This is a genomic window from Exiguobacterium sp. s191 (genome assembly GCF_018618955.1).
Classification (GTDB): Bacteria; Bacillota; Bacilli; order Exiguobacteriales; family Exiguobacteriaceae; genus Exiguobacterium_A; species Exiguobacterium_A abrahamii.
The window spans coordinates 1,595,901-1,711,243 of the sequence record NZ_JACSNC010000001.1; the positions used below are offsets into that span (position 1 = coordinate 1,595,901).

Genomic DNA, 115,343 nt, shown 5'->3' on the forward strand with positions numbered 1-115,343 from the left:
AGAAATATCGACCCGACCCGTTCTTCCCCTTGAACAGCGAAATGAACGATATTGGCGAGTCCGATGATTTTTCCACCTGTTGCTAACGCAACGGCGATGTTGCCACTCTTGATATGTTCCCAGTTTTTATACCGGGTTGTCAACTCAAAAAGTGCAAGTCCTAAAATGATCAGTAATCCCGCGACCGAATAGAGCGCTGTCGTGTAGACATAGACGTTCTCAAAAATGTTCATCCTGCTTTCCTCATTTCAGTTCGATGATCGTCACACCGTGTCCGCCTTCACCTTGACCGCCTAAGCGGTGACCTTTGACGTGACGATGACCTTTCAAGAATTCTTGGACACCTTGACGCATCGCTCCCGTACCCAGACCATGGATGACACGAATGTGGTCGTAGTTCGATAACAAAGCTTGGTCCATGAAGCGTTCGAGCTTCGATAATCCTTCTTCAACACGGACGCCACGTAAATCCAGTTCAGCTGAAGGCGCCGATTGTTTCGTCACACTCGTACCACCAGAACGCCCTTTTGTTTGAGGACGTTTTGGAGTACTGCCGATCTTCGCGAGATCTTCCGGTTTGACGTTCACCTTCATGATGCCGACTTGAACGGTATACTCGCCGTTCGCCTGTTGGTTGATGATATAGCCTTTTTGATTAAAGGTCGTGACTTTGACTTCTTCCCCTTTATCAAAACGTGGCGTTTGATCGTATTTCGCTTTTACTTTAGCGATCCGTTTCTCTTGCAGACTCGGCTTCGCATCTTCAAGTTTTTTACGTGCCTCGATCAGTTCATGCTCTTTGACGGCACCAGCATCACGCAATTCTTTCAAACGTTTAATGACGCCTTCAGCCTCTTTTTGGGCACGTTCGACTGCACGTGCTGCTTTTTCTTCCGCTTTTGCCAGAATCTCATTTTTCTCTTCCTGAATCTCTGCTTGTTCTTGCTCGAATTGCTCACGCTCTGCAACGAGTCGTTTCTTCTCTTCTAGCAACTGAGCCTCTAACGTTTCAGCACGCTGTTTCGCTTCTTCCAGTCGTTCGATCATCGTTTCGACGGATTGGGCGTCGCTACCGATTTGACCACGTGCCGCGTCGATGATCCGGTCTTCAAGTCCGAGACGTTTTGAAATCTCGAACGCGTTCGAGCGTCCCGGTACACCGATGAGTAAGCGATACGTCGGACTGAGTGATTCGACATCGAATTCCATCGACGCGTTGACGACTCCTTCTCGGTTATAGCCGTACGCTTTTAATTCCGAATAGTGCGTCGTCGCTGCAACGCGTGCTCCGCGGCGTTTCACTTCATCAAGAATTGCAATCGCCAGGGCAGCCCCTTCTGTCGGGTCCGTTCCCGCACCCAATTCATCAAACAGCACCAAACTCATGAAATCGATTTTCTCCATCATCGAGACGATGTTCGTCATGTGCGAGCTGAACGTCGACAAGTTTTGTTCAATCGACTGTTCATCCCCGATATCGGCATAAATCGCATCGAAAACACTGAGCTCCGTCTCATCTGCTGCCGGCACGTATAGTCCTGATTGCACCATCAATTGCAAAAGACCGATCGTCTTTAAGGTAACCGTCTTACCACCGGTGTTCGGACCTGTGATGACGAGAGATGTAAAATCGCCACCTAGCGAGACAGTGATCGGTACGACCTCTTCTTTTGGAATGAAGGGATGTCGTGCTTCCTTCAGAATGATATGGCGATTTTCATTCAAGCGTGGTTCGACCGCTCCAATCTGATGACCGTACAATGCTTTCGCCATGATGAAATCAAGTTCTGCTAGTACATCGAGATTGATGCGCAGCGAGTCGCCGACACTCCCGACAAGTGCTGATAATTGTGCGAGGATTCGTTCGATTTCAGCTCGTTCTTTCAAACGCGCTTCTTGGATCTCGTTGTTCGCAGAAACGACGGCTTGTGGTTCGATGAACAACGTTGCACCGGACGCCGACTGATCATGAACGATCCCACCGAACGCTTGACGATATTCTTGTTTGACCGGGACACAGTAGCGATCATTTCGCATCGTCACGATGGCGTCAGATAGCATCTTTGCTTTACTACGTAAGACACTATCGATTTTCGAACGAACTTGTCCTTCAAGCGAACGCAACTGACTCCGTAACGCTCGTAATTTATCACTTGCCGAATCTTGAACAGTTCCCTGATCGTCAATGGCATGACGAATTCCCTGTTCGATCTCAACGAGCTTCGTGATCTGTTCGATTCGACTGTCGAGTCGTGGTAATCGTAGATCCGGATGATCCTCATGCAATCGTTCCTGGAACGCCTTCACTTGACGTCCTGAATAGACGACGTCTGCGACGGATAGAAGTTCACTCGTCGAGAGGACCGAACCAATTTCTGCTCGTTTCACTTCACTGCGGACATCTGTCAGTCCACCGAACGGATAACGGTCACGTAACCGATAAACCGTCGTTGCTTCCGTCGTGACAGCCAATAATTCCTTAACCTGCTCGAACTCTTCCGCTGGACGCATCGCTCGAACGAACTGTGCTCCAAGTGAGCTTGCTGTGAACGATAACATGTTTTCTTTTAACTTCTCATATTCTAAGACGCGTAATGCGTTGGCATTCATTTAATCCACTCCTAAACGTTTTCGACCGAAGAAGGCAAGTGCTGCTTCAGCGCTCCACGTATTGATGACATCAGACGCCTCCAAATAGGCTTTACGTGCATGGAGGACTCCAAGTTTCATATCTTCTAACATTTCTGGTCGGTGTGTATCCGTATTGATTAAAATTTTCACACCAGCAGCCTTCGCTTTTGCTAGGGAACTTGCCGTCAAATCGAATCGTGCCGGGTTTGCATTCATCTCAAGCGCTGTTCCTGTCTCGGCTGCTAGTTCGATCAAGCGATCGACGTTAACCGCATACCCTTCACGTCTACCGATGATTCGTCCTGTCGGATGGGCAATCAGAGAAACGTAAGGATTACGACACGCATTCTCAAGCCGTTGCATGATCTCTTCTTCCGTCTGATCGAATTTCGAGTGAATCGAGGCAATGACGTAATCCATCTCTTTTAAGAAATCATCTTCATAATCGAGCGACCCATCAGGTAAGATATCCATCTCGACGCCACATAAAATCGTCATCTCGGGATGTTTCTTGCGTGCCGCTTCGATTTCGACACGTTGCGCACGTAGACGTTCTTCCGTCAATCCATTGACGAACTTCATATACTTACTATGGTCGGTGATCGCCATCCATGTATACCCTCGTGCAGCACACGCATCGACCAGTTCTTCAACAGATAATGTGCCATCTGACCATGTCGTATGCATGTGCACATCTGCTTGAATATCCTGTTCCGTCAAAAGGCGTGACAAATCCTGTTCGAACTCTTGACGCCCTGCTCGTAATTCAGGTGCGATGAACGGTAAGTCGTACCGCGCAAACAATTCTTCTTCCGTCTTCGGCTGCACTAACCCGTTCTCCGTCTCGACACCATATTCAGAAATGCTCTCTCCCTGTTCTTTGGCAAGTTGACGCATCCGGACATTGTGATCCTTCGAACCCGTGAAGTGATGTAACGTTGACGCGTACGCCGCGTCATCGACGATTCGGAAATCAACCGTGATATAATGGACGTCTCGTTTTAAGACGAGTGATACTTTCGTGCTGCCGGCAGCAATGACTTCATCGATGAGCGACAGTTCCAATAGTTGCTCCTTGATCCGTTCCGGTTCGTTCGTCGAGAGGATGAAATCAAGGTCCTTGCACGTCTCTTCTGCTCGGCGGAAGCTTCCACCAACTTCGAAGCGAATGATTTCATCGAACGACGCAAGGGTCTGATTTAATTCCGTAACGACCTTCCGCATGACACCATACGGTAATCGTTCCGGTCGTGTTTCAAACGTTTCGAGCGCTTTGACGTACTTTTCGACCGTCTTCTTACCGAATCCAGGCATCGTTTCGACTGTACCATCCGCTAATTTCTCTGCAAAGGAATCCGCATCAATGACGCCGACTTCATGCAATTTAGCAAGTTTCTTCCCACCAAGACCTGGGATCTTTAGTAAAGCGATCAGTCCTTCCGGTACTTCTTGTTCGAGTTCCGTCAGTGCCGTACTCGTTCCCGTTTCCCGGTACTCCTCAAGAACAGCAGCCGTTCCTTTACCAATCCCCTTCATCGCCGTGAAATCGTCGATTGCCATGAAGTCAGCATCCGATGCCTCGAGGATACTTGCTGCTTTTCGGAAAGCATTGATCTTAAACGGATTTTCCCCTTTAACCTCTAGATAGACTGAGATTCGTTCTAAGTGACGCATTGCATCTTGAATCGTACGCATGTGCAATTCTCCCCTCAAAAAAAGCTCCCATTTAACGGGAGCATGTTTATTTTATCAATCCAACTTTGTCCATCAGCCAATTCGCAAGGAGCGGTGTATGTTGGATGATGAAACTTGCCAAACTCGAGTCTGCAATGGCATCCTGTATCGACTGAATCGGAACGAATGCTGCGAGGAACAAGAGTAAGAAAATGAAGATGTACATCTCGATGAAGCCAAAGACGCCACCTAATAATCCTTTGACTTGTTTTAAAATCGGAATGTTCGTCAACGAATCAAACATCGATAACAAAATCGCTAAGATGATTTTTGTACCGAAGAACAGGACGACGAACCAAAAGGCTTTGTAGAACACCTCATCGAGTCGTGCTGAACTTGGAATTGCGAACATCGTCAAGTCGATTCCCGCATCATCCAGTGTCGACGGATATGGAACCCACAAACGGAATTTCGTCGCCAGTTCCTCATAGAACGACAAGGCAACGATGAAGGAAATGATCAGGCTGAGCAAATGCCCGGCCTGCAATACGACTCCCCGTCGGACACCCGTCATGACGCCTAAGGCGAGAAGTAATAAGATAACGAAAGAAATCATAGTTTATAGTTCACCCAAATTCTTTTTTATTTTTACGTAATCACTACCAATATTAAGCGCCGCTAGGACGGCGATTTGACGAACGTCGAGTTGTGGTGCTTGTTCTCGGATTTCTCGAATTTTCGTATCGACGAGGAGACCCACTTCGCGTACGTGTTCTGGCGACTCCGTTCCGACAATCGTATAATCATTGCCTGCGATATGAATCGTCGTCCGGTTCAACCCTTCTGAATCAGCCATTTTTCTGTCCTCCTCATACTTTGCTTCTTTCATATAGTACCATCATTTTCGTTTTAGGAAAAGAAGTCCCCCATCGGTCTTAAGGATGGTATGCTTAATCCCGGAAAGGGAGGTTATCTCGTGGGAACTACCGTTTTACGCTTATCTAAAGAAAAGCAAGACCTCGTCATACAAGAGTTTAAACAAGGACAGACGAAGAGTCCACCGTATGCCCGCTTCGCCGCTAAAGTACCCGGATGTGTCATCACGATTTACAATTCTGGAAAAGTGATGTTTCAAGGAACCGAAGCCGAAACCATCGCTTCACGCTTCGGTACGGCTACACCGACTAAATCGAAGGAACCACTTGTTTCAACGTTACCGAATGGTTTTGCAGAATGGTCCGTCGCTGGCAGTGACGAAGTTGGAAAAGGCGATTTCTTCGGTCCACTCGTCGTCGTCGCTTCCTTCGTTGATCGAAAGCAGATTGCACTTCTTCAGGAACTCGGTGTTCGGGACTCCAAGCACTTGAATGACACGGAGATTCGAAAGATCGCCCGTGATCTCCATGCTGTCATTCCGTACACATATCGTATCCTACACAATCCAGAATACAATCAGATGCAACGAACGATGACACAAGGAAAGATGACTGCCCTGATGCATAATGATGTACTCGAGCGACTTCTTGACCAACTGGAGACGAAACCAGAAGCGATCTTGATTGATCAGTTCGCTGAAAAGACCGTTTACTACAAACACTTGTCTGGTGTCGTCAATCCCGTTCGAGAAAATGTCTACTTCTCGACCAAGGCGGAGCAACTTCATGTCGCCGTCGCTGCCTCCTCGATCATTGCTCGCGCCATCTTTTTGAAGGAGATGGACAAGTTGAGTGAAACAACAGGTGTCGTCATTCCGAAAGGTGCTGGTGCCAAGGTCGATCAAGTCGCTGCCTCACTGATTTTACGTTATGGAGCTGACAAACTTCGTGACTGGACGAAAGCCCATTTTGCGAATACGAAAAAGGCACAACAACTAGCTGCGAAACGAAACCGACCATGACCTTAACGGAATGGTCGGTTTTTTTAAATGACGGACTCCCCTTCAGACAGTCGTTCTAATTCCGCAAGAAGTATGTGTTTTTCATTAAAAGGAATCGTTTTTGTACCGATTCGTTCTACCTCATCATGACCTTTCCCGACGATGACGATGCGTTTTCCTTCGTGCGCCAGATGCGCTGCTTGTACGAGCGCTTCGTGACGGGATGTATGGCACCCTACTAAGTGTTCACGTGGAATATCGATGATTAGTTCTTCGATGATTCGATCCGGATTCTCTGTCCTCGCATCATGGACCGTTGCGATGATGTGTTCACAATATTTGCTTGCGATTCGCCCCATCTCCGCTCGTTTCGTTCGATCACGCTCTCCAGCTGCGCTTAAAACGACCGATAGCGACTCTCCGGAAGAAGTGAGTGCCTGTAAACATTTTTCTAGACCATCCGGTGTATGGGCATAATCGATATAAACCTCACAAGGTGCCCAGTCCAGTCGTTCGAGTCGCCCTTTCGGCAATTCCAGTTCTGGAATGTGACGAATCAACGTATAGAGATTAGCATCGCCTGCCCGCAACAATCCCATCGCTGCCGCTAAATTCGCTGCATTGAATTCACCTAGTAAAGCTGTCGGCACACGCGTCGTCGTCTCGTCGATCCGCACATTGACGGTGTCTGTCAACCATTCGACCGCGATTTGCGACGTCCGGTGTGGTTGCGTCGTATACCAGATGACGGGTTGTAGAGGCGCAGCTTCTCGCATGACGCGACTCCAACTATCTTCTCGATTCAAGACAATGGTCCGACCATTTGACGCGGCGACTTGTTGAAACAACAACGCTTTCGTCTTGGCGTAATCCTCCATTGAATGATGGTAATCCATATGATCATGCGTCAGGTTTGTAAATGCTGCCGAGTGGAAAGACACTCCCTCGACTCGACCTTCGGCTAATGCGTGAGAAGACACTTCAATGATGCAATCCGTCACGCCTTTTTCAACCATTTCATACAACAGTCGATGTAAGATGATGGCTTCAGGTGTCGTATTCGGCGTCTCAATGAGTTCCTCATCAATTCGTGCACCGACCGTGCTGATCATGCCGGCTTTTATACCTGTTGCTCGAAAGAGATCATACGCCAATTTCGTCGTCGTCGTTTTTCCATTCGTTCCGGTTACACCGTATACACGCATCTTTTGACTAGGTTGATCGTAAAAGCGATTCGCGACTTGACCTGCAAGTCGTTTCGTATCCGGCACAGTAATGACGGGAACCGGGCAATCCGGAAACGATTGTTCAGCTAAAATCGCCACAGCCCCGTTTTGGATTGCCTGATTGATATAATCGTGACCATCAACCGTGTAACCGTTGATACAGATGAATAATCCGCCAGGTCTGATTTGTCGCGAATCGGTTGCGATATTCGTGATGAGTGGATTGATTGCTTCCTTTATAGTGAATGGTAATAGTTCAGTCAGGAGCTTCGCTAGTCGATTCATGATGTACTCTTCCCTTCTTTGTCTCTTCTCTATGTCAAGATGAATTAGTCAACCGATCACATAAGCAGTCGTATCCATTGTTTCAAGTAAATCAAATACTCTTTTACGGAACATACCCGCTTTAAGACCTGCTTAATCTTTTATCATGCTAGAAAATTATTCTCTTCAATGCATGAAATGAGCGTTTCTTCCCTTGCGCCTCTTAATCAGCTTTGATACACTCTTAAAGTTAACTAGTTAACTAAAAGGAGAAATAGGATGCTCTATACACAAGAAGATGTACTCGGACAACTATCAAAAGTCTCACGTCTCGTAAAACGAGAGATTGATGCTACCTTGCTTCCCTACTCGTTACATACGGGTCAATGGGCACTAATAAAAGCAGTTGCATTACTACAACCTGTTTCACAAGTCCAACTGGCCGATTATCTAATCATTGAAAAACCAGCTGTGACGAAAACCGTCTCACGTCTTGAGACGCTTGGTTTCATCACTCGGATAAAAGAAGGACGAACACATTTTGTCTCATTGACACCTTTAGCCATCGAACGGTTCGACCAAATCGATGCTGCGGTCCAAGAGACCCACCAACGCTTACTCGCCTCCTTCTCCCTTACCGATCAGCAACAGCTCGGTGAGTGGATGACGCACCTACTTACTCTACATCGACAGGAGGAATCTTCATGACCGCTCGGTTATTCTCGCGTCATTACATCATGACGTTGATCATCAATCTGTTGCTCTTCATCACGTTTTATCTACTCAATGCCTCACTTCCTTTACTCGCTGCTAAGCAGTTTCCGGTCTCCGCTTCAGCACTCGGGTGGATCGTGACGAGTTTCATCCTGGCAACCGTCTGTTCTCGTCCATTGATTGGTCACTGTTTAGATCGATACGATTTAAAGCGCGTCTTGATGATCTCTGCAAGTCTTTTTACAGTCATGAGTATCTGCTACATGCTCGTCCTACCTTTGGAATCATTTTTCTATCTAATCATCATCCGTATCATCCACGGATTTAGTTTCGGGATGTTATCTTCTTCGATCAGCCTCGCCGTCACGACATTGATTCCAAAAACACGTCAAGGCGAAGGGATGGGATATTTCGTCCTGTCGATGAACTTGGCATCCGTCCTTGGTCCTGTCATTGGTCTTGCCTTTATTCAAGAAAAAGCATTCGTCCTGTACTTCGTGACAGTTGCTGCCCTAGCAGTCATCGCCTTGTTGTTAATGATGCGTCTGCCACTGACGAGTCAACATATCCCAAGCACGTCCGCGTTTCGTTTAAGTCAGTCTCTCTTCTTATCGCGTCCGCTTTTGTTGGTGGCGACTCTGTTGGCAGGCGTTGCGATCTCTAGTACATCTGCGTTCATTTCACTGTACACGGACTCGATCGGTCATATCGCATATGCTTCTTATTTTTATGCGTTAGTCGCTCTCGGAATGGTCGGGATTCGACCAATTGCCGGAAAATTGTTTGATCAGCGAGGTGCTGCATTCGTGCTGTTGCCCTCGTATGCCCTTTATATGATTGGCTTTGTCATTCTCGGCATGTATCCTTCATTGGCTGGTTTATTGACTGCTGCCATCATCATTGGTATCGGTTCTGCTTCCATCTTCCCGGGACTTCAAACTGTCCTTTTGAACTTCGCACCTCCCGCACAGAAAGGGAAAGCCATCTCGACCTTTTTCCTTGCTTACGACACAGGTTTTGGAATCGGTGCCTTGATTCTTGCTACGGTCGCAAGCGGTATCGGCTATTCCAATATGTTCTTGTCCTGTAGTCTGATCGTTCTCGTAAGTGGTCTACTGTATTTCACCTTTACGAAACGACAAGCTGCGTCATCTGAAACAGAAGAACTTGCTTCTTGAATCTGTCGTCAAACGAAAACAGCCGCCTTCCTCTGAAAGGAAAGCGGCTGTTTGTTTATCCTGATTATGCGCGAAGTTCCGCATTGAACGTTTCTTTCACTGCATCTACGACTCGCTGTTGCGCTGTCGTGATTTCTTCATCGACTAACGTCCGTTCTTTGTTTTGATAACGGAGGGAGAAAGCGAATGATTTTTCATTCTCTCCGACGTTCTCACCCGTGTAGACATCGAACAATTCGATCGTCTGAAGAAGTGGACCGGCTGCTTCCGTCATGACATCGACGATGGATTGCGCCGTCACTGATCGCTCGACGACGATTGCTAAGTCGCGTGTCATTGATGGGAAACGTGAGATTTCCGAGTAGACCTGCTCTTCTTTCGAACGTAGTGCCATCGCCTCTAATTCAAAGACGTACACTTCTTTTAGACCATACTGTTCTTTTGACAGACCAGGATGCACTTGACCGACGAATCCGATCGCTTCTCCGTCAAGCAAAATGCGCGACGTCCGTCCTGGGTGCATCGATGGAATGCTCGCTGCCTCGAACGTCAACGTGATACCGACTGCAGAAGCGAGTGTCTCGACGATTCCTTTCATGACGAAGAAATCTGTTTTGACGAGCGTTCCGTGCGCACGGTGTTGTTCTGACACACCGACTGCGACGCCACCGATCATTTCTTGTTCAATCGGGAGTGTCTCAAGTGACGCATCCCGTTGCAGATAAACACTGCCGAGTTCATAAAACGCGACATCGGCATGCTGTCGTGCGACGTTATGCTGCGCGACTTCAAGGAGTCCCGGAATGAGTGACGTCCGCAGTGTCGAACGTGCTTCACTGATTGGCATCGCCAGTTTGACCGGATGCAAATCTTCTCGTTCATTGAATTGCATCGCGCGTTGTTCGCTCGTCAATGAATACGTGATGGCTTGCGAAAGACCTGCTCCCTGCAATGTCCGGCGTAAATGACGACGGTGAATGTTCCGTTTTGGTAAGAAGCCACGGCTCGCTTCAGACGGTAAGCTTGAAGTCAGTGCATCATATCCGTAGAGACGAGCGACTTCTTCCGCTAAATCAGCTGGAATTTTCAAGTCTTGGCGGCGAGTCGGTACGCTGACTGTCAAGGCATCACCCGATAATTCAACACCGAGACCAAGACGTTCGAGTAACGTTTGCATGACCGTTCCTTCGATCTCCATACCAAGACGGTGATTGATGTACGAGACACTCGCTTCAATCAAGTGATCGTCAAGCTCGAGCGTTCCAGCTTGAGCGACACCAGCCTGAACCGTTCCACCCGAGAGTTCAGCAATCAAAGTTGCAGCCCGATCGAGTGCTAACAAGACACGACGTGGATCAACGCCCTTTTCGAAACGAGCACTCGAGTCCGAGCGAAGTCCAAGAACACGGCTCGTCTTCCGGACGGAAATCGGTGCGAAGTAAGCTGATTCTAAAATGATCGATGTCGTGTTTTCATCGACTTCGGTATTCGCTCCACCCATGACACCAGCAAGCGCGACCGGGTGTTCACCGTTAGTGATGACCAGCATCGAAGAATCGAGCGTCCGCTCTACTTCGTCGAGCGTCGTGAACGACTCTCCTGCGTGCGCTTGACGCACGACGATCCGTTTTCCGAGTTTTTCAGCATCAAATGAATGAAGCGGTTGACCTGTCTCAAGTAAGACGAAGTTCGTAACGTCGACGACGTTGTTGATCGGACGAATGCCGTTCGCAATCAAGCGGTTTTTTAACCAAGTCGGTGACTCTTGAATCGTCACGCCTTGAATTTCTCGTGCCGCGTAGAACGGGCAGTCCTCTGAATCAAGCGTCACGTCGACTGCCGTCGCAGTTTCTGCTTCGTTGACTTCAACGACCGGGAAAGTCGGTGTCGTATCGTAAAGCGCCGCCACTTCGTATGCGACACCATACATGCTGAGGCAGTCCGAACGGTTCGGCGTTAATCCAAGCTCGAGGATTTCATCACGTAGACCGAGTAACTCCAAAACGTCTTGTCCTGGTGTGACTGGTTCACGGAACGTATGGATCCCGTCCTGCTCATCTTCTCGGATATACTTCTTTTCGAATCCGAGTTCTTCGAGTGAACAGATCATCCCTTCTGAAACGACACCGCGCAATTTGGCACGTTTGATTTTAATACCCGGTAAGCGAGCTCCGACGCGCGCAACGATGACATCTTGTCCGGCTTCGACGTTCGGTGCACCACATACGATTTGCACCGGTTCGTCTTGTCCGATGTCGACTGTCGTGACGTTCAATTTATCTGCTTCTGGATGTTTTTCTTTCGTTAACACACGTCCGACGACGATGTTGTTCAACGCTTCATCCCGGACATCTACGCCTTCGACTTCGATTCCGCTCTTTGTAATCAAATCAGCCAAATCTTGTCCTGATGTGTGACTGACATCCACATATTCGTTCAACCATTGTTTTGAGACTAACATCTGCGTTCCCCCTTAAAACTGTTCGCTGAAGCGAACGTCATTCGTATAGAAGTGGCGAATATCATCGACACCGTATTTCAACATGGCAATCCGTTCGATACCCATTCCGAATGCGAAACCTGACATTTTCGTGCTATCATATTCGGCCATTTCGAGAACGTGAGGGTGAACCATTCCAGCGCCCAGAATTTCAATCCATCCCGTCTGTTTACAGATGTTACATCCTTTACCGCCACATTTGAAGCACGAGACGTCGACTTCGACGGACGGCTCCGTGAACGGGAAGAAACTTGGGCGTAAGCGGACTTCACGTGCTTCACCGAACATCTGCTTCGCGAAGGCTTCAAGCGTTCCTTTTAAGTCTGCCATCGAAATCGATTCTCCGACGACGAGTCCTTCGACTTGCATGAATTGGTGCGAATGTGTCGCATCATCTTCGTCTCGACGATAGACTTTACCTGGGCAGAGAATGCGGATCGGTTCACCTTTAGAAGCGAGCATCGTCCGTGCTTGGACCGGTGACGTATGCGTTCGCATCAAAATTTCTTCCGTGATATAGAACGAGTCTTGCATATCACGCGCCGGGTGATCCTTCGGTAAATTTAACATCTCGAAGTTGAAAAGATCTTGCTCGACTTCTGGACCTTCGGCAATCGTATAACCGAGTCCGACGAAGATGTCTTCGATCTCATCCGTCACCTGTTGCAAGAGGTGCGCATGACCGACCTTTTTCGGACGTCCTGGTAACGTGACATCAATTGCTTCCGCTGCCAGTTTCGCATCCATTTCTTGTTGTTTGACAGCTGTCAGACGTTGTTCCAATTGCTCCTGGATCGCTTGACGGACTGTATTTGCGATCTCACCGACGACTGGTCGTTCTTCCGCTGATAACTTTCCCATTCCTCGTAATACTTCTGTGATTGGTCCCTTTTTCCCGAGATACTTGACTCGGACGTCATTGAGATCTTTTTGTGTTGTTGCCTGATCGACTAATGTCAACGCTTCATCGCGTAATGCTTCTAATTGCTCGCGCATCTTTCCCACTCCTTTAGTTGAAGATATAAAAAAACGTCCCTCCGGCAAATGCCGAAGGGACGATGTAAACACCGTGGTACCACCCTTGTTTGACTTTTCAATCGAAAAGTCCTCCAATTGCGCGATAACGGGCGCATCCCGTCACGATCTCTCGTGCGACTCCGGAGTGAATTCGGTTAGCAGATTCACGAAGCAGTTTTCAGTCTACGACCGCTTCTCCCTGATTGAATCGTTCCCTAACGTACTCTGTTCCATCAACGTCCATGATGTATTCCTGATGTTCACTTTAGCATGAACGCTTGCCGGTTTCAATCCACGCTTGCAAAATGATAAAGCAAAATGCCAGCCGCTACTGCCGCATTCAATGACTCCGCTTTACCACGAATCGGGATGTAGGCACGCTCATCACAATAAGAGAGCAATTCTGGCGCAACGCCTTGTGCTTCGTTTCCGATGATTAAACCGAGTGCATCCATCGGTGCGATCGTTTGATAAGACGTCGCTCCTTCTAACGCCGTGCCGATTACCGCAATTCCTTGTTCGTGCAGGGCATTGACTGCCTCTTCTAGTGGCATGGAGATGACCGGTAGGTGGAACAGCGATCCTTGCGTCGCACGGATGACTTTTCCGTTATAGACGTCAACTGTTCCCGGTCCGACGACGACCCCATCGAATCCAGCTGCGTCAGCTGTCCGAATCATCGTCCCAACGTTCCCTGGATCTTGCAGACGATCGAGCAACAAATAGCGTCCTCGCTCTAATTGTGCCGAAGCTTGTTTCATCTCACAGACAGCGAAGATGCCTTGCGACGTTTCCGTCTCAGCCAGTACTTTGATGACGGCATCATCAATCGTAAAGACATCGGCATTTCGTTTCCAAGAACCGGGTACTTGATACGATTCACGCACGATCAATTCCTTGACGATTCCAGCGCGAACAGCTTCTTCAATCAAGTGTTCTCCTTCAATTAAGAAACGGTTCGTCTGCAGACGTCCTTTTTTCGTTAAGAGTTTTTTCCATTGTTTAACGATTTCGTTCTTTGCTGATGCGATGTGCTTCATTGTTTTATTACCCCTCGTAGATCGCTTGGACGGTCTCCGCATCCAGACGTTTTGTCACAGCAACGACTAAATCGACGGCTGCTTCGAAATCGGCTTTATGCATGATTGAGACGTTCGTGTGTAGGTAACGGATCGGTACAGTCAAGGCAAGTGATGGAACACCTGTATTCGATAAGTGGAACTTCGCTGCATCCGTTCCGCCACCTGGTGTTAAGTCCAGTTGATACTTGATATTTTCTTCTGTTGCGACTTTCGTCACGAAATCGATCAATCCACGATGTGCGATCATCGACGCATCGAACATGATGACTTGAACGCCTTCACCTAATTTCGACAATGCTTCACGATCGGTCATTCCTGGCGTATCACCCGGGATACCTGTATCGACAGCAAAGGCGATCGATGGTTTGAGTAGGTGTGCGACAGTTTGAGCCCCACGTAACCCGACTTCTTCCTGAACAGTCGCTCCCGCGAAAATCGTGTTCGGATGACCGTCTGCTTTTAAGCGCTTGATTGCTTCGATTGCGATGGCACAACCAATGCGGTTGTCCCACGCTTTTGCCATCAAGAAGTTCTCATTTTTCATCACAGTAAATTCGCAATGTGGAACGACCGTATCACCCGGACGAATTCCCCAACCGTCGACTTCTTCTTTTGATGAAGCACCGATATCGATGAACATGTCTTTAATGTCGACCGGCTTATTGCGCGCTTCCGGTGGTAAAACATGAGGTGGTTTTGCACCAATTACACCTGGAATGACTTCACCAGATGACGTCACAATATTCATACGCTGTGCCAAGAGGACCTGACCCCACCAACCGCCGAGTGGTTGGAAACGAAGGAATCCTTTTTCATCAATCTTCGTGACCATGAATCCGACTTCATCCATGTGACCCGCAATCAATACACGTGGTGCATCTTCGCCTGCGCCTTTATGTTCAGCAAAGAGACTACCGAGACCATCTTGGTGGAATGCTTCTGCATGAGGTTCTAGATATTCACGCATGAGGCTCCGGACTTCTTTTTCGTTTCCCGGTACACCTGTTGCGTCCGTGAGACGTTTTAGCATATGTAATTGTTCGTTCATCTGATTTCCTCCTTAGTAACCGTTGTCTTGTCGCACATGGTTTGCTTCATTTTTAGAAATGTAAGCCTTGAAAATCATATCCTGTGTAAAGCCTAGTGTAGCACCTAATGCAAGGTATGCACCAATCAGAACATCATAACTTTGTTCCGTCCGCGAAATCGCAAAGACGTTCGTTTTGTTATAGACGTCTAAAAAAGCATCTGTTGCTGTCAAATAGAAGTCACCTTCAGTAAAATGACTTTTCTTGTAATCAAGTGCTAGACCTAGTGAGAGTAGAAAATGGACGCCATCGACATATTCCTCAAGAATTGTGACTTGAGCGGATGGTCCCTTCTTCGACCAGAACTTAAAGCAACGTGTCTCGTTCGCAAGTTCACCGAGTTCGACCAGTAAGGCGAGCAGACGCTCGTCGAATTGATTGCCTGTCAATTGATGTTCTGACTGAATCCGTTTATCCAACTGTTCTTGCATCTCAAAAAGTGTCAACCAATCCATCTTTAATTCTCCTTCTATCTAAAAAAATCATATGACCGTCTCATCGACGTGCCTTCTTATTTTATCATTAAATCGAAAAAAACGTCGGAGAATTAAATTCCCCGACGAATTGTAGAACTTAAGCGTTCAATTTTGCTTTTGCTGTGTCAGCAAGTGAAGCAAATGCAGTTGCATCTGTAACTGCGAGGTCAGCGAGCATCTTACGGTTAACGTCGATACCTGCTAATTTAAGACCATGCATCATGCGGCTGTAAGAAAGACCGTTGATACGTGCTGCCGCATTGATCCGAGTGATCCAGAGGCGACGGAAGTCACGTTTCTTTTGACGACGGTCACGGTAAGCGTACATGAGAGATTTCATGACTTGCTGTTTCGCAACCTTGAAGAGTGTATGTTTCGAGCCGTAGTAGCCCTTAGCTAATTTGAGTTGTTTTTTACGACGTTGACGAGTCGTATATCCGCCTTTTACGCGTGGCATATAAATTCCCTCCTAAATCTGTATACGATTGGATAAATTACTTCGCGATCATGTGACGGATGCGTTTGAAGTCACCCGTAGATACCATGCTAGCTTTACGTAATTTACGTTTCGCTTTTGTTGATTTGTTACCGAACAAGTGGCTTGTGTAAGCACGACCACGTTTCAATTTGCCAGAAGCAGTACGTTTGAAACGTTTAGAAGCACCGCGGTGCGATTTCATTTTAGGCATGAGAGATTCCCTCCTACTTCGATTCGATTAGTCTTCTTTCTTAGGAGCAAGCACGAGGAACATGCTGCGTCCTTCCATCTTCGGTCTCTGTTCCACAACACCGAACTCACTTAAATCCGTTGCGAGGCGTTCGAGAACGCGTTTACCGATTTCCGAGTGAGTGATGGCACGACCGCGGAAACGAATGCTCGCTTTCACTTTGTTACCATTCTCCAAGAATTTCTTCGCATTACGGAATTTCGTTTGGAAGTCGTTCTCCTCGATCGTCGGGCTAAGACGAACTTCTTTCATCTGAATCACTTTCTGATTCTTCCGAGTTTCTTTGTCCTTCTTTTGCATCTCGAAACGGTATTTACCGTAGTCCATGATCTTACAAACTGGCGGCGTCGCTTGTGGAGCGACCATGACGAGGTCAAGTTCCGCTTCCTCTGCGAGACGTAGCGCTTCGTTGCGTGATTGGACACCTAGTTGAGCACCATCCGCTCCGATAAGACGAACTTCCCGGGCACGGATGCTTTCATTGATTAACAGATCTTTGCTAATGGTTAGCACCTCCATCGTGCATTGCACGAAAAATGAATGATAGAAAACGCTATAAAAAAAGCGTCGGCAGTTCTTCCCGCCCACACTCATAAGGAACGTCAAAGCATAGCAGTCGCTACACATTGCGTATCTTCATGATGAACCAGTACGAGTCGTCATACATGGTGAGAAGCGGGATGCTTCTGCTTTGTTGTCATTTCACTTTGCTATCATAGCACTTGTTTTCCCGTGATGTCAAGCCGCTTTCTATGTTCTTACAGAACGTTGCTCACATACTTGATTATAATAGCAATCCTTTGACGGATAAGCAAGAAGTTTCTAACCTGTTTTTCATGGGTACATTCTTAACATATCAAAAAGATTCAGAACATTCGCAAGCAAAATTGTTTATTTAGAATGATTATTGTTTTATAATCAATGTAATCTTACATAAGGGGGAGAATAACAGATGACTGAAAAACGATTAACGACCAATCAAGGTGTACCAATTGGAGACAACCAGAATTCACGCACGGCTGGACGTCGTGGACCTACATTATTAGAAGACTATCAATTGATTGAAAAAATGGCCCATTTCGACCGGGAACGTGTACCTGAGCGCGTTGTACACGCTCGTGGATTCGGTGCTCACGGTGTCTTCACTGTCAAAAATTCGATGAAAAAGTACACGAAAGCTGCGTTTTTACAAGAAGAAGGGACAGAAGTTCCTGTCTTCGCCCGTTTCTCGACTGTTATTCACGGCACGCATTCTCCAGAGACGCTCCGCGATCCACGTGGATTCTCTGTCAAGTTCTATACAGAGGAAGGAAACTGGGATTTCGTCGGGAACAACCTTCCTGTCTTCTTCATTCGTGACGCTATGAAGTTCCCGGATATGGTTCATTCACTTAAACCAGATCCACGCACGAATATTCAAGATCCTGACCGTTACTGGGACTTCATGACACTTCGTCCGGAATCGACGAACATGCTCATGCATCTCTTTACGGATGAAGGCATTCCTGCAAGCTACCGTAAAATGCGTGGTTCTTCCGTCCATTCATTCAAATGGGTGAACGCTCATGGCAATACGGTTTATGTCAAACTACGCTGGGTACCGAAAGCTGGCATTCACAATCTCTCAGCAGAAGAAGCAACAGAGATTCAAGGAAAAGACTTTAACCACGCTTCAAACGATACGTTCCAAGCGATTGAAGATGGAGATTATCCGGAATGGGATCTGTTCGTACAGGTGCTCGATCCGGCTGACGTCGATCAGTTCGATTTCGATCCGCTCGATGCAACAAAAGATTGGTTTGAAGATGTCATCCCGTTCCAACACGTCGGTACGATGACTTTGAATAAGAACGTCGATAACTACTTCGCTGAAACGGAATCTGTCGGATTCAACCCAGGTGTCTTGATTCCAGGAATGTTGCCATCTGAAGATAAGTTATTACAAGGTCGCTTGTTCTCCTATTCCGATACGCAACGTTACCGTATCGGAACGAACTACCAACAACTTCCGATCAACTGTCCGTTCGCACAAGTGAACAACTATCAACGTGATGGTGCAATGCCAGTCGGTCAACAAACGAGTCCGGTAAACTACGAACCGAACCGCTATCAAGAAGAACCAAAAGAAACACCAGAGTATACGGAAGAAAACCAGCCGTTACTTGATGATAAACACGGTCGTCTCGAAATCGAGAAGACGAATAACTTCGGTCAAGCCGGTGAAGTATACCGTCGTCTGACAGAAGACGAGCAAGCAGCTCTTCTGAAGAACCTCGTCAATGATCTCGAGCAGGTTCGTCATGAGAACACGGTCTTGCTCGCAATCTGCAACTTCTACCGTGCTGATGCTTCACTCGGTCAGAAACTATCAGAAGCGCTTCAAGTCGATATCGAACCGTTCTTGCAACAAATGCGTTCATAATATGGCACAAGCACCCTCGACGCTCGTCTTGGGTGCTTTCTTGTGTCTTAGTATGGAATGAAATCATATCGTTCTGCTGTTTTATATGTGAACTCATTGAGTTTTTTAAATAAGACGATTTGATCGAGTCCAACCTGCTTGACTGTATTTTGTTGCATATAACGTTTTTGCTCTGCCGTAAACGTATTATAGATTGGAGCATAGCCATTGCTTTGGAACGGTTGCATTTGAATCGCCCGATCTGCGTCTTCAAATCGATTGTAGCGAATCGTTCCTCCGACAACTCCTCTACCGAGAATCGTCATCGCTTTTCCATCCGCCCGGTGCACGTTTCGAATCGTATTATAACGGACCGTTGGATTCTTCCAGTTCATCATCGAAATCGCATAATCTTTTGTTCCATCAATCGTATTTTTTTCGATCCGCACATTCGTGTGTAATCGATTTTCTGTATATTGATGTGTGCCGATTGCCACGTTGATGTTACGAAACAGGTTATTGCGAATCGTGATATCTGCATTCGGAGTTCCATCTTGTTTCGACCACTTCCAATTGAACCCCTTTGTGATTGGGTCTGGTGTATCGAGATTAATCGATTCATTCGGACCTGTATTCGGTATCATGACGGCGTCGACGAATTTCATGTTTTCGATGACTGCCTTTTTCGTCGCATCAAGTTCCATTGCATGTGAACCCTTTTGATTCCGTACTGTGATGCCACCAATATACAAGTTTTGATTATGAGCAATAGCGAACGCTGAACCACGCGTATATCGATTCAAGTCGATTTGTGCATTCCCTTTTCCGATGATTTTAACGTTTTGTGAGCCATCATACTTTCCGACCTTTTTGTTCAAACGCAATACGGATGGAGCAACAAGATCAAATACACTGGTTGTTGAACTAATCTTTGTCGTTCCTGTCTCCGTCGTCTTCTTGATGATGACGCCATCTTCCAAGATCACCGTCGTATTGGACGGAATACCGACACGTAGTGGAGACAGATATGTTCCTTTCGTCAAGACGAGTGTCCCGCCTCCCTCTTTTTCAAGACGTTCCAAATAAGAGCGCATCGTATAGTGATTGCGCGTCTTTGCGTTATAGGTCGTATATTTACGAATCGTCGGGTCAATCGCTTCTGTTTTTGGTGTGATCCGGTATGTCTTTTTAGTCGTCGCCGCATCCGCTTTTCCCGGATGAATACCGATTAAAAGTGAAGAGGCGATGAGAACAGCAAGAGTCGTCTGTTTCATTTTTTGTAACTTCCTTCCCATCCTTCAAAACATTCCATCCAATGAAGGTTTATTATAGCATTTATCCAATTAAAGGAAAAATGATTTTCGGTTATGTTGGATAGATTTAGCTGGATGATCTATCTTTTTCATCGGCTTGTTGCTTCCTTCTTTTAAGTATCACATCACAAAAAAAGTCCGCCCTACAATAGCAGGACGAACTCTTTCATGCGACTATAATTATTTTGAACGGTTCGCGATTTCTTGCTCTAAGTCGGCAACGAATTGTTCAAGTGATGCGTTGCTTGAGTCTTTTGAACCGTAGCGACGAATGTTGACTTCGCGCGATTCGACTTCTTTGTCACCTAGAACGAGCATGACTGGTACTTTATTGACTTGTGCTTCACGAATCCGATATCCGAGTTTCTCGTCACGGAAATCTGTTTCGACGCGAATTCCTTTTTTCAGCAAGATCGCTTTGATTTCACGGGCATAGTCTTCATGCACTTTAGAAACCGGAATCAATTTCACCTGGACCGGTGCGAGCCATGTTGGGAACGCGCCTTTGTATTCTTCGATCAAGTATGCGACGAATCGTTCCATCGTCGAAACGACACCACGGTGTAAGACGACCGGACGGTGATCTTGTCCGTCATTTCCTTTGTACGTCAATTCGAATCGCTCTGGTAAGAGGAAGTCGAGTTGGACTGTCGAAAGCGTCTCATCTTTACCAAGTGCTGTCCGAACTTGCACGTCAAGCTTTGGTCCGTAGAAGGCAGCTTCGCCTTCTGCTTCGAAGTATTCGAGTTCGAGCTCATCCATTGTTTCTTTCAACTCACGTTGCGCCATTTCCCAAATCGCATCGTTATCGAAGTACTTCTCTTTATCCGCTGGGTCACGGTACGAAAGACGGAATTTGTAATCCGTGATTCCGAAGTCAGCATAGACTTCTTGAATGAGGTGAACGATGGCTTTGAACTCATCTTTCATTTGGTCAGGACGGACGAACGTATGTCCATCGTTAAGGACCATATAACGAACGCGCTGAAGACCAGTCAAGGCACCAGACATCTCATAACGGTGCATACCACCAAGCTCCGCGACACGAAGCGGTAAATCACGGTACGAACGCGGTTCGTTCTTGTAGACCATCATGTGGTGTGGACAGTTCATCGGACGAAGAACGAGTTCTTCATTGTCCATCTCCATTTTCGGGAACATGTCATCTTGATAGTGATCCCAGTGACCCGATGTCTTGTATAGATCGACTGAACCGAGAACCGGTGTATAGACGTGCTCATATCCAAGTTCGAGTTCTTTATCGACGATATAACGTTCGACCGTCCGACGGATCGCTGCTCCTTTTGGTAACCACATCGGGAGTCCTTGACCGACTTCTTGAGAAGTGAAGAACAAGCCAAGTTCCTTCCCGAGTTTACGGTGATCCCGCTCTTTCGCTTCAGCAAGGAAGTGGAGATGTTGTTTCAACTGATCTTTTGTCGCCCATGCTGTACCGTAAATCCGTTGTAACATCTTGTTTTTTGAATCGCCACGCCAGTAAGCACCAGCAATGCTCATCAATTTGAAGACTTGTAGCTTCGCTGTCGCTGGAACGTGTGGTCCACGGCAGAGATCGAAGAATTCGCCTTGACGGTAAATCGTCAAATCCTGATCAGCAGGAATCGATTCGATCAATTCGACTTTCAACGGATCATTGAGTTCTTTATAAATCGCGAGTGCTTCGTCACGCGAGACGACTTCCCGTTCGATTGGCAAATTCTCACCGGCGATTTTATTCATCATTTTCTCGATTTCTGGTAAGTCTTCTTCTGTCAGACGACGTTCCATATCGATGTCATAGTAGAAACCATTCTCGATTGTCGGTCCGATCCCAAGATGAATCGTTTCATCTGGATACAGACGTTTGATGGCTTGTGCCATCAAGTGAGCTGAAGAGTGACGAATCAAGTCGAGCCCTTCTTCTGAATCCGGCATGATCAATTCGATTGTGCCGTCCTCTTCGATTGGACGACGGTAATCGATTGCGTGCCCGTTTAGTTTGGCAGCAAATGCTTTTTTACGAAGTCCTGGGCTGATTGAAGCAGCAACTTCTTCTGCTGTCGTACCGACTGCGAATTCCTTTACGGCGCCATCTGGAAATGTAAGTGCGATGTTTGACATGACTGTTTCCCCCTTTAACAAAATAAAAAAGACTCATCCCTAAAAAGGGACGAGTCTTAATCTCGTGGTACCACCCTCGTTCCCGGACCAATGCAGGTTCGGCTCGAACACGCGTTAACGGGCGTGAGGCGCAAACGGATTAGCCCCGTTCGTGCTATGAGGGAGTAAAGACATGAATGATGCCATGAGAAGCTTCCACCATTCTTCTCTCGCTAGTTTGGTTCATTTCATACTTCATATCCTCAATCGTTGCATCGTCTATTGACGTGTCATTAGTATAACGAATCGATCGCTTCCTTGACAAGGAAAATTAGTAGCGACGTCGATTTTCACCAAGGAACTCAATCGGTTGCGTCGTCGTCCGGATCCGCTCCATCAGTCGTGCGGCCTTTAACTTATCGCCTTGGTCGTTCGTGATCCCGAAATGGAGCTCGAGTTCATCATAAGATAAGTTCGAGCTGAACAATGTCGGCAGACGATGCATCATGCGATATTGCAAAATGATCCCAAACAACTCATCCCGTACCCACGGACTGATCGATTCTGCACCGATATCATCAATTAATAAGACTGGAATCGTTTGGAATCCTTCGAGGAACGTATCGAACGAGTCCGACCGAATCCGCCGTTTTGCTTCAGCGACGAACCCCGGGGCATGGACGAGAATCGTTGCAATCCGTTCTTTCTTTAGTGCATTCCCGATCGCAGCCAAGAGATACGTTTTCCCGACACCAAAGCTACCGTGCAGGTACAGTCCCTTTACATGCTCTTTTGAGCGCAAATGATTGAGGAACTGCGACGCCGCACGTAAAGCGAGCTTCCGGTCCGTCGTCGACAAGTCGAAATCGCTGAAGTTCGCATCGCGCACTTCGTCCGGCAGGAACAGACTCTTGAACTTTTTCTCAAGTGCACGTTCATCTTCTCGGTCTTTGAGCGCTTGTGACTTCTCATACGAGACGACGATTTGTCCTTTTTCGACGTGCAGGATCGGCTGATAGCCTTCGATGACGGCTTTACTTTCGATCAGTCGATTCCCATCCATCTGTTCCGCGTATTCGTTCAGTTTGAGCATTCCCCGCTCGATCATCCGTTGATCGATCTCTGGATGGGTCCGTAAGAACATGACGACCCCCGGATGAGACAACACCCTTTGTTGAATCGCTCGAACCGATTCTGCAACGTCCGGTCGACTTAATATTTTTTCGATAGATGATTGGATATGTTCCATGTCTCGACTCCTTTAGTTCCCCTTCAGTTCTCGTAAGATTCGTTCCATCTCTTCATCGTCTGGAACATCCGCTTCGAAACTCGCTTTTTTAGAGGCTTCATACTGTTGCTGTTTCGCCTTCTCTTCTTGCAACCACTTCGGATTCGGACCGCCGTTCGTATTGCTTGTCCGTCCCCGACGTCCACCAACGGTCTGACGCGCGCGTTCTTGTTTTTGCTCCTGCTTTTTCGCAATCAAATCATCCTGCTCCTGCGTCTTCGCCAGCGCCTCGGATGCTGTCACGTACCCCTTCTGTTTCCAATCATCGACGATTGATAAGAGAAAGTTCTTACTGAAGCGATTGTCTTTTTTGACGACGAGCGCATAGTAGTAGGCGGCATTGACGATCCCGGACGACATTTCATAATCGATGATCAATTGCTGGATCAACTCTTCATCTCGTTCAGACAACGCTTTGACTTTTCGTAACTTCGCGACATAATGCTTCGGATGGGTACTTTCCATCGTCTCCGTTGCTTCGACGTCTCCGACCTCGATCGTATCGAGTGAGGCGACCTTCGCTTTTTTCTCGCGGCTGAGTTTTTGTTTCGCTGACAACATCATCTGTTTGCAACGTTCTTGTTTCTCAGCATCGGTCATCGGCAAGTACGCTTCGTGGCGAAAACGGGCATTCAATAGTTCCGCCATCAGCGCTTCATTCGACTGCGTGACGTACGCAAGCTTCACGAGCAGATGATCGATTGCCTTTGAATAAAACGAGCGTGGCAAAAAGCGATCGGTTTGACGTTTCATCTCTTCTAAATCAAACGAATAATCGAATTCATATACTGCTCGTTCCTGTTTCGCATAGGCCTTCGGTTGATGCGCAGAAGCAAGACCAGCTTTCACATCGAACACTTGATCAAATCGGACCGTCCGATCAACGATATTCTTCGGAAGCGGCTCCGTCCGGAAACGATGCTGTAACGACCGGAAACGAATTTCACCGACGCGGTAGAATAGCAGACTCGATAACACCCCGTCATTCAAGAAAGTGTTTGGCGCAAGCGGCACTCGGATTTGATAGATGTAGCGATACGCGGCTTGGCGCGCTTCGAACGTCCGGATCAAACCGATCCCTTCTAGCTTGAATAACTCTTCCTTGAACTCATCGACGGAAAAACCGAGTAGCGTTCCGAGTTCTGCATGGGAGATGTATTGGGATTTTGTCTTTCCCGGAATCATCTCGCTCCAAAACGTTTGATAGAGTCCAAGTGCTTTGACACCAATGATCGGCTGGTACAAATAATATAAAGATTGATAGGCTTCACGGTCGACGACACCATTGCTCATCACTAAGCAAAGATCGGTACCGGAAAGTTCACGTTCTACCATCTGACTCGTCCTTTCCTTAGGGAGAAAAAGAGAGGTGCGCTGACCGGACAGACGACCTCTCTTATATCACGTTCAATTTTCACGGTCATTCTCTTGATGTCGCTCCATCAGCTCAGAGAGCTCTTGGAAGAAGACATTGATGTCCTTGAATTGTTTATAGACACTCGCAAAGCGGACGTATGCTACTTCATCGACGGAAGCTAATTCATTTAACACGAGACGTCCGACCTGCTCACTTGGAATCTCATGCTGAGCCGTCGCCCGCAATGCCTTTTCGACCCGACTGACGACTGTTTCTAGCTGTTCAATCGAAATCGGTCGTTTTTCACAGGCACGCACTAGTCCCCGCAAAATTTTATCACGATTGAACTCGTCGCGCGTTCCGTCTTTCTTTACGATGATTAAAGGGGTCTGTTCGACCATTTCGAAAGTCGTAAAGCGATAGCCGCAAGACTCACATTCACGTCTCCTCCGAATCGAACCGAAATCCTGGACCGGTCTTGAGTCCAGTACTTTTGTTCCGTTAAAATTACAGGCTGGACAGCGCATGCCGTACCTCCGTTCACGTGATTTCTTTTGTTCCAATCATTTTTAATCGGTATCCCGCATCAAGTGATGCATAGATGCGCTCGATGTGTTTTTCGAGATCAGGTCCGAGAAGACTTTCACGATGTAAAAATAGATCGACGGCTGTACGTCCGCCCGCCACCATGATGACGGTCGCGAGTCCGTCGACTTCTTTTAATGTAAAAGCGAGTTCTCCACGTTCCGCGTCAACACGACGCACCGTTCCGCCCTCTTGCTTTAAGATATTTTCTAAACCAGCAAACAACATCTCGACTGTTGCCGCATAGTAGTGTGTGCGTAAATTTTCGTTTTTATGTGTATCGGATGTCTCTAGCTGTTTTTGCAAGCGTTCCTTCAGTCCCATGGTCATCCTCTTTTCTTTGTTTCTTCTACTATTAAGAATAACAGACGTCAGACATATTAAAAAGCCCTCGTCTGAACGACGAGGGCTTGACGAATTCGTGTGTGTTGTCAGTTGACGTGCTGGACAGTAGCCGCTGGAACTTGAACAGGTCCCATACCACGTGGAATTTCGACATTTTCACGGATTTTCGCATCGAGCTTTTCAGCAATGTAGTTCGCTGCGATGGCTGGATCGATCCGATCCCCACAAGTAAAGACATCAACCGATGCATACCCGTGCTCTGGGAAACTGTGAATCGTCAAGTGCGATTCAGAGATAATGACGACGCCACTGACGCCGTGTGGTGCAAACTTGTGGAATGCTACTTCTCGTACTTCTGCACCTGCTTGAAGTGCTGCGTCAACGAAAAGTCGTTCAACGAATTCCATGTCGTTCAATTTTTCAGGATTACAATCCCAAAGTTCTGCAATAATGTGTCTTCCCATAGTATCCATTTGTGGATCCCCCCTACATTCAATGGTCTTCAAAGTAGTTGATCACTTACTTTGCGCCTGAGTCGTTCGCACCCACGGGGGAAAGTTAGTCCAGAGAGGTCCTAACCCTTTAAGCTGCGATTGCCAGACCGATTGAAGTTCACGATTTGAATTATAGCGAGTATCAAAAAGATACACAAGGATAAATTTCAAAAATTAATACATTTCTAGAAAAAAAACGGGACAGGTCCCGTCGTTACTGGGATCTGCCCGTTGTCATTAATTCAATTCAAGTTCTTTTTCAACCGTTCCCATCGCCTCTAAGTGCGCCGAAACAAGATGTACGAGGTCGACGACGCGGCAGGAGTAACCCCACTCATTATCGTACCAAGCGAGGACCTTCACCTGACGACCACCCATGACCATCGTCGAGAGTCCATCGACGACCGTCGAACGCTCTTCTCCGTTGAAGTCGATCGAAACGAGCGGTTCCATCGTCATTCCGAGAATGCCTTCAAGCGCACCGTCCGCTGCTTTCGTGAACGCTTCGTTCACTTCAGCAACTGTCGTATCGCGACTGACTTCGACGACGAGATCGACGAGTGAGACGTTTGGTGTCGGAACACGAAGCGCGAGTCCATTCAATTTTCCTTCCAAGTGTGGCAAGACGAGAGAAATCGCCTTTGCCGCACCTGTCGATGTTGGAATGATGGATGAGCCACATGCACGGGCGCGTCGTAAATCCTTATGTGGATTATCAATATTATTTTGATCGTTCGTAAACGCGTGAACCGTCGTCACGAGACCCGATTCGATTCCGAATGCCCGGTCGATGACTTGCACGACAGGTGCGAGACAGTTCGTCGTACACGATGCGTTCGAGACGATAGCATCTGTTTCATGATCATACATGTCGTCATTGACACCCATGACGATCGTCCGGACATCCCCTTTAGCAGGTGCCGTGATGACGACCTTTTTTGCGCCTGCCACTAAATGCTTCGCAGCACCCGTATCTGAGTTGAACTTTCCTGTCGCTTCGACGACGATATCGATGCCGAGTTCCCCCCACGGCAATAGTTCAGGATTACGTTCACTGACGATTTGAATTTGTCTTCCGTCAACCATCAACGCCCCATCGATGATGTCGACCGGATAATTGAATTTCCCATGTACCGTGTCGTACTTGATTAAATGTGCGAGTGTTTCGACTGGATAACTTGCATTGATTGCTACGACTTCGCTTTTCCCCTCAGCGATCAGACGTCGAAAGACCATTCGACCAATTCGACCAAAACCATTGACTGCCACCTTGACTCCCATGTGCGGATCCCCCTTCAATGTGACGGATGTAGCTCCGTTTACAGATAGAACTATATCATGAAATGTAAGCGATTTCATTATGTTCTCTAAAAAAAGTGAGAGAAGATGGAAACTTCTCTCACTTCACACTTTTCATGTGTCACTCTCATGCTTATCGGTGTCATATAATACTAACCATTTATCGATTTGTTGATATAACGAATCAAGACTCCCATCATTGAAGAACACATCATCCGCAAGCTCTTTTTTCTGTTCAATGCTAAGTTGCGAATGAATACGTGCATATGCTTCTTCTTCCGATAGGTCATTACGTTGCATCAATCGTCTTAACTGCATGTTTTCCGGACAATACACGACTACGACACGATCGAACAGCGTCCGCCAATCGCCTTCAAGTAACAACGGAATATCAAATACGACGAGCGAATGTCCTGAACGTTCATAGGCATCTGCTTCATCAAGCATCTGTCGTCGAATACTTGGGTGCATCAACTGATTCAGCTGTTGTCGTTTTTCGCTATCCTGAAAAATGATTTGTCCAAGTTTTGGACGAACGAGACGTCCTTCCTCGAATGCTTCCGGGAAAGCCATCTTGACCGTTTCATAGGCTCGTCCTCCTGGCTCAACGACTTCTCGCGCAACGAGATCCGCATCGATGACCGCTATTCCTTTTTGCTTCAGATAGCTAGAAACCGTACTTTTACCGGTGGCGATACTGCCCGTCAGACCAACCCTCATAAGGCGACCTGTTGGCACGTCGGACAGAAGTGTGTTCCCCGTCCGCCGACTTTGATTTTTTCAATGGCAGTGCCACAACGGGGACACGGTTCACCCTTTTGACCGTATACCGCGAGTTGAAGCTGGAACTCACCTTTTCCAGAAGGTGAGACATAACTTCGGATCGTACTTCCTCCCGCTTCCACTGCTTGTCGTAAGACGTCGACACCGGCTTGATGGATGCGTGAGATATCATCAAGCGTCAAGGCACCAGCCTTCGTCAACGGATGGACGCGTGCCGCATGCAGGGTCTCATCGACATAGATGTTACCGAGACCAAGGAAGATCGATTGGTCAAGTAATGCCGTTTTGATTGGACTTCTTTTTTTACGAATTAAATTCTCCGCTAACACTTCTGCTGTGAATTCTGGATCGAACGGTTCACGCTCCAGCTGTGCCAGTGGAGCAGTCTGCATCGCTGTTTCCTTATCACGCAATTCCATCGTTCCGAACTTCCGGACGTCATTGTAATGCAGCTCCGAACCATCCGTGAATCGGAAGACGACATGAGTATGTTTATCCCGCTCGACCGGTTGCGGATACGGGAAGTACTTCCCTTCCATCCGCAAATGGCTGACGAGATAAAAACGATCGAAATCAAAGAGTAGGAACTTACCGCGACGTTCGACGCGTTCGATCCGTTCTTGATGTAAGGCATCTGCAAATGGTGCCACTTCCATCCCCCGAATCATTTTCGGGTGGTAGACTTTGACGGAAGAGACTGTTTTTCCAGAGACCGAACGTTCTAAACTGCGGCGAACGGTCTCGACTTCAGGTAATTCAGGCACGTCTATTCCTCCTTGCTTACTTCGTTTCGTACCACGTATGTCCTGCGCCCCCATCGACGCGTAGCGGTACGGATAGTTCGACGGTCTGCTCCATCGCTTGTTTGACCAGCGCTTGTAGCGCATCGAGTTCTTCGTCTGGTGCTTCAAAAATCAATTCATCGTGTACTTGTAGTAACAAACGTGCTTTCAGATCAGATGCCTGTAAGGCAGCATGCACATCAAGCATCGCTTTTTTAATGATATCCGCAGCCGAACCTTGAATCGGCGTATTGATTGCCGTACGTTCCGCAAAACCACGTAAGTTGAAGTTTTTCGAATTGATATCCGGGATGTTACGGCGCCGGTTCATCAACGTTTCGACGAACCCATTCGCTCGTGCCGTCTCAATCGCCGTATCCATGAACTGTTTGATTTGCGGGAACAGCTCGAAATAACGATCGATGAACGATTGTGCTTCCTTCCGCGTGATGTTCAAGTTTTGTGACAGTCCATAATCGCTGATTCCATAAATAATGCCGAAGTTGACGGCTTTCGCCTGACGACGCATGTTTCCTGTGACATCCTCCGGTTCGACACCAAAGACACTACTTGCCGTTTGGGTATGGATGTCCTCATCATGTAAGAACGCATCGACAAGCGTCTGATCCTGCGACATATCAGCCATGACACGTAATTCGATTTGTGAATAGTCGGCAGCGTACAGTGACCAGCCTGTCTCACTTGGAACGAAGGCTTTTCGAATCTTCCGTCCTTCTTCAATCCGAATCGGGATATTCTGAAGGTTCGGATTGACCGAACTTAAACGGCCGGTCTGGGCAATCGTCTGAGCAAAACGGGTATGAATCTTTCCGTCTTCCTTGATGACTTTTTGTAAGCCTTCGACATACGTCGACTGTAATTTTTGGAGCTCCCGGTATAACATGATGTGATCGATGACCGGATGCAGCGGACGCAGTTTTTCAAGGACGTCTGCGGCAGTCGAGTAGCCGGTCTTTGTTTTCTTGAAGGCGGGCAGTTCGAGTTTTTCAAACAGAATCACACCAAGTTGTTTCGGTGAATTGATATTGAACGACTCACCTGCCGCTTCAAAGACCAACGTCTCAAGTTCCGTTAAACGTCCGGCAAAATCTGCTTGCATCGATTGGAGCGTCGCGACGTCGACACGAATCCCGGTCCACTCCATCTCAGCGAGGACACCTGACAATGGACGCTCTAGTGTTTCATACAGCTCATATTGCTGATTCGCCTTCAACTCTTCCCGGACTTTCGGGAACAATAACTCGATCATCCGTGCCTTTTCTGCAAGATAAGGATGTAATACGTCATCCGCTGGGGCTAGACGTTTGGCTCCCTTACCGAGGACTGCTTCTTCGTTCGGTGCCATCAATGCATAATGACCAGCAATTGAAGCGAGCGTCGTGCCGCCACTTAAGTTCAATAAGTAACCCGCTAATAACAGATCCTCATAACCGTTTAAGGTTAAGCCGTGCTTACGCAACGCGAATGCGACTTGTTTGGCATCAAGACAAATCTTCCGATGTTCCGACTCGATCCATTGGCGGAATGCGGGATCCTCGACGAGCGTCGGGGCAGCAACATAGATCGTGTCAGGCGTTGCGATCGCAAACCCGATGATGTCCTCTTCCATGTAATCCTCTCGCAACTGTTCAGCAAGCAACACCGCATCGGTAACGTCTTCAGGAAGTGAAGTGATCGTCACGACGTTCAACTGCTCTTTATCCTCTTCTTTGACGACAGGGGCGAATCGATTCGTCAACGACTTGAAGCCGAGCGACTGGAACAACGAATACGGCACTTGGGTATCAACGTCGCGAATTTGCAAATCATCTAGCGTCGTCTCGAGCGGGACATCGACTTTAATCGTCGCAAGTTCTTTCGATAGTCGTGCTAAATCTTCGTTCGCGATGACTTTTTCCTTCTGCTTCCCTTTTAAGTCTTCAACATGTTCATACAGTCCTTCGACAGAACCATATGCCGAAATCAATTTAACTGCCGTCTTTTCACCAATCCCAGGAATCCCTGGAATATTATCCGACTTATCCCCCATTAACCCTTTCAGGTCAATCATTTGAATCGGTTTGAGACCACCATATGTCTCAGCGAACAGTTCCTCCGTCATGCACTGGACGTCCGTGATCCCCCGCTTCGTGATCAAGACTTCGACCTTATCCGTGACAAGTTGAAGTAAATCTTTATCACCTGTGACGATCCGCGTCCGATCCGTCGGCATCGTTCGTGCGAGCGTACCAATCAAATCATCTGCCTCATAGCGATGGAGTTCCATCATTTGAATACCGAGCGCTTCACAGATATCCCGGACGATCGGGAATTGCTCACGTAGTTCGGACGGTGTCTTTTCCCGACTCCCTTTATACTCCTGATAGACATCATGACGGAACGTTTCACTCGAAGCATCGAAGGCAACGAGCATATGTGTCGGTTGTTCTTCCTCGAGCAACTTCAATAACATCATCGTAAAGCCATAAGCTGCGTTCGTATTTCGTCCTTGCGCATCCGTCATTGGTGGTAAGGCGAAAAACGCCCGATAGGTCAACGAGTTCCCATCAATCAATAGCAATTTATTTTCCATCATCTACGCCCCTTTAATCGATTTTCTGTTCCTATTGTATCACTCTACACACATTTGTTCGCTAAAAATGACCAAAAAAAGACGATTGACTCACGGGGAGTCAATCGCCAAGGGCATGACGACATGGGAGCTGATCCAGTCGTCATACAGATGATGAAGAAGGTACTTTCATCATAAGATATGTCTATTAAGGAAATGTGAATCCACTGTGAAATTCAGCCGTGTTTTGGTAAACGAATCGTAAATGTCGTTCCTTTCTGCTCTTCTGAAGCGACTTCGATTTCACCATGATGAAGGTCGACGATGTGTTTGACGATAGCTAGTCCGAGACCCGTCCCCCCGGAATTACGGCTTCTTGCCTTATCGACACGATAGAAACGTTCGAAAATCCGTTGGGTTTCTTTCGGATGGATACCAATTCCGTCATCTTTGATGATGAGCTGGACAGACTCTTCTCCATCCTCGAGCTGAATCCAGACGTTGCCACCATTTGGCGTATAATTCAACGCATTCGCTACCAAGTTGACGACGACCTGTTTTAATCGATTCAAATCTGCCCGAATGAAGACTTCTTCTTCCGTTTCGATATGAATCGTCATCTCTTTTTCTGTTGCTCGTCGGTCTAGGAGTGCTGCCGTTTCCCGAACAAGACTTGTCACATCAACGATTGCGGTCTCGAGCTGATAATTATCCTGTTCCAGACGAGAGAGTTCAAGCAAGTCTTCCACTAATGTCTGCATCCGTTCCGACTCGTCATGAATGATTTGTAAAAATTGTTCACGGATTTCCGGAACCTCTTGCGCGCCATCAAGTAACGTTTCCGCAAACCCTTTGATGGACGTCAGTGGTGTTTTTAATTCATGGCTGACATTCGCGACGAAGTCTTTACGCATCTGTTCCAGCTTTTTGATTTCCGTGATGTCGTTAAAGACGACGGTCGTTCCCTGCACGCGACCGTTCTTATCGAAAATCGGAGCGGCACTGACCATGAACGTCCGACTATTGATACCGAATCGAACACTCGACTGCTTTCGATTCGGTTTTTCCGTCAGATAGACATCTTCAATCACCTGGCTCATCTTTTCGTTTGGCAATACACGATAGTACAGCTTCCCGCTAGACGGTTCATGAATATTGAACATTTCCCGATACGTCCGGTTGACGAGCAGGACGTATCCTTTTTCATCAATCAACATGAGACCGGCTCCCATGTATTCGATCAAGGATTCGAGACGTGCCCGTTGCATCGCTTCACCAGACGATGCGTTCTCGAGATTTCGCGCTAGTAGATTGATGGAGCGCCCTAAATCGCGTGATTCGTCGGGTGCCGACAACTCATAGACGCGTGACTTGTAATTTCCATGCGACAGTTCGTGCAGGACATCGGTTGCCTCCGCGATCGGTCGAAGGAATCGTTTCGTCGACCGATAAATCGTCAAGAATATAACCAATAACGACGCAACGAGAGAAAGGATGATGACCGTCCAAATCCGTGAATAAATGACGTTTAAGTCTTTTGCGTAACGAATGAAACTGACGTACACCTCGCCACCGTCCGCTGTCGGAACAGGCTTCGTGAATTGGACGACACTGTCATCTGTTTTCGATTCAAACGTCCCCTCATCAGGAATCGCTGAAAAATTAAGAGTCGCGACTTTTAGTTTCGTCACATCAACCGGTGTACCAGCAATGATCTCACCCCGACCATTGAATAAAATCATGTCGAAGTTCGATTCAGCGTACAATTGATTTACGTACTGGGCCATCTCCGAAACATCGCGTCCTTGTAAGATTGTCTCGACAAGAGAAGTCTCATCCATCAATTTTTCTTTTTCATTTTGGACATAGAACTCTTTGAAGGATTGTCCAAGTAAGAAACCGAGTGCAATCAGCACGAGACTGATGAACGAAAACATTTTAAAGATGAACCTTTTGCGATACTTACTCATTCCGGTTTCGGCTCCTCCATCTTATACCCGAGACCACGAATCGTTTTGATATAAATCGGTTTTTTCGTATTCGGCTCGATTTTTTCACGAACATGACTAATGTGCACATCCACGATTCGTGTATCGCCGACGAAATCATAGTTCCAGATTGCGGATAACAGTTGATCTCGTGTCAGGACACGTCCCTTATTTTTAGCAAGATATACGAGCAATTCGAATTCTTTAGGTGTCAGTTCAAGACGCTCTTCTGCTTTGAAAGCTTCGTAGTTATCTGGAACGATCTTGACATCACCAATCAGAATCGTCCCATCCGTCACTTCTTCCGAAGGTGTTGTCTGATGACTCATTCGTCGTAAAATTGCTTTCACACGGGCGACGACTTCACGTGGGCTAAATGGTTTTGTCAGATAATCGTCCGCACCGAGTTCAAGACCAAGGACTTTATCGAACTCATCATCCTTTGCCGTCAGCATTAAGATCGGCGTATTGATTTTCTGTTGGCGTAGCCGTTTACATACTTCAAGACCGTCGAGTTCCGGCAACATGAGATCCAGTACGATCAGTGCGGCATCTTGTTTTTCCGCTAATTTTAAACCTGACATCCCATCATGTGCCGTTTCGACGATGAAACCAGCCTGTTCTAGATTAAACTTCAATAGTGTTGCAATCGACAATTCATCATCTACCACGATAATTTTATCTTTCAAACCTTGCATCCCCCTCAAGTTTCGTTCTTTCGAATGAGGAATTCCGTGGAATCCGCTTCGTCTGTCTTCATCTTACCGACTTTCACAGGAAAATCACAAATCTTTCTGCTGTTTCTTTACACAATCTTTAAAGGAGATGCCGAATCCAACTAGATCGTTCGTGTAAAAGCTAATAAAACGGGGAAACAATACATATCGTTAATTGTAGGAGGTAGAATGTATGGAATGGAACCATCCCCTTTTTGCAGCCATCACGGCGTGGTTCATCGCTCAAGCAGCGAAGCTTGTCACGAGTTTGGTTCGGACACGAAAGTTCGACCTGGAAATCATGTTTGCTTCCGGTGGTATGCCTAGTTCACATAGTTCGACTGTCGTCGCCTTAGCCGTTGTCATCGGTTTTCAGGAGGGCTTCTCGTCTTCGATTTTCGCACTGGCTGTCATCTTTGCGACAATCATCATGTATGATGCGACCGGTGTCAGACAAGCAGTCGGTGTTCAGGCAAAACTACTCAATGATTATTTCAAAGGAATTCGTCATGAGACTCCTCTCCTGAATGAGCTCGTCGGTCATACCGAATTTCAGGTGTTCGTCGGTCTGTTACTCGGACTAGCCGTCGGTATTCTGTGGCCCGTCTTCTTCTTTTAATCCTATGATGTACAACAGCCCATCCAAAAATCGGATGGGCTGTTTGAGTATGATATAGCTTATGGTTTCAAGACGACCTTGATACATCCATCTGTCCGATCATTAAATGTCTGATAGGCAGAAGCAGCATCATCAAGTGCCACTCGGTGTGTCACGATATCCGTCGGATCAAATTCTTGATTGATGATTTTCTGGAACAGTTCCGGCATCAAATGAACGACTGGTGCTTGTCCCATTTTCAGCGTAATATTTCGGGTAAAGAAATCGCCAAGCGGAAACTGATTATATTTTTTAGCGTAGACGCCTGTCAACTGCACAGTACCAAATTTCCGGACAGCGTCCTTTGCAATGTCAATGGCACTCAACGTTCCACCTTGCAGACCAATCTTTTGTTCAATTTTTTCTACAGGGGACATCTTCCCATCAAAACCGACGCAATCAATTACGACGTCTGCTCCACCTTGTGTTAGCTCTTTAATATACGCACCACTTTCTGCGTGATCCGAGAAATTTACTGTCTCGACTTTATTCGTGACTTTAGCATGATTTAATCGATACACTTGATCATCCACCGCAATGACTCGCTTTGCTCCTTGCATCCATGCAAATTTTTGTGTCATTAGTCCAACTGGTCCTGATCCGAGTACGACGACCGTATCTCCTTTTTTCACACCCGCATGCAGGACACTCCAATACGCCGTAGGTAAAACGTCAGATAAGAACAATAATGCCTCATCTTCTAATTCGCATGATTCAGGAATCACGAGTGGCATGAAATTCCCGAACGGAACTTTTAAATATTCCGCCTGACCACCGGGATGTCCACCAAACTCTTCTGTAAAACCGAAGTACCCACCTGTATCGACATGGGGATTTCCGTTCGAGTTATCACATTGACTCTCCATATCATGTTCACAAAAGAAACAGTGACCACAAGCAACATTAAACGGTAACACGACGCGGTCGCCACGCTTGACCTTCGTCACACCTGGTCCAACCTCTTCAACGATGCCCATCGGTTCATGACCAATGACATAATCTTTGTGAGCCGGCATATTTCCTTGATAGATGTGTAAATCTGATCCACAAATTGCAGTCGATGTGATTTTGACGATAATATCATCGTTTTTATCAATCGATGGATCCTGGACTTGTTTGACTTGAACATCTTTTGCTCCTTGGTACGTTACGGCGCGCATGTGGCATCCCCCTTAGTGGAATAAAATGACGTACCTTTGTCCTTACCCTAATACAATCATCTTTTCTACATGTTTATTAAAATTGGAACTTTTCGCCTATGTGTATCGTATGTTGTGAAAAACACACTTTACACAATAAACCTATGAATGAAAGGAGGCACTCACGTGGCACGATGCACCGTTTGTCGTCAATCCTGGTCTGCTCGAACAATCTATCGTTTAATCTGGTCTGCTCACGGACTGCCCTGTCCACATTGTCAAAACTCACAACACCTACATATGGAACACCAAGGTTACTTCCTTCGAATCGGATACTTGATTCCTTGGCTGACATTTCTTCTTATACTGGTCTGCCCTTGGTATGCCAAGTTATCGCACTATGCTTCTCCCCATCGATTATGACGAGATGAAAAAAGACGAGCTTGTCGAAAGTGACAAGTTCGTCTTTTTTTAGAATCAAGATTTTAATAAGTCGAGTACAGAGCGGACTGTAGAGGCAGAGCGATTCAAAGCCTCTTGCTCCTCAGTCGTCAGTTCGAGTTCATAGACATGCTCGACACCGTTTCCGCCAAGAATGACCGGTACACCGAAATACATATCGTCATATCCATATTCGCCTTCGAGATAAGCAATGGCAGGTAGAATACGTCGCTGGTCCTTCAAGATCGCCTCGACCATCTCAGCAATTGCTGCTGCCGGTGCGTAGTAAGCAGAACCATTTCCGAGTAACTGAACGATTTCACCGCCGCCTTTACGTGTTCGGTCAACGATCGCATCTAACCGCTCCTTGGATATCAGTTTCTCGATTGGAATGCCTCCCGCCTGAGAATAGCGCAGTAGTGGCACCATGTCATCCCCGTGTCCGCCGAGTACGAATCCCGATACATCCTTTACAGAAACGTTCAGTTCCTCTGCTAAGAATGTCCGGAAGCGTGCTGTGTCGAGGACACCGGATTGACCGATGACACGCTCTTTCGGAAAACCAGATGCTTGATAGACCGTATACGTCATCGCATCGACAGGATTCGTCAAAACGATGATGATCGATTCCGGTGCATGCGCAACGATTTCCTTCGTCACAGCTGTCATGACGGCAGCATTCGTACTCACGAGGTCCTCGCGGCTCATACCCGGCTTCCGAGCGATACCGGCAGTGATGACGACGATATCCGCACCGTTGATGTCGGCATAGTTCGATGTCCCTTTTACTGAAGCATCAAACCCGAGGATCGGCGCTGCCTCTTGCATATCGAGCGCCTTTCCTTTCGTCGGATTCTCTTGCTCGGGTCGGTCGACGAGGACGACATCTCCTAGCTCTCGCTGAGCAAGATAGAGTGCTGTCGTTGCGCCCGTAAAGCCACTTCCTATGACTGCGATCTTCTTCCGTCTGTTCATCGACTCATTCCTCCTGATCGGATTACATGTTTTTGATGAGTTCGTCCGCGAATTCAGAACACTTCACTTCAGTCGCACCATCCATGAGACGTGCGAAGTCGTATGTGACGACTTTCGATTCAATCGATGTTTCCATCGATTTGATGATGAGATCTGCCGCTTCGTTCCAGCCGAGGTGACGGAACATCATTTCGCCTGACAAGATGACAGACGATGGGTTTACTTTATCAAGTCCAGCGTATTTCGGTGCTGTACCGTGAGTGGCTTCAAAGATCGCATGACCTGTCATGTAATTGATGTTTGCTCCAGGTGCGATTCCGATACCACCGACTTGTGCAGCAAGTGCATCCGAGATGTAGTCACCGTTCAAGTTCATTGTCGCAACGACATCGAACTCTTTTGGACGAGTCAAGATTTGTTGTAGGAAGATATCAGCGATTGAGTCTTTCACGATCAACTTACCAGCAGCTTCTGCGTCTGCTTGTGCTTTGTTCGCAGCATCTGTTCCTTCTTCTTCCTTGATGCGATCGTACTGGTTCCAAGTGAAGACGTGCTCTGCGTATTCACGCTCAGCAAGCTCATAACCCCAGTTTTTGAAAGCTCCCTCAGTGAACTTCATGATGTTTCCTTTGTGAACGAGCGTCAATGAAGCGCGCTTGTGCTCAAGTGCGTATTCGATTGCTGCACGAACGAGGCGTTCTGTTCCCTCTTTTGAAATCGGTTTGATTCCAAGACCAGATGTCTCAGGGAAGCGGATTTTATTGACACCCATTTCGTTTTGAAGGAACTCAAGCAGTTTTGCAGCGCCTTCGCTACCTTCTGCGTATTCGATTCCTGCGTAGATGTCTTCAGTATTTTCACGGAAGATGACCATGTCTGTATCTTCTGGGCGTTTAACCGGTGAAGGAACACCTGTGAAGTAACGAACTGGACGAAGACATGTGTACAAATCAAGCTCTTGACGTAGAGCAACGTTCAACGAACGGATTCCGCCGCCGACTGGTGTCGTAAGTGGTCCTTTGATTGCGATGATGTGCTCACGGATGAGATCGAGTGTCTCTTCTGGTAACCAGTTGCCTGTTTTGTTGAATGCTTTTTCACCAGCGTAGACTTCTTTCCATTCGATTTTCTTCTCACCGTTGTATGCTTTTTCAACTGCCGCATCAAACACACGTACAGCTGCGTTCCAGATGTCAGGTCCTGTTCCGTCACCAATGATGAACGGAATGATTGGAGCGTTTGGAACTTGAAGTGTACCGTTAGTTACTGTGATGTTTTCGCCTTGAAGTGTAGCCATGTCTAAAAATCCCCCTTAAGTAATTGTAATCTACATCAAAAATCAGGAGAGGATTGCTCCTCCCCGTCCTTTTAACGTTCTTCGATGGACACGTATGTCCGGTGCGTTTCACCCGTGTAGTCTGCACGCGGGCGAATCAGACGGTTATCGCTATACTGCTCTAAAATGTGCGCCAACCAACCTGACATCCGACTTACTGCAAAGATTGGAGTGAATAGTTCTGTATCAAGTCCAAGTGCATGGTACGTAGAAGCGGAATAGAAATCAACATTTGGTTTCAATCCTTTTTCCGATTGGACGATTTCGTCGATCTTAACTGACATCTCATACCATTTCGGCTCCCCGATTTGAGCAGTCAGCTGACGACTCATTTCTTGAAGGTGCTTCGCACGTGGGTCGCCGTCCTTGTAGACACGGTGACCGAAGCCCATGATTTTTTGCTTGTTCTCAAGTTTATTATGAACATACTCGTCAACCTTTTCAACCGAATCAATTTCTAACAACATCTTCATGACGGCTTCGTTCGCGCCACCGTGAAGTGGTCCTTTTAATGCGCCCATCGCTGCCGTCACACCTGAGTAGACGTCAGAGAGTGTCGCGACACACACGCGTGCTGTGAACGTCGAAGCGTTCAACTCGTGGTCAGCGTGAAGAACGAGCGCTTGGTTAAAGGCTTTTTCTGCAACTTCCGTTGGCTCTTCACCCGTCAACATGAACAAGAAATTTCCTGCGTATGAAAGACCTGCTTTAGGTGCGATCGGCTCTTGTCCTTTTTTGATACGGGCGTAAGCTGTGACGAGTGTTGCGATTTGTGCCTGTAATTTGATGGCTTTAGCGTAATTCGCCTCAGTCGACATATCTTCCGATGTCTCATCGTAAAGCGCGAGTTGAGAGAGCGCTGTTCGAATCGTCGCCATCGCATTCGCCGACTTCGGTGCTGCCTTCATCGTTTCAAGAACGGCAGTCGCAACCGTTGCTTCGGAAATAAGCGCTTCCGATAGTTGCTTCAATTCCTCTTCTTTTGGTAGACGGTCGTTCCACAACAAGAAGACGACTTCCTCAAATGAGGCGTGCTCCGCCAAATCATCAATCGTATAACCGCCATACGTCAATTGACCATCGATGATCGAACTGATTTTCGATGAAGTCGCGACGATTCCTTCTAAACCTTTAGTTTGCGTCATGACAATAATCCCCCTTTTTTTCCCCAGAAATTTAAAACGCTTTCATTTCCGTATTGAAAAAAAGACGTCCACTCAAGAGTCGTTCCCCATGCTTGTAGCGCTGTACTCTTGAATAGACCATCTTGTTTCTGTTCTTAGTATAAACAAAAATACCCAAAAAGTGAATGAACTTGCATACTATTATCAAAAAATTAATTCAGTTACTTTGCTGATTCGGCTCATCCTGTGAACGCTTTTGCGATGACATCCCACATTCCGATGACGAGCGCCGCGATTCCAGCACCAATCAATGGTCCGACCGGTACCCCACGGAAAAGTCCTACTGCAAGAATCGTTCCAGCTAGCAAGGCTGTCGTCACGAGTGGATCTTCTTTCATCAGTCCAACACCGTGTGCCGCGACGATTGCAACAAAAATTCCTGATAAAAATGAGATGATGCCGATATGTCCCCGAATACTTTGGAGCAACTCCTTAAATCCGATATCCCCTGCTGCAATCGGTACGAGGATCGCTGCCGTGATCAATGTGACACCCCACGTGATTCCTTTTGCCTGCAAGGAAGGAAACAGTCTACCATCCAGCCCGATTGCCTTGATGATCAGCAGGAAGGCTGCAGCGATGATTAATGATTTATTTTGTGCGATGACCCCGATGAAGACGAGGGCAATCAAAAAAAGATAAGCTTCCATACGTCCTCCTCATACAAAAAAAGACGGACATGACCTAAGTCACGTCCGTCATGAATGGATTATGCGTTATATAGTTTACCTGTCAATGGATCGATTGAGATCATTTGACCATCTTTGAAGACTGTCAATGCATCTTCGACACCAACGATGACTGGTTTACCGAGTGATGGTCCAACGATTCCAGCATGGCTTGTCAATCCGCCATCAACTGTGATCATCGCTGCAGCCATCTCGATTGCAGGCATCATGTCACGATCAGTTGAGTTCGTAACGAGGATCATGCCTGGCTTCGCTTTCGAGTTTGCTTCTTCAGCATTGTTTGCGATGACGACTTCGCCAACGACTCCACGCTCACCGATCCCACGACCGTTTGCGATCTCTTTACCGACGATGTGGATTTTCAACATGTTCGTTGTACCAGCAGTCAAAGCAGGAATACCTGCTGAGATGACGACGAGATCACCATCTGTGACGAAACCAGCGTCTTTTGCTGTGTCCGCAGCAAGTGTCAACATGTCATCCGTGTTGTCTGAAAGATGATCAACGACGATTGGGTACACGCCCCATACGATGTTCAACTGACGTGCGACACGTGCGCTTGGTGTAACAGCGACGATGTTTGGCTCTGGACGGTATTTCGAGATACGTGCAGCCGTGTAACCCGATTGTGTCGGTGTCAAGATTGCTTTTGCGTCCAAGTTGATCGCCGTGTGCGTAACCGCTTGAGCGATTGCATCCGTCACTGTGTGCTCACTACGTGTCTGACGATCTTTCAACAAGAGTTTGTAGTCGAGCATTTTTTCTGTACGTTTTGCGATCGAGTGCATCATTTGGACAGATTCGATTGGGTAGTCCCCTGCTGCTGTCTCACCTGAAAGCATGATTGCATCCGTACCATCAAGAATCGCGTTCGCGACGTCTGATGCTTCAGCACGTGTTGGACGTGGGAAACGTTGCATCGAGTCAAGCATTTGTGTTGCTGTAATGACTGGTTTACCGAAGTCGTTACAAAGCTTGATTAAGTCTTTTTGAGTTGGTGTGACTTCTTCCGTTGGAATCTCGATACCGAGGTCACCACGCGCTACCATCAAACCGTCCGAAATCGCAAGGATTTCTTCGATGTTATCGACACCTTCTTGGTTCTCGATTTTCGGGAAGATTTTGATGTGGCTCGCGTTGTTTTTCTCAAGCAATTGACGAATCGCAACGACGTCTGACGCACGGCGTACGAAAGATGCCGCGATCAAATCGATATCGCTCTTGATACCGAACTCGATATCCGCAATATCTTTTTCTGTCAAAGCAGGAAGGTTAACCTTCACGTTTGGCAAGTTAACGCCTTTTTTCGTCTTGATGACGCCTTCGTTTTCGATTGAACAACGAAGCTCACGGTTCGGAAGTTTTTCAGTGACACGAAGACCGATGAGACCGTCATCAAGCATGATCATCGAACCAACTTCGACATCATCATAGAGTCCTTCATACGTGACAGAGAATTTATCTTTCGTTCCGACGATTTCGTTTGCGTCTCCGCTGACGATGATGACTTCTTGACCACGTGCGAGAAGCGCTTTTCCTTCTTCAAACGAATGTGTCCGGATTTCTGGTCCTTTCGTATCAAGAAGAATCGTAACGATTTTGTTTGCTTCTTTCGCTGCACGACGGATATCCGTGATACGTGCACCGTGTTCTTCATAATCGCCGTGTGAGAAGTTCAAACGAGCGACGTTCATACCTGCTTCAATCATTTCTGGAAGACGTTTTTCTGACGCCGGTCCAATCGTACATACAATTTTAGTTCTACGCATATTCCATAAACCTCCTACGGTGTTTGGCCAAGTTCTCTTGCCCATTCCAATCCTATCGACGTTCGTTAAATCGAAAGCTGTTTTGAAAGCTCGAGAATATCAAGATCCAGCTCATGTTTATTTTCGTCGAGTGCCTCATCGATGTCGAGATCGATCATCTTACCACCACGTACACCTACAACACGTCCTTGTTTTCCTTGAAGTAGGATTTCGATGGCATGCGCCCCCATCCGACTTGCAAGTACACGGTCCGCTGCCGTTGGTGCTCCACCACGTTGAACGTGACCAAGAACCGTGACGCGTGTATCGAGACCTGTTTCTTTTGCGATCGCGTCTCCCACGTCCTGAGCACGGCCTGCACCTTCAGCGACGATGACGATTGAGTGTTTCTTACCGCGATTGACACCACTTTGAATGCGATCGAGGACTTCTTTTAAATCTTCAGGACGCTCAGGAACAAGAATCGATTCTGCTCCACCAGCAAGTCCTGCATATAATGCGATATCACCCGCATCGCGTCCCATGACTTCAATGACATACGTCCGCTCATGCGACGATGCCGTATCACGGATTTTATCGATCGCTTCAAGCGCCGTGTTGAGCGCTGTATCAAAACCGATCGTATAGTCCGTTCCAGGAATATCGTTATCGATCGTACCTGGAAGTCCAATTGTCGGGAAGCCAAGTCCCGTCAATTTTTGGGCACCACGATACGACCCGTCTCCGCCTACGACGACGAGTGCATCAATTTCAAATTTCTTAAGATTGACGACCGCTTTTGCTCGTCCTTCTTCTGTACGGAACTCAGGGCAACGTGCTGAACGTAGGAACGTTCCACCTCGTTGAATGATGTCACCGACTGACCCAAGGTTCAACTGGACGATGTCCCCGTTGATTAATCCTTGATAGCCGTTATAGACACCAAATACTTCTAAGCCATGAAAAATCGCTTTACGCGTGACAGCACGCACCGCGGCATTCATACCTGGTGCATCGCCGCCACTCGTTAAGACAGCAATCCGTTTTAAACTCACGTTAATCACCTCTCCATTAATCTGAATCTAAAATAGCACGTTGTTTTCTTGTTTTACAACAGGGCAGATTGCATAAACTTTCACTTGTTTTTTCATTACCGATTCCGGAAATGAGGAATATCAATCATGATAGCGATTACATGGTGCTTATGTGCCAATTTGGTGATATTTTTCGGTCCGCTGATCAATGAGCTCTTCCTTGGTCAGGTGAACCAATGATTCGAGCTTCTGTACCAATACAGTTTTTAATTTATCCGCCTGTAATGACACATCGAGATGCGCCCCTCCGACGACTTCTGGAATGATGGCATCAGCGATCCCGAGTCGTAATAAATCAGGTGCTGTGATCTTCATCGATTCTGCCGCTTTCTCCGCAAGACTTGCATCTTTCCACAACAATGCTGCAGCACCTTCAGGAGAGATGACCGAATACGTTGAATTCTCGAGCATCAAGAGTTGATCACACACTCCGATTCCTAAAGCACCACCTGATCCACCTTCACCGATGACGATTGAAATGATTGGAACCGTCATACCAGCCATCTCAAACAGGTTTTTCGCGATGGCCTCACTCTGACCACGTTCTTCTGCTGCACGTCCTGGGTAAGCCCCTTTCGTGTCGATGAACGTAATGATCGGTCGATTGAATTTCTCTGCTTGTTGCATGAGACGTAGTGCTTTTCGATATCCTTCAGGATGTGGCATCCCGAAATTACGACGAATGTTTTCTTTTGTATCTTTTCCGCGTTGATGACCGATGATCGTCACCGGACGACCATTCAGTGTTCCGATTCCACCGACGATTGCCGCATCATCATATCCATGACGATCGCCATGCAGTTCGATGAAATCTTCACAGATGGATTCAATGTAATCGAGTGTCGTTGGACGTTCTGGATGACGTGCCAATTGAACACGATTCCACGCTTTCATATTCCCGTAAATATCGAGTTCTAACCGATGAAGGCGTTCTTCAAGAAGTTGGAGTTCTTCCTTGAAGTCTAGTCCTTGTGTTTCCGCCATATCATGGAGCTCAAGAATTTTTTCGCGTAACGCGATGACTGGTTGGTCAAATGGTTGCATGGTTCGTTCCCTCCGCATGTAGCTTTAAGATTCGCGTATAGTACGTTTTCAGATCATGTCGTGATACGACATCGTCCAGTTGACCTGCTTGTAATAAGAATTCTGCTGTTTGGAAATCTTCCGGTAGTTTTTCACGTATCGTCTGTTCGATGATCCGTCGACCTGCAAACCCGATCAACGCCCCCGGTTCAGCGATGTTAAAGTCACCGAGCATCGCAAAACTTGCTGATACCCCGCCGGTCGTCGGATGAGTCATACAAGAAATATAAAGTAGTCCAGCATCTGAATGCTGTTTTAAGAAGAGACTCGATTTCGCCATCTGCATGAGACTAACCATTCCCTCTTGCATCCGTGCTCCACCTGAAGCGGAAAAAATCGTGACAGGTAGACGATGTTTCGTTGCGTAACGAACCGCTTCAGAAATCGCAGCACCAACCGCTGCACCCATCGAGCCCATCCGGAATCGTGCATCCATGACACAAGCGACGAGTGGGTGACCATTCACATTCCCGACGCCACAGACGATCGCTTCCTCAAGACCCGTTCTGACTTGGTCGCCCTTTAATTTTTCCGGGTAATCCTGGAATCCAAGCGGATCCGCTTGAACTGCCGGTAAGTCGAAATACGTCACCGAACCTTCATCGAATAATTGCGTAAAACGTTCTTGCGCGGTCAACGGGTGATGATACCCACATGAACAGACACGTAAGTTCGCCTCCAGTTGTTTCGTATATTGGATTAATTTACATTTCGGACATTTCGTCATTAGGCCTACTGGCACATCGACACGCTGCTCCTTCGAAGTCAGCGTGACGAACTTTTTAGGTTTTCGAAAAAATGCTTGCACGTTCAGTTCCCCCTTGTCATCCTATGGGCGGTTCAAGAGTTGTTCCCGTTCCGCCTGCGTATAGAGTTCCCCTTGACCGAAGCTTTTATGGAAGGCATTGACTTGTCGCCAGATTCGTTCAAACAAATCGTTATCGACCGTCTGAATCAACGTCTCACGAAACGCTGCATCGGATGATACGACTGGTGCAAGCACCGAAAGGTCATCCAGCTGCGCGAGCGCTGCTTGCTCAAGCAAGCGGAGCGTTCCTGCCAAGTCTTCGAACTTCGAATCGCCAGTCACTAAGAATTGAGCGATGATTTGAATATAGGTATGATCGTCACGGTTCAATAGAAAGCTTCCGCCTCCATGTCGTGTCTCGACGATCCCTAAATAAGCGAGCGTCCGTAATGCTTCTCGTACGGACGGTCGACTGATGGATAGTCGTTCTGCCAGTTCCCGTTCCGATGGAATACGGTCTCCTGGAACTAATCCATCTTGTTCGATCATCAATTTAATCGCCGCGATATTGGCTTCAAACGCATTTCGTTTCTTCTCCATATCGATACGGCACCACCTTTCTGACCCTTCAGTCGGTTGCTTCAATCGGTGGCATTGGTCAGACCAATTACCCCTTATTATAACAAATCTTATTACCTAGTACTAGTTTGAGCGGGGGACATTTTTCAGGACGACATGATCCTCGCCAAACCGAATACGTAGCCGAGCTAGTAATTCCTCATCATGCTGCACAGCATAAAGCGGCGGTAACGATTTCGTCTCACGTGAATCCGCGTAGCGGACGACGACTGGAATATCGCCTGGTGCCGCTTCAAGCAACTGTTCAAGTGCGGCCAGCTCATTTTTCGATGTTAACTTGACGAATAGCACATCTTGTCCAAGCGGACGAAGACGTTCCAAAATGAACTGACGCTCCCCTTCGCGATCCTGCACCTTTAATTCAATCAATAAGACGTTCCCTAAATAAAGTGATCGACGGAATCGTTCATATTGATTCGGGAAGACGACGACCTCTTCATTCGAATACCCATCGACTGCCTGAATGACCGCCATCGTTTGACCGCGTTTCGTCTTGAACTCTCGAATCTGATCAATATAACAGACTAAATAGTGTGTTTCCGAACCGACGCCAAGGTCATGGAAATAAGCAGATTCAACCGGAGCTTTCATTGCTGTCGTCAACGGAGAATACGTCAACCAGAATCCAAGCGCTTCCCGTTCTAATCGCGCCCAGTCAGAATCACTTCGTTTCGATGACTTCTGTGTCCGGCGTTTCCCGAGAATTGCCAACTCGTCTGGAAGTAATGTATTCGACGACTCGGTGAAATACTCGAGCACCTCTTGTTCAGCGAGTCCGCGATCGCCGTGCGTCGCTCGGTCTAGCGCACCACTGTATAGTAACAATTCAATTTTTGCGCGCTCCTTCTTGCCCCATCCGACGTGGGTCAATAGATCAGCAATCGTCGCCGTGTGCTTCGATGCTTCCTTTACACGCTCGAACTCTCGCTCGGAAATACCTTTTATCACATGGATACCGAGTCGAATCCCTTTGCCTTCTAGTGAAGAACGGTAATCCGAAATCCAGACATCCGGCGATAGGACCGGGAGACGTCGTTCGCGCATCAATCGGACGAGACGCTCCGGTTGTTCGACCGAGACGAGTAAGAAAATGTGCGGGAAATGTGCTTTGATATATCCGAGGGCATAACTAATCTTTGAATAGGCGACCGCATGGCTTCGGTTGAATCCATACCCAGCGAATCGCTCAATTTGTTCATAGAGTGATTGTGCGATCGCATCATCGAATCCGTTCGACTTTGCTCCTTCAAGAAAACGAACCCGTTCCTGTTCGAGCGAATCCGTACTTTTTTTAGAAATCGCACGTCGTAATAAATCTGCTTGTGCGAGTGTAAATCCAGCTACTCGACGGGTGATTTCCATGACTTGTTCCTGATAGACGATGATGCCATACGTTGGTGCAAGTACGTCTTCTAATACGGGATGCAACATCTGATAAGGTTGACCAGCTTTTCGTTTCGCGTACAGATCAATGAATTTCATTGGTCCCGGACGATAGAGTGACATCGTTGCCACCAAATCTTCGAACCGATTCGGTTTGACTTCGCGCAACGTCTGTTTCATACCTGTCGACTCGAATTGGAAAATATCATCCGTCTCGGCGCGGGCAAAGACTTGGAATGTCGCGCGGTCTTCTTCTGGAATTTGCGTGAGCGTAAAGGATGGCTGTTCTCGTCGAATCAATTCTTCCATCCGACGCAAACGACTGAGATTTCGTAATCCTAACAAGTCAATTTTCAACAATCCTTGACGTTCCAATGCCTGCATCAAAAACTGCGTCACATAGCGTTCATTTGGTCCCGTTTCAACGGGTGTCGTCTCGACGAGCTGTTCAGATCCAATGACGACACCGGCCGCGTGAACCGAACGTTGTCGCGGGAGACCCTCGACCGCTTGCGCTAGTTGCAACAGTTGCCGGCGCTTTTCGCTTCCAGAGAACCAGCGATATGTCTGTTTGTTTTGTTCAATCCCTTGTAACGTCGTTGATTTTCCAAGCTGTTTGACCGCAGCATCTAACTCATCCTTCGAAAACTCTAGCGTCCGTCCGACGTCTCGCAAAGCGGCTTTGGCACCGAGCGTCGACAATGTACCGATTTGAGCAACGTGATCTTTTCCGTAACGCATCACGAGATCCTCTAATACTTCTTCGCGTCGTTCATCTTCGATATCGATATCGATATCCGGCATGGAAATCCGCTCAGGGTTCAAGAATCGTTCGAATAGTAATCCATATTTCAATGGATCCACCGTCGTGATCCCAAGCGCATAGCTGACAAGTGATCCAGCTGCTGAGCCTCGACCAGGTCCAACGAAAATGCCTTTCGCTTTTGCACTACGTACGAGTTCTTCAACGATTAAGAAGTAATCAGCAAATCCTGTCTTATCGATGACTGATAGTTCATAAGCGAGACGTTCCCGCGCTTCGTTACTTTCATGACCATGTGCCAGTAACCCTTCCTCAGCACGTTTTCGTAATAACGCATTCGAGTCTTCCGCAATACGTGGCAGTGGACGTTGTTGAAACGGTAATTCCAAGCGTTCAGATGTCGTAGCAAACTGCTCCGCCATCGTAATTTCTCGCTCGGTAAAGTCTTCGAGTAACTCTTCCCGGGTCTTTAAATGCATCAGGCGATCTGTCTTTTGGTCTTGGAACGTCGTCGCCTCACCAATCGCACGTATTGCTTGATACGCTGGCGCTTCATCTCGACGAATGTAACGAACAGGATCGACTGGGATGGTCTCAACACCAAGCGCTGCTGCTACTTCGCGGTAACGCGCACGACTCTCTCGTTCGACCGTTGAGTGACTAGAGGTCACGCCCATATATGTACGCGCTCCTTGAACGTGTCCCATCCATTGAACGAAGGAACGACGTAGACGCGTCGCATCTTCAGAGGCTTGACGCAGTGGCAAGAGCACCGCGATCAGTGATGAAACTTCAGTCTCCTCTTGTTGACTGGCTAGTCGATACAGTTGACGCAGTCCATCAGAAGAAAAAGCAAACCATAAGATACAAAATTCTTCTTCTTCGATTCGCTGCTCCCATCCGACGATCGGTTGCATATTTCGACGCTGACATGCATCGATGAATGCGGGAACTCCTGTCAATGTCGTTTCACAGATGACCGCTCGTCCGATGTGTCGACGGACTAGTTCATCGAGATAGGGCTCGATTCGAACTAAACTCTGCAATGGACTAAACTGCGTTCGAACATTTATATGCATCTTCCATTCTCCTTTCTCTTCTGATGGATGTTTTTAAAAGTTTTCAGAACATTCATATCTAACTGACTCAAGTACTCGCCATCTGATTTATTATTCGATACAATAAGTATAGAAATATCATGACGGGTACGGAAGGAGCGTTTCTCATGATTTTGAATCGCAGTCAAATCGCACGTGAAAAAGTCGAACAATTAAAGCTCGGTGTTACCGCTTTTACTGAAACGGAAGAAATCGCTGAGAAGATTCGCAAATCTGTCGCTGAACTTCAACTGAATGTCATTGAAGATCACACAGATCGTGGCGTTTGGTTCATTCCGCAAGACGAAACAAAAACGCAATAAGCGTAAAAAGGCTGTTCGCTTCGCTTCCTCAATGAGAGGAGTGAGACCGAGCAGCCTTTTTCCATTTAAAACTGGAAGTTAGCAGCGACCTCGTCCAGACGACGGATGACACGTTCGACCTCACTCAACTGTCCAATCGTTGCACCAGACGCCATCGGATGTCCACCACCATTGAATTCTTTTGCTACTTCATTGATGACGGGACCCTTCGAACGAATCCGGACGCGAACCTCCGTGTCCGTTTCAAGGAACAATGCCCAACACTTCATGCCTTTTAAACCGGCAAAACTATTGACGAGCAACGATGCTTGCTCAACCGTCGCCCCAAACTGCTTCAACGTATCTTGTGTCAATACGACATAACCGACACCTTGATCCGTCAATTGAATATGTTGAAGGACATATCCTTGTAAATGAAGCGCTGCAAGTTCTGTTTCGTACATATTGCGATACAACCAGTCCGTATCGATTCCTGCATCAATCAATTGCGCTGCGACTTCAAATGTTCGTTTCGTCGTACCACGGAATTGGAAACGTCCTGTGTCACCGACGATCCCAGCGTAGAATTGAATGGCAGCTGATGTTGGAATGTCGTATCCCCATTCGTTCAATAAATGAACGAGCAATTCCGATGTCGAACTCATCGTCGTATCGACGAGTTGCACTGGTGCGTATGGATCTTCATCCGGATGATGGTCGATTTTAATGACGTCTTTTCCTGTCATCGCAACCTTCCCGTCAATCCGCGCTTGATTCGCTGTATCCAGAATCACGACTAACGCCTCTTTGTATAATTCATCGTCTACTTGATCGAGCTCTCCCATGAATGACAATGATGTCGCCATCTCTCCGGCCGTTAATACCGTTTTGCTAGGGAATTGATGTTGTAACGTCAATTGCAAACCGAATTGACTACCGAGTGCATCGGGATCTGGACGTTCATGACGATGAATGATGATCGTATCTGCCGCTTCAATCATTTGTTTGATTTGCTCTTTCACTGTGCACAGCTCCTCTAATCTTGATATGATATGAGATGAAGACAAAAAGGAGGTCCTTTTAACATGCAATTCATCCTCATCGCCCTCATCGTTTTCTCGCTTGGTGGGTATTTGTTAGCAAAACGCCGCGCGTTCCATACGAAAAGCACGAACCGAAAATACTTGTTCAATACGCAAGCGAGCATTTGGTTGAGCTTGTTCGTCATCCTATTCGCCGTCAACCAGTTCGTTTCCGGAAACGGATTAACGACACTCGTCGGGAAAATCGTTTGTTCCATTTTAATCATCGTCGGTGTTGCTTCATTCATCGCCGGATTCATCCGTTACAAAAAGATTTATCCGTATGTCGTCCGCGAGATGGAGCAATCCTGAGCTAGATTCAGAGGAACCGAAGTCCATTGACTTCGGTTCTTTTTGATTCATTTAACGATCGATGAGTTGGGATGTCACGAGTGCCTTCGCAACGATTTGTGTGCCTTGATACATCTCGACATCGACTTTCCCGAATTTTCGACCGACGTCAAAGACATTCGCCCGGATCGTTACCGTGCTCTCGATTTGAACAGGTTTAATGAAATAGATGCTGACGTTCTCGATGACAAGGTCACCTTTTTTCATATGGCGCAACATTCGCGTCGCTCCTTCGACTAGAAGCGTCGTCAACACCCCACTCGAAGCAGTCCCCATGAAGTTCGTCATTTGCGGCGAGACCTCAAGCGATAAGTACGGTCCCCGTTCGTCCTCTGCCGCCTTGATCTGTCCTGTAATTAGATCGTCGAACGTCTCTCCGACTTGTGGCTGACGATTCGCGAGTTGCAGTGCCTTGAGGACGTCTTGACGGCTAATGATCCCGAGCAATCGACCGTACTGGTCGATGACCGGTAACATCTCGATTCCTTCCCAGACCATCTGATGCGCAGAATTCGTGACACTCGTTCGAATACCCACCGTGATCGGATGACGGGTCATGACTTTTTCAACAGCCCAATCATGCGGACGGTCAATGATGTCCTTCGCTGTCACGACACCGACGACCTTCATTTGTTCATCGATGACGGGATAACGGTTGTGTTTCGTCTGCTCATTCAACTCGTGCCAGCGTGAAATCGGATCCGTCGTCTGTAAATAGAACGTGTCATGCAACGGAATTAAAATATCCGAAACGAGTAAAATCTCCTTTTTGATCAATCGATCATAAATCGCTCGGTTGATCATCGTCGCCACCGTGAACGTATCGTAGGATGTCGAAATGATCGGTAACTCCATCTCATCCGCTAATCGTTTCGCATCCTCCGTCGTATCGAAGCCACCGGTAATCAATACAGCAGCTCCTGCTTCAAGCACGAGTTCATGTGCTTTTTCGCGGTTTCCGATGATGACGAGACTATCGACATCGATATAGCGCATCATGGCTTCGAGCTTCATTGCGCCAATGACGAATTTCGTCAGCGTCTTGTGTAATCCATTTCGACCACCGAGCACCTGACCGTCAACGATGTTCACGACTTCCGCGAATGTCAGCTTCTCGATATTTTCTTTTTGTTTCTTTTTAATCCGAATCGTTCCGACTCGCTCAATCGTCGAGACGAACCCTAAATTTTCTGCTTCCTTGATGGCGCGATAAGCCGTTCCCTCGGATACGGTCAAATCCTTCGCGATTTGTCGGACGGAAATCTTTGTTCCGACATCAAGATCTTCGATATGTCGAATGATCTGTTCGTGTTTCGTAGGCATACTGTATCCCTTCTTTTCCTTTTTTCTACTCTCCTGTCATTATACTGTACTACTCTAAAGATGAAAACGTGTACTAGTCTGATTTACGATAAATGTTTTTCGAACCGGACGATGATATACTTATGTAGAAAATGAGTAGAGAGGTGGAATCATATATGAGCGAACGTACGAACCAAATCAGTGAATTCCTGAAAGAACAAGGAATCGACTTAGCCGTCGTCACTTCGAAGGCAAATGTCTTTTATTTCTCAGGAGTCTACGCTGAACCCCACGAACGTGTCATGGCGGTCCTCGTCGATGTAACCGGCAAACATGTATTATTCTGTCCGGCACTCGAAGCAAGTATCGTTGCAGCGAGTCCTTGGGAAGGAGACGTCGTGACCTATGAGGATCACGAAAACCCGTTTGATCGATTAGCAGAATTATTCGCGACATTCGAACACTCGAATAACCGAATCGGTATCGAAGGAGAACACATGACGTTCAGTCGCTATCAGGAACTAAGCTCACGTCTCGAAAACGCAGCCATTCTTGATATCGGTGAGTCTTTACAAGGACTTCGTCTGAAGAAAACACCGGAAGAAATCGCTATTCTTCAAGAAGCAGCAGCACTTGCGGACGAAGCAATCGAAATCGGTAAACAAGCGATCCGCCCAGGGATCACGGAAATCGAAGTCATTGCAGAAATCGAATATGAAATGAAGAAAAAAGGTGTTCGTGAGATGTCATTTGATACGCTTGTCCTATTTGGCGCAAACAGCGCTGATCCGCACGGTGTACCCGGCGACCGCGTCATCCAAGAAGGCGACTTCGTCTTATTCGATCTCGGCGTCGTTTGGAAAGGCTACTGTTCCGATATTACACGGACCTTCATTTATGGCGAAGCGAACGAAGAACAGAAAAAGATCTATGAAACAGTTCGCCAAGCACTTGAAGCCGCGACAGAAGCGAGTCAGATCGGCACGACACTCGGTTCGTTAGATAAGGCAGCCCGTGACGTTATTACAAACGCTGGCTACGGGCAGTACTTCACGCACCGTGTCGGTCACGGACTCGGAATCGAGGTTCATGAATTCCCATCTCTCGCGTCAAACAACCTACTGACGGCTGAAGCTGGTATCGTCTACACACTCGAACCAGGCATTTATGTTCCAGGTGTCGGTGGCGTCCGCATCGAGGATGATATTCATCTCACTGCGGAAGGTCCAGTTGCGTTAACTCGCACACCAAAACATCTTCAATCCATTCCGTCATCTTAACTCAAGACAAACACCTAATCCATCGCTCGGATTAGGTGTTTCTGATTATAGACAAAATGTCTGACTAAAAAATATCTCGTCTTTTCATGCCCTTCCCTCAGGCGAGACACAAGCCAGTTTTCCCGCTTCATTCAAGCAGGAAAACGGGTCTTGTTTGTCTCTGACGGCGCAAAATTGCGCTTTTTCCTGTAGGAGTGGCGTGTGACGCGTCATTCTTTTTATACCGAAGGATTTGAGGAACGTTTTGTTCACTCGACATCGCTTCCTAGGGAAAACAAGCAAGAGCGACCCTGCAACGAAACGAAGCGGCGCGATGCTTGTCCCAGGAAAACGATGCGAGACGAACAAAAAAGCGCAATCCTTCTCGTTAGAGAAAAATTGCACCTTATCTTCAGTCTCAAACATCTAATCCATTGCTTGGATTAGATGTTTTTGCTTATTTACGGGATTGATGGACGACATTGACGCCACCTGTAACATCGAGGATTGCTCCCGTGATCATACTTGATTCTTCTGCCAACAAGAAGGAAATCGCGCGAGCTATATCTTCTCCGACACCCGTTCTTCCGACCGGCGTCGCCTCATCTTGCTCCGCTTCAGAAATCAACTTCGTCTTATTGTCACCGACGATGTTTCCTGGGTTGACCATGTTGACCGTGATGCCGTGCTCTGCCTCTTCAAGCGCTACACTCTTCGTCAAACTCACCATCCCGCTTTTAGCAGCAGCGAACGCTGCCCGGCATACCCACCCTGGCGCTGTTGCACTCTCTGGAAAGCCATACGTAATGATTCGACCATAGGCTTGCTTACGCATGACGGGTAATACTTGACGTAATAGCCAAAAACTAGCTGTCAGATTCCCAGTGATCACTTCATTCCATTCCTGATCAGTGTAATCCACTAATGCTTTTCGTTCGAATATATAAGGTCCTGCATTAAGTATCAACGCATCAATCCGACCATGCTCGTTGATTGCTTGTTGGGTTGCGCGTTCCAATTCTTCTTGATTCGTCACATCCGCTTGAATCGTCATGAGATTCGGATGTGTAAATTCGGGTTCGGAACGATGAAACGCCGTCACTTTCCAACCTTCTTCCAGTAACTGGCGCGTCACTCGTTCTCCCAGTCCTTTTGTACCTGCTGTAATTAACGCGTGCCTCATCTTGGCATCGCCCCCTTTCACTGACTCCATCTTACGACGGAAAGGAAAGGAAGAACAATTTTTAGAACTCACTGAATGTTTTGTCCGCTCCCAGTAAGAGAATGGTATAATTAGGGTGTACTCATCATATCGATTACGAAGGGATGGATTCATCATGGCAATCGTCTATCATAATGTACTCGTAGCAGTAGATGGCTCAAAAGAGGCAGAACGTGCCTTCGAGACGGCAATCGATGTTTCATTGCGAAATGATGCAAAATTGATCATCGCACACGTCATTGATACACGGACATTCGCAACAGTTGAAGCCTATGACCGCACCATCACGGAACGTGCCGAATCTTACGCGAAGGAATTGCTAGACGAATACGTCAAGACCGCTCAAGATCGCGGTGTACAGGAAGTCGAAGTAGCGATTGAATACGGCTCACCGAAAGTAACGATCGCTAAAAAGCTTGCCCCTAATCACGATGCCGATTTAATCATCTGTGGCGCAACTGGTTTAAACGCTGTCGAGCGTTTCTTCATCGGTAGTGTCTCTGAAAGCATTACGCGTTACGCAAAATGCGACGTCTTGATCGTCCGTTTATGAATCACTCTTCTACAAAAAGCCTTTCTTCCTTCATTTCAAAGGAAGAAAGGCTTTTTGACGACCTATTTAAATAAAAAAACCATCGAACCAATGTCCGATGGTTTAAAATCATTTGTATTTTACTGTAACCGTACGACGACCCCAGTTGAAAGCTTCTGAACGAGAGTAGTAAAGGATATCCATCTTCTTCCCTTTAATGGCACCGCCAGTATCAGCAGCTGTATACGTCCCTTTTAATTTCCCTTTGTAATACACTTTCACTGTCGAACGAAGTGGAATGACACGTGGATCAACCGCTACGACTTTCTTTTTCGAGCTTTTAATGTTCCAACCGATTGCTGTCAGATTACCACTACCTGGATCATACGGTGTGTAAGCTGTTGCGCTTACGTTCGTGATTGTTTTCCAACCACCTGTTGATTGTTTTTTCGAACTGCTTGATGTCACGACTTTCGAGTAGCTTGCGCTAAGGTAAGCTGTTTTACCTTTGTAACTTACTTTATACCAGTTACCTGTTTTTGCTTTGTACGATAACGTTTGGTTCTTATATAGAAGACCGAGCTTTTTCGAAGAAGTAGTAGCTTTCTGACGAATGACTAGGCTATCGACTGTTGACTTGACGCTTTTCTTAGTTGCAGCCTCTGCTTGAAGACCTGCAAACGAACTGAGTGCTAACACGACCGTTAAAACACTTGCGAGCATCCGTTTCATCATGTATTTTCTCCTCCATCATTGTTTCGTGTTTGTTAACTGAGATTAATATACATGACAAAACGAGGGAGTGCCGTTACATATAGACCACAAAAATATGTCTGTACTATTACTTTTATGTTACAAACGACTCATTTTTTTAAGAAATCGACCTTTTTTGGGTTTATTTTTACAAAGATGACGATTCATTTTTCGTTATATGACAAACAACGTAACAACGGATCGTACGTTCGTATATTTTCTTTCGTAGATTTCATTAAAAAAAGGACTGAATCGTTGGAATAACGACTCAGTCCTTTTGAAATGATTATGCGTTTTGAGCAACTAATCCACCAACACGAACCGTGTCGCGTGCAATCATCAATTCCTCATTCGTTGGAATGATGATGACTTTAACTGGTGAGTGTGGGTAGTTAATGAAGAGTTCTTCTCCACGAGCTCCGTTGTTGAGTGATGGATCCCAGTAAACGCCCATGAATTCAAGACCACGTAAGACACGCTCACGGATTGAATCTGAGTTTTCTCCGACACCGGCTGTGAAGATGATCGCATCGACACCGTTCATCTCAGCAGCGTATTGCCCGATGTAACCGTGGATACGGTTCGCGAAGATACGGAGTGCCATCTCTGAACGATGGTTTCCTTCTTTAGCAGCCGTTTGGACATCACGCAAGTCACTTGAAAGACCTGAGAGACCGTAGATTCCAGACTCTTTGTTCATGACGTTCAAGACGTCTTCTGCTGTTTTCCCTGTTTTCTCCATCAAGAATGGAATCAACGCTGGGTCAAGTGAACCAGAACGTGTTCCCATCGTGATCCCTTCAAGCGGTGTGAAGCCCATCGTCGTATCGATTGATTCGCCACCTGAAACTGCTGCGATTGATGCTCCGCTACCTAAGTGACACGAGATCAAACGGAGGTCTTTTAACGGACGACCGAGTAATTCAGATGCACGTTCCGTAACGTATTTGTGGCTCGTACCGTGGAAACCATATTTACGGATACCGTATTCTGTATAGTAATCATACGGCAAGCTGTAAAGGAAGTTTTCTTCTGGCATCGTTTGGTGGAACGCTGTATCGAAGACTGCCACTTGTGGTACTTCCGGAAGCAATGCTTGGAATGCCCGGATTCCGATCAAGTTTGGTGGAATGTGAAGTGGTCCGAGCTCTGTGTAAGACTCGATATCGTGCATGACTTCATCTGTAATCAATACAGAGTCTGCATATTTTTCTTTACCATGAAGCACACGGTGTCCAACACCTTTAATCTCATCGTAAGACGAGATGATTCCGAACTCCATTAATTTTTCGAGTGACAACTCGACTGCTTCTTTATGTGTTGCAAGTGGGAGGACATCTGTATACTTTTGTCCTTCACCATATTTAATCGTAAAGATTGCATCGTCTTTACCGACGCGTTCAACGAGTCCGACTGCGATCATCGTTTCGTTCGGCATTTCGAGCAATTGGAACTTCAAAGACGAACTACCTGCGTTTACCGCCATAATTTTTGCCATGATTTTTCCCCTTTTCCATTTGAATCCAATGAACATTCACATCTGTTTAGGTTTTCTTCTATTTCTGTTCTACAACTAGAATAGTCAAATTAACGACAGATTTCAATCACTTTGCGTAATTCATTTTAATTCTGTGTTAATCCATTCATCAATCTGTTTCACCATACCACCAAACGCGCGGGTATCTGTGAACGATGGCAACTCAGCAAGCAATGCTTGTTTCGGCATCTTCATACCGGCTAAATGATTACGGACGACCAAATAACTTTTTGCCGCCTGTTCTTGTTTGAACATCGTGAGCGGCAACTGCAAAATACCGATGACATGCGCTTTTGATTCGAAGTATTGTTTCAACTTGCCTTCCGTATCATGCTGGAACAGACCGTTCGGAATAACGAAGACACCAAATCCACCTGGTTTGACGTATTGCATCGCTTGTTCAATCAACAAGAAATGACTATAGCTCATGCCTTCGTCTCGTTTCAAGATGTAAGAAGCGGCAGCCTCTTCATCCGGATAATAACCGACAGGAAGATCAGCCATCGCAAGATCAACTGGATCCAACAATAATGGTCGTAACGCATCTTGATGGGTATACGTGACTGGATAGTCGAGTAATTCCGTTACCGCTGCCGATAAACGAATCAATGTCTCATCCACCTCGACCGCCTCAGCAGATGTACCTGTCGAAAGCTGACTTAAGACAGCATGTAACATGCCACCTGTCCCACTCCCCAACTCAAGTAGTCGGATGTCCTCCTTACCTACCAATTTCCCGATTAGATAACCAGCAAACAAAGCGACGCTATCTGGCGTCGGCAAATGGTTCGGTTGTGCTTGTTTCATCCCTTCTAGAATAGCAAGCGATACTGCCTTCCGAATGACCTCTTTGTCTACATTTTCAGTATGACGATCGTTCAATCGATCAATCACCGTCGTCAACGCTTCTAAATAGGGCATATCAAGATCACGTTCGATTTGTTTTGTTTGACGTGTTAATTCCTTATATAACTTTTCTAACGGCTCCATGTACGTCATCCTCTCCAAAACGAAACGGCCCCCCGTAGAGCGGGAGCCGTTTCTATCATTAGTTCCATTGTAACGCTTCAGCGGCGTTTGTAAACCATTCTTACTTCGCTTCACGTGCTGCAGCGAGTGCTGCTTCGAAATTGACTTCGTCTGTTGATTCTTCAAGATATTCAACGTACGTAATCTCGTTGTTTGAATCAAGAACGAAAACAGAACGGGCAAGCAGGCGTAATTCTTCGATGGCTACGCCATACTGTGTACCGAATGAAAGATCACGGTGATCAGACAACGTCACGACTTGATCGAGACCGCTTGATGCGCACCAGCGCCGTTGTGCGAATGGAAGGTCGTTTGAGACCGTCATGACCGTCACACCTTCGATTGTTGCTGCTTCTTCATTGAATTTACGTGTCTGTGCATCACAAACGCCTGTATCGATTGATGGGACGACGCTGATGATCCGGACACCTTGATATGTATCACGTGTTACCGGTGATAAGTCGTTAGCTAACACTTGAAAGTCAGGTGCTGTTTGTCCGACTTGAACCGCCGTACCTTGAAGTGTGATTGGATTTCCTTTAAATGTTGCCATTATGAATTCCCCTTTTCCCCTGAATGGATATACTGTATTTTCTATTTAACTATAGGAATGATCCGCGAAGATGGCAAGCATTCTGCCATAATTGATGGACTTCAGTACCCGTCTTTCCAAAAAACAGGTATAATGAAAGAGTTCATGAAACGCTTTCAAGGGGGAATTGACCATGGCTCGAAATAATGTCTACCTGTACTACCGAAATACACAAAGACACGAGACGCAGGTGCGAAAGTTGATTGATGTCGGTACACGATACGGTCTGAACGTCGTCCAAGATCACCGACAAGCAAACATCATCGTCTCGATTGGTGGAGATGGGGCTTTCTTGCAAGCGGCACGCTTCACAGGTTTCCGTGATGATGCGATCTATGTTGGATTCGCTGAAGGACCCAACTCGTTCTACTGTGATTTTGATATCAATGATCTTTCTGCGGTCGAAGCGATCTTTAAAGAGACAGGCAACCGTGTCTCGGATGGTGAAATCGAAGTACGTCGTTATCCACTGCTCGAAGCATCCATCAACGGTGGACCACCGATGCTCTGTCTGAACGAATGTTCCGTGAAGTCGAGCATCATCAAATCACTTGCGATCGAAGTCTATATCGACGACTTCCTGTTTGAGACATTCCGCGGGGATGGAATGGTCATCTCAACACCGACGGGTTCTACAGCTTATAATAAGTCACTCTCTGGTGCGATCGTCGATCCGTTGATCCATTGTCTTCAAGTCAGCGAAATTGCTTCCGTCAACAACAACCGGTACCGGACACTCGGTTCTGCTTTCCTATTGAACCGTGGACGGAAACTTTCGTTACGCATCATCGAGGACGGAAACGACTATCCGATCATCGGGATGGATAACGAAGCACTCAGTCTCACACGAACAGATTCAGTCGATATCCAGCTTTCTGAAAAAGAACTGAAAACCGTCAAATTGACGAACAATACATTTTGGCATAAGATTCAACGCTCGTTCTTATGACAATAAAAAAATCTGCCTCCTCGGGGCAGATTTTTTTATTGCGTCTTCCGTTACGTCACCCTTTATACTCCAATCAAAGGAGGTACACAAATGATGTATTCCACTCAGGAAATCGCCAAACTGACCGGCGTCACAAAACGAACACTCTATCATTATGAGACGATCGGTCTCCTCGTGCCAAAGCGTACCAATGCTGGTCACCGAAGTTACAGCAGAGAGGATCTTTTACGTTTACAACAAATCCTGCTCTACCGCTCTCTTGATTTCCCACTGTCAGAAATCCAAAGATTACTCACGCAATCTGATCCCAATCATCATACGACACTGAAAAAGCAGATTGCACTCCTGCAAGAAAAAGCTTCTCATTATCAAATGCTTGCTCGACTCGCTGAACAGACATTACTCACCTTAAAAGGAGGACTCCCGATGAAAGACGAACAATTATTCCGCGGTTTGCGCCACGAAGAGATCGTTACGCATGAAAAGCAACATGCAGATGAAGTCCAGCAACACTACGGTGACACTGACGCCTATCGAATCGGTGCAAAAAGACAACAACAACGAACACCGAAAGAGAAAGAACAACTGAGCAGCATGCATAAGCAACTCGATCAGCGCTTGACGACCCTTTACCGCGACGGGCACGCGACGACGGATCCGGACGTTCAACAAGTCGTCAAAGAACAACATGATTTCATCGATACGTACTATTACCCGTGCGCATTATCTCTCTTTGCCTCACTCGGTCAGATGTATGTGTCTGACGAACGATTTCGTGCCTATTACGATGCGTATGCACCCGGACTATCCACGTTCTATTCGGAAGCTATTTCACACTATGCGCAAACATCACACTAACGCGGCTTCCGCCTGATAAACGGTTTTTCCAGCTTGGACCGTCTCGACCAAACGGTTATTCAAGATGGCTTCCCCACGCAAGCGATAGAAGTCTTCTTCAAAGATGACGAAGTCGGCATCATAGCCTGGTAAGAGCAATCCTTTTCGACCGTGTGTTTCCGTCGCGAGATGTGGATTTTTCGTAAAGAGCAACAAGGCTTCAAACATCGATAACGTCTCGTTCGTTTTATTGACACGCCCTGCCATTCCTTCCGTCGCTGCATAAAGCGACCGCCGGACATCGGGTTCAGAGATCGGCGCATCTGCTCCGCCGCACAATAGTGTGCCGGTCTCAGCTAACGAACGTAAACGATAACTCCAGTCTAAGCGGTTCAAGCCGAGTCGATCGACGATGAAGTCGGCGTCATCTAGTAAAAAGACTGGTTGAACGTCAATCAAGACCGGTAACTTCCGAATTCGCGCAAGCGTTTCTGGTCGGACGACCGTCGCATGAATGATGCGATCTCGTTTCCCTTTTGGTGCCGGATACTTCTCGAGCACCTGTACGAACCGCTCGATCGCTAAATCACCGATGACATGTGCCGCGACTGTGAACCCGTAACTACGTGCGCGTTTGACGAGTTGTTCGAGTTGTTCTGGCGTATGCACTTCGATACCACGTGTCGTCGGATCATCGGAATAACCACGACCGAGAAGAGCTGTTCGTCCTCCGAGCGCGCCGTCGACGAACAGTTTCATCGCACCGATTGACATCGTTGACGGTAAAGTAGGTTGTTGTTGTACGAACTCATCGATGACAAGATGATGCACGAGCAGATGCGTATGGAAGCCTGTCTCTTGCGTCACTTCCTTATAAGCTTGCAAGATGTCCGCGACATCCCCGTGATACGACAAGTCTTCTGTGTGTGCCGCAATGATGCCATATTGGTATAAGTTCTTAATCGCTGATCGAAGGGACGCTTTATTCCGCTCCAAGTTTCCAGCTTGTAACGCATATAAAGGTTCAAGCGCCGCATCGTACAAGAATCCGTCAGCTTCTCCATTATCCGATAAACCGACCTTTCCACCTTCGATGACAGTCGACGCTTTATATCCGAGCTGTTGGAATAAGACATCGTTGACAAGTGCTGTATGCCGGTCTGTTCGTTTCAACAAGGCAGGTGCGTCAGGGAACAACTGATTGAGCCACGCCTTCGTCGGTGCACGATCAAGCTTCGTTTCGTCATAGCCTTCTGCCACATGGATTCCATTGACTGGTTCCGCCTTGAGAAAAGCTTGTCCTAACGCTTCAAGCGTCGTATAACGCGAGGCATCGACACGATTGATCGCTTCCCCGTAACCGATCAGATGAATATGCGCATCTGTAAAGGCTGGATATACAGCTTTTCCGTTCAAATCGTAAATCTGATCAATACGTCTACCGAAACGGCGGCGTAGCTTTCCTTCCTCCCCCATCGCGATGATCCGCGTTTTCTCGACGAACATCGCTGAATGGACATCCTCTTCGTGTGCCATCGTTCGAATCAATCCGTTTACGTATAGTGTTCCCATTCCACTCACTCCTCTTTTTACAAAAATAGGGTGACCATGACGGTCACCCTGAATTGTCGATCCTGATTTAAACGTGCAATGTTTCTTCTGGTGCACACGACCGTTTAATACGTTCGATCGCGGCCGGATCGTATTCATTTAGGACACGTTCCGCTAAGACAATCGTTCGTTCATAGTCTCCCGCTAAGAACTTCGTTTCCGCGATCGTCAGCGACATATGTATCTCGTTGTCGTGGCGACGGTACCGGTTCGCATACTGGACGAGCCGTTCGGCATACGTGACTTCGAACACTAATGTATCTAACCGTTCTTGCACATGTTTAAACGTTTCTTGGACGTCTTGACTTTGTGCGACGATCGATCGAACGTTAAACGGTAACTCTTCGAGCCGTGTTTCAAGCGTCTGCAGTGAACGATTCGCATTTCGGAGCGCTTCTTCCACCTCAGCCGGTAAGTTCGGTAATCCGAGTCGTTTCAGACGGAGGCGTGTCTGCGACAGCTGATGACGCCATTCGACGATTCGTTCGCGAACTTCCGTCTCTTCTTTTCGAAGTGCCTGGAGTTCGACCGTAAAGCGTTCGTACTGAATCATCAACTGTTCTTCGAGGCGAATCGCATCGCGCATCTGATCTTCGAGCATACTGAACGGGATGATTTTTCCGGCAATCGACTCATCAAGATCTTTCGCTGCTTCAAAGAGCAGCTCTTCGTCACGCTGAATCGTTTCATAGTGAATCCCTAAATCTGCTGAGATTTCATATTTTTCACGTAAGATACTGAACTCTTGTGCCAATTGATGAATCCGTTCACGCATCCGTAGCGCTTTTTGTTTCAAGAATTGGTTTTCTTTTTTCACTTGATGACGCGCATCGACCTCACGACGGAACGTATCATACATTTGATCCACATCGGCTGATAACTGTTGAATCGCCTCTTCCAAACCATCGACTTCTAGCATTTCGATTTTTTCAGAAAGGCTCAGGCGTTGTTCCTCGAACCGTTTGATCTCGGATTGGAGACCGAGTGGTTCAAGTGGATACCCATCTAACGACATTTCCTTATAGCCTGCTCCGAGCTGATCAATCCGTTGACGTAATTCATGAGCAAGAATCTTCCATTGTTTCGGTACAAGTTCGACGAGTTGACGCGTCGTTGCTACTTCTTGCTCGAGTAGCAAGCTTGTTTCATACGCCTTCGTCACTTCACCTGAAGCTTCGTACTGACACATCTCATTCCAGTGCGCATCGATTTGTTCACTCCGTTCTTCTAGACGCGCAAGCGCCGGACCGAATGAGTTCGCTTGAATCAATAATGATTTCCGAACTTGCCCTGAATCGGCTTCCCCTTGCGCTTTCAGTTCGGCTAGAACCGATTGATTCGTTTTGAACGTCGACATCTCGACGAGCATCTCATCGATCAACCCTTCGAGTTCCGCAATCAATTGTTCCGTTACTTCGAGGTCATTCTTGACGGCGATGAACCGATATTTATCGAGCGCTTCCTCTGCCCGGTAAAGGGTCTCATCGATTTGGGCGACGTGGACCGTTAATAACTCTTCCCACGCTTGATGCCAGGAGCTGAACTTCGTCTCCGTCTCACCCGCCATCGGTAGTTGCTTTAAGTCCTGCAACTCCTTTGGAATCGATGCACTGACGATGCCTTGTTTGCGCATATCAAGTTCATCGATTTTCGTGTAGTATTTTTTTCGACTGATCATGCTAAATAGCATGACGAGTAATACGATGACGATGACTCCGATCACCCATGCCCACATTTGTCACGACCTCCACTCTGTCCTACGACTTTAGATTTTCTCTAAATCGCAATAATCTTATCCTTATAATAGTATAGCGCAACCGTTTTGCATAGATTTACAAGGGCTTTTCCTGATTTCTTCCGCTGTTTTGAATCCTTTTTCCAAAAATCAATTGTTTGTCAGCCACGCGAAAACTCGTTAAACTAAAAAAAATACGCTTTTTACGGGAGGAATTTTTATTATGTTCGAAACAAAGACATATGAAGGTGACCGGACGAAACAATACGACATGCTCTCAAAACAACTGGATGCGCTATTAATGGGAGAAGACAATCAAGTTGCAAACTTATCGAATGCGAGCGCGTTGCTCAACCAGTTCCTCGACCGTATCAACTGGGTCGGCTTCTATTTGACGGATACGGAGCAAAACCAACTCGTCCTCGGACCATTCCAAGGACTTCCAGCATGCGTCCGTATTCCATTCGGTCGTGGTGTCTGCGGAACGTCCGCAGCAGAACAGACGACACAACGAATCGAAGATGTGCATCAGTTCCCAGGTCACATCGCATGTGACGCGGCTTCGAATTCAGAAATCGTCATTCCACTCGTCAAAGACGGACAAACGATCGGTGTCCTCGATATCGACAGCCCAGAATTCAACCGTTTCGACGAAGTCGATCAAGCTGGTCTAGAAGCATTCTGTACGACACTGCTTCGCCATCTGTAATTCTGATTGACAGTCGATTGTCCACACCGTATACTTGTAAAAGTGCAGAAATGATAACGATAGCGGTCAAATCGCTTACGTATCACATTTCATGACTCGGTGAATAACCGGAGGGGCATCGTGTAACTTTGCTATCAAGCGAGGGTGCCACATCATGAAATGGGCGTAATGTGGGTTTGATGGCGTTATTATTTTTATGCAAATAATAACGAACAATAAGGAGGAGTCTTATTATGGCTCGCTATACAGGTCCAGCTTGGAAACTCTCACGTCGTCTCGGTATCTCACTTACTGAAACAGGAAAAGAAATCGCAAAACGCCCTTACGCACCAGGTCAACACGGTAACAGCCGTCGTAAAGTATCTGAGTACGGTCTTCAACTTCAAGCGAAGCAAACACTTCGTCACATGTACGGAGTAAACGAACGCCAATTCAACCGTATCTTCAACGATGCTGGCAAAATGCCTGGTATCCACGGTGAGAACTTCATGTTCTTACTCGAAGCACGTCTTGATAACGTCGTTTACCGTATGGGTATGGCTCGTACACGTCGTGCTGCTCGTCAGCTCGTCAACCACGGTCACATCCAAGTTGATGGACAACGCGTTGATATCCCATCATTCCGCGTGAAACCAGGTCAAACGATCTCAGTTCGCGAAAAATCGAAGAACTTTGTCGTTATCAAAGAAGCACTCGAAGTTGCTCCAGCAACTAAAGACTTCGTTACTTTCGATGCTGAGAAGCTCGAAGGAACGTTCGTCCGTCTTCCTGAGCGTTCTGAATTGAACGATCAAATCCAAGAACAACTCGTCGTCGAGTACTACTCACGTTAATCGATTGTTCCAGCACTCACTTCGGTGGGTGCTTTTTTTATGCCTATGACTAAAATGTATACCTGGTCTTAAAAAAAGAGTGACGTCATTCATTCGTTTGTGTTAACCTTTAAATATACATAGTTAACACAAACAGAAAAGAGGACTCATTCATGAAAACAAGAGATTTAACTTTCATCGCCCTTGGTGCTGCCATCATCGCAGCCGTCAGCTCTTTGCCACAAATTCAACTCGTCGGCGCTGTTCCGATCACGCTTCAGATGCTCGCGATCATGACGGTCAGCGCGATTCTCGGTGGAAAACGTGGTGGACTCGCTGTCTTAATCTTCTTATTACTCGCAGCAGCTGGTCTACCGGTGCTTGGCGGAAAAGGCGGACTAGCCCCATTCGTCGGACCAACCGTTGGTTATTTGATTGCCTTTCCGATTGCTGGATTCTTCATCGGTCTTGTTGCTGAAAAAACGCGTCGCTTCGTTCCCCTCTTCATCGGGATGATCGTCTTTGGTCTTGGTTTAGTCTACTTGCTTGGAACATTTGGTCTAATGGCTGTACTCGATCTATCGTTCAAAGATGCTTTTGCGATTAACTATCCTTTCGTCTTATGGGATACGATCAAAGCTGTCATTGCCACGACGATTGCCGTTCGCTTGTTGCCACTCCGTTTATTCCGAACAGCTTAAAAAAACGCTCTCTGCATCTAAGTGCAGGGAGCGTTTCGTATATCATCAAGCATGCTCGACGACGAAGTATTTTTTCTTTCCGCGACGTACGATCGTAAAGCGACCGATTGCATCAGCTTCCGTAATTTCTTTCGTTAAATCTTGCTCGCGTTCTCCGTTTAGGTAGATTGCACCGTTCGTGACGTCTTCACGTGCTTGACGTTTTGACGGACTGATCTTCGCCTCAACGAGAACGTCGACAAGGTTTGTCGCTTCACCGAGTGTAAAGCGCGGCATTCCTTTGAACGCATCTTCGATATCTTCGACTTGCAACGATTTAATATCTCCACTAAAGAGTGCCGTCGTAATACGTTGTGCTTGTGTCAGACCTTCTTCACCATGGACGAGAACGGTCATCTCTTCTGCAAGACGACGTTGCGCGACACGCTTCTCTGGCGCTGCCTTGACTTCTTCTGCGAGCGCGTCGAGTTCTTCGTGCGTTAAGAACGTGAAGTATTTCAAGAACTTGATGACGTCAAGATCGTCAACGTTGAACCAGAATTGGTAGAACTCGTACGGTGACGTTTTGTCAGCGTCTAACCAAACCGCACCACCTGCTGTCTTACCGAATTTTTGACCGTCTGCTTTTGTAACAAGCGGTACCGTCAAACCGAATGCTTTTTCTTCATGACCCGCACGACGAATCAATTCCATCCCTGCTGTGATGTTCCCCCATTGGTCACTTCCTCCGACTTGAAGGCGGCACCCTTTGTCTTCGTAGAGTTTCAAGAAGTCAAACGATTGAAGTAACATGTATGAGAACTCAGTGAATGAGATCCCGTTTTGAAGGCGTGAGTCAACAGAATCTTTCGCAAGCATGTAGCTGACCGGGAAGTGCTTTCCGATATCGCGTAAGAAATCGATGATCGTCAAATCTTTCGTCCAGTCCAAGTTATTGGCGATCGTAACCGGGTTCTCCCCTTCAAGCGGTAAGAAACGTGACAACTGGCCCTTAATCCGGTTCGCGAACTCTTCGACGATATCCGATGTATTCAACGAACGTTCTGTTGCGCGACCACTCGGGTCTCCGATCATTCCCGTTGCTCCACCAACGAGACCTACGACATGGTGACCTGCTTGTTGGAATCGTTTTAAGACTAAGATCGGTAACAAGTGTCCGATATGCAACGAATCTGCTGTTGGATCAAAGCCTGTGTAAAGCGTCGTTGGTGTCTCGAGTAATGTCTTCAATCCTTCTTCATCCGTCATTTGGTTAATTAAACCGCGAAATTCTAAATCCTCTAGTAACGTCATTGTGTCTCCTCCTAAAGTTCACTTTTAACAATAAAAAACCGCCCCTTCGTCTAAGACGAAGGGACGGAAGATTCCGTGGTACCACCCTGATTGCCCTTTACATAAAAGGACCACTTGGTTCGTCGATAACGGGACGGACCGCTTGATTTCTCAAGAAACTCCTGGAAGCGTAATTCGTAAGTTCACTGTGTCCTAGTTCGCAGCACCACTAGGTCTCTGTCACAGGGAGTGACTTACTACTGTATTCCGATCACTGTTTAACGTAGTATATGAAAATAAGATGGTTTTATGATACGTCGAAGACGAATCCGCTGTCAAGTCCGATTTCACTGGTGGATTTATGGTATAATACGTCTATCTGTGATTTAATATTAATTTACACCTAAGTTTAAGATGCAAAGGAGATCATTTATGCGCGAGAACTGGTTCAAGTTTTGGAATCACCCCCGGACGAAAGCCGTTCGGCACTGGTCGAATATCACATACGATGTTTCGTGGAACATCATTTTATTCCTCATCATAGCAGTCCTTCTCATCGGCAGCTTCTCTGTCGGAGCGGCTGGAGGATATTTCGCTTCCCTCGTCAAAGATACGAAAGCTCCACCTTTGACTGAGATGAAACAAGAAGTGAACAGTTATGCGGTGACAAGTCAAATTTACTGGGGAAGTGGCGAAAAGCTGACGAACATCTCAACGGATGAAGAACGTCAGCCGGTCGATATCAAAAATATCTCCCCTTATTTAATTGATGCGCTTCTATCAACGGAAGACGTAGATTTTTATCAACATGATGGAGTCGTTCCAAAAGCGACTTTACGAGCAGTCTTACAAGAATTGACGAATTCAGCGTCACGCACCGGCGGAAGTACGCTGACACAACAATTAATTAAAAACCAAATCCTGACGAACGAAGTTTCATTCGAACGGAAAGCAAAAGAGATCATCTTAGCGCTCCGCCTTGAAAATGCGATGTCAAAAGATGAAATTTTACAGGCATACTTGAATGTCGTCTCATTCGGACGAAATTCACTCGGGCGTAACATCGCTGGTATCGAAGCTGCTTCCCAAGGGGTCTTCAACAAATCAGCGAAAAAACTGACGTTACCACAAGCAGCTTTCCTCGCTGGTATTCCGAAAAACCCTTACTACTACACACCTTATCTACAAGGCGGTGTCGTCAAAAAAGACTTGACGCCAAGTGTCAATCGGATGAAGACCGTGTTGAAGCGGATGTATGTTGCAAAAAACATTACAAAAGAACAATATGAAAAAGCAATCAAACACGACATCACGAAAGACTTCGCGAAACAGTCGAAACGTTCGCGTGACACGTATCCGTATGTCTATGATTTAGCAGAACGTGAAGCGACGAAGATCATGACGAAGTACTTGATGAAACAAGATGGTGTGAAAGAAGACGAAGTCAAACCGTCTGAACTGGCAGAAGTCCGGGCAAACTATCAAGATCAAGCACTGGTTGCACTCCGTCAAGGTGGATACAAAGTTCACATGACGCTAGATAAAAAAATTCATGAATCGATGCAACAACCTGCGAAGAACAACGGGAACTTCCCTGGTGGCATGCAGTACAAACAAGTCGTCGATCCAAAAACGAAAAAAACTGTTTCGAAACAAGATCCAGAAGAAACAGCAGCAGTCATGGTTCAGAATGAGACGGGGCGTATCCTCGGATTCGTTGGTGGACGTTACCTTGATGGAAAAGCCGATGATTTTAACCGAGCATTCCAAGCGAAACGTCAAATCGGGTCAACGGCAAAACCAATTCTCGTCTACTCGAACGGGATTGAAAATCGTTTGATCACTCCGGCATCTACCGTCAATGATGAAGAGTACTACTACCAGACCGTACCACGTCAACCAGGTGATCGTCCGATCAAGAACGAAGGTGGACGTTATCGTGGAAACGTGACGGTTCGTACAGCACTTGAACTTTCATTAAACGTACCTGCCGTTAAGATTTACGAGAAGATGAACATGTCGAACTCGATTCAAAAACTCGTCGATATGGGTGTTGAAGTACCGGATGCGATTCGTTATGCTCCTTCGGCGGCACTCGGAACGATGGAGATTACACCGGTCGAACTTGCTGGTGCTTACGCGACACTCGCCAACTATGGTGAATTCGTGCAACCATACGTCATTTCGAAAATTACGAAAGACGGAAAAGATATCTATAAAGCAAAACCGAAGAAAAAACGAATTTATGAACCACGAACAGCTTACCTGACACTTGATATGATGCGTGGCGTCTTCTCAAAAGGTACAGCAACGTTTGCAAAAGATCGATTGAACGTTCCTGGAGATTGGGCTGGTAAGACAGGTACGACGAACGATGTCAAAGACTCTTACCTTGTCGGTTCCACTCCTGGTGTGACGCTTGCCGTTTGGACAGGACACGATCAGAACAACTCGCTCATCGGTCCAACGACGTATTACCAACGAACACAAACGCTGTGGTCACAAATGGCGAATGCGACGTATGCCGCGAACAGTAGTTACTTCAAATCCGGTGCCCGCTTCACACAACCATCTTCTGTAACAGCAAACGACTTTAAGAACAGTGGTCGCTTCAAAGAAGAAGATAAGAAGAAAAAAGCGGAAGAGGCAAAGAAAAAAGCCGAAGCGAAGAAAAAGAAAGAAGCAGAAGAAAAGAAAAAAGAAGCAGACGCACAGAAAAAAGAAGAGCAACAGAAAGAACAAGATCAGGCGAAAGAAAAAGCGGAAGCTGATGCTAAGAAAAAAGCAGCCGACGACGCCAAGCGTGCTGCCGATGCAAAAGCAAAAGCCGAAGCAGAGGCAAAAAAGAAAGCGGAAGCGGACGCTAAGAAAAAAGAAGCTGATGCTAAGAAAAAAGAAGCGGACGCTAAGAAACAGCAAGAACAACAGAAGAAACAAGATGAAAAGAAAAACGATGCTGCTTCTGAAAACTAATAAAAAGGATGAATCACCTGCCACGGTGATTCATCCTTTTTTGTTTAATCTTCCATCGTCGACAGATCACCTGTTTCAAGATTCAACTCCCATGCTTTTAGAACACGGCGCATGATTTTACCACTTCGTGTCTTCGGCAATTTATCCCGGAAATCGATTTCTCTCGGTGCCGCGTGAGCAGCCAGCCCCTCTTTGACGAATGCTTGGATTTCTTGTTTTAGCTCATCCGTCGGCTCGTAACCATCACGCAAGGCAATGAATGCCTTGATGATTTCACCGCGGACTGGATCTGGTTTCCCGATGACACCGGCTTCTGCGACAGCTGGGTGCTCGACGAGACGACTTTCGACTTCGAACGGACCAACCCGTTCTCCAGCCGTCATGATGACATCATCGACACGTCCTTGGAACCAGAAGTAACCTTCGTCATCCATATAGGCAGAATCCCCTGAGACATACCATCCTTTAAAGAAATACGATTCATATTTCTGCGGATTGTTCCAAATTTGACGCATCATCGATGGCCATGGTGTTTTTAAAGCAAGGTTCCCCATTCGGAATGGCGGTAACTCATTTCCTTGATCATCAATGATCGCAGCCTGAGTTCCTGGAATCGGTTTCCCCATCGATCCCGGTTTGATGTCCATCGACTTGTAGTTACAAATCATCATCGCGCCTGTCTCCGTCATCCACCATGTATCATGAATCCGTTGATCAAAGGCTTCTTTCCCCCAACGAATGACTTCTGGGTTCAACGGTTCGCCGACAGACAATACATGACGAAGACTTGAGAGATCATGATGATTTGCAACATCCGCTCCCGCTCCCATCAACATCCGGAAAGCCGTTGGTGCGCTATACCAGACCGTTACCTTATACTTCTCGATGACACTGTACCAGAAATCCGGATTGAAGCGTCCACCGACGACGATGTTCGTCGCGCCATTCAAGAATGGTGCGAAGATACCGTAACTTGTTCCTGTGACCCACCCCGGGTCAGCCGTACACCAGTAGACATCATCTTCTTGGAGATCAAGTACCCAGCGACCTGTCATTAAGTGCTGAATCATCGCATTTTGAACGTGGAGCACACCTTTCGGCTTCCCTGTCGATCCTGAAGTGTAGTGCAGGATCAATCCGTCTTCACGATCTAACCAGACCGGTTCGAATACATCGGATGCTTGCTCGAACGCTTTGCGGAAATCGAGTAATGTGTCCGATTCTTCGATATCTTCGTCGACAAGTACTACTTTTTCAAGTGATTCCAGTTCCCCAACTGGAACACGTGGGAGCAATGCCTTCGTCGTCACGAGTAACTTCGCTTCAGAATCAAGCAAGCGATCACGGACCGCTTGTTCCATGAATGCTTCAAATAACGGACCGACGATTGCGCCTACCTTCAGTGCGCCAAGCAAGGCAAAATACAATTCCGGTGAACGTGGCATGAAGATGAAAATACGGTCACCCATTTTGACCCCTGCATCGACTAATACGTTTGCCGCTTTATTCGTCAATCGTTTCATATCTGCATATGTGAATCGTTGTTCCGTCGTTCCATCGAAATAGATCAGCGCATCCTTGTTCGCCCGCTCGCCTTCTGCGTGGCGGTCGATTGCTTCATGAGCCATGTTGACTTTCCCCGTTGTCGCCCATGAAAAGTACTGCTCAGCATCTTTCCAGTCGTACGTGTTCGTTTCATCATACTCTGCTAACCAATGCTTCCCCGGAAGCGCTTTCAAAACTTTCATGTCTCGTTCCTCCCCTTCTATGTTTTCCTCTTTATTATAAGCTAGTTATCCGTCAGTTCAATCCATTTGCCGTCAATTTGTTAAAAAATCCCTCTCTTTGCTCAAGCGCTTTCGTCTATAATGAATAGGAAGGTGGTGACGCTTACATGTTTGAAAAACAATTCAATCATCGGACGCATGAAACATCACTCGGTCCTGTTGACATCGAAGGTCCCGTACCGAGTCAAACACTAGCAATGTATACACTCGATTCAGGGTTGACGGCTTTTCGTCCACCCGCTGAACAACATCAAGCGCTCGTTGAGATTGCAGACCTTGAGGAAGGACGGATCATCGTCGCCCGTCAAGGAACGGAAATCATCGGTTATGTGACTTACTTATACCCTGATCCATACGAAACGTGGAGCGAAGGAAACAATCCGTACATCTTGGAACTCGGAGCGATCGAAGTCTCCTCTCGGTTTCGCGGACAACAGATCGGTAAAAAATTGCTTGAAATCTCTATGCTCGATCCCGCTATGGAACACTATTTGATTTTAACGACTGAATATTATTGGCATTGGGACTTAAAAGGGAGCGGACTATCGGTCTGGGATTACCGAAAAATCATGGAGAAGATGATGAACCATGGTGGTCTTGTCTTCTTCCCGACCGACGATCCGGAAATCGCCTCCCATCCTGCCAACTGCCTGATGGCGCGTATCGGAAAACACGTCTCACCTGAAGTCGTCGCTCATTTTGATGCGCTACGCTTGAGAAGACGTTTCATGTATGACTGAGCTCGAGGAGGAATCGTCATGTTAATCGAACAAATCATGAATACGACGTGCATCACGATGCAACCGACGAATTCCATCGCGCATGCGGTCGAACTCATGCAACGTCATCAGATTCGTCATGTTCTTGTCGTCAATGCCCGCCATGAACTCGTCGGTCTTGTCGGACTAAAGGAAATTCAAAGCGCAAGTAGTATCTTTCATCCGGATACGGCAAAACAAGACCTACAGTATCCGGTCTCAAGCATCATGATTGAAAGTCCTGTCACGGCTCACCCGCTCGATTTTCTCGAAGATGCGGCTGTGCTGTTTTATGAATATCGATTGACGTGTCTGCCAATCGTCCGCGGTCGACGCCTTGTCGGTGTCGTCACGGAAACGGATTTGTTGCGGACATTCGTTCAATTGACGGGTGCACTCGAACCAAGTTCTCAAATCGAAATCCGTGTTGAGAACACTGCTGGAACATTAGCAAAGATTGCCGCACTGCTTGCCAAAACGAATATCAATATCTTAAATGTACTCGTATATCCAACAGACGATCCGTATGTCCGGATCGTTGCGTTTCGTGTCCAGACGATGAATCCGATTCGGATCATCGAAAAGTTGCGCAAAGAAGGATTCGATGTACTTGGACCGGATGTGAGCAGATGAAGGATTTTGCCTATCTGTACAGTCCTGAAGAGGCGACTTATCGGTTTTCGGAGACACATCCATTCAATCCGATTCGCCTCGAATTAACGGTTTCTTTGCTTGAAGCGATGCATCAATTAGATGACATTCCTTGTATCGCGCCACGTCATGCGACTGATGAAGAATTGTCACTCGTTCATGATCAGGATTATATTGCTGCCGTCAAAGCAGCCGGGACCGGAGCATTAACGCCTCTCAAGGCACAGATGTATGGTCTCGGGACAGAAGACACCCCTTTGTTCCAGGGGATGCATTCGGGCGCTTCTCTCCTTGTCGGCGGCACGATTGAAGCATGTGACCTCGTCTTATCTGGTCAATATAAACGGACCTTTCATATCGGTGGCGGATTGCATCACGGATTCCGTGGGCGTGCCTCTGGTTTTTGTGTCTATAACGATACCGCTGTCGCCATGGCAGCCATGATTGAAAAATATCACTGTAAAATTCTTTATGTCGATACGGACGCTCATCACGGTGATGGTGTACAATGGGCCTTTTATAATCGAAAGGACGTCATGACATTGTCTCTCCATGAGACGGGTCGCTACTTGTTTCCAGGAACGGGAATGGTGACGGAACGAGGGTCTGAAGAAGGATATGGATTTAGCTGGAACGTGCCACTGGACGCCTTTACGGAAGATGATTCGTTTTTACTCGCTTATGAGACGACACTCTTTGAAGCCTGTGAATTGTTCCAACCGGATCTCATCATTACGCAAAATGGTGCCGATGCACACGCGCTTGATCCATTGACTCATTTATCCTTAACGATGAAAAGTTATGAGCAGATCCCTCAAATCGCCGTCGCTGCAGCAAATAAATATACGAATGGAAAAATCGTTGCTTTAGGAGGCGGTGGCTATGACTGGTATCGTGTCGTCCCCCGCGCGTGGAGTCAAGTTTTTGCTGCCATGACCGGACAAGCTCCGTTTCGTGGAGAGATTCCTACTTCATGGCAAGAACGTTGGAGTGGACAAGAAACACCCCCACCAACACACTGGCATGATCCAACACCACTCTACCCCGCCATTCCGCGACGACCTGAAATCGAAGAAAAAAATTGGGAGACCGTCAAACGACTAATTTGGCCGTTCGTGAGCGATGAGCGTAAAAAACAATTGACTGCGACTTCCCCTTACTCCGTTGATTAATCGACTTTATATCTTCACATTTATTTCGTTCGGAGTTCACAACTTGTTGCTATACTAAATATGGAATTTTTACTTAGTAAATGAATAATAGTTGGGGGAATCATCATGAAAAAGGCATGGCTTTATTCCGGTCTTATTCTATCGACGGGGATCGTACTCGCAGGGTGCGGCAATGAAAAACAGGCAATGGATCACGATAACATGCAAGGGTCAGGAAAACCGACGGTCGAGGTCAACGTCAATGTTCCGGCCAAGACAATGGAAGAAGATAAAGTTGTTTTTAAAGCGTCAGCTGTCGAACAAAAGAAACCAGTCAATCTTGAGGACGTGACATTTGAAGTTTGGGAAGCCGGAAAACAAGACGGTGCCCATCAAAAGTTCAAGGCAACCTTGAAAAAGACGGGTTCTTATCAAGCAGAAGCTAAGCTTGCTGAAGGTGAGTATGAAGGACTGTATCATATCAATGATAAAAAAGGACTCCATCATATGGATAAGATCTCATTCGTCGTCATGGATCATTCACATGAAAAAGAGGAAGCATCGCACGAGCATGGACATGATCACGAAGCCGTCGATGGCCTGTCTGTCCATTACATGGGCGCAACAAAAGCGAAAGCTGGTGCTGAACTTCCCGTCTCCTTTCATGTTTTCCTCGATGGGAAACCGCTAAAAGCGAACGTACAAGTGGAAGTCATTGAAACGGGCATTGAAAAGCATAACTACGTTCCTCTAGAAAAAAAGGGTGATGCCTACAGCGGGAAAGTGACATTGACTGCACCTGGTCAGACGACGGTTCGACTCCATGTCGAAAATGACAAACTCCACCATCACCAAGATGAACTTATTACCGTCGCGAAATAAAAAAACGTCTCTTTTTTCAAGCAGCTTGCTTGAGAGAAGAGACGTTTTTTCGATTAAGGACGTGTCGAATCCCGTTGTTCGATTCGGTGTGGTAACGTGACATCGTTCGTTTCAATTTCTTCTTTGTTCAAGATTTTCGTCAATAGACGCATCGAGACTGCTCCGATATCATACATCGGTTGAACGACAGTCGTCAGTTTCGGACGAATCATCGTCGCAAGACGTGTGTTATCGTGTCCGATGACTTCGAAGTCTTCCGGTACACGGTGTCCAGCATCCTGTAAGGCATGGATGACACCAAGAGCCATCTCATCCGTTCCAGCAAAAATCGCGCGTGGGCAATCTTCTCCAAGTTCAAGCAATTGATTCATCGCCTTCATTCCTGAATCATACGTATAGTTTCCAAGCACGACATTTTGCTCGTTAAACGGAAGATTTGCTTCTTCGAGTGCTCGGCGATAACCCGCAAATTTCTTTTCACCATTGATTTGCTGTTCGAGTGGTCCAGTGATGAATCCAATCCGTTCATGTCCACGATCGATCAAAGACTTAACAGCATCGTGCGCAGCACTCTCATAATCGATGTTGACGGCAGGAAGATCATAATCTTGATTCAACGTCGCAGCAAGAACGATCGGAACTGGTGATGTTTTGAACTCACGAACGAGATCCTCATGCAAACGTCCGCCCATGAAGATGATTCCATCCACCTGTTTTCCGAGTAATGTATTGAGCAAATGAATCTCTTTTTCCCGATTTTGGTCGGAGTTACATAAAATGATGTTATATTTATACATTGTCGCGACGTCCTCAATCCCGCGTGCTAAATCCGCAAAGAAGATGTTCGAGATATCGGGCACGATGACACCGACCGTCGTTGTTTTTTTACTTGCCAGTCCACGGGCAACAGCGTTCGGACGATAACCAAGCTGTTCGATTGCGTCTTGGACCTTCTTTCGTGTAGATGGTTTGACATTCGGGTTTCCGTTGACGACACGCGATACAGTCGCCATCGAAACAGCAGCCTCTCGCGCGACATCGTAAATCGTAATATTACTATTCAAAACAAATTCCTCCTTTAGTATGATCCATCTCAAGTGTTTTCATTTCGTTTTCATTTTTAGGCAACACGAAAGGAAGACAGGAAAAGATAGTTTTCTTTTCCCATTCTTCCTTCATTGTAAAACGTTTTCATTCGCTTTAGGTTACCCTTTTTCGGAAATCATTGAACGTTTAGTGCCGGAAAGGTAGTCGTCAAGTTTTCGATGAACGTATCGAATTCTTGGAAATCGAGTTGTTGGTTCGCATCAGACAACGCAAGTGCTGGGAACGGATGGACTTCGACCATGACAGCGTCTGCTCCAATCGCGTATGCCGCTTTTGCTGTTGGCAAGAGTAAATCCTTACGTCCTGTCGAGTGCGTGACATCGACCATGACAGGGAGATGCGTCTCTTGCTTCAGAATCGGAACTGCTGAGATATCAAGCGTGTTCCGCGTTGCACGTTCATACGTCCGAATACCACGCTCACATAAGATGACTTGATCGTTACCACTCGCCATGATGTACTCAGCCGCGTACATGAATTCCTCGAGTGTTGCAGAAAGACCTCGTTTTAAAAGAACCGGTTTATTCGTACGACCGACTTCCTTGAGTAAATCGAAGTTTTGCATATTGCGTGCGCCGACCTGGATGATGTCGACATATGGTAAAGCAGATTCAACGGCGCTCGGTGTCATGATTTCAGTGATGACATGCAAACCGTGCGCGTCCGCTGCTTTTTTCAACATCTTTAGACCTTCGAGTCCTAGACCTTGGAAGTCGTAAGGCGATGTACGTGGTTTGTACGCTCCGCCTCGCATGAACTTCACGCCATGTTTCGCGAGCTGTTCCGCGACCTCAAATACTTGTTCTTCGCTCTCGACCGCACACGGTCCAGCGATTAATTGTTGCGAACCGTCTCCGATGACGGCATCTCCGATCCGGATGATCGTATTCGTCGGTTTTTGTTTCCGTGATACGAGTAATTTCCGAGTCCGATCTTCTCCTTGTAATTCGAGAGAAGCTTTGAAAATTTCTTTAAATACATGCTGAAGGCGTCCTGTTTCAAAAGGTCCATGGTTATTAGCGGCAATTGATTCGAGCATTTGACGTTCTCGAACAGGGTCGTATCGATCAAGCCCTTGTGCTCGTTTGACTTTTCCGATTTCAACGGCAATTTGACCTCGTCTGTTCATCAATTCCAATAATTCTGCATTCACTAAATCGAGTTCATCACGTAATCTTTTTAATTCTGCATGTTGATCCATGTCCTACCACTCCCTAATCAGCATATAGCTCGTAATAGCAACTAATTATAGCGAACTCTTTCCCTGTTGTACATAAAGAAGCTGCATGATTTCTTAAAATATGAAAATAAATTACGTTTTTTCATATAATTTTTTTGTGTTTTCTCTATAAGGAAACATAGAAAAAGAGCCCTCGTGATGAGAGCTCCTCATATATTGATTATTTCTTATGATTCACATCAGACTGCGGATCATTGTCTTCCTCTTGTTCGTCTGCTAACTGTTCGCGTAACTCCGAAAGTTCAACGACCGTCTCCGTGTCGATCTCTTCTGCAACAGACGCCCCATCCACTTCGTCGCCGATTTCACGTTCGATGTCACGTACGAGTTGCTCCGCTTCTGCGAGAGCAGCATCAATGCTTGCTTGATCCTTCTCAAAGCCCGCATATTGTGCCGCTTCTTGAACCGTTGAATTATTCTTCGCTTTTTCAATGACAGGCGCTGCCTTATCTTTCGCTAGTTGAATCCACTCACCTACGAGTGGCTCCGCTTTTTCACGGACAACTTGTGTCTGTTCCGTCAAACGTTGACGCGCAGGCGCCGTACGCTCGTCAATCAGATTGCGTACTTCACGACCTGATTTTGGGCTAGAAAGGAGAGCTGCCGCAGCACCAATCAATCCACCAACGATGACTCCGGCAAGGAAGCCTCCTCCTTTAGAAGAATCTTGTGCTTGATATGGGTGTTGTTTCGTCATGATTTACGATCTCCCTTCAACTCATCTGGAATGCTTTCAACGTCCGGTACTGACACGACTTCCGGTGTGACCGGCGCCTCTGCCTTTTTCCGGAATCGACGACGTGGCTTTTTCTCAACCGTCGTCGTTGCCGTCGAATGATTTTGAACCGTAGTCTCTGCCGGTTTATTTTTCTTAAATAACTCTACAGCGACTGAGCCCCAACGGACTGCTTGCGCAATCTGTTCTTTATTCGTATCCGCTGCACCAGCAACCGTATCGGATACTGTCCGGACAGAATCTGTCACTTTGTTTAAAGACGTACCGAGTTCTTCGATCGAGTTTGCGACAGGTGCAAGCAATTCTGTTTTTTCTTCAATCGTATCGACCAGACGATTCGTCTTATGTAACAACGCTGTCGTCTCCATCATGATACCGTCTAATTGACGTTCAAGTCCTGCTGTCGTGTTGGCTACATTGTTGAGCGTCTTACTCGCAGCACCTAATACACGGGCAAGGAAAATGACGAGCACTACGAATGCAATCGCAGCGACTAATCCGGCGATTCCGCCTAATGTGATTTCCATGGTTCTTGCCTCCAATTTTTTTGCATAGTCTTTTGTTGTTAGTTCGACATGTAGCAAGTCGTTCCTGCTACTCCAAATGGTTTATTTCCGTTACAATGATAAATGAAACCTACATAATCCATTTCGAGGGGGAAATTTCATGCGTGACCCACGTCTTACTCAACTGGCAACGAATCTCATTAACTATTCGGTTGCCCTTGAACCTGGTGAAAAAGTATTGATTGAAAACTTCGGCATCGAACGCGAACTGGTCGAGGCACTCGTTGAAGCTGCCTACGCGGCTGGCGGACATCCGTTCGTCTTACTTAAGGATAATCGTATCCTACGAAAATTATACCGAAATGCTTCAGAAGAGCAACTCCAATTGATGGCAGACATCGAACGCAAGCAAATGCAAGCGATGGACGCATACATCGGACTACGTGCTGGTGATAACATCAATGAATTGTCAGATGTGCCGGCTGAACAGATGAAACTTTACGGTCAAACGATCGGTAAGATGCACACACAAGATCGTGTCAAAGGAACGAAATGGGTCGTACTTCGTTTCCCAACTGCATCGATGGCGCAACTTGCGAATCAATCGACAGAAGCATTCGAAGACTTCTACTTCGATGTCTGCACGCTTGATTATGAAAAAATGGGACAAGCGATGGAACCACTCGTCGACTTGATGAACCGGACGGATCGTGTTCGTCTCGTCGGACCAGGAACGGATCTAACGTTTTCAATCAAAGACATCCCAGCCATCAAATGCGCCGGAAATGCTAACATTCCAGACGGTGAAGTCTTTACGGCACCCGTCAAGGATTCGGTCAACGGTGTCATCTCATATAACACACCATCTCCGTATCAAGGGTTCACGTTTGAAAACGTCAAACTGACGTTCAAAGATGGTAAAATCGTCGAAGCGACGGCGAACGATACGGATCGGATCAACCAAGTCTTCGATACAGATGCTGGTTCTCGTTTTGTCGGCGAATTCGCGATCGGCGTCAATCCCTTCATTCAGCATCCAATGAAGGATATTCTATTCGATGAAAAAATCGATGGCAGCTTCCACTTCACACCAGGTCAAGCTTACGAAGAAGCCTACAACGGTAATGACTCATCCGTTCACTGGGATCTCGTCAACATCCAACGTCCTGATTACGGTGGTGGAGAAATCTGGTTCGACGACGTATTGATCCGTAAAGACGGTCGTTTCGTTCTTCCAGAACTCGAAGTCCTCAATCCTGAAAACCTGAAATAAGAAAAAGCGGATGGCTCGTCCTTCATTAGGACGGGGTCATCCGTTTCTTTATCTTATTTTTTCAATGTCGCACGAAGCATCCAAATTTGTTTTTCGATTTCCTTCGCTTGACCAAGTAGATCATCTTCAACCGTCACGTCTTGTGCCTCAAGATGTTCAATCGCATCGAGCATCTCTTTTCGGACTTGTTGGAAGTCTTTGATGACGGAATCAATCATCTCATCTGCCGATAATCCCGATTTCGCTTCTTCAAGCGTTGTTTGCTCTAAATACTCTTTTAGTGTCGCAGAAGGTGTTCCGTTATTCATCAGGAGACGTTCTGCAACGACATCATATTGTTCAGACACCCATGTATAAAGTTCTTCAAGCTTCTCGTGAAGCGTTAAGAAGTCTGGTCCTTTAATGTACCAATGATAATTGTGGAGTTTGACGAACAGCACCCCATAGTTTGCTACCTGTTGATTCAAAGCTGATTTTGCATGATTACTAATCATCTGATATTCCCCTTTCCTGATTTCAAATGACGTTCTATTTCATCTTTATCCTTAAATAACAAAGAATAAACATCATTCTCAGGAAAAGTGCTCTATCGAGGACGCTTTAATCCTTTCAACATATACCCACCTTTGAAGTCGACAGAATCGAATGCGACGAGGAATGCTTTCGGTTCGTATTCTTCGACGAGATTACGAAGCACTTTCATACGTGTTCGAGCCGCGAGCACATCTAACCGATAACGGACACCGTCTCGTCCTTGACCTTGATAATGTGTCACACCAAAACCATTATCGCGAATGACTTGAATCAGTTCCGCTGGAAATTCTTGCGTATGCACTTGAATCATATTGTAACCGATGGCGAGTTTTCGCTCGACATATCCACCGACGAGTATTCCTAGACCAAATCCAAGCGCGTAAACGACCATACCGAGTGTCGTTAAGTCTTGGAATACGATTCCTAGTGCAAAAATGTAAATCAATGTTTCGACTGTGCCAAATAATCCGGCAATGACAGTTCGCCCTTTGACGAGCATGATCGTCCGTAATGTCAAAACAGGAACGTAAATCAACTGGAGCAATAAGATGAGTAAAATCTGTCCCATGGTGTCTTTCCTTTCTGTTAATAACTTCAACACATACACACTATTTCAAACTTTTTTTCAAGATGCAATCCTATTTTAGATTTTCCTCATCGGTTTTTTGAAATTACTATCATAATTCAAAAATACGACAAAAAAAGTGCCACTCGAGTCGAGTGACACTTTTGATTCTCGCTTATTTCACACTTTGATACTGATGCTGATACGTTTGGATATCGCCCGCTCCCATGAACAGAAGCACAGCATTTTCATGCTGACGTAGAACAGACACGTTATCGCGCGTCAGAATAGAAGCTTGCGGGATTTTCTCCTGCAGATCTTCGACGCGAACTTGCCCTTCCTGCTCACGTGCCGATCCAAAGATTTCGCATAGATATGTCGCATCTGCTTCACGTAAAGAAGTCGCGAAATCATCCATGAATGATTTCAAGCGTGTGTACGTATGCGGTTGGAAAATCGCAATGACTTCGCGGTCCGGATATTTCTTCCGTGCCGACTCAATCGTCGCGCTGATTTCCTTCGGATGGTGCGCGTAGTCATCTACTAGGATTTGTGTGCCGAATTCCGACTCACTGAAGCGACGTTTTACACCACCAAATGTGGCTAAACGTTCAGCAACGTCGTCTTTGCTCAATCCTTCGTACTGACAGATCGCAATGACAGAGAGTGCATTCAAGACATGATGACGACCGAATCCTGGAATGAGGAATGTGCCGTAGAAATCATCACGTAAATAAACATCAAATGATGTACCATCTGGCGTTGACGTCGCGTTTTCCGCGCGGAAATCATTGTTTTCTCCAAATCCATAATAGAGAACAGGTACATTCGCTTGAATGTTTTGAAGATGCTCATCATCTCCACAAGCAACGATCGCTTGCTTAACCTGCATCGCCATTTCTTGGAATGCCGAAACGACGTCATCGATTCCTGTGAAATAATCCGAATGATCGAAGTCGATATTCGTCATGATAGCGTAGTCCGGCTTGTAATATAAGAAGTGACGTTTGTATTCACATGCCTCGAAGACGAATGCTTTCGCATCCTCTACTCCTGCCCCTGTCCCGTCTCCGATCAAGAAAGCTGTCGGCGTGATACCGCTCAAGACGTGTGAAAGCAAACCTGTCGTCGACGTTTTTCCGTGTGAGCCTGTAATGGCGACCGAACGATATTCATTTGCTAGGTGTCCTAAGAAATCGTAATAATGATGGATGGTTAAACCAAGTTCATTTGCCCGTGCGATTTCTGGATGATCATCTCCAAAAGCATTCCCTTGGATGATGACATAATCTTCTTTGATGTTATCCGCATTGAACGGGAAAAATGGAATTCCCTTAGCCCGTAACGCGTCTTCAGTAAAAATGTGCTTTTCGATGTCTGAACCTTGCACCTCATGATTCATCTCATGTAGTACTTGGGCGAGCGCACTCATCCCTGTTCCTTTGATTCCAACAAAATGATACTTTGTCATATAAAAGCCCTCCAATTCACGTTCCGGTCCGTACCATCGGGCTCGGGTACAAAACCTGTACCATTATAGCAAACCGATTTATTTTTTACCATGTAAATTATTTTGTTCTCGACGTGCGCGATACATCGCCATCAAGTCTTTCGTCGTCATGACGACGTTAACAGGCGGTCCGACCGGTTTTTTCACTTCCGACTGAACAGGCTTATCCACCTCAGTAACAGATGGATCTTGATCTACTTCAACAGCAGATGGATCAAAAGTCGGTGCGAAGCTCTCCGCTTGTTGCTCAGCTTCTTTTTCATCAGCAGACTCTTCACTTGATGTCTCTGTCGGAACAACTAATTGTTCCACCGTCTCACTGTTGGAAGATGTTTCAGTTCCGTCCGTTTCTTCTACTTCGGTTACGGTCGGCACTTCTCCTCTTACGAGCTCTTCACTTGTGTGAGGTTCCGGTACAAGTAATTCGACGTCCGTCACCGGTACAAGACCAGCATTCGCTTCGTCTGATACGACTTCTGTCGGATCAACTGATTGTTCCATCGTCTCACTGTCGGAAGATGTTTCAGTTCCGTCCGTTTCTTTTACTTCGGTTACGGTCGGCACTTCTTCTCTCACGAGCTCTTCACTTGTGTGAGGTTCCGGTACGAGTAATTCGACATCCGTCACCGGTACAAGACCAGCATCTGCTTCCGCTTCTTCTAATACGACTTCTGGCGCGATCAGTTCTTTATCCGTCAAAGCAACCTCATCAGTATTTCCCTCTTCGACTGTTTCCGAAACCTGCTCACTCATTTCCGTTTCTTCCGCAGCTTTTACGGTTTCCGATGCAGATTGCTTCGGACGTTGGAATCCATAAATCGGTGAAGGCACATCCGTTAAAACGAAGCGATCTTCACGCTCCTCTTTTTTCGGACGTTCCACCGGCTTTGTCTCACGTTCCCCTGCAAGCTCTCGACGAATCCGGGCAGCCTGCTCTTTTAGTGACTGTTCATAACGATTACTCATACGTTCACCCCTCCATCTTGTTAAAAAATCGGTCGAATCATCGACCGATTGAGAATGCTTCCCCTACTGCTTTTGTATCATCGAGTACAAGAATCCCTTTTTCTTGTGGTGCATCGACAAGTCCGAGCTCACGCGCTGAACAGAGCATACCGCTTGATGGTACGCCGCGTAACGCTGAAGGACGGATGATTAACCCAGACGGCATGACCGCTCCCGGTTTAGCAACGACTACTTTTTGACCCGCCGCTACATTCGGTGCTCCACAAACGATTTGTAAAGTTCCGTTATCTACTTCTACCTGACAGACCGATAATTTATCAGCATCCGGATGCTTCTCGCAAGAAGCAACGAACCCAACAACGAATTTCGGAGAATAATCCACTTGTTCGAGTGACAATTCGATATCTCGACTCGCCAGTTCCTTTTGGATGCGTGTTGCCAATTCTTCCGTCAATTCAACCGGTCCTTGTGTCTCGATCGTAAACGTAGTCGAAGCATCAAACAGGTTGTAACCGACGACACGATCACCATGCTTGATAGTTGCTACGTCTCCTTCACGAGTCGCTGTCACTTCCGCACGTGGTGCGTCTTCCAAAATGATCATTAAGACGTCGCCGACGCCCTCTTTATTATAAAACACATTCATTCAATCCATGACTCCCTTCCGTCTTTCTCACAATGCCTATTGTATCAGATTCTTCACTCTTTCGGCTGCTTGTTTTTCGCAAGGACGAAGACCGGCTCCAGATTGCCATCTTCATATAAGAATGGCAGTGCCGTGACCGGTACACGACCGTTCGAGAAGAAGTCAAACATCAACTGCTGTAAGACATCATATCCGGCGTCATTCCGAATATCAGCGAAAATCAGGACATCCTGATGCGGAATTCCGACTGCGAATTCTCCTTCGATTTGCGCCGCATAATCGGCTAATAAAGTCTTGTTCAAAACACGACTCGCCTCATATCCGTCGCCGAGACTCAAGAAATAAAAGATATTCCCTGCGACTTCGTCTTGTTTAAATGGCGCTTCAAGCGATTTCACATTAAAACGCGCTGCTTCTGATAACTGTTCAGCTGTCCATTCAGCAGACGCCACCAGTAACTCCTCATCAATCAAACGATACGTCGCCCCTAAATCAAGTGCGTACATGATTTTCGTCTCACCCGTATGTGGTGTACTGACGAGCGTCTTCCCTTCTTTTGTCGTATCGGCAAACGATTTAGCGCGAATGACAGGAAAGATTTTTTGTTCTTGTCCAACGAGTGAGATTTGATCCGTTTGTCCGAGTACAGCACGGATATATTCGATCGTCTCTTCGACTGCGATGACACCTCTTCGTTTTGCTTTTGCGACAAGCGGATTCAATCCGACATCAACGCCTGATTTATCGTGCTTTCGCTCAATTCGTAATACAGACTTTTCACGATCGAAATATGTCGTGTACCCTTCTTCTTCAAATGTTTGTGTCATCATTCTTCGGATTTGTTGTAGTTCCATTCGAATTCATCCTTTCTATCATGAAAAAAAGCGAGTCAGCGCTCGCTTTTTTCTTAAACCGTCTCTAAAAATGCTGTCACCTGTTCTGGTGTCTTCCGCTCTTTCCCGACATAACGCCCTGTCTCTTCACCATCGCGGAATGCAACAAAACTCGGAATTCCGAAGATGTCCATTTCCTGGGCAATTTCAATATGATCGTCGCGATCGACGTAGTAAAACTCGAAGCCGTTAAATGTTTGCTCGATTTCCGGCATGAACGGATCTAAGAAGCGGCAATCCGGGCACCAGTTTGCTGAGAATAAAAAGACGGCATTTCCTTGTTTTGCTGTATCGAATTCTTGTTTGGATTGTAATGTTTTCATGATGATTTCCTCCTTTGATTTCCCTAGAAGTCATTGCCCTCATCATAGCATATTCAATTGTGGCTGTGCGTTTTCGTGCTTGGTTTGCTATACTGCAACTAGAAAACACCTGGAAAGGACTTCACTATGGCAGATCAACCAATCAAACATCCGTTCGAACGCTTCGTCGGCTTCGTTGGCATGACGAGTTGTTTACGTTACGGCTATTCCTTCATTGATTCCGAACGAAGCTTACCCGAAATCTTTTTGTATTTGGTCGTCGGTTTTGCGATCATCATTTTACTCGAAGCACTCGGAAAACGACTCGCTCGAAAATTGCCTGTCGTACGCATGCGGTATTTGACTCCACTTTACCTCATTTACCTCTACGTTTTCTTTACGAGTTTTTATTCAAGTTCATTCGGATTCTCTTTATGAAAAAAGCTGATTCAAAAAGTCATATGCTTGTTCGTCCACCATCCGGTCAAACAGGCGTATCCTTTAGAATCAGCTTTTTGTATTTAATATTCGATTTTTAAATCGCCATCTTGAATCCGACCGAGACGTCGTAATATGCGATAAATGAAATAACTGATGATGCCGGGCGCAAGGAAACAGAGGACAGCGACTGCTAGGTAATACTCCATTTCGAACCCCATCGTTTTTAATAACATCAATGGACCAACGAATCCGCTCGTACCCATACCAGAACCTTCCGGATTGCTCTCAAGCATTAACAGAACAGTCGCAAACGGCGCTAGTATAGCACCGGCTGCAGTTGGTGGTAGAAGAATCCAAGGATTTCGAATGATATTCCCTACTTGTAGCATCGATGTTCCAATCCCTTGAGCAACCACACCACCGATTCCGTTATCACGGTAACTGATGACGCCAAACCCAATCATCTGTGCCGCACAACCGATCGTCGCCGCCCCTGCAGCAAGTCCATCCAAACCAAGCATGATTCCAAGCGCAGCACTCGAAATCGGCGCTGTCAATGCAAGACCCATGACGGTAGCAACGAAAATTCCCATGAATAACGGTTCGCGTTCCGTTCCCCAACGAATCAACTCACCGAGATCCGTCATGCCTTTTCCAATCCACTTTCCTGCGTAACGTCCGGCAACGAATCCGGCTAGTAACGTAACGAATGGCGTCAATAAAATATCGAGTCGCGTCGTCTTTGAAACGAGTTTTCCGACCTCTGTCGCAAGAAGCGTTGCAATGTAACTACCTGCTGGTCCTCCTGCTTCATATCCGACCGCACCAACGGCAACTGCTGCGAACAAGATCAGCGGTGGTGCCTCAAGTGCAAACGCTACAGCCACACCGATTGCTGGCCCAGTCAGTGCGATTGCCTGCTCTCCTAACTGAATGAGGAACTTCGCCTCTACACCACGATCGACCAGTCCCTCACCAATCGTTCGGATGATGAGACCCATGATCAACGAACTAAACAAACCAAGTGCCATATAACTTAATACGGTGATGAAATATACTTTAGGGCTAAGTGAGATCCCTTTTTGTTTGAACATCTTGTCACGTCCTTTTCTTAACATCGCGTATCATTATATCAAATCTCCTTTCTATCCGACTACATTGTTTTTCCAACTGACAAGACAGTTCATGCTTACGTCGTTCTTATTAAACAAAAACAGACAGCGGATTCACATCCACTGTCTGTCATGTCATTCACTTGACTTGTAGCGTCGCGAGTGTCGTCGTATCGAGGTTCGTGACGAGTTTCCGAAGCAATTCCTTCGCCGCATCATAATCATCTGTATGCATGATCGATGCATGCGTATGGATGTAGCGTGCTGGTAAACCAACGACTGTCGTTGGAATCCCATTATTCGAACGATGGATGACACCACCATCGGTTCCACCTGCACCGACATAATACTGGTACGGAATCTTGTTCGATTCTGCCGTATCGAGGACGTAATCCGTCATCTCTTTTGAGAGGATCATGACACTGTCTTTAATTCGAAGCAATGGTCCTTGTCCGAGTTGACCGAATTCCGTTTTGTCTCCTGATGCATCATTGGCAGGAGAAGCGTCGACGACGAACGCGACGTCGGGATCGATGAGTGCCGTCGCTGTTTGTGCACCGCGCAATCCAACTTCTTCTTGAACCGTTGCACCCGAGAACAAAATGTTCGGATGATCCGCCGCTGTCGTCTCTTCCAACAATTCAATCGCCATTCCGACACCATAGCGGTTATCCCATGCTTTCGCCATGATCTTCTTCGGATTCGCCATCGGTGTGAACGGGAAGAATGGTACGGCAGGAATACCTGGACGTACTCCAAACGATTCTGCCTCTTCTTTTGAGTCTGCACCGATATCGATGAACATGTCTTTGATCGCCATTGGCTTATTGCGCACTTCTTCTGTCAATAAGTGTGGTGGAATCGATGCGATGACACCAGGGATGACACCGTTGTCCGTACAGATCGAGAAGCGTTGCGCAAGCAACACTTGGCTCCACCAGCCACCGAGCGGTTGAATCCGCAACATTCCGTTCTTCGTGATTTGCGTCACCATGAATGCCACTTCGTCCATGTGCCCGGCAACCATGACTTTCGGCCCTGTCGCATCGCCTGTTCGTTTTCCAAAAATCGAACCAAGCCCATCCGTAACGATCTCATCCGTGACAGGTGTGATGCGCTCGCGAACGAACTGACGAACGTCGTGCTCAAACCCCGGTGCCCCGTTCAATTCCGTCAGTGTTCGAAATAACTCTCTCGTTTTTTCATTCATATGTATCGCCTCCTGCTTCTCATTATACAAAAAATTGCTTCTATCACTTAACCTTTTGTTTCTCTCTGAACGAATTATTTGGTACAGTAGGAATAGAACCTGTAAGGAGGGGAATTTTAATGAAAAAACGCTATTGGATTATCGGATTGGCAGCAGCTGTCGTCGCCGCTTTCGCAGTGAAGAAAGCCGTTGATAACAAACAACTTTCTGCCGAGGAAGCGCTCGAAATCACGAAACGCACATTTTCAGCAAAAGGACGTGTCCAAGGTGCATGGATCTCTGCAACACCAGAGGCTTACGCATATGAGTCACGTGACTACCAAAGCTACAAAGGTGGCATCTCGGTCCTTGAAGGTGATGACGAAAAAACGTATCAATTCACAGTTGATGCCGAAACTGGCGCTTTACTCGAATACGCTTAATCAAAAGACCGTGCTTCGATCGACGAAGTACGGTCTTTTTTCCACGTTCATCTGAAGGAGGTATGATTCATGTCGATTCTTGCTACGCTGTTCGTTATCCTCGTTGCTTTGGAACACTTTTATATTTTAGCACTTGAAATGTTCTTTCTTTCTTCCAAAGCGGCTCGTCGAACGTTCGGTTTAACGGACGAAGCTGTTGCATCACAACAAATTCGGACACTTTTTGCGAATCAAGGCTTATATAATGGATTTTTAGCAGCCGGACTAGTATTTGGTCTGATTCGTCAGGATGTGGCTGTTCAATTGTTCTTTTTAGCATGTGTCATTATCGCTGCGCTTTATGGCGCCGTGACTGCCAATCGCTCCATTTTACTCAAACAAGGCTTGCCTGCCATACTTGCTTTCATCTTCGTGTTGCTTGCATGAAAAAAGCCTCTATCCGATTGGATAGAGGCTTTTTTTCTTAATTAACGCGGGTTGTCGTTGCGTTCGTAGATCGGGTTCATGTATTCCGTCGTCGAGTATAGACGTGGAACAACGATGTATAAGATGACCGCTGGTACAGCGATGATCAACAACATCAAGAGCATCGGTAACCAGTAGACGACTTTTTGTTGAAGATTATCCGAGTTACCGTCGATGTATTCTTTTACGCCATCAACTTTTGCAGCATCGGCACTCGTCAACAATTTACCGCTATCGGCATTGAAGAAGTGGATTTCACGTTTGATCGTGATGAAGATGCCGTCACGGACTGTCTCGATGACAGCGATTCCGCCGATGACTTCTTCTCCTTTTTCATTCGTGAACGTCTTCGGATCCTCGATTTCGACCGAACCTTTTTTATAATCGTAATGCGTCGTTGGTAATTCCTCATTTAATGCTTTCGTCATTTCTGAGGTATCAACCGCAGCAAGTACCGATTGACCGATACTTAATGCGAGAAAGAGCGCCGTTACGAAGGCTAAGCTTTTCTGCCACATCCCCAAATTCCCCCTTTACCTATAAGTACAAGTTCTTCAGTCAACAACATTGTACCAATTAATAAGAAAAAAGTGTGAAAGAAATACCAGGAAAATAAGAAAACTTTTTGTCTAAATTAATTTTGGTACGTTGCTTCCATCCGATAAATCGGTTGACCCATTGATGAAAAACGCTCTTCGTACTCTGTCCGGACGTTATCTTCCGGTTCATTCGCATGTAAATCAAGCGACATCCAGTCGAAGCGCATACCGTATGCTGACATCGTCATCAAACTCGATTCGAACAACTTCCGATTATCTGTCTTGAAGTGGATTTGACCTTTCGCCGGTAAAATATCTTCATATGTCGAGAGGAATGTTTTATACGTCAAGCGGCGTTTCGCATGACGTGTCTTTGGCCATGGATCAGAGAAGTTCAAGTACACGCGGGACACTTCACCTTTTTCAAAGTAATCACGTAGGTCTTTTGCATCGACCGTCAAGACGCGAACGTTCGATTGTGGTGTTTCGACCAATTTTTGAACAATCGTCACGGCAACGCTTTCGAATAGTTCGATCGCGATGAAGTTGATATCCGGGTGTTGGTGCGCCATTCCGGTAATGAAAGCTCCTTTCCCTGATCCCACTTCGATGTAGATCGGGTTATCATTCTTGAACTCGCTAGCCCATGCTCCTTTAAGAGATGCTGGTTCTGCTATATAGATCGAGGATTGTTCCTTCATATAATCCTGCGCCCATGGTTTATGTCGTAAACGCACTATCGTTCATCCTTTCCAAACTTAAATTATCCGCAGATAAGTTTATCATGATTCGGGTAATTATATAAGAACTTCTTCGTTTCCTGTCGAAGAATGTTCAGCAGTTCGTCACTTGAGAAATAGTGAGCATTCTAATACACTTAAGGTACGTAAGAACCGAAAAGGAGGGCTATACTGTGGATGATTTCTTGATTAGTTGGGCATCTCCCATCGTTCTCGTCTTGGGAATCACTGCTTTGTTCGTCTGGGCGACTTTCGGAAAAGTCGACGTCGAATAAGGGCAATCTCTGTACCTTGTGTAATCATACACAAGGTACTTTTTTTATTTTCTAAATGATTTTAGGTTGGTTTTACCATGAAACAGATGTATACTTTTTTTGAAACAGATACTTTATTACAGCTATCGAACACCAAAAACGTTGGTAAAAAGGAGAATTGTAATGAACAAAAATAAAAACAGTTATTCAAAAGAACTAGTACAGAAGAAAACAGGTGCGGATCTCGTCGTCGATTCACTCATCGAGCAGGGTGTTGATTACATCTTCGGTATTCCCGGCGCCAAAATCGATTCCGTCTTCAATGTGTTACAGGACCGGGGACCTGAACTCATTGTTGCACGCCACGAACAAAACGCTGCCTTCATGGCTCAAGCCATCGGACGCTTGACGGACAAACCGGGTGTTGTCCTTGTGACATCTGGTCCTGGGGCATCAAATTTAGCGACTGGTCTTGTGACGGCGAACTCTGAAGGTGACCCTGTTGTCGCAATTGCCGGAGCTGTCACGCGGGCCGATCGTTTAAAACGAACACATCAGTCCATGGACAATCAGGCACTCTTTACACCGATTACGAACTTTAGTGCTGAAGTGCAAGATGCCGATAACATTCCAGAAGTATTATCGAATGCTTTCCGAACAGCTGAAACGACAGCTGGAGCTGCTTTCGTCAGTATCCCACAAGACGTTGGGTTAAGCGAAGCGAACGTCACGGCGTTCCGTGCGGTTGAAGCACCAAAGCTCGGCGTTGCACCAGAAGCATGGGTCGATGAAACAGCCCGTCTGATTCAAGAGGCAAAACTCCCTGTCTTGTTACTCGGTATGCGCGCGAGTCAACCAGACGTCGTACACGCGATTCGTTCGTTACTCAAAAACGTCTCGATTCCTGTCGTTCAGACATTCCAAGCAGCCGGCACATTATCACGTGAGCTTGAATCGAATTTCTACGGACGTGTTGGATTGTTCCGCAATCAGCCGGGAGATGCATTACTTGCAGAAGCGGATCTCGTCCTCTCGATCGGTTATGACCCAATCGGTTATGACCCGAAATTCTGGAACCAACCAACGCACGACCGGACGCTTGTTCACATCGATCAAATGCGTGCTGAAATCGATCATTTCTATCGTCCAGATCATGAGCTTGTCGGTGATATGGCGAAAACCGTCGATGCGATCGCTGAACGCCTACGACCACTCACATTACCTGAAAGCTCTGTTCAGTTCCTTGAAGGATTGCATCAACGTCTTGTCGATCGCGATGTTCCTCCTGTCGCGGATTCTCCATTGACGCATCCACTTTATTTCATGAAGACGTTGCGTGAAAAAATTGCGGACGATGTCACCGTCACGGTCGATGTCGGCTCACACTATATTTGGATGGCACGTCACTTCCGTTCGTACGAACCGCGCCACCTCCTCTTTAGTAACGGGATGCAAACGCTCGGCGTCGCACTTCCATGGGCAATCGCAGCTACACTCGTTCGTCCCGGAAAGAAAGCTGTCTCGATTTCAGGTGACGGCGGATTCCTCTTCTCTGCAATGGAACTTGAGACAGCTGTCCGTTTGAACTCACCACTCGTCCACTTCGTCTGGCGCGACAGCGGATTCGATATGGTCGCGTTCCAACAAGAGATGAAATACAAACGGAAATCCGGTACGTCATTTGGTGACGTCGATCTCGTCAAATATGCGGAAAGCTTTGGAGCAAAAGGACTCCGCGTCAATCATCCTTCGGAACTCGCAGCAATCATGGATGAAGCACTCGCGACAGACGGTCCCGTCATCGTCGATGTACCGATCGATTACCGTGACAACATCGCGCTCGGAGAACAAGTTCATCTCGATCAATTGAACTAAGGAGGATTCACATGGCACACGATAAAACACTCGTCCAGATTTCAACGATGATGGCACTACTTGACGGCGTATTTGAGAGTGAAGTCACGTACGCTTCCGTCCTTGATCAACGTGATTTCGGTATCGGAACGTTTGACCACTTAGACGGTGAAATGATTGGATTCGATGGTCAATTCTATCAACTCCGCTCAGATGGTAGTGCTCAACCGCTCCAACCTGAGACGACGACACCTTTCGCGACATTAACCCGTTTCGAGCCGGAACAAACCCTGACCGTGACGGAAGAGATGTCAAAAGCGACGTTTGAGCACTGGCTGAACGAACAACTCCCAACGATCAATAGCTTTTATGCTATCCGGATTGACGGAACATTCACGGAGGTTCAGACACGCACCGTCGCACGCCAGGAAAAACCGTTCGTTCCAATCACGGAAGCTGTCGCTTCTCAAAGCGCTCGTACGTTCGAGCACACGGAAGGAACGCTTGCCGGATACTATACACCACGATTTGGTCACGGTATCGCCGTCGCCGGATATCACCTTCATTTCATCGATGCTGCTCGCGCAGGTGGTGGTCACGTCTTTGACTACACAGTTAAGAACGTCACCGTCACATTCGAAGAAAAGCCGCAACTTGATTTACGTCTACCGACGACAGCGGCTTATCGATCGGCAGATCTCGAAAGTCACGATATTGAAAAAGAGATTAAAATCGCAGAAGGTTAAGCAAAAAAGCGTGTCGTTCCCTTTCGGAATGACACGCTTTTTAGTCGTTTGAGTATTCAAGTAGCTGTTCAAGAAAATGATAACTGTCGTCGACATCCGGATGACGCGTATCTTCATACCAGTAGAGTGACAATACTGCTTGCGCTACGACATACCAGTGCATGCGTCGCTTCAAATCACTCGTCAAAGGATGTCCATAATGTTCGAACCATTCTGGCCAAGCCGCTTCGTCGACATAACTATATAACATCATTCCAAGATCGTACGCACGGTCAGCAATGATCGCATCATCCCAATCGTTCAGATAGAGTTGACCGTCTGCTCCCGTCAACCAGTTATTATGGTTCAAATCTGAATGACAAACGACCTGCTCATCCGTTCTGACCTGCTCCAGATTTTGTTCGAGGTAAACCATCGCATGTTCCACGAGCTCCGGATCCTCTAAATCATCCGGTTGAAAGTACAAACGACATTGTCGCAATAACTCATCAGGTTCGATCGGGCGCTGGTCAAGCTGTTGTAGCATGAACAGTAATTCCTTCGAATCATGGATTTTCCCAAGCAAACGTGCTACTTCAGGACGTTCCATCATTTCGGGCTCCAACTCGTCGCCTTCAATGAACTGTTGGGCGCTGATGACGTCCCCACTATAAATCCGTTTCGTCCATAATAGCTTCGGAACGATTCCGTCTGCGGATAAAATCGCCAAAAACGGCGATGAATTTCGTTTTAAGAATAACTTCGATTGTCCGGTTGAAGCGATGTACGCTTCTCCTGTGATTCCACCTGCTGGCGTAAGGGTCCAGCCTTCGCCAAGCGCATCTAAAATATCTAATTCCATTATAATCCGCTCAACTTTTTTAGTAGATTTGCCTAAGGCACAATGCTTATCTTAACACGTTGCAATCGTCGTTGACAACGGAAGGACCTGAATCCTGTCGACACCTTTCAGAAGCGGGTCGACCGAGGCCTCATCCCCTTGTACATGCACATTCCAGCGCGAATGATCAAGTGAGACTTCAACGATTTCGCGCGTCGTATTGTAAACGATGAGCGTGCGTTGCCATGCATCATACGAGTGGACCGCCTCAAGTTCATAAGCGATGACACCGGGACGTAAGTCGATGAAATGAAGCAACTCACGAATCTGATTCGCTCGGTGCAATCGGAATCCGCCATGCATTCTACGAATCTGCAAAATCGTCTTGATGTATGTTACAAGGGACAGATGATCATCCCGACGTTCCCAGTCCATTCGATTGATCTCGTCAGGTGCGTTATAGCTATTTTCAACACCTTGTTTCGTGCGCAAAAACTCTTGACCTGCGTGAAGAAACGGAATCCCTTGCGCAAACAAGGCAATCGTCTGAGCTAGGCGACTCATCCGCAATAACTCTTGTTCATCTGCCTCTGGACAAGATAACTTTAATTTATCGTATAACGTATGATTGTCGTGCGCTTCGACATAATTGATGGAATAGGTAGGTTCCGGAAAACGTCCGTACGTTTGATTGTCGATGTGGATACTTCCGGCAATCCCGTTTCGGACTTCCCCTTCCTTCCAGCCATCTCCCGCAACGAATCCTCGGTCGAATTCACTGAACGTCGATCCTTTTAACGCGTCACGGAACACATCATTAAAATGGGCGATCCGCGGCATTTGCGCAGCGGAGGCACTCATCGCCTTCAATCGTTCCGGCAACGCTGTCGCAAGATCCCATCCTTCTCCATACACCAGAATCGTTGGATCAATCGCATCGAGCGCTGCGCGAACATCGTTCATCGTCTCAATGTCATGAATCCCCATCAAATCAAATCGAAAGGCATCAATGCGGTAGACACGAGCAAAGTACGTCAAACAGTCAACGATCAGGCGACGCATCATGAATCGCTCGGATGCGGTATCATTTCCGACACCCGTTCCGTTCGATAGTGTTCCGTCTACTTCGTAGCGGAAATAATAACCCGGAACAAGCTGTTCGAGAGAGGAACGTTCTCGAATGAAAACGTGATTCATGACGACATCGAATGTGACACGAATACCTGCTTCATGGAGCTGCTCCACCATTTCCGCGTACTCTCTGACGCGAACGAGTGGTTCAACCGAACTCGCATAACTCCCAGCTAACCCGAACCAAAGCATTGGGTCGTATCCCCAGTTATACGGAGACCGCGTCCGTTCATCGGTCGTCTCAAAAAAGTGGACTGGTAGCAATTGCAGATGGGTGATCCCGAGATCCAGGAGATAATCAAGTCCCGTCGCATGACCTCGAGGAGAGCGTGTCCCTCGTTCCGTCATCCCTGCGTATTGACCCGGATGACTTGAACCAGCTGAGTGATCGATCGTGAAATCACGAATATTCGCTTCGTAGATGACAGCGTCTGACGGTTTGACGAACAGAGGACGCGCGACGCGCTTCGGGAACCACTTGGTAATCGTCCGTTCGACGTCAACGATGACGCCGTATCGACCATTCTCCGATATCGCACTAGCGTACGGATCAACGACCTCCTGTGTGCCAAGGTATGTCGTCACTTCATACCGATACCAGCACTCTGCGATATCTTGTTCCAGTTGAAGATGATAGGCACCTTGCTCTTGTCGCTCCATCTCATGCTTTCCGAGCAACCGTTCATCTTGATCGTACACGACACACATGATCCGTTCTGCGACCGGTGACCAAACAGCAAAGTGAAATGCACCCTCTTCTTCCCAGACACCGAGCTTCCCTTCGTAACGGTACTTGCGCTCGAATGCTTCCGTCCGGACTAACCGGTCGGGAACGACGCGGATTGACCTCCCTGCTCCAAATACCTCATATCGACATTCTAGCTCGACCGATTCCAGAACCGTCAATTCATAAACCACCAGTTGCCCCTCACGGTGTGTCTCGACTTGCTGGATCGCAAGTGATTGTCCATCACATTCAAGCGACCAGTGGATTGACGGATTGCCTTCGACCTCGACCCGGATGCTCTGGAACGATAAGAACTCCGCCCGGATCACTGGTATCGCTACTTCTTGATTCGTCATCTCTTTCGCAACGACAATGCCGTCGCTCCCTCCCTTACTCTTGGATTCGAGACTGTTCCTCACTTTGAATCGCCATGTGAAACGGAATCGATACCGTCTCTTTTAGGATTTTTTCACACACCCGCATCTGAAATGCCTTTGTATGTGTCGCATTCGCATTCATCCGTTGTACCCAGTTCGGAAAATCGACTTTATTGACATACGTCGTTGTCGTTTCTTTTGGAATTTGATCAAAATAACCTGAAGGAGCGAGGATGACTCGTTCGATCGGCAAAACGTAATCTCGGCCGAGTACGACCCGTAAAATATCCTCTGTCCGCTTTAAACCGATGTTCGGATTCAAAATTTGTTTCGCAGAAGCCTTAAACGGCTGCTCCCGCCATAACTTATCTCGCCGGATATGATAGATACTTTCGTCGCCATCAAGCCATTCCATGATATAGATTGCGGACGGTCCGACGACGAACGGACTCAACTCGACTTCTCCGACTTGATATTGAATGACCGCTCGATAAAACATCGCATACTGTTCATTTAGTAGATGCAGCATCTGGTAGAAGTCTAAATGACGTTTCAATGGAATCCGCCAAATGTCCTCCTCTCCTGCTCCGCCAGTGACGTTCAAGAGTTTTTGTAACTCGAGACGTTTTTTGTACCATTTATCAAACGCTCTTCGAGATAATTGTTTACCCGGAAGTTGAATGACTTCACTTTTTTTCATCACTTGCCACCACTTCTTCGGACGGATGAGCGTCTCCCCTGGAAACAACTCTCCTGCCTCCCACCTGCGGTAGACATGGGCATAATCAAGTGCCTGGTGTTCACCGAATCGTTTCGTCATCTCTAGCGGATTTTTTTCAAATCGACTATCTAAATCATATAGTTTCATCAAAATTGCGATGGGGATCACCTCATTCCTCTTCACCTAGATGAATCCGATAAACCGGCTCATACCGCGGTGAAACCTCTGGTCGTACTTCAAATAGAACGAGCTCACGAACAGTCCACTCTACCGATTGCATCGGACTCGTCTCCCATTCAGCTGCCTCAGTACGCCATTTTTTCGCGATCGTGACATGCGGTACGAATGGTCTGGTCGAATTCGGATCAATCTGTTCCACTAATTGAAACAATTCCTCCGATTCCGTTCCGAACCCTACGACGCGTGGTCGTTCATCCCGACCAAACGTGATCAAACGATCGAATCGTAGCACGAAGGGTTCCATCGTACGCGCGATCTGCTGTAACTGCTGTTTCCACGACTGCTGTTCTTTTTCCTCCAATGGACCGAAAAAACGAAGTGTTAGATGATACTCTTCTAACGTATAGACGTTACGAAAATACTCAGGTAGCGATAACCGTTCAGCAAGATTCGCTAAATCTTTAGAAGGGATCGGCAAGGCAATGAAAAAGTGTCGTTCTTGTCTCATCGTCGCGTTCACTCCTTCATACGACCACTGATACCATACAGAATCGCGCCTAGGATACTACTACTTGTATATACCCAAAAGACGATATAGATTGTACTCTTCTCGAGCACAAAACCACTCATCAGATTAAACAACGCGGTCGCGAGTCCCGTCGTCGTTGCCATATATGTACTGACGGCTGTTGCGACCATCGTCTCTGGAACGAGCGATCGGACATAATCTAAGGCGACAGGGATCAATAGACCTACGATCATACCTTGCATCGCAGATAATACCCACAGCATGACGATTGGAAGTTCTAAAGCAATCATCGCTGTCCGCGCAGCCGACAACAAGGAGACGAATACAAGAACCGGAATCGCTCCGAATCGTAATAACAGACGCGTGGCGATGCGCATGAACGGAATTTCGCACAGAACGGCGACAAAGAATAATGTTCCGACGAGTGCCGTCGTCTCGCCACGAATCGTGACGTAGCTGCCAAAGTAATAATTGTTGGCGAAGATGGGTCCGAAGATCAAACTCCCCCCTGCTAGGAACAACAGGAAGCGTCGATTCGAAAAGAGCTGTTTTAACGGTACGGGTTGCTGATGTGAAACATGGACGCTGCCCGTCTCTTCAATACCGATCAGCACAAGGAAACCGAGAACCCATGCTGCACCGGTTGCATAAAAAATCAGATTTAGTCCGCCACCCTCAGTGATTTGCCCAAGAATGAAAACAGCTAAAGCGAACCCTGCTGAGCCGAAAAGACGTAAAGCGCCGTAATCCACCTTACGCTTTCGCGTGTACTCAATCGCTAATGTATCCACGAGCGGAATATGCGCACACTGGAACAACGCCCAGACACAAGAAATCAACAATAAAAGCAGATAAGCAGACGTCAGTAAGTAACTGAGTGTAAAAATACCGGCAGCAAGCATCGCGACGAGTAAGAGTCGTTTCGGTTTCCCGAGTCGATCCGCCGCGATTCCCCAGACAGGTTGTAGGAAAATGGAGAGAATCGGTCCAATCGCAACGATTGTTCCAATCTCTGAAGCCGACAGTCCGAACGCGTCGTTTGAGAAATAAAGTGCGAGATACGGAATGAGTGCTCCTTGCCCAAAGAAAATAAAGAAATATAAGGCTTGGAAATGATAGGTTTGACGATTTTTCACACGGAACTTCCTTTCAAGAAGCAATCCCCCCATCTTTACGATGCGGGGATCATCAATCATTATTTTGCGAGCTCATAAATCGCTTCTGCATAAATCGCGACAGCAAGCAATAGTTCATCAAAATCAACATATTCATCGACTTGGTGGGCAACTTCAGGACCACCCGGGAAGACTGGACCAAAAGCAACTCCCGCCGTCAATGAACGCGCATATGTGCCGCCACCAATTGCTATCAGATCAGCTGATTGGTTCGTGTGGCGCTCATAAACGGCACTTAGCGTCTTGATCAATTCATGGTTTGGATCGACATGGTGCGGTGTCATATGCGTCCGCGTCTGCAATTCAAAACCATATCCTGCCGCGGCCTCCTTAATGATTTGCAGACGTTCCGTGAAGTCTGCTGTATACGGGTAACGGATATTGATCGATGCCGTTCCTTGCTCTTCAGCGTAACGGAATACACCGCCATTGATCGTTAAGTCACCTGTCTCGTCTGAAGCAGCGACACCGATCGCTACACCGCGAGAATCCCGGAACATATGCGTCACGAGTTGAATGTAACGACGACCGTTATAATCCAAATGAAGCGTATTGAGGAAACGCGCCAAATGTAAAGCGGCATTTTTACCATTGTCCGGCTCCATCGCATGGGCTGCGACACCATTGACATCAAGGACGAGACCTTCCGTTTCTTGCTTGACTGTTCCCGTCAAACCTTGTTCTTCAAGATAAGCATGGAAATCCGTCTCAAGCGTTCCTACTTCGACGACACGAAGAAGCGCTTGGGCATGACCTGGAACCATGTTCGGACGTTCGCCACCTTCAAAACGAACGAGATGGTAGCCTGTATCAGATGCTTGCGCTGGTTTACCTTGAATCAATAACCCATCATAGAGTCCTTTTTCCGCATTGATGATCGGGAAGTCGGCATCTGGTGCAAAACCGAGTGTTGGCATTTCTTCATGTTTGAAGTAATGATTGACACAACGCCATTCACTCTCCTCATCCCCTCCTGCAATCAGACGGATGCGCTTCGAGAGTGGTAAGCCAAGTTCTTTGACGATTTTCAAAGCGTAATAAGCTGCCATCGTCGGTCCTTTATCATCAATTGCTCCACGTGCATACAGTTTTCCATCTACAAGCGTCGGGTTGAATGGACCGTATGTCCAGTGATCACCACCAGCTGGTACGACGTCTAAGTGACAAAGAATACCGAGTAACTCTTCCCCTTGACCATACTCCAAATGTCCTGCATACCCATCGACATTTTTTGACGTGAACCCATCGCGTTCCCCTGTCGCGAGCATCCAATCGAGGGCACGTTTGACTTCATGACCAAACGGCGCGCCCTCTTCGATCGTGGATTCGTCGAGTACACTCGGAATCCGTAATAATTCTTTTAAATCTTCTAATAAGTCCTCGCGACGTGCGAGTACTTCCTCTTTCCAATTCACCATCTGATTTCGCTCCTTCATTACGGGTTTTGGATTCGTTTCCTATACACCTTCCTAGTATAGCGAATATTCGTTCAGATACGAACATCCAAATTCTGTTTTCTTTTTTATTTGTTTAAATGACGAACATTAACCCGAAATAAAACCCTAATCATCGACTTTACAAACCATTTGAATATATTTTTTATGAAAACGTTCGGTTAAATTACTTGCATTTTAATATCAAAACGTTATACTAAAGGCGAAACAACTGGATATTGCATTGTCTTTTGTCACCCGAAGCTTTAGAACACTATTCTATCCATTGGGGGAGTGGTTATACCAATGAAAGATTCTACAGACCGTATGTTGACCCGGATTAAATCGATTTATCTCTACATCCAAGAGAACGGAGCTACTACGACAGCAGAGTTGGTTGAAGAGTTTGGCATCACATCAAGGACCGTCCAGCGGGATTTGAACGTGCTCGAATACAACAATCTCATTGTGAGCCCTCGACGCGGTACATGGACGTCGAGTAAGAAACAAAAGCAAGCGGGTTGATCCACTGTTTCACTATGTATATCTTTCGATGACGCGATTCTTCGCGTCTTTTTTTGTTATCTTTTTTAAAACGTGGGGTATAGCTATTGGGAGAAGGAGATGATAAGAATGAATATTTTAATCATTGGAGCAAACGGAACGACGGGACGCAAAATGGTCGAATTGATCGCTAAACAAGGAGATCACCAAGCGATCGCTGTCGTACGTGAAGAAAATCAAATCAACGATTTGATTGCACTCGGTGCATCTGAAGTCAGACTTGGGGATTTGACGAAGGATGTCAGTGGCGTCGTCAGTAACGCGGACGTCGTCATCTTTGCAGCGGGTGCTGGTGGCGCATCGGACGAATTGACACGCGCCGTCGATCAGGAAGGTGCGATCAAAGTCATCGATGCAGCAAAAGCGAACGGAATCGATCGTTTCCTAATGCTCAGTTCAGTCGGTACGGAAGAACCGAAAGGCGAACTAAAAGTATATCTCGAATCGAAAGCAGCAGCAGACGCTCACCTAAAAGAAAGCGGACTCGACTATACGATCGTCCGTCCTGGTCCACTCAGCTACGATGACCCGGCAGGTACTGTTGAAACGAAAGAGCATTTTGATTCATACGAAGATCGTAAGGTGTCTCGTGACGATGTGGCGGCGCTGTTCGTTCACTTGATCGATCATCCGACACAGTCTCGTGTATTCGAAGTACTCAGCGGTCCTTATCCGATCGCAGAAGCATTACGTAATCAATAATTGAATCCCACAATAAAAGGCGATGGAATGCACATTCATTCCATCGCCTTTTCGTTTTGCTTATTCAGGTTGCCAATCAAATAACGCCAATTCCTCTTGTGTCAGTTCCCGGTAGTCCCCGAGTGCAAGTGCCGGATCAAGCTCCAAGCGACCAATCGAACGCCGTTTCAAGAATGTGACCTCTTTACCGAGGGCAAGCATCATCCGTTTGACTTGATGAAACTTCCCTTCCGTGATCGTCAATTCAAGCGTTGAATCTGTTTCTGTCGTCGATAAGATAACGAGTTTTCCTGGCTTTGCTTGATAACCGTCTTCTAAGGTGACGCCTGCCGCAATTGCCTCGACGTCTTCTTGCGTCAACATACCTGTCACTTCCGCGTAATACGTTTTTTCGACGTGTTTCTTCGGAGACATCAAAGCATGATTGAACGCTCCATCGTTTGTCAGTAACAATAAGCCTTCAGTATCCTTATCAAGTCGTCCGACCGGAAACGGTTTGAAATACGTCACGTCTTCAAACAACAGATCAATGACGGTCTCATCTCGTTTATCCTCCGTCGCACTAATGACACCAGGTGGTTTATTCATCATTAAATAGATATATTTTTGATACGTGACCGGTTCCCCGTACATCAGAACCTGTTGCGACTCAACATCGACATGTTGTTTCGGATCACGAACGATTTCACCATCGACTTGAATTGCCCCTGCTTTGAGCAAAAGTTTTACTTCTTTTCGGGAGCCTGCCCCCATGTTGGATAATAGTTTATCTAGACGCATGACCTCGTCCTCGTTTCAATGAAATTTTACGTCCTAATACGACTTCTGCTAATCCACTCCAAATCGAGAGTCCAGCGAAAATCACGATTCCAACTGCCGCACCAATAATCAGGATCAACAGAGATGCCCATGTCGTCTCTGGTAAGAAGGACACCATTCCCCACTTCACGAGTGCAACACCTGCTCCCATCAATGCACTGATGATTAGAATCAATGATGTCCGGCGCAAGACCGTACTGAATGGGAACTTCACCGTTTGTGTGATCCGGAAGAACATCAATCCCGTCGCAACGAGATAACCAATGATTGTCGCATAACCAGCACCCGTTCCATCACCCGTCAAATGAATCAACGGCGCATTCAAGAGATACTTCGCAAGTAGTCCAGCAAGTGTTGCGATGATCGTGAAGTACTGACGGTTAATCCCTTGAAGGACGGCTGCCGTTACAGAATACAAGGCAAGGAACAACGCACTCGGCGCATAACTTAACAGATAGACCCAGGCCGCTTGATCTTTCGGGAAGAGCACATGAAACGTTTCTTCACTGAGGAGAATCATCCCGACGACTGCCGGAATCGTCACGAAGAAGACGAGTTGATAAATCTGTGAGATTTGAGCCCGTACTTTCCGCATATCCCCTTGCGTAAAGGATGCGGTCAACAGTGGAGTCGCAGATAACGACAATCCTGTTGCGACCGACACCGGAATCAAGACGATCTTATGACTATCCGCAATCAGATAGGCAGTCGCGTTTCCGGCCGCTTCGAGCGTGTAACCGATACTTTGTAATGCGGCATTCATCGTATTTTGGTCGATGACTTGGTAAAGGGGTGTCGAAAGACCGACCATGACGATTGGAATCGCATACGTCAATAATTCCTTATACAAATCCGTTAACGGGCGATCCGGCGAACGGACGGTTTGAGTAGCACGTAGTTCCTGCAAGCCGCTGGCACGTTTGCGGAAATAATAGATCAGAACCGCAACACTACCGATTGCACCAATGAAAGCGCTGAACGTTGCAATCGTTGCGGCAAATGCTGCACCTGAATCAAATAAATAAATCGCGATGCTGACTCCTGCAAGCAAAAAGATGATCCGGACGATTTGTTCCAAGATTTGCGAAATCGCTGTTGGTCCCATCGATTGATACCCTTGGAAGTAACCTCGGGTCATACTCATCGGTGGAATCAAGAGTAAAGCGAAACTCACGCCACGAATCGTCATCGTGACGGCATCAACGTATGCAGCTGAATCAACGTCACCACCTGGAATGGCACGGTGTGCTAAATACGGTGCGAGAAAGAATAAAGCGAGGAAGGAAACAATCCCGGTCAAGGACATGATTTTCAGACCAGACCGATATAATCGTTCACTCGTATCATACTCTCCTAATGCATTGTATTTGGCGACGAATTTCGAGACAGCGACAGGAATCCCCGCTGTCGCGAGTCCGATCATGATCGCATAATAGTTGTAGGCATAGGTATAGAACATGATGCCTGTCGCACCGACCATGAACTGAAATGGAAAGAGATAAATCAAACCCAGTGCGCGGGAAATCAGTGACGCACCGGACAGGAGCATCGTTCCACGAACGAATCCTGAATTGCCGGAAGAAGTAGACTGCTTATTACTGACTGTGGACATGGTAACATCCCTCACGCTTTCTAATTTTTAAACTCGACACTCTGATCGTGACTGTCTCATTATACAAGTTCTCTCGTACACAATTGCAAATCATTATACCGCTGTCTATCTTGAATTGAAAGAGACGGTTTGTTTACAGTCGCAACTTCTGCTAAAGTGAAACAAGCAGAATTCTATGAATGAGGTGACCTTATGTACGATGTAATCGTAATCGGAGGCGGACCGAGCGGCTTGATGGCAACGCTCGCCTCTTTACAGGCTGGAGCTCGAACGCTCCTGCTCGATAAAGGAAATAAATTAGGTCGGAAGCTTGCGATCTCTGGCGGCGGACGTTGTAACGTCACGAACCGAAAACCACTCGACGAACTCGTCCAGTCGATTCCAGGAAACGGACGTTTCCTTTATAGTGCCTTTTCTCAATTCAATAATGAATCGATCATCGAGCTCTTCGAAGGGTTTGGTGTCGCCCTCAAAGAAGAGGACAATGGACGGATGTTTCCTGTCTCAGATAAAGCAGCAGATGTCGTCCGTGTATTGATCGATCAAATCCGCGCGCATGGTGCCGAGATTCAAACAGACGCGCAGGTCGCTACGCTCGACTTCCATCCAGACGGTTCTTTTGCAGCTGTCATCTTAGAGAACGGCATGCGTCTTGAAGCAAAAAGTTGCATCGTTGCAGTCGGCGGACAATCCGTTCCACATACCGGTTCGACAGGTGACGGCTATCCATGGGCTGAAAAAGCGGGTCATACGATCACGGAGCTCTTCCCAACGGAAGTTCCGATTTTGTTAGGTGATACGTTCATTCATGAAAAAACATTACAAGGGCTGTCGCTACGTGACGTCGCCTTAACGGTCCACGGCAAAAAAGATAAAGCAATCAAAACACACACGGGTGACTTACTCTTTACACACTTTGGTTTAAGCGGTCCGATTGCTTTACGCTGTAGCCAGTACACGATCAAGGAGCGCAAACGTTCGAAGGAGACGATCGTTCATTTATCAATCGATCTCTTCCCGGACGAATCACTCGGTGCGTTAACAGAACGCTTCCAAGCCGCGCTTGCAGCCAATCCTAAGAAAACGGTACGCAATGCCCTCCGCGGCTTCGTGCCGGAACGTCTGCTTGAACTTCTATTTGCTCAAATCGGCTTTGGCGATGAAGTCTGCACACAAGTCAAGAAACAGGACTGGACGGACTTCTTGCAAAAATTAAAGCGATTCCCACTTAAAGCAACGGGAACGCTCGACTTTGATAAAGCTTTCGTCACGGGTGGTGGCGTCTCGATCAAAGAGATTGATCCAAAGACGATGATGTCGAAAAAAGCCGAGCGATTATTCTTTGCCGGGGAGATTCTTGATATCCACGGCTATACAGGTGGTTACAACATCACCGCTGCATTCGTGACGGGTCATTGCGCCGGTAGTCACGCCGCAGAGATGGCACGTGATACTGTCTTTTAATATGAACAAGACCCGATTCTTCTGCTTAGCAGAGGAATCGGGTCTTGTTCTGTCAGGATTTAATCAATCGGTGTAAACGATCGGCTTGAGAATTTATCCGTGACGACTAACGCGAACAACTCATTATCTTGCACGAAAATCCCTTTCGAACCATATACTTTCGGACTGGCTGTCTCGCCCGTGATCGTTTTGTCCTTTCGATCGATCGAATAGAGATAGAGCGCTTCTGAATCGAGTGTGTAGATCCGACCTTGTCGTTCAGCAAGACCAATCGGACGGAACTCGGACTCGAACGATTTCTTCGCATCACTTCGCATCCCACTCGCCGCTTCAATCTTCTCGCGTTTGATGACTGACAGATAAGGTGGTTTCTGTTTTTTCTTCAACGCACGTTTTTTCTTTTCCGAGGCGTCAGGATCAATCTTGATCTTATCCTCTTTCATCGCGAAATAGGTCACCTCGACTCGTCCCAGTGCTCGAATATGATTAATCGTATAGAATTCTTTTTTCTTCGTATCATATCCAAGACCGTGGAAACTATCCCGTATCGTCGTTCCTTGTACTTTTTCACGTTTTTCTTCGCTCCAGACACCGTCTTTTCGCGTAATCGTGACCAGAATCTGATTCGACGTCAGTAACGCGACGGTCTCCCCGTCAACCAGCGTCATACCGTCTAGACCAGCGAGCAACAACTTTCCTTCTTCTAACTGGAAAGATGCGTTGATGCGTTCCCCGGTTCCACTGATTTCAAAGAAACGATAATCGTCTGTGACGACGAGGTACGAACCAATGGAATCATCATATAACATGTGTTGGACATTTTTGATTAACGGCTCTTCCGGGTTCGGAATAGCTGAAGGCGTTTTCGGTGGCACCTGTTTAACGGCTGCCTGATGCTTTGATTGCGTCTCGATTTTCGCGAACGTTTCTTGAATACGTGACAACGTCTCCGGCTTCGAGAAGACGAGCAGTACGCAAAGGATCAACCCCGAAACGACAGCAAAAATCGTTGTATAGACTATATAAGATCGTTTCATTGATGGTACTCGCCTTTCTTTCTCGGTTTCTGATTCAGTGTAGCAGAAGGTCGTTGAAAAAAAAAGCGGACTTGCGACGGAAATGAAGAAACCCCCTCCATTCGCATCAAACGAATGAAAGGGGCTATGGCTTAGTTTGTCACGATATTGATTAATTTTTTCGGTACGACGATGACTTTACGAACTGTTTTGTCGCCGATCCATTCTTGTGTCTTTTCATCAGCAAAGGCAAGTGCCTCGATTTCTTCTTTTGTCGCATCGATGTTGATTTCGATTTTCGAGCGAACCTTTCCGTTCACTTGAATGACGAATTCCATCGTATCGCTGACGAGTTTCGATTCATCGAATGTTGGCCATGCTGCATACGTCAATGTCTCTTCAAATCCAAGTTGTTCCCAGAGTTCTTCACCAAGGTGTGGTGCGACTGGCGTTAACAATTGGATGAATCCACGAAGGAAGTGACGCGGAAGAACCGGCTGTTTGTTTGCTTCGTTGACGAAGACCATGAGTTGCGAAATTCCGGTGTTGAACTGGATATTCGCGAAGTCTTCCGTGACCTTCTTGACCGTCTGGTGGTACGTCCGCTCGAAGTCAGCATCGACTTCCGTGACGTCTTGAATGTCTGCTGTCCGTTCGAACAAGCGCCAGACACGATCGAGGAAACGACGCGCCCCGTCAAGACCGTTCTCAGACCAGGCAACTGATGCATCGAGTGGTCCCATGAACATTTCGTACAAGCGTAACGTATCCGCACCATGCGATTTAACGATTTCATCCGGATTAATGACGTTACCGCGTGATTTCGACATCTTCTCGTTGTTCTCTCCAAGAATCATCCCTTGGTTGTACAACTTCTGGAATGGTTCTTTTGTTGGTACGACGCCTGCATCATACAAGACTTTATGCCAGAAGCGCGCATACAACAAGTGGAGAACGGCGTGTTCCGCACCACCGATGTAAATATCGACTGGAAGCCAGTATTTTAATTTTTCTGGATCCGCGATCGCCTCTTCATTGTGCGGATCGATGAAACGAAGATAGTACCAGCAGCTTCCGCCCCATTGTGGCATCGTATTCGTCTCGCGACGCCCTTTCATTCCTGTTTCAGGATCCGTGTAATCCAACCAGTCTTCCGCAAGCGCAAGTGGTGATTCGCCTGTACCAGACGGTTTGATTTCCGGAATGATTGGAAGTTCAAGCGGTAACTCCTCTTGACTGAGCGTCTTCATCGAACCATCTTCCATATGAACGACTGGAATCGGCTCGCCCCAATACCGTTGACGACTGAACAACCAGTCGCGGAGACGATACGTGATTTTCTTACGTCCGACTTGATTCGTTTCGAGTTCAGCAATCATCGTCTCGATTGCTTCTTGTTTTCCAAGACCATCAAGCATATGCGAGTTGACGTGTTCGCCCTCTCCTGTATAGGCTGCTTCATCAACGTTTCCACCCGCGACGACTTCAACGATTGGCAAGTCGAATTGTTTCGCGAATTCATGATCGCGCTCATCGTGTCCTGGGACCGCCATGATTGCACCCGTTCCGTACGAAGCAAGGACATAATCAGCGATCCAGATTGGAAGACGATCACCTGAGATTGGATTGACGGCGAAAGCACCCGTGAAGACGCCTGTTTTTTCCTTCGCTAAATCCGTCCGCTCGAGGTCCGACTTCGTTTGGACTTGCGAAATGTACGTATCGACGGCTTCCTTGTGATCCGCTGTCGTGATGTCAGCTACGAATGGATGCTCCGGCGCAAGCACGAGGTACGTCGCACCAAAAATTGTGTCCGGACGTGTCGTAAAGACCGTGACTTGTTTTTTGTGTCCATCAATCGTGAAGTCGATTTCAGCACCTTCTGATTTTCCGATCCAGTTCCGTTGCATCTCTTTGACAGAATCCGGCCAATCAAGGTCATCGAGATCTTCAAGAAGACGATCCGCATATTCCGTGATTTTCAAGACCCATTGACGCATCGGGACACGCACGACCGGATGATTTCCGCGTTCAGATAATCCGTCGATGACTTCTTCATTCGCAAGAACGGTTCCGAGTGCTGGGCACCAGTTGACCGCGACTTCGTCCACGAACGCAAGTCCTTTTTCATACAACTTCGTAAAGATCCACTGTGTCCATTTGTAGTACTTCGGATCTGTCGTGTTGATTTCACGATCCCAGTCATAGGAGAATCCAAGTTCTTTCAACTGACGCTTGAACGTCTCGATGTTTTTCGCTGTGAATTCACGTGGGTCATTCCCTGTATCGAGGGCGTATTGTTCTGCTGGTAATCCGAACGCATCCCATCCCATCGGGTGCAAGACGTTGTATCCTTGCATCCGTTTCATCCGTGCGAGGATGTCGGTTGCTGTGTAGCCTTCCGGATGACCGACGTGAAGTCCGGCACCTGACGGATACGGGAACATATCAAGGGCATAAAACCCTTCTTTTTCTGGATCTTCTGTCGTGACGAAGGCGTTTTCTTGATCCCAACGCGCCTGCCATTTTAGTTCGATTTCGCGATGATTGTACGGCATGTCTTTTCCTCCTCTAATCTAAAAAAACCGGTCCTCCGTCCCTAGGAATAGGGACGAAAGACCGGTTTGGCTTCCGCGGTACCACCCACGTTGTCTGTCTATGACAGACCGCTTGATTCACGGATAACGGTGTGAAAGACCGGATTCGCTACTACGACTTCACGAATCGTGCTCCCTGACGAGTTCACGGTTGTTACCGACTGGTTCGCACCTTCCACCAGCTCTCTTGACGGCACCTTTCCCCTACTACTTCAGTTCCATGCAATTGACTATCTTTTCCTAGTGTAATCTGTTTCTTCCTCAAGCGTCAACGCTTCCGTAAAATTTCCTCGATTTCTGCATGCGATCGCGCTACATGATCCGCTTGTTCTAGACGTTGCATCGGCATCCGATCATCGAGAAGCGCAATCACTTCCATACCTGCTGCTTTAGCGCCGATCATCCCGTTCGCAGCGTCTTCAATGACGAGACAATCTTCAGGTGCGTGCCCGATTCGTGATGCTGCAAGATGAAAAATCGCAGGATCAGGCTTTGAACGCACGACTTCTTCCCCACTGACGTAATGTGTGATTGGAAGCTCATAATGACGGATGACGCGTTCGATTTTTTGAAGCGAACTCGAGGAGGCGATCCCGATATCGTAATCAAGAGACGCCGCTTGTTCAATGACTTGTCTGACTCCCTCTTTTAACCCACACTCCTCCGGTTTTGCATGAATTTGAAACAAGCGATGTTCTTCCTCAAGTAACGCACTCGCTGTTTCTGGAAGGTCGTGTTGCGCGACAAGTTCTTCCCACATCTCATCTCCTGTTTTTCCCATGAACGTCGCATACTGAACTGGATCGAGCGGAATCGATAACGTTTTGAACATTTGCTGATGGACCTCAAAGTAGCGGATTTCACTATCTAAGATGACCCCATCCATATCAAAAATAAGACCTCGTTTTTTCAAGACACATCCCCCTTAATTGATCTATCATGATTTCAGCATATCAAAAAAACGACTACACGATGTAGTCGTTTCGCCTTCTTCATTTAGTTACTGTTTAACTTGTCGCCATTTGGACACTGGTTTGTCGGTAAGCCGGAAAATAATCTGAATCAGCATCTGACCCGTATCGTATACATAACTGATCGTATACGGCTGGTTGAAGAATCGATTTTCCTTGATGATACTCAAATAAACGATACCCGGTGTAACGGCATTTACTCTCAAAGAGACTATCCCGTTCTTGATATCCACCCCCGAGATGTTGTTCGACGAGACCGCGTGCTTTCGCCTGAAGAATCGCTTCGTACTCGAGTCGCTGATTCGGGAACATCTTCGCTTCGTCCCGCTTACAACCAATCAAATGACCGTGGGCATATTCTTTTCCGAGCAATACGAAGTATCCACCAACAGGTTCTCCGTCGATTTCCGCAATCAGTAACAATGGCTCACAGAGTGGATTTGCTTCAAATAATTGTTCAAAATAACTGTCCGTAAAATAGTAATGAGCCGAAGCATTCTTTCGGTCCATTGTTTCATGATACAACGCTACAAAGACAGGTAGGTCGTCTCGTGTTCCTGTTCTAACGGTTAAAGGAGAGGCAAGCGACTTGCGAATCATACTTCTTGTCTTCTTATGAAATGTCTGCATGATGTCCTCTAGTGAAGGTCGTAAATCGATACTCGTTGTATGACGGATGAAGGAGACTTTCGTCCAATCCCGCATGAAGCGTTCATTACCCGTCAATGGATTAAAGCGAATCATTTCCGAGACGATCGCTTCTCGCTCTGCCCATCTTTCAAACAATAAGCGTGCATGCTGCATTTCAGTCGCAGTCAGTTGACCGATGATTTCCGGTCCACCATAGCCATACGGCGTGATGAGATCCGAATAAGGCGTATCAAAAATCCGGCGCTTCAAAAAGGGATAGAACAGGGTTCCTGCATCACCTTCATAACGGAATAGCACCGCTTGCTCAGACGGTCTAGCGTTGAGCGTGACGTATTGGTGACTGTAGAAGATATCAAGAGGCTGTTGCTGTACGTGTGTCGTCCAAGTTGCGGCATCTGTGATGAATTGACACCTTTCCATTCGTGCACCTCCAGTCAAAAAGAAGCAACGTTCATATGACCTTTCTTTTTCAAGTTCTTGATTAGAAAGTACCCGTTTCTTTGCCGAAATATTCCATATTATTAAATGTTTATTTTATGATTTTCTAACGAATGACGTAACAAAAGACAGCGGTCATAATGTCCGCTGTCTTACAGATGATGCTCATGATGTGATTTTTGGAATAGCACGAAGGAAGACGACGCCCGCTAACAGAATCAATCCAATTAATGTCAAGAAGACCGCTGACATACCTGATACATCGTAGATCAACCCTCCAACGGTCGGACTGATCATCCGCCCCGCTGAAGCAGCAATATTGACGTACCCTTGGAATTCTCCTTCTTTTCCGATCGGCGCGAGTCTCGCTGCCATAGCAGGAACTGCTGGCCAGATGAACATCTCACCAATCGTCAGGATGATCATCGCGACGAGGAACATCTTGAAGCCGCCTGCGAACGGAACGATCAGATAAGACAAGAGGAAGATTCCTGTACCGGTCATCAATTGTCGCTTTAAGTCATCTCCAAACCAACGAAGAATTGGTGTTAGTAAAGGTTGTGCGAACACGATGAGTGCTCCGTTGATCGTCCAAAGAATCGAGTACTCGGAAATCGTGACACCGAGCGATTTCGTGTGTACGGCAAAGGTTCCTTGCCATTGCACATAAACGAACCAAAGTAAGGCATAACCAATCGAGACGAGCAACATCGTCCGTGCCGCACCGCGTGCAAGGGGTGTGCGTGTCGTTTCGATTTCGTCATGCGCCGCATGCATCCGCGCCGGTGCCTGAATCCAGGACAAACCAACGAACAAAATGATGGCAAAGGCGATGTAGAGGACGAGATTGGCGATGAAGATGTACTGAATCGAAAAGGCAGCGATTTGACCACTGACTGCTGTCCCGAGCGCTACACCGACGTTTTGTGCGACATAGATCGCATTAAAGGCACGGCGCCCGCCTTCCGGCCAGATGACACCCGTCATCGCGTAGATCGTCGGAAAAACCATCCCACCGACGAATCCAATCAATCCAAGCATCGCGACGTATCCGAGGTACGTCTGATGAAATAGCAACAAGCCGACGGAAGACAGGACAAGTCCGATGACACTGATGACAAGCGTCTTCTTGCCACCGAGACGGTCAAACGCTTTTCCACCTAAGTAGTTTCCGACGATTGCTAAGGCCGAGTTGACGAACAATGCCATCCCTGCTTTTGTCATCGACTCTCCTAAATATTCATGAATATATAATGTATTAAACGGCCATAAAAAAGAGGATCCCGTCGTATTGATGGCCATCGCAAGGACGAGGATCCAGACCGCTTTTGGTAATTTTGGCATACCTGTGGTCCTCCTATTTCATTCTCAACCTTGCCACTTTACGCAATCCGTCCCCTAACTGTCAAGCCACTTCGCTTTTCGTCAACGAATCAAAAAATGATATAATGCAGAAAGAATCTTGCACATACTGAACCATTACTAGAAAAACAGACTATAGGAACAGGAGTCTATGCCATGTCACTTGCCCGTGTACTATCTTATACGAAACAATTACTCGAGTCCGTTATCGAACCCGGAGACTGCGTCGTCGATATGACTGCCGGAAATGGACATGATACACAGTTTTTAGCAGAACGCGTCGGTCCAGAAGGAAGGGTTCTTGCGTTCGACGTCCAGGCACAAGCCATCGAGGAATCGACGCGACGTCTCGACGAAGCCGGAATGTTAGCACGCGTCGACCTTTATCATGAAAGCCACATCCATGTCGGTGCCCGTCTTTCGGACGAACAACGTCCTGTCCGCGCCGGTGTCTTCAATCTCGGATACCTGCCTGGAAGCGACAAATCAATCACGACGACAGGAGAAGAGACGCTCGAAGCACTCGATGCCCTCCTCCCGGTCCTCGCTCCCGGCGGTCTTGTCGTCCTCGTCGTCTATCACGGTCACCTGGAAGGAAAACGGGAACGCGACGCTGTCCTCGATTACGTCACAGCCCTTGATCAGCAAGATTATGCCGTTCTCCAGTACCGTTTCTTGAATCAACAAAATCATCCCCCGTTCATCATCGCGATCGAGAAAAAAGTACGAGGATGATGGGACACAAAAAAGTGATGCCCTTTTTTAGAGGCATCACTTTTCAGATTGTAGACAAAAGGGCTGACGCCAAAAAAATGACGCGCCTTTTCACGCCCTTTCCTCAGGCGAGACACAAGCCAGAGCGACCCTGCAGCGAAGCGGCGCGATGCTTGTCCTTGGAAAACGATGCGAGACGAACAAAAAAGCGCAATCCTTCTCATTGGAGAAAAATAGCACTTTATCTTCAGTCTTAAGTGATGCCCCTTTTTAGAGGCATCACTTTTGTTATTTCATTCTTCAACAAGCTTAAAGAACAACATTAATTTTTCTGCAAACCGTGTGTTCAACCGTTCGAAACTAAAATGTGGAAAACCGTGTAGACGTTGTAAGTAAATCTGATCGCCACCCATTTTCCGGCATACTTCAAGCGTCAACTTGACGTCCGCGAACTGATCGTCTGGTGCATAAAAACAAGCCAAATTCACACGCGGCAGTTTTTTTCGTTCCTCGTCATGTACGACGATCTCTTCTTCGATTTCCCGGTACTGCGCATAGGTCAGTTCACCGATGCGAACGGTATCTTCCGTACTTTGACCAAACGGCAACGTACCGAGTGGTGCATCGGGCCGGAAACGATCGAATGCACTCGCGAAGACTTGTTTGACGCCTCCGAGTTGTTTCGAAGGGTGCCAATCAAACAACGGTGAAATGAACGCAAGGCTTGCGACCGGTAATTCATATTCTTGCAACAGGCGATTAACGACGAGTGCGCCCATGCTACAGGCGACGATATGAATCGGTAGCTTGCGTTTCCCGGCTTCACGTAATGCTTCTTTTAACAGTTGACCATGCTCTTCAAACGAGATGCGACGTGGTGCGTCGACAAGTAATACTTCATACTCTCGTTCGAGTACCCGAATCAAGGCTTCACTCGGACGGGCACGCAGTTGTAACGGATAGACTAATACGATGATTCCTGTTGGTTGTTCAACCACAAACTCACCTCTTCACTTCATACTTCCTTTTTACGATA

General features: G+C 46.9%; 108 protein-coding genes and 2 other annotated features (1 of these 110 only partly in view). Of the genes, 30 read left to right on the forward strand and 78 right to left on the reverse strand.

Annotation, left to right across the window (positions count from 1 at the left end; genetic code table 11):
* The 5 genes in view from KNQ09_RS08535 to zapA are tightly spaced (at most 46 nt apart) and all read right to left on the reverse strand, a layout consistent with a single transcriptional unit that may run on beyond the window.
* On the reverse strand, positions 1-233 hold the 5' portion of the coding sequence (locus KNQ09_RS08535) for a DUF350 domain-containing protein (RefSeq protein ID WP_023469001.1). Its footprint begins 175 nt before the window's first position; only the first 233 of its 408 coding nucleotides appear in the window; its start codon is at positions 231-233; the stop codon falls past the left edge of the window.
* A 10-nt stretch (positions 234-243) separates the two neighbouring features.
* The gene (locus tag KNQ09_RS08540) at positions 244-2,610 is read right to left on the reverse strand and encodes an endonuclease MutS2 (protein ID WP_023469002.1); all 2,367 of its coding nucleotides are present in this window, start codon (positions 2,608-2,610) and stop codon (positions 244-246) included.
* The gene (polX, locus tag KNQ09_RS08545) at positions 2,611-4,326 is read right to left on the reverse strand and encodes a DNA polymerase/3'-5' exonuclease PolX (RefSeq protein ID WP_214858134.1); all 1,716 of its coding nucleotides are present in this window, start codon (positions 4,324-4,326) and stop codon (positions 2,611-2,613) included.
* A gap of 46 nt (positions 4,327-4,372) precedes the next feature.
* Complete coding sequence (locus tag KNQ09_RS08550; RefSeq protein ID WP_050677637.1) at positions 4,373-4,921, reverse strand: CvpA family protein; 549 nt, start codon at positions 4,919-4,921, stop codon at positions 4,373-4,375.
* A 3-nt stretch (positions 4,922-4,924) separates the two neighbouring features.
* The gene (gene zapA / locus KNQ09_RS08555) at positions 4,925-5,161 is read right to left on the reverse strand and encodes a cell division protein ZapA (protein WP_029342308.1); all 237 of its coding nucleotides are present in this window, start codon (positions 5,159-5,161) and stop codon (positions 4,925-4,927) included.
* Between the two features lie 120 nt (positions 5,162-5,281).
* Between zapA and rnhC the strand changes: the two genes are divergently transcribed.
* Positions 5,282-6,202 carry a ribonuclease HIII gene (rnhC, locus tag KNQ09_RS08560; RefSeq protein WP_214858136.1) on the forward strand — a complete coding sequence of 307 codons (921 nt, stop codon included), beginning with the start codon at positions 5,282-5,284 and terminating at the stop codon, positions 6,200-6,202.
* Positions 6,203-6,225: 23 nt separating this feature from the next.
* On the opposite strand, the gene KNQ09_RS08565 is transcribed toward rnhC, so the two are convergent.
* Complete coding sequence (locus KNQ09_RS08565) at positions 6,226-7,692, reverse strand: UDP-N-acetylmuramoyl-L-alanyl-D-glutamate--2,6-diaminopimelate ligase (protein ID WP_214858138.1); 1,467 nt, start codon at positions 7,690-7,692, stop codon at positions 6,226-6,228.
* A gap of 258 nt (positions 7,693-7,950) precedes the next feature.
* Between KNQ09_RS08565 and KNQ09_RS08570 the strand changes: the two genes are divergently transcribed.
* Both KNQ09_RS08570 and KNQ09_RS08575 read left to right on the forward strand, forming a co-directional pair.
* Entirely contained in the window at positions 7,951-8,379 is a 429-nt protein-coding gene (locus KNQ09_RS08570) for a MarR family winged helix-turn-helix transcriptional regulator (protein WP_023469008.1), read from the forward strand.
* On the forward strand, positions 8,376-9,563 hold the full coding sequence (locus tag KNQ09_RS08575) for an MFS transporter (protein ID WP_214858140.1): 1,188 nt from the start codon (positions 8,376-8,378) through the stop codon (positions 9,561-9,563). The genes KNQ09_RS08570 and KNQ09_RS08575 overlap by 4 nt, the downstream gene beginning before the upstream one ends.
* Positions 9,564-9,627: 64 nt before the next feature.
* Here KNQ09_RS08575 and pheT read toward each other — a convergent pair whose 3' ends face one another.
* From pheT to infC, 8 genes are all read right to left on the reverse strand, one after another.
* Complete coding sequence (pheT, locus tag KNQ09_RS08580) at positions 9,628-12,024, reverse strand: phenylalanine--tRNA ligase subunit beta (protein ID WP_214858142.1); 2,397 nt, start codon at positions 12,022-12,024, stop codon at positions 9,628-9,630.
* A 12-nt stretch (positions 12,025-12,036) separates the two neighbouring features.
* Positions 12,037-13,059, reverse strand: coding sequence for a phenylalanine--tRNA ligase subunit alpha (gene pheS, locus KNQ09_RS08585; protein WP_035396564.1), 1,023 nt, complete (start codon positions 13,057-13,059; stop codon positions 12,037-12,039).
* A 308-nt stretch (positions 13,060-13,367) separates the two neighbouring features.
* Positions 13,368-14,120, reverse strand: coding sequence for a TrmH family RNA methyltransferase (locus KNQ09_RS08590; protein ID WP_023469012.1), 753 nt, complete (start codon positions 14,118-14,120; stop codon positions 13,368-13,370).
* Positions 14,121-14,127: 7 nt separating this feature from the next.
* Positions 14,128-15,210 (reverse strand): M42 family metallopeptidase, encoded by a 1,083-nt coding sequence (locus KNQ09_RS08595; RefSeq protein WP_064299521.1) that lies wholly within the window; start codon positions 15,208-15,210, stop codon positions 14,128-14,130.
* A gap of 12 nt (positions 15,211-15,222) precedes the next feature.
* Positions 15,223-15,705, reverse strand: a complete 483-nt coding sequence (locus KNQ09_RS08600) for a dUTP diphosphatase (protein ID WP_023469014.1) — start codon at positions 15,703-15,705, stop codon at positions 15,223-15,225.
* Between the two features lie 118 nt (positions 15,706-15,823).
* Positions 15,824-16,183 (reverse strand): 50S ribosomal protein L20, encoded by a 360-nt coding sequence (rplT, locus tag KNQ09_RS08605; protein WP_012371057.1) that lies wholly within the window; start codon positions 16,181-16,183, stop codon positions 15,824-15,826.
* Positions 16,184-16,220: 37 nt separating this feature from the next.
* Entirely contained in the window at positions 16,221-16,415 is a 195-nt protein-coding gene (rpmI, locus tag KNQ09_RS08610; RefSeq protein ID WP_023469015.1) for a 50S ribosomal protein L35, read from the reverse strand.
* A gap of 27 nt (positions 16,416-16,442) precedes the next feature.
* Positions 16,443-16,973 carry a translation initiation factor IF-3 gene (infC, locus tag KNQ09_RS08615; protein WP_029342318.1) on the reverse strand — a complete coding sequence of 177 codons (531 nt, stop codon included), beginning with the start codon at positions 16,971-16,973 and terminating at the stop codon, positions 16,443-16,445.
* A gap of 433 nt (positions 16,974-17,406) precedes the next feature.
* On the opposite strand from infC, the gene KNQ09_RS08620 reads away from it, so the two are divergent.
* Positions 17,407-18,876, forward strand: a complete 1,470-nt coding sequence (locus KNQ09_RS08620; RefSeq protein WP_023469017.1) for a catalase — start codon at positions 17,407-17,409, stop codon at positions 18,874-18,876.
* Between the two features lie 47 nt (positions 18,877-18,923).
* On the opposite strand, the gene KNQ09_RS08625 is transcribed toward KNQ09_RS08620, so the two are convergent.
* The 13 genes from KNQ09_RS08625 to KNQ09_RS08685 form a co-directional block, all read right to left on the reverse strand.
* Positions 18,924-20,129: a glycoside hydrolase family protein gene (locus KNQ09_RS08625; RefSeq protein WP_214805265.1), complete on the reverse strand. Its 1,206-nt coding sequence runs from the start codon at positions 20,127-20,129 to the stop codon at positions 18,924-18,926.
* A 219-nt stretch (positions 20,130-20,348) separates the two neighbouring features.
* Positions 20,349-22,289: a threonine--tRNA ligase gene (thrS, locus tag KNQ09_RS08630; RefSeq protein WP_029342321.1), complete on the reverse strand. Its 1,941-nt coding sequence runs from the start codon at positions 22,287-22,289 to the stop codon at positions 20,349-20,351.
* Between the two features lie 310 nt (positions 22,290-22,599).
* On the reverse strand, positions 22,600-23,517 hold the full coding sequence (dnaI, locus tag KNQ09_RS08635; protein WP_023469020.1) for a primosomal protein DnaI: 918 nt from the start codon (positions 23,515-23,517) through the stop codon (positions 22,600-22,602).
* Between the two features lie 12 nt (positions 23,518-23,529).
* A complete protein-coding gene (locus tag KNQ09_RS08640) occupies positions 23,530-24,891 on the reverse strand; it encodes a replication initiation and membrane attachment family protein (protein ID WP_064299518.1) in 1,362 nt (453 codons plus the stop codon).
* Positions 24,892-24,963: 72 nt separating this feature from the next.
* On the reverse strand, positions 24,964-25,440 hold the full coding sequence (nrdR, locus tag KNQ09_RS08645; protein WP_023469022.1) for a transcriptional regulator NrdR: 477 nt from the start codon (positions 25,438-25,440) through the stop codon (positions 24,964-24,966).
* Between the two features lie 13 nt (positions 25,441-25,453).
* The gene (locus tag KNQ09_RS08650) at positions 25,454-25,822 is read right to left on the reverse strand and encodes a hypothetical protein (protein WP_023469023.1); all 369 of its coding nucleotides are present in this window, start codon (positions 25,820-25,822) and stop codon (positions 25,454-25,456) included.
* 107 nt (positions 25,823-25,929) lie between these two features.
* Entirely contained in the window at positions 25,930-26,316 is a 387-nt protein-coding gene (gene speD, locus KNQ09_RS08655) for an adenosylmethionine decarboxylase (protein WP_023469024.1), read from the reverse strand.
* Between the two features lie 258 nt (positions 26,317-26,574).
* On the reverse strand, positions 26,575-27,618 hold the full coding sequence (locus KNQ09_RS08660; protein ID WP_023469025.1) for a glyceraldehyde-3-phosphate dehydrogenase: 1,044 nt from the start codon (positions 27,616-27,618) through the stop codon (positions 26,575-26,577).
* Positions 27,619-27,750: 132 nt separating this feature from the next.
* The gene (gene coaE / locus KNQ09_RS08665) at positions 27,751-28,374 is read right to left on the reverse strand and encodes a dephospho-CoA kinase (protein ID WP_353049751.1); all 624 of its coding nucleotides are present in this window, start codon (positions 28,372-28,374) and stop codon (positions 27,751-27,753) included.
* Positions 28,353-29,183 (reverse strand): DNA-formamidopyrimidine glycosylase, encoded by an 831-nt coding sequence (gene mutM, locus KNQ09_RS08670; protein WP_035396555.1) that lies wholly within the window; start codon positions 29,181-29,183, stop codon positions 28,353-28,355. The genes coaE and mutM overlap by 22 nt, the downstream gene beginning before the upstream one ends.
* 16 nt (positions 29,184-29,199) lie before the next feature.
* Positions 29,200-31,797 carry a DNA polymerase I gene (gene polA / locus KNQ09_RS08675; RefSeq protein WP_214858144.1) on the reverse strand — a complete coding sequence of 866 codons (2,598 nt, stop codon included), beginning with the start codon at positions 31,795-31,797 and terminating at the stop codon, positions 29,200-29,202.
* Between the two features lie 212 nt (positions 31,798-32,009).
* Positions 32,010-33,743 carry a two-component system histidine kinase PnpS gene (gene pnpS / locus KNQ09_RS08680; protein WP_064299515.1) on the reverse strand — a complete coding sequence of 578 codons (1,734 nt, stop codon included), beginning with the start codon at positions 33,741-33,743 and terminating at the stop codon, positions 32,010-32,012.
* Complete coding sequence (locus KNQ09_RS08685) at positions 33,740-34,459, reverse strand: response regulator (protein WP_369815309.1); 720 nt, start codon at positions 34,457-34,459, stop codon at positions 33,740-33,742. The genes pnpS and KNQ09_RS08685 overlap by 4 nt, the downstream gene beginning before the upstream one ends.
* 211 nt (positions 34,460-34,670) lie before the next feature.
* Between KNQ09_RS08685 and KNQ09_RS08690 the strand changes: the two genes are divergently transcribed.
* The gene (locus tag KNQ09_RS08690) at positions 34,671-35,096 is read left to right on the forward strand and encodes a divergent PAP2 family protein (protein WP_133207611.1); all 426 of its coding nucleotides are present in this window, start codon (positions 34,671-34,673) and stop codon (positions 35,094-35,096) included.
* A gap of 59 nt (positions 35,097-35,155) precedes the next feature.
* On the opposite strand, the gene KNQ09_RS08695 is transcribed toward KNQ09_RS08690, so the two are convergent.
* The 11 genes from KNQ09_RS08695 to dnaE all read right to left on the reverse strand — a co-directional run bounded on the left by KNQ09_RS08695 (position 35,156) and on the right by dnaE (position 49,436).
* Entirely contained in the window at positions 35,156-36,295 is a 1,140-nt protein-coding gene (locus tag KNQ09_RS08695; protein ID WP_035396552.1) for a zinc-dependent alcohol dehydrogenase, read from the reverse strand.
* 456 nt (positions 36,296-36,751) lie between these two features.
* Positions 36,752-37,690 carry a malate dehydrogenase gene (gene mdh / locus KNQ09_RS08700; protein ID WP_050677650.1) on the reverse strand — a complete coding sequence of 313 codons (939 nt, stop codon included), beginning with the start codon at positions 37,688-37,690 and terminating at the stop codon, positions 36,752-36,754.
* Between the two features lie 22 nt (positions 37,691-37,712).
* Positions 37,713-38,987 (reverse strand): NADP-dependent isocitrate dehydrogenase, encoded by a 1,275-nt coding sequence (gene icd / locus KNQ09_RS08705; RefSeq protein ID WP_058703891.1) that lies wholly within the window; start codon positions 38,985-38,987, stop codon positions 37,713-37,715.
* Positions 38,988-39,058: 71 nt separating this feature from the next.
* On the reverse strand, positions 39,059-40,171 hold the full coding sequence (citZ, locus tag KNQ09_RS08710) for a citrate synthase (protein WP_047393546.1): 1,113 nt from the start codon (positions 40,169-40,171) through the stop codon (positions 39,059-39,061).
* Between the two features lie 218 nt (positions 40,172-40,389).
* Positions 40,390-40,860, reverse strand: coding sequence for a DUF441 domain-containing protein (locus tag KNQ09_RS08715; protein WP_023469036.1), 471 nt, complete (start codon positions 40,858-40,860; stop codon positions 40,390-40,392).
* 59 nt (positions 40,861-40,919) lie between these two features.
* Complete coding sequence (pyk, locus tag KNQ09_RS08720; RefSeq protein WP_055968754.1) at positions 40,920-42,668, reverse strand: pyruvate kinase; 1,749 nt, start codon at positions 42,666-42,668, stop codon at positions 40,920-40,922.
* Positions 42,669-42,733: 65 nt separating this feature from the next.
* Positions 42,734-43,702 carry a 6-phosphofructokinase gene (pfkA, locus tag KNQ09_RS08725; RefSeq protein WP_029342336.1) on the reverse strand — a complete coding sequence of 323 codons (969 nt, stop codon included), beginning with the start codon at positions 43,700-43,702 and terminating at the stop codon, positions 42,734-42,736.
* 147 nt (positions 43,703-43,849) lie between these two features.
* Complete coding sequence (gene accA, locus KNQ09_RS08730) at positions 43,850-44,785, reverse strand: acetyl-CoA carboxylase carboxyl transferase subunit alpha (protein ID WP_023469039.1); 936 nt, start codon at positions 44,783-44,785, stop codon at positions 43,850-43,852.
* Positions 44,772-45,632, reverse strand: coding sequence for an acetyl-CoA carboxylase, carboxyltransferase subunit beta (accD, locus tag KNQ09_RS08735; RefSeq protein ID WP_023469040.1), 861 nt, complete (start codon positions 45,630-45,632; stop codon positions 44,772-44,774). Before accD ends, accA begins: the two co-directional genes overlap by 14 nt.
* Before the next feature lie 21 nt (positions 45,633-45,653).
* A complete protein-coding gene (locus tag KNQ09_RS08740; RefSeq protein WP_050677654.1) occupies positions 45,654-46,172 on the reverse strand; it encodes a FadR/GntR family transcriptional regulator in 519 nt (172 codons plus the stop codon).
* Positions 46,173-46,274: 102 nt separating this feature from the next.
* Positions 46,275-49,436, reverse strand: a complete 3,162-nt coding sequence (dnaE, locus tag KNQ09_RS08745; RefSeq protein WP_214858146.1) for a DNA polymerase III subunit alpha — start codon at positions 49,434-49,436, stop codon at positions 46,275-46,277.
* A gap of 146 nt (positions 49,437-49,582) precedes the next feature.
* Here dnaE and KNQ09_RS08750 point away from each other — a divergent pair, with 146 nt between their 5' ends.
* The gene (locus tag KNQ09_RS08750) at positions 49,583-49,777 is read left to right on the forward strand and encodes a YtzJ family protein (protein ID WP_023469043.1); all 195 of its coding nucleotides are present in this window, start codon (positions 49,583-49,585) and stop codon (positions 49,775-49,777) included.
* A gap of 65 nt (positions 49,778-49,842) precedes the next feature.
* Here the strand turns inward: KNQ09_RS08750 and KNQ09_RS08755 are convergent, their stop codons facing one another.
* Positions 49,843-50,778 (reverse strand): DHH family phosphoesterase, encoded by a 936-nt coding sequence (locus KNQ09_RS08755; RefSeq protein WP_214858148.1) that lies wholly within the window; start codon positions 50,776-50,778, stop codon positions 49,843-49,845.
* A gap of 63 nt (positions 50,779-50,841) precedes the next feature.
* On the opposite strand from KNQ09_RS08755, the gene KNQ09_RS08760 reads away from it, so the two are divergent.
* Positions 50,842-51,150, forward strand: coding sequence for a YtpI family protein (locus KNQ09_RS08760; protein ID WP_023469045.1), 309 nt, complete (start codon positions 50,842-50,844; stop codon positions 51,148-51,150).
* Positions 51,151-51,201: 51 nt separating this feature from the next.
* Here KNQ09_RS08760 and KNQ09_RS08765 read toward each other — a convergent pair whose 3' ends face one another.
* On the reverse strand, positions 51,202-52,512 hold the full coding sequence (locus KNQ09_RS08765; protein ID WP_023469046.1) for a DRTGG domain-containing protein: 1,311 nt from the start codon (positions 52,510-52,512) through the stop codon (positions 51,202-51,204).
* 155 nt (positions 52,513-52,667) lie between these two features.
* Between KNQ09_RS08765 and KNQ09_RS08770 the strand changes: the two genes are divergently transcribed.
* Positions 52,668-53,771 (forward strand): M24 family metallopeptidase, encoded by a 1,104-nt coding sequence (locus KNQ09_RS08770; RefSeq protein WP_195864614.1) that lies wholly within the window; start codon positions 52,668-52,670, stop codon positions 53,769-53,771.
* Between the two features lie 436 nt (positions 53,772-54,207).
* Here the strand turns inward: KNQ09_RS08770 and KNQ09_RS08775 are convergent, their stop codons facing one another.
* Positions 54,208-54,933, reverse strand: a complete 726-nt coding sequence (locus KNQ09_RS08775; protein WP_064299505.1) for an SDR family oxidoreductase — start codon at positions 54,931-54,933, stop codon at positions 54,208-54,210.
* Between the two features lie 154 nt (positions 54,934-55,087).
* Between KNQ09_RS08775 and KNQ09_RS08780 the strand changes: the two genes are divergently transcribed.
* Positions 55,088-55,525, forward strand: a complete 438-nt coding sequence (locus KNQ09_RS08780; protein ID WP_029342342.1) for a universal stress protein — start codon at positions 55,088-55,090, stop codon at positions 55,523-55,525.
* A gap of 108 nt (positions 55,526-55,633) precedes the next feature.
* Here the strand turns inward: KNQ09_RS08780 and KNQ09_RS08785 are convergent, their stop codons facing one another.
* The 4 genes from KNQ09_RS08785 to tpx all read right to left on the reverse strand — a co-directional run bounded on the left by KNQ09_RS08785 (position 55,634) and on the right by tpx (position 59,376).
* Positions 55,634-56,239: a 3D domain-containing protein gene (locus KNQ09_RS08785; protein ID WP_050678579.1), complete on the reverse strand. Its 606-nt coding sequence runs from the start codon at positions 56,237-56,239 to the stop codon at positions 55,634-55,636.
* 304 nt (positions 56,240-56,543) lie between these two features.
* Entirely contained in the window at positions 56,544-57,755 is a 1,212-nt protein-coding gene (locus KNQ09_RS08790; RefSeq protein ID WP_023469051.1) for an acetate kinase, read from the reverse strand.
* A gap of 120 nt (positions 57,756-57,875) precedes the next feature.
* Entirely contained in the window at positions 57,876-58,784 is a 909-nt protein-coding gene (locus tag KNQ09_RS08795) for a class I SAM-dependent methyltransferase (RefSeq protein WP_214858150.1), read from the reverse strand.
* 100 nt (positions 58,785-58,884) lie between these two features.
* Positions 58,885-59,376 (reverse strand): thiol peroxidase, encoded by a 492-nt coding sequence (gene tpx, locus KNQ09_RS08800; protein WP_035396538.1) that lies wholly within the window; start codon positions 59,374-59,376, stop codon positions 58,885-58,887.
* 172 nt (positions 59,377-59,548) lie between these two features.
* Between tpx and KNQ09_RS08805 the strand changes: the two genes are divergently transcribed.
* Together KNQ09_RS08805 and KNQ09_RS08810 are read left to right on the forward strand one after the other, a co-directional pair.
* Entirely contained in the window at positions 59,549-60,364 is an 816-nt protein-coding gene (locus KNQ09_RS08805; RefSeq protein ID WP_023469054.1) for an NAD kinase, read from the forward strand.
* A 90-nt stretch (positions 60,365-60,454) separates the two neighbouring features.
* Complete coding sequence (locus tag KNQ09_RS08810; protein WP_214858152.1) at positions 60,455-61,222, forward strand: MerR family transcriptional regulator; 768 nt, start codon at positions 60,455-60,457, stop codon at positions 61,220-61,222.
* On the opposite strand, the gene KNQ09_RS08815 is transcribed toward KNQ09_RS08810, so the two are convergent.
* Together KNQ09_RS08815 and ezrA are read right to left on the reverse strand one after the other, a co-directional pair.
* Positions 61,214-62,773, reverse strand: a complete 1,560-nt coding sequence (locus KNQ09_RS08815) for an amidohydrolase (RefSeq protein WP_214858154.1) — start codon at positions 62,771-62,773, stop codon at positions 61,214-61,216. The genes KNQ09_RS08810 and KNQ09_RS08815 overlap by 9 nt on opposite strands.
* 67 nt (positions 62,774-62,840) lie before the next feature.
* Positions 62,841-64,547, reverse strand: coding sequence for a septation ring formation regulator EzrA (gene ezrA / locus KNQ09_RS08820; protein ID WP_064299501.1), 1,707 nt, complete (start codon positions 64,545-64,547; stop codon positions 62,841-62,843).
* 223 nt (positions 64,548-64,770) lie between these two features.
* On the opposite strand from ezrA, the gene KNQ09_RS08825 reads away from it, so the two are divergent.
* The 3 genes from KNQ09_RS08825 (at position 64,771) to KNQ09_RS08835 (ending at position 66,769) form a co-directional block, all read left to right on the forward strand.
* A complete protein-coding gene (locus KNQ09_RS08825; protein WP_023469058.1) occupies positions 64,771-65,256 on the forward strand; it encodes a GAF domain-containing protein in 486 nt (161 codons plus the stop codon).
* A gap of 233 nt (positions 65,257-65,489) precedes the next feature.
* Positions 65,490-66,089, forward strand: a complete 600-nt coding sequence (rpsD, locus tag KNQ09_RS08830) for a 30S ribosomal protein S4 (protein ID WP_023469059.1) — start codon at positions 65,490-65,492, stop codon at positions 66,087-66,089.
* 152 nt (positions 66,090-66,241) lie between these two features.
* A complete protein-coding gene (locus KNQ09_RS08835) occupies positions 66,242-66,769 on the forward strand; it encodes a biotin transporter BioY (RefSeq protein ID WP_023469060.1) in 528 nt (175 codons plus the stop codon).
* A gap of 45 nt (positions 66,770-66,814) precedes the next feature.
* Here the strand turns inward: KNQ09_RS08835 and tyrS are convergent, their stop codons facing one another.
* Positions 66,815-68,062 (reverse strand): tyrosine--tRNA ligase, encoded by a 1,248-nt coding sequence (tyrS, locus tag KNQ09_RS08840; RefSeq protein WP_064299499.1) that lies wholly within the window; start codon positions 68,060-68,062, stop codon positions 66,815-66,817.
* A gap of 56 nt (positions 68,063-68,118) precedes the next feature.
* Positions 68,119-68,325, reverse strand: a binding site (T-box leader).
* 148 nt (positions 68,326-68,473) lie between these two features.
* On the opposite strand from tyrS, the gene KNQ09_RS08845 reads away from it, so the two are divergent.
* Positions 68,474-71,014, forward strand: coding sequence for a transglycosylase domain-containing protein (locus KNQ09_RS08845; RefSeq protein WP_214858155.1), 2,541 nt, complete (start codon positions 68,474-68,476; stop codon positions 71,012-71,014).
* A 44-nt stretch (positions 71,015-71,058) separates the two neighbouring features.
* Here KNQ09_RS08845 and acsA read toward each other — a convergent pair whose 3' ends face one another.
* Positions 71,059-72,762 carry an acetate--CoA ligase gene (acsA, locus tag KNQ09_RS08850; protein WP_064299497.1) on the reverse strand — a complete coding sequence of 568 codons (1,704 nt, stop codon included), beginning with the start codon at positions 72,760-72,762 and terminating at the stop codon, positions 71,059-71,061.
* A gap of 146 nt (positions 72,763-72,908) precedes the next feature.
* Between acsA and KNQ09_RS08855 the strand changes: the two genes are divergently transcribed.
* The 4 genes from KNQ09_RS08855 to KNQ09_RS08870 all read left to right on the forward strand — a co-directional run bounded on the left by KNQ09_RS08855 (position 72,909) and on the right by KNQ09_RS08870 (position 76,243).
* The gene (locus KNQ09_RS08855; protein WP_149427723.1) at positions 72,909-73,541 is read left to right on the forward strand and encodes a GNAT family N-acetyltransferase; all 633 of its coding nucleotides are present in this window, start codon (positions 72,909-72,911) and stop codon (positions 73,539-73,541) included.
* Between the two features lie 18 nt (positions 73,542-73,559).
* A complete protein-coding gene (locus KNQ09_RS08860) occupies positions 73,560-74,192 on the forward strand; it encodes an acetoin utilization AcuB family protein (protein WP_023469065.1) in 633 nt (210 codons plus the stop codon).
* A complete protein-coding gene (locus KNQ09_RS08865; RefSeq protein WP_214858156.1) occupies positions 74,189-75,382 on the forward strand; it encodes an acetoin utilization protein AcuC in 1,194 nt (397 codons plus the stop codon). The genes KNQ09_RS08860 and KNQ09_RS08865 overlap by 4 nt, the downstream gene beginning before the upstream one ends.
* 105 nt (positions 75,383-75,487) lie before the next feature.
* Positions 75,488-76,243: a maltotransferase domain-containing protein gene (locus KNQ09_RS08870; protein WP_156501819.1), complete on the forward strand. Its 756-nt coding sequence runs from the start codon at positions 75,488-75,490 to the stop codon at positions 76,241-76,243.
* A 53-nt stretch (positions 76,244-76,296) separates the two neighbouring features.
* On the opposite strand, the gene ccpA is transcribed toward KNQ09_RS08870, so the two are convergent.
* The 4 genes from ccpA to KNQ09_RS08890 all read right to left on the reverse strand — a co-directional run bounded on the left by ccpA (position 76,297) and on the right by KNQ09_RS08890 (position 79,853).
* Positions 76,297-77,307, reverse strand: a complete 1,011-nt coding sequence (gene ccpA / locus KNQ09_RS08875) for a catabolite control protein A (RefSeq protein WP_023469068.1) — start codon at positions 77,305-77,307, stop codon at positions 76,297-76,299.
* Between the two features lie 158 nt (positions 77,308-77,465).
* Positions 77,466-78,551 (reverse strand): bifunctional 3-deoxy-7-phosphoheptulonate synthase/chorismate mutase, encoded by a 1,086-nt coding sequence (locus KNQ09_RS08880; RefSeq protein WP_023469069.1) that lies wholly within the window; start codon positions 78,549-78,551, stop codon positions 77,466-77,468.
* A 199-nt stretch (positions 78,552-78,750) separates the two neighbouring features.
* Positions 78,751-79,287: a YtxH domain-containing protein gene (locus KNQ09_RS08885; protein WP_064299494.1), complete on the reverse strand. Its 537-nt coding sequence runs from the start codon at positions 79,285-79,287 to the stop codon at positions 78,751-78,753.
* On the reverse strand, positions 79,284-79,853 hold the full coding sequence (locus KNQ09_RS08890; protein WP_029342359.1) for a DUF948 domain-containing protein: 570 nt from the start codon (positions 79,851-79,853) through the stop codon (positions 79,284-79,286). The genes KNQ09_RS08885 and KNQ09_RS08890 overlap by 4 nt, the downstream gene beginning before the upstream one ends.
* A 139-nt stretch (positions 79,854-79,992) precedes the next feature.
* Between KNQ09_RS08890 and KNQ09_RS08895 the strand changes: the two genes are divergently transcribed.
* The gene (locus KNQ09_RS08895) at positions 79,993-81,105 is read left to right on the forward strand and encodes an aminopeptidase (protein WP_029342360.1); all 1,113 of its coding nucleotides are present in this window, start codon (positions 79,993-79,995) and stop codon (positions 81,103-81,105) included.
* Between the two features lie 53 nt (positions 81,106-81,158).
* Here the strand turns inward: KNQ09_RS08895 and KNQ09_RS08900 are convergent, their stop codons facing one another.
* The 7 genes from KNQ09_RS08900 to KNQ09_RS08930 form a co-directional block, all read right to left on the reverse strand.
* Positions 81,159-81,599, reverse strand: coding sequence for a Dps family protein (locus KNQ09_RS08900; RefSeq protein ID WP_023469073.1), 441 nt, complete (start codon positions 81,597-81,599; stop codon positions 81,159-81,161).
* A gap of 92 nt (positions 81,600-81,691) precedes the next feature.
* Positions 81,692-82,207 carry a DUF2179 domain-containing protein gene (locus KNQ09_RS08905; RefSeq protein ID WP_023469074.1) on the reverse strand — a complete coding sequence of 172 codons (516 nt, stop codon included), beginning with the start codon at positions 82,205-82,207 and terminating at the stop codon, positions 81,692-81,694.
* Positions 82,208-82,379: 172 nt separating this feature from the next.
* Positions 82,380-83,675 carry a UDP-N-acetylmuramate--L-alanine ligase gene (gene murC, locus KNQ09_RS08910; RefSeq protein ID WP_023469075.1) on the reverse strand — a complete coding sequence of 432 codons (1,296 nt, stop codon included), beginning with the start codon at positions 83,673-83,675 and terminating at the stop codon, positions 82,380-82,382.
* Positions 83,676-83,753: 78 nt separating this feature from the next.
* Positions 83,754-84,680 (reverse strand): hypothetical protein, encoded by a 927-nt coding sequence (locus KNQ09_RS08915; protein ID WP_214858157.1) that lies wholly within the window; start codon positions 84,678-84,680, stop codon positions 83,754-83,756.
* Positions 84,681-84,717: 37 nt separating this feature from the next.
* The gene (gene ytpR, locus KNQ09_RS08920; RefSeq protein ID WP_058264712.1) at positions 84,718-85,326 is read right to left on the reverse strand and encodes a YtpR family tRNA-binding protein; all 609 of its coding nucleotides are present in this window, start codon (positions 85,324-85,326) and stop codon (positions 84,718-84,720) included.
* Positions 85,327-85,379: 53 nt separating this feature from the next.
* A complete protein-coding gene (locus tag KNQ09_RS08925; protein WP_214858158.1) occupies positions 85,380-86,180 on the reverse strand; it encodes a DUF1444 domain-containing protein in 801 nt (266 codons plus the stop codon).
* Positions 86,181-86,233: 53 nt separating this feature from the next.
* Entirely contained in the window at positions 86,234-86,542 is a 309-nt protein-coding gene (locus tag KNQ09_RS08930; RefSeq protein WP_023469079.1) for a thioredoxin family protein, read from the reverse strand.
* Between the two features lie 126 nt (positions 86,543-86,668).
* Between KNQ09_RS08930 and KNQ09_RS08935 the strand changes: the two genes are divergently transcribed.
* Complete coding sequence (locus KNQ09_RS08935) at positions 86,669-86,959, forward strand: hypothetical protein (protein WP_023469080.1); 291 nt, start codon at positions 86,669-86,671, stop codon at positions 86,957-86,959.
* Positions 86,960-87,042: 83 nt separating this feature from the next.
* Here the strand turns inward: KNQ09_RS08935 and KNQ09_RS08940 are convergent, their stop codons facing one another.
* Both KNQ09_RS08940 and KNQ09_RS08945 read right to left on the reverse strand, forming a co-directional pair.
* A complete protein-coding gene (locus KNQ09_RS08940; RefSeq protein ID WP_064299491.1) occupies positions 87,043-88,056 on the reverse strand; it encodes a PTS sugar transporter subunit IIC in 1,014 nt (337 codons plus the stop codon).
* Between the two features lie 157 nt (positions 88,057-88,213).
* Positions 88,214-89,284 carry a M42 family metallopeptidase gene (locus KNQ09_RS08945; protein WP_035396484.1) on the reverse strand — a complete coding sequence of 357 codons (1,071 nt, stop codon included), beginning with the start codon at positions 89,282-89,284 and terminating at the stop codon, positions 88,214-88,216.
* Between the two features lie 119 nt (positions 89,285-89,403).
* Here KNQ09_RS08945 and KNQ09_RS08950 point away from each other — a divergent pair, with 119 nt between their 5' ends.
* Together KNQ09_RS08950 and KNQ09_RS08955 are read left to right on the forward strand one after the other, a co-directional pair.
* The gene (locus KNQ09_RS08950; protein ID WP_012371126.1) at positions 89,404-89,706 is read left to right on the forward strand and encodes a PepSY domain-containing protein; all 303 of its coding nucleotides are present in this window, start codon (positions 89,404-89,406) and stop codon (positions 89,704-89,706) included.
* Between the two features lie 69 nt (positions 89,707-89,775).
* Positions 89,776-90,132, forward strand: coding sequence for a DUF1304 domain-containing protein (locus KNQ09_RS08955; protein ID WP_058264707.1), 357 nt, complete (start codon positions 89,776-89,778; stop codon positions 90,130-90,132).
* Positions 90,133-90,173: 41 nt separating this feature from the next.
* On the opposite strand, the gene KNQ09_RS08960 is transcribed toward KNQ09_RS08955, so the two are convergent.
* Positions 90,174-90,689 carry a hypothetical protein gene (locus KNQ09_RS08960; protein ID WP_058703918.1) on the reverse strand — a complete coding sequence of 172 codons (516 nt, stop codon included), beginning with the start codon at positions 90,687-90,689 and terminating at the stop codon, positions 90,174-90,176.
* A gap of 116 nt (positions 90,690-90,805) precedes the next feature.
* A complete protein-coding gene (gene trmB / locus KNQ09_RS08965; protein WP_023469086.1) occupies positions 90,806-91,447 on the reverse strand; it encodes a tRNA (guanosine(46)-N7)-methyltransferase TrmB in 642 nt (213 codons plus the stop codon).
* A gap of 176 nt (positions 91,448-91,623) precedes the next feature.
* Here trmB and cydS point away from each other — a divergent pair, with 176 nt between their 5' ends.
* The 3 genes from cydS to budA all read left to right on the forward strand — a co-directional run bounded on the left by cydS (position 91,624) and on the right by budA (position 94,304).
* Positions 91,624-91,725, forward strand: coding sequence for a cytochrome bd oxidase small subunit CydS family protein (gene cydS, locus KNQ09_RS17650; protein WP_023469087.1), 102 nt, complete (start codon positions 91,624-91,626; stop codon positions 91,723-91,725).
* A 162-nt stretch (positions 91,726-91,887) separates the two neighbouring features.
* A complete protein-coding gene (gene alsS, locus KNQ09_RS08970; protein ID WP_214858159.1) occupies positions 91,888-93,579 on the forward strand; it encodes an acetolactate synthase AlsS in 1,692 nt (563 codons plus the stop codon).
* 11 nt (positions 93,580-93,590) lie between these two features.
* On the forward strand, positions 93,591-94,304 hold the full coding sequence (gene budA, locus KNQ09_RS08975; protein ID WP_214858161.1) for an acetolactate decarboxylase: 714 nt from the start codon (positions 93,591-93,593) through the stop codon (positions 94,302-94,304).
* A gap of 40 nt (positions 94,305-94,344) precedes the next feature.
* Here the strand turns inward: budA and KNQ09_RS08980 are convergent, their stop codons facing one another.
* From KNQ09_RS08980 to pepV, 6 genes are read right to left on the reverse strand one after another with little or no spacing between them, the layout of a single operon-like run.
* Complete coding sequence (locus tag KNQ09_RS08980; RefSeq protein ID WP_087681261.1) at positions 94,345-95,145, reverse strand: phosphotransferase family protein; 801 nt, start codon at positions 95,143-95,145, stop codon at positions 94,345-94,347.
* Positions 95,146-95,196: 51 nt separating this feature from the next.
* Complete coding sequence (gene pulA / locus KNQ09_RS08985) at positions 95,197-97,338, reverse strand: type I pullulanase (protein ID WP_214858169.1); 2,142 nt, start codon at positions 97,336-97,338, stop codon at positions 95,197-95,199.
* A gap of 34 nt (positions 97,339-97,372) precedes the next feature.
* A complete protein-coding gene (locus tag KNQ09_RS08990) occupies positions 97,373-98,248 on the reverse strand; it encodes a hypothetical protein (protein WP_231884639.1) in 876 nt (291 codons plus the stop codon).
* Between the two features lies 1 nt (position 98,249).
* A complete protein-coding gene (gene thpR, locus KNQ09_RS08995) occupies positions 98,250-98,768 on the reverse strand; it encodes an RNA 2',3'-cyclic phosphodiesterase (protein ID WP_214858170.1) in 519 nt (172 codons plus the stop codon).
* An 8-nt stretch (positions 98,769-98,776) separates the two neighbouring features.
* Positions 98,777-99,925, reverse strand: a complete 1,149-nt coding sequence (locus tag KNQ09_RS09000; protein ID WP_064299485.1) for an MFS transporter — start codon at positions 99,923-99,925, stop codon at positions 98,777-98,779.
* 59 nt (positions 99,926-99,984) lie between these two features.
* Positions 99,985-101,382: a dipeptidase PepV gene (gene pepV, locus KNQ09_RS09005; RefSeq protein WP_064299484.1), complete on the reverse strand. Its 1,398-nt coding sequence runs from the start codon at positions 101,380-101,382 to the stop codon at positions 99,985-99,987.
* Positions 101,383-101,703: 321 nt separating this feature from the next.
* Between pepV and KNQ09_RS09010 the strand changes: the two genes are divergently transcribed.
* Both KNQ09_RS09010 and KNQ09_RS09015 read left to right on the forward strand, forming a co-directional pair.
* Positions 101,704-101,922: a DeoR family transcriptional regulator gene (locus tag KNQ09_RS09010; RefSeq protein ID WP_023469095.1), complete on the forward strand. Its 219-nt coding sequence runs from the start codon at positions 101,704-101,706 to the stop codon at positions 101,920-101,922.
* Between the two features lie 108 nt (positions 101,923-102,030).
* Positions 102,031-102,663, forward strand: coding sequence for an SDR family oxidoreductase (locus KNQ09_RS09015; RefSeq protein WP_214805296.1), 633 nt, complete (start codon positions 102,031-102,033; stop codon positions 102,661-102,663).
* A gap of 60 nt (positions 102,664-102,723) precedes the next feature.
* Here the strand turns inward: KNQ09_RS09015 and KNQ09_RS09020 are convergent, their stop codons facing one another.
* Positions 102,724-103,443, reverse strand: a complete 720-nt coding sequence (locus tag KNQ09_RS09020; protein ID WP_214858172.1) for a pseudouridine synthase — start codon at positions 103,441-103,443, stop codon at positions 102,724-102,726.
* Entirely contained in the window at positions 103,430-105,094 is a 1,665-nt protein-coding gene (locus KNQ09_RS09025) for a putative polysaccharide biosynthesis protein (protein ID WP_149427736.1), read from the reverse strand. Before KNQ09_RS09025 ends, KNQ09_RS09020 begins: the two co-directional genes overlap by 14 nt.
* A 192-nt stretch (positions 105,095-105,286) precedes the next feature.
* Between KNQ09_RS09025 and KNQ09_RS09030 the strand changes: the two genes are divergently transcribed.
* Complete coding sequence (locus tag KNQ09_RS09030) at positions 105,287-106,558, forward strand: BaiN/RdsA family NAD(P)/FAD-dependent oxidoreductase (RefSeq protein ID WP_050678607.1); 1,272 nt, start codon at positions 105,287-105,289, stop codon at positions 106,556-106,558.
* A 59-nt stretch (positions 106,559-106,617) separates the two neighbouring features.
* Here the strand turns inward: KNQ09_RS09030 and KNQ09_RS09035 are convergent, their stop codons facing one another.
* The 5 genes from KNQ09_RS09035 to KNQ09_RS09055 form a co-directional block, all read right to left on the reverse strand.
* Positions 106,618-107,595, reverse strand: coding sequence for a hypothetical protein (locus tag KNQ09_RS09035; RefSeq protein ID WP_064299480.1), 978 nt, complete (start codon positions 107,593-107,595; stop codon positions 106,618-106,620).
* 131 nt (positions 107,596-107,726) lie between these two features.
* On the reverse strand, positions 107,727-110,132 hold the full coding sequence (leuS, locus tag KNQ09_RS09040) for a leucine--tRNA ligase (protein WP_214858174.1): 2,406 nt from the start codon (positions 110,130-110,132) through the stop codon (positions 107,727-107,729).
* Positions 110,133-110,178: 46 nt separating this feature from the next.
* Positions 110,179-110,401, reverse strand: a binding site (T-box leader).
* A 38-nt stretch (positions 110,402-110,439) separates the two neighbouring features.
* The gene (locus KNQ09_RS09045) at positions 110,440-111,084 is read right to left on the reverse strand and encodes an HAD family hydrolase (protein WP_214858176.1); all 645 of its coding nucleotides are present in this window, start codon (positions 111,082-111,084) and stop codon (positions 110,440-110,442) included.
* Positions 111,085-111,178: 94 nt separating this feature from the next.
* Entirely contained in the window at positions 111,179-112,213 is a 1,035-nt protein-coding gene (locus KNQ09_RS09050) for a peptidoglycan bridge formation glycyltransferase FemA/FemB family protein (protein WP_214858178.1), read from the reverse strand.
* Positions 112,214-112,396: 183 nt separating this feature from the next.
* Positions 112,397-113,575 (reverse strand): MDR family MFS transporter, encoded by a 1,179-nt coding sequence (locus tag KNQ09_RS09055; protein WP_064299476.1) that lies wholly within the window; start codon positions 113,573-113,575, stop codon positions 112,397-112,399.
* A 153-nt stretch (positions 113,576-113,728) separates the two neighbouring features.
* Here KNQ09_RS09055 and mnmM point away from each other — a divergent pair, with 153 nt between their 5' ends.
* Positions 113,729-114,328 carry a tRNA 5-(aminomethyl)-2-thiouridylate-methyltransferase MnmM gene (gene mnmM, locus KNQ09_RS09060; protein WP_353049754.1) on the forward strand — a complete coding sequence of 200 codons (600 nt, stop codon included), beginning with the start codon at positions 113,729-113,731 and terminating at the stop codon, positions 114,326-114,328.
* 272 nt (positions 114,329-114,600) lie between these two features.
* Here mnmM and KNQ09_RS09065 read toward each other — a convergent pair whose 3' ends face one another.
* Positions 114,601-115,305 (reverse strand): serine aminopeptidase domain-containing protein, encoded by a 705-nt coding sequence (locus KNQ09_RS09065; protein ID WP_035396459.1) that lies wholly within the window; start codon positions 115,303-115,305, stop codon positions 114,601-114,603.
* Between the last annotated feature and the right edge of the window lie 38 nt (positions 115,306-115,343).

Excerpts from the sequence above, each read along its gene's own strand:
- KNQ09_RS08540 (WP_023469002.1), bottom strand. The coding sequence starts at position 2,610 with ATGAATGCCAACGCATTACGCGTCTTAGAATATGAGAAGTTAAAAGAA.
- polX (WP_214858134.1), bottom strand. The coding sequence starts at position 4,326 with ATGCGTACGATTCAAGATGCAATGCGTCACTTAGAACGAATCTCAGTC.
- KNQ09_RS08550 (WP_050677637.1), bottom strand. The coding sequence starts at position 4,921 with ATGATTTCTTTCGTTATCTTATTACTTCTCGCCTTAGGCGTCATGACG.
- zapA (WP_029342308.1), bottom strand. The coding sequence starts at position 5,161 with ATGGCTGATTCAGAAGGGTTGAACCGGACGACGATTCATATCGCAGGC.
- KNQ09_RS08565 (WP_214858138.1), bottom strand. The coding sequence starts at position 7,692 with ATGAATCGACTAGCGAAGCTCCTGACTGAACTATTACCATTCACTATA.
- KNQ09_RS08570 (WP_023469008.1), top strand. The coding sequence starts at position 7,951 with ATGCTCTATACACAAGAAGATGTACTCGGACAACTATCAAAAGTCTCA.
- KNQ09_RS08575 (WP_214858140.1), top strand. The coding sequence starts at position 8,376 with ATGACCGCTCGGTTATTCTCGCGTCATTACATCATGACGTTGATCATC.
- pheT (WP_214858142.1), bottom strand. The coding sequence starts at position 12,024 with ATGTTAGTCTCAAAACAATGGTTGAACGAATATGTGGATGTCAGTCAC.
- pheS (WP_035396564.1), bottom strand. The coding sequence starts at position 13,059 with ATGCGCGAGCAATTAGAAGCATTACGCGATGAAGCGTTGACATTAGTC.
- KNQ09_RS08590 (WP_023469012.1), bottom strand. The coding sequence starts at position 14,120 with ATGAAGCACATCGCATCAGCAAAGAACGAAATCGTTAAACAATGGAAA.
- KNQ09_RS08595 (WP_064299521.1), bottom strand. The coding sequence starts at position 15,210 with ATGAACGAACAATTACATATGCTAAAACGTCTCACGGACGCAACAGGT.
- KNQ09_RS08600 (WP_023469014.1), bottom strand. The coding sequence starts at position 15,705 with ATGGATTGGTTGACACTTTTTGAGATGCAAGAACAGTTGGATAAACGG.
- rplT (WP_012371057.1), bottom strand. The coding sequence starts at position 16,183 with ATGCCACGCGTAAAAGGCGGATATACGACTCGTCAACGTCGTAAAAAA.
- rpmI (WP_023469015.1), bottom strand. The coding sequence starts at position 16,415 with ATGCCTAAAATGAAATCGCACCGCGGTGCTTCTAAACGTTTCAAACGT.
- infC (WP_029342318.1), bottom strand. The coding sequence starts at position 16,973 with ATGGAGGTGCTAACCATTAGCAAAGATCTGTTAATCAATGAAAGCATC.
- KNQ09_RS08620 (WP_023469017.1), top strand. The coding sequence starts at position 17,407 with ATGACTGAAAAACGATTAACGACCAATCAAGGTGTACCAATTGGAGAC.
- KNQ09_RS08625 (WP_214805265.1), bottom strand. The coding sequence starts at position 20,129 with ATGAAACAGACGACTCTTGCTGTTCTCATCGCCTCTTCACTTTTAATC.
- thrS (WP_029342321.1), bottom strand. The coding sequence starts at position 22,289 with ATGTCAAACATCGCACTTACATTTCCAGATGGCGCCGTAAAGGAATTC.
- dnaI (WP_023469020.1), bottom strand. The coding sequence starts at position 23,517 with ATGGAACATATCCAATCATCTATCGAAAAAATATTAAGTCGACCGGAC.
- KNQ09_RS08640 (WP_064299518.1), bottom strand. The coding sequence starts at position 24,891 with ATGGTAGAACGTGAACTTTCCGGTACCGATCTTTGCTTAGTGATGAGC.
- nrdR (WP_023469022.1), bottom strand. The coding sequence starts at position 25,440 with ATGCGCTGTCCAGCCTGTAATTTTAACGGAACAAAAGTACTGGACTCA.
- KNQ09_RS08650 (WP_023469023.1), bottom strand. The coding sequence starts at position 25,822 with ATGGGACTGAAGGAACGCTTGCAAAAACAGCTAGAGACATCCGATACA.
- speD (WP_023469024.1), bottom strand. The coding sequence starts at position 26,316 with ATGGATACTATGGGAAGACACATTATTGCAGAACTTTGGGATTGTAAT.
- KNQ09_RS08660 (WP_023469025.1), bottom strand. The coding sequence starts at position 27,618 with ATGGGAGTCAAGGTGGCAGTCAATGGTTTTGGTCGAATTGGTCGAATG.
- polA (WP_214858144.1), bottom strand. The coding sequence starts at position 31,797 with ATGATGGAAAATAAATTGCTATTGATTGATGGGAACTCGTTGACCTAT.
- pnpS (WP_064299515.1), bottom strand. The coding sequence starts at position 33,743 with ATGAGTAAGTATCGCAAAAGGTTCATCTTTAAAATGTTTTCGTTCATC.
- KNQ09_RS08685 (WP_369815309.1), bottom strand. The coding sequence starts at position 34,459 with ATGCAAGGTTTGAAAGATAAAATTATCGTGGTAGATGATGAATTGTCG.
- KNQ09_RS08690 (WP_133207611.1), top strand. The coding sequence starts at position 34,671 with ATGGAATGGAACCATCCCCTTTTTGCAGCCATCACGGCGTGGTTCATC.
- KNQ09_RS08695 (WP_035396552.1), bottom strand. The coding sequence starts at position 36,295 with ATGCGCGCCGTAACGTACCAAGGAGCAAAAGATGTTCAAGTCAAACAA.
- mdh (WP_050677650.1), bottom strand. The coding sequence starts at position 37,690 with ATGAACAGACGGAAGAAGATCGCAGTCATAGGAAGTGGCTTTACGGGC.
- icd (WP_058703891.1), bottom strand. The coding sequence starts at position 38,987 with ATGGCTACACTTCAAGGCGAAAACATCACAGTAACTAACGGTACACTT.
- citZ (WP_047393546.1), bottom strand. The coding sequence starts at position 40,171 with ATGACGCAAACTAAAGGTTTAGAAGGAATCGTCGCGACTTCATCGAAA.
- KNQ09_RS08715 (WP_023469036.1), bottom strand. The coding sequence starts at position 40,860 with ATGGAAGCTTATCTTTTTTTGATTGCCCTCGTCTTCATCGGGGTCATC.
- pyk (WP_055968754.1), bottom strand. The coding sequence starts at position 42,668 with ATGCGTAGAACTAAAATTGTATGTACGATTGGACCGGCGTCAGAAAAA.
- accA (WP_023469039.1), bottom strand. The coding sequence starts at position 44,785 with ATGCAACCATTTGACCAACCAGTCATCGCGTTACGCGAAAAAATTCTT.
- KNQ09_RS08740 (WP_050677654.1), bottom strand. The coding sequence starts at position 46,172 with ATGGAGAAGAAACGAAATGCGTTTGAAGCCAATATCGCGGCGATTAAA.
- dnaE (WP_214858146.1), bottom strand. The coding sequence starts at position 49,436 with ATGCATATAAATGTTCGAACGCAGTTTAGTCCATTGCAGAGTTTAGTT.
- KNQ09_RS08750 (WP_023469043.1), top strand. The coding sequence starts at position 49,583 with ATGATTTTGAATCGCAGTCAAATCGCACGTGAAAAAGTCGAACAATTA.
- KNQ09_RS08760 (WP_023469045.1), top strand. The coding sequence starts at position 50,842 with ATGCAATTCATCCTCATCGCCCTCATCGTTTTCTCGCTTGGTGGGTAT.
- KNQ09_RS08765 (WP_023469046.1), bottom strand. The coding sequence starts at position 52,512 with ATGCCTACGAAACACGAACAGATCATTCGACATATCGAAGATCTTGAT.
- KNQ09_RS08770 (WP_195864614.1), top strand. The coding sequence starts at position 52,668 with ATGAGCGAACGTACGAACCAAATCAGTGAATTCCTGAAAGAACAAGGA.
- KNQ09_RS08775 (WP_064299505.1), bottom strand. The coding sequence starts at position 54,933 with ATGAGGCACGCGTTAATTACAGCAGGTACAAAAGGACTGGGAGAACGA.
- KNQ09_RS08780 (WP_029342342.1), top strand. The coding sequence starts at position 55,088 with ATGGCAATCGTCTATCATAATGTACTCGTAGCAGTAGATGGCTCAAAA.
- KNQ09_RS08785 (WP_050678579.1), bottom strand. The coding sequence starts at position 56,239 with ATGATGAAACGGATGCTCGCAAGTGTTTTAACGGTCGTGTTAGCACTC.
- KNQ09_RS08790 (WP_023469051.1), bottom strand. The coding sequence starts at position 57,755 with ATGGCAAAAATTATGGCGGTAAACGCAGGTAGTTCGTCTTTGAAGTTC.
- KNQ09_RS08795 (WP_214858150.1), bottom strand. The coding sequence starts at position 58,784 with ATGGAGCCGTTAGAAAAGTTATATAAGGAATTAACACGTCAAACAAAA.
- tpx (WP_035396538.1), bottom strand. The coding sequence starts at position 59,376 with ATGGCAACATTTAAAGGAAATCCAATCACACTTCAAGGTACGGCGGTT.
- KNQ09_RS08805 (WP_023469054.1), top strand. The coding sequence starts at position 59,549 with ATGGCTCGAAATAATGTCTACCTGTACTACCGAAATACACAAAGACAC.
- KNQ09_RS08810 (WP_214858152.1), top strand. The coding sequence starts at position 60,455 with ATGATGTATTCCACTCAGGAAATCGCCAAACTGACCGGCGTCACAAAA.
- KNQ09_RS08815 (WP_214858154.1), bottom strand. The coding sequence starts at position 62,773 with ATGGGAACACTATACGTAAACGGATTGATTCGAACGATGGCACACGAA.
- ezrA (WP_064299501.1), bottom strand. The coding sequence starts at position 64,547 with ATGTGGGCATGGGTGATCGGAGTCATCGTCATCGTATTACTCGTCATG.
- KNQ09_RS08825 (WP_023469058.1), top strand. The coding sequence starts at position 64,771 with ATGTTCGAAACAAAGACATATGAAGGTGACCGGACGAAACAATACGAC.
- rpsD (WP_023469059.1), top strand. The coding sequence starts at position 65,490 with ATGGCTCGCTATACAGGTCCAGCTTGGAAACTCTCACGTCGTCTCGGT.
- KNQ09_RS08835 (WP_023469060.1), top strand. The coding sequence starts at position 66,242 with ATGAAAACAAGAGATTTAACTTTCATCGCCCTTGGTGCTGCCATCATC.
- tyrS (WP_064299499.1), bottom strand. The coding sequence starts at position 68,062 with ATGACGTTACTAGAGGATTTAGAATTTCGCGGTTTAATTAACCAAATG.
- KNQ09_RS08845 (WP_214858155.1), top strand. The coding sequence starts at position 68,474 with ATGCGCGAGAACTGGTTCAAGTTTTGGAATCACCCCCGGACGAAAGCC.
- acsA (WP_064299497.1), bottom strand. The coding sequence starts at position 72,762 with ATGAAAGTTTTGAAAGCGCTTCCGGGGAAGCATTGGTTAGCAGAGTAT.
- KNQ09_RS08855 (WP_149427723.1), top strand. The coding sequence starts at position 72,909 with ATGTTTGAAAAACAATTCAATCATCGGACGCATGAAACATCACTCGGT.
- KNQ09_RS08860 (WP_023469065.1), top strand. The coding sequence starts at position 73,560 with ATGTTAATCGAACAAATCATGAATACGACGTGCATCACGATGCAACCG.
- KNQ09_RS08865 (WP_214858156.1), top strand. The coding sequence starts at position 74,189 with ATGAAGGATTTTGCCTATCTGTACAGTCCTGAAGAGGCGACTTATCGG.
- KNQ09_RS08870 (WP_156501819.1), top strand. The coding sequence starts at position 75,488 with ATGAAAAAGGCATGGCTTTATTCCGGTCTTATTCTATCGACGGGGATC.
- KNQ09_RS08880 (WP_023469069.1), bottom strand. The coding sequence starts at position 78,551 with ATGGATCAACATGCAGAATTAAAAAGATTACGTGATGAACTCGATTTA.
- KNQ09_RS08885 (WP_064299494.1), bottom strand. The coding sequence starts at position 79,287 with ATGACGAAACAACACCCATATCAAGCACAAGATTCTTCTAAAGGAGGA.
- KNQ09_RS08890 (WP_029342359.1), bottom strand. The coding sequence starts at position 79,853 with ATGGAAATCACATTAGGCGGAATCGCCGGATTAGTCGCTGCGATTGCA.
- KNQ09_RS08895 (WP_029342360.1), top strand. The coding sequence starts at position 79,993 with ATGCGTGACCCACGTCTTACTCAACTGGCAACGAATCTCATTAACTAT.
- KNQ09_RS08900 (WP_023469073.1), bottom strand. The coding sequence starts at position 81,599 with ATGATTAGTAATCATGCAAAATCAGCTTTGAATCAACAGGTAGCAAAC.
- KNQ09_RS08905 (WP_023469074.1), bottom strand. The coding sequence starts at position 82,207 with ATGGGACAGATTTTACTCATCTTATTGCTCCAGTTGATTTACGTTCCT.
- murC (WP_023469075.1), bottom strand. The coding sequence starts at position 83,675 with ATGACAAAGTATCATTTTGTTGGAATCAAAGGAACAGGGATGAGTGCG.
- KNQ09_RS08915 (WP_214858157.1), bottom strand. The coding sequence starts at position 84,680 with ATGAGTAATCGTTATGAACAGTCACTAAAAGAGCAGGCTGCCCGGATT.
- ytpR (WP_058264712.1), bottom strand. The coding sequence starts at position 85,326 with ATGAATGTGTTTTATAATAAAGAGGGCGTCGGCGACGTCTTAATGATC.
- KNQ09_RS08925 (WP_214858158.1), bottom strand. The coding sequence starts at position 86,180 with ATGGAACTACAACAAATCCGAAGAATGATGACACAAACATTTGAAGAA.
- KNQ09_RS08930 (WP_023469079.1), bottom strand. The coding sequence starts at position 86,542 with ATGAAAACATTACAATCCAAACAAGAATTCGATACAGCAAAACAAGGA.
- KNQ09_RS08935 (WP_023469080.1), top strand. The coding sequence starts at position 86,669 with ATGGCAGATCAACCAATCAAACATCCGTTCGAACGCTTCGTCGGCTTC.
- KNQ09_RS08940 (WP_064299491.1), bottom strand. The coding sequence starts at position 88,056 with ATGTTCAAACAAAAAGGGATCTCACTTAGCCCTAAAGTATATTTCATC.
- KNQ09_RS08945 (WP_035396484.1), bottom strand. The coding sequence starts at position 89,284 with ATGAATGAAAAAACGAGAGAGTTATTTCGAACACTGACGGAATTGAAC.
- KNQ09_RS08950 (WP_012371126.1), top strand. The coding sequence starts at position 89,404 with ATGAAAAAACGCTATTGGATTATCGGATTGGCAGCAGCTGTCGTCGCC.
- KNQ09_RS08955 (WP_058264707.1), top strand. The coding sequence starts at position 89,776 with ATGTCGATTCTTGCTACGCTGTTCGTTATCCTCGTTGCTTTGGAACAC.
- KNQ09_RS08960 (WP_058703918.1), bottom strand. The coding sequence starts at position 90,689 with ATGTGGCAGAAAAGCTTAGCCTTCGTAACGGCGCTCTTTCTCGCATTA.
- alsS (WP_214858159.1), top strand. The coding sequence starts at position 91,888 with ATGAACAAAAATAAAAACAGTTATTCAAAAGAACTAGTACAGAAGAAA.
- budA (WP_214858161.1), top strand. The coding sequence starts at position 93,591 with ATGGCACACGATAAAACACTCGTCCAGATTTCAACGATGATGGCACTA.
- KNQ09_RS08980 (WP_087681261.1), bottom strand. The coding sequence starts at position 95,145 with ATGGAATTAGATATTTTAGATGCGCTTGGCGAAGGCTGGACCCTTACG.
- pulA (WP_214858169.1), bottom strand. The coding sequence starts at position 97,338 with ATGACGAATCAAGAAGTAGCGATACCAGTGATCCGGGCGGAGTTCTTA.
- thpR (WP_214858170.1), bottom strand. The coding sequence starts at position 98,768 with ATGAGACAAGAACGACACTTTTTCATTGCCTTGCCGATCCCTTCTAAA.
- pepV (WP_064299484.1), bottom strand. The coding sequence starts at position 101,382 with ATGGTGAATTGGAAAGAGGAAGTACTCGCACGTCGCGAGGACTTATTA.
- KNQ09_RS09010 (WP_023469095.1), top strand. The coding sequence starts at position 101,704 with ATGAAAGATTCTACAGACCGTATGTTGACCCGGATTAAATCGATTTAT.
- KNQ09_RS09015 (WP_214805296.1), top strand. The coding sequence starts at position 102,031 with ATGAATATTTTAATCATTGGAGCAAACGGAACGACGGGACGCAAAATG.
- KNQ09_RS09020 (WP_214858172.1), bottom strand. The coding sequence starts at position 103,443 with ATGCGTCTAGATAAACTATTATCCAACATGGGGGCAGGCTCCCGAAAA.
- KNQ09_RS09025 (WP_149427736.1), bottom strand. The coding sequence starts at position 105,094 with ATGTCCACAGTCAGTAATAAGCAGTCTACTTCTTCCGGCAATTCAGGA.
- KNQ09_RS09030 (WP_050678607.1), top strand. The coding sequence starts at position 105,287 with ATGTACGATGTAATCGTAATCGGAGGCGGACCGAGCGGCTTGATGGCA.
- KNQ09_RS09035 (WP_064299480.1), bottom strand. The coding sequence starts at position 107,595 with ATGAAACGATCTTATATAGTCTATACAACGATTTTTGCTGTCGTTTCG.
- leuS (WP_214858174.1), bottom strand. The coding sequence starts at position 110,132 with ATGCCGTACAATCATCGCGAAATCGAACTAAAATGGCAGGCGCGTTGG.
- KNQ09_RS09050 (WP_214858178.1), bottom strand. The coding sequence starts at position 112,213 with ATGGAAAGGTGTCAATTCATCACAGATGCCGCAACTTGGACGACACAC.
- KNQ09_RS09055 (WP_064299476.1), bottom strand. The coding sequence starts at position 113,575 with ATGCCAAAATTACCAAAAGCGGTCTGGATCCTCGTCCTTGCGATGGCC.